Annotated in this window: 74 protein-coding genes, 2 CRISPR repeat arrays and 1 other annotated feature (1 of these 77 cut by a window edge); of the genes, 66 read left to right on the forward strand and 8 right to left on the reverse strand. The window is 47.1% G+C overall.

What is annotated here, in order from left to right:
* The 42 genes from ACWXW9_RS06485 to ACWXW9_RS06690 all read left to right on the forward strand — a co-directional run.
* Window positions 1–369, forward strand: the final stretch of a protein-coding gene (locus ACWXW9_RS06485) for a DHH family phosphoesterase (RefSeq protein WP_494928752.1). It extends 609 nt beyond the left edge of the window; only the last 369 of its 978 coding nucleotides appear in the window; its start codon lies beyond the left edge, outside the window; the stop codon is at window positions 367–369.
* The gene (gene truB / locus ACWXW9_RS06490; protein WP_494928753.1) at window positions 366–1301 is read left to right on the forward strand and encodes a tRNA pseudouridine(55) synthase TruB; all 936 of its coding nucleotides are present in this window, start codon (window positions 366–368) and stop codon (window positions 1299–1301) included. Before ACWXW9_RS06485 ends, truB begins: the two co-directional genes overlap by 4 nt.
* Before the next feature lie 57 nt (window positions 1302–1358).
* Window positions 1359–2297 (forward strand): bifunctional riboflavin kinase/FAD synthetase, encoded by a 939-nt coding sequence (locus ACWXW9_RS06495; protein ID WP_494928754.1) that lies wholly within the window; start codon window positions 1359–1361, stop codon window positions 2295–2297.
* Window positions 2298–2429: 132 nt separating this feature from the next.
* Entirely contained in the window at window positions 2430–2699 is a 270-nt protein-coding gene (rpsO, locus tag ACWXW9_RS06500; protein ID WP_014281126.1) for a 30S ribosomal protein S15, read from the forward strand.
* Between the two features lie 246 nt (window positions 2700–2945).
* Window positions 2946–5048 carry a polyribonucleotide nucleotidyltransferase gene (gene pnp, locus ACWXW9_RS06505; RefSeq protein ID WP_494928755.1) on the forward strand — a complete coding sequence of 701 codons (2103 nt, stop codon included), beginning with the start codon at window positions 2946–2948 and terminating at the stop codon, window positions 5046–5048.
* Between the two features lie 233 nt (window positions 5049–5281).
* Complete coding sequence (locus ACWXW9_RS06510) at window positions 5282–6286, forward strand: polysaccharide deacetylase family protein (RefSeq protein ID WP_494928756.1); 1005 nt, start codon at window positions 5282–5284, stop codon at window positions 6284–6286.
* A gap of 66 nt (window positions 6287–6352) precedes the next feature.
* A complete protein-coding gene (locus ACWXW9_RS06515) occupies window positions 6353–7618 on the forward strand; it encodes a M16 family metallopeptidase (protein WP_494928757.1) in 1266 nt (421 codons plus the stop codon).
* Window positions 7596–8042 (forward strand): dUTP diphosphatase, encoded by a 447-nt coding sequence (gene dut / locus ACWXW9_RS06520; protein ID WP_494928758.1) that lies wholly within the window; start codon window positions 7596–7598, stop codon window positions 8040–8042. Before ACWXW9_RS06515 ends, dut begins: the two co-directional genes overlap by 23 nt.
* Before the next feature lie 222 nt (window positions 8043–8264).
* Entirely contained in the window at window positions 8265–9161 is an 897-nt protein-coding gene (gene dpsA / locus ACWXW9_RS06525) for a dipicolinate synthase subunit DpsA (RefSeq protein ID WP_494928759.1), read from the forward strand.
* Window positions 9161–9754, forward strand: coding sequence for a dipicolinate synthase subunit B (locus ACWXW9_RS06530; RefSeq protein WP_044644831.1), 594 nt, complete (start codon window positions 9161–9163; stop codon window positions 9752–9754). The genes dpsA and ACWXW9_RS06530 overlap by 1 nt, the downstream gene beginning before the upstream one ends.
* A gap of 134 nt (window positions 9755–9888) precedes the next feature.
* Window positions 9889–10926 (forward strand): aspartate-semialdehyde dehydrogenase, encoded by a 1038-nt coding sequence (locus tag ACWXW9_RS06535; RefSeq protein WP_494928760.1) that lies wholly within the window; start codon window positions 9889–9891, stop codon window positions 10924–10926.
* Between the two features lie 36 nt (window positions 10927–10962).
* Window positions 10963–12180, forward strand: coding sequence for an aspartate kinase (dapG, locus tag ACWXW9_RS06540; protein ID WP_494928761.1), 1218 nt, complete (start codon window positions 10963–10965; stop codon window positions 12178–12180).
* 40 nt (window positions 12181–12220) lie between these two features.
* The gene (gene dapA, locus ACWXW9_RS06545) at window positions 12221–13102 is read left to right on the forward strand and encodes a 4-hydroxy-tetrahydrodipicolinate synthase (protein ID WP_494928762.1); all 882 of its coding nucleotides are present in this window, start codon (window positions 12221–12223) and stop codon (window positions 13100–13102) included.
* A 353-nt stretch (window positions 13103–13455) separates the two neighbouring features.
* Window positions 13456–15135: a ribonuclease J gene (locus ACWXW9_RS06550; RefSeq protein ID WP_134910066.1), complete on the forward strand. Its 1680-nt coding sequence runs from the start codon at window positions 13456–13458 to the stop codon at window positions 15133–15135.
* Between the two features lie 237 nt (window positions 15136–15372).
* Window positions 15373–16227 (forward strand): ClpP family protease, encoded by an 855-nt coding sequence (locus ACWXW9_RS06555; protein WP_494928763.1) that lies wholly within the window; start codon window positions 15373–15375, stop codon window positions 16225–16227.
* Window positions 16224–16436 (forward strand): YlzJ-like family protein, encoded by a 213-nt coding sequence (locus tag ACWXW9_RS06560; RefSeq protein WP_494928764.1) that lies wholly within the window; start codon window positions 16224–16226, stop codon window positions 16434–16436. Before ACWXW9_RS06555 ends, ACWXW9_RS06560 begins: the two co-directional genes overlap by 4 nt.
* Window positions 16437–16539: 103 nt before the next feature.
* Entirely contained in the window at window positions 16540–19209 is a 2670-nt protein-coding gene (locus ACWXW9_RS06565; RefSeq protein ID WP_494928765.1) for an FtsK/SpoIIIE family DNA translocase, read from the forward strand.
* Between the two features lie 223 nt (window positions 19210–19432).
* Window positions 19433–20284 (forward strand): spore cortex-lytic enzyme, encoded by an 852-nt coding sequence (gene sleB / locus ACWXW9_RS06570; RefSeq protein ID WP_494928766.1) that lies wholly within the window; start codon window positions 19433–19435, stop codon window positions 20282–20284.
* A gap of 157 nt (window positions 20285–20441) precedes the next feature.
* Window positions 20442–21722 (forward strand): EF-P 5-aminopentanol modification-associated protein YfmF, encoded by a 1281-nt coding sequence (gene yfmF, locus ACWXW9_RS06575; protein WP_134910055.1) that lies wholly within the window; start codon window positions 20442–20444, stop codon window positions 21720–21722.
* A 3-nt stretch (window positions 21723–21725) separates the two neighbouring features.
* Window positions 21726–23006, forward strand: coding sequence for an EF-P 5-aminopentanol modification-associated protein YfmH (gene yfmH / locus ACWXW9_RS06580; protein ID WP_494928767.1), 1281 nt, complete (start codon window positions 21726–21728; stop codon window positions 23004–23006).
* Window positions 23006–23794, forward strand: coding sequence for an elongation factor P 5-aminopentanone reductase (gene ymfI, locus ACWXW9_RS06585; RefSeq protein ID WP_494928768.1), 789 nt, complete (start codon window positions 23006–23008; stop codon window positions 23792–23794). Before yfmH ends, ymfI begins: the two co-directional genes overlap by 1 nt.
* Window positions 23795–23900: 106 nt before the next feature.
* Entirely contained in the window at window positions 23901–24155 is a 255-nt protein-coding gene (locus ACWXW9_RS06590) for a DUF3243 domain-containing protein (protein ID WP_014281144.1), read from the forward strand.
* 238 nt (window positions 24156–24393) lie between these two features.
* Window positions 24394–25167 carry a DUF3388 domain-containing protein gene (locus tag ACWXW9_RS06595; RefSeq protein WP_025685001.1) on the forward strand — a complete coding sequence of 258 codons (774 nt, stop codon included), beginning with the start codon at window positions 24394–24396 and terminating at the stop codon, window positions 25165–25167.
* Between the two features lie 30 nt (window positions 25168–25197).
* The gene (locus tag ACWXW9_RS06600; protein ID WP_494928769.1) at window positions 25198–26316 is read left to right on the forward strand and encodes a RodZ domain-containing protein; all 1119 of its coding nucleotides are present in this window, start codon (window positions 25198–25200) and stop codon (window positions 26314–26316) included.
* Between the two features lie 84 nt (window positions 26317–26400).
* Entirely contained in the window at window positions 26401–26565 is a 165-nt protein-coding gene (locus ACWXW9_RS06605; protein WP_162833917.1) for a hypothetical protein, read from the forward strand.
* A gap of 145 nt (window positions 26566–26710) precedes the next feature.
* Window positions 26711–27202 (forward strand): YajQ family cyclic di-GMP-binding protein, encoded by a 492-nt coding sequence (locus ACWXW9_RS06610; RefSeq protein WP_014281148.1) that lies wholly within the window; start codon window positions 26711–26713, stop codon window positions 27200–27202.
* A 209-nt stretch (window positions 27203–27411) separates the two neighbouring features.
* Entirely contained in the window at window positions 27412–27999 is a 588-nt protein-coding gene (gene pgsA / locus ACWXW9_RS06615; protein WP_494928770.1) for a CDP-diacylglycerol--glycerol-3-phosphate 3-phosphatidyltransferase, read from the forward strand.
* A gap of 95 nt (window positions 28000–28094) precedes the next feature.
* Entirely contained in the window at window positions 28095–29363 is a 1269-nt protein-coding gene (locus ACWXW9_RS06620; protein WP_494928771.1) for a competence/damage-inducible protein A, read from the forward strand.
* Between the two features lie 248 nt (window positions 29364–29611).
* Entirely contained in the window at window positions 29612–30673 is a 1062-nt protein-coding gene (gene recA / locus ACWXW9_RS06625) for a recombinase RecA (protein ID WP_494928772.1), read from the forward strand.
* Between the two features lie 195 nt (window positions 30674–30868).
* Entirely contained in the window at window positions 30869–31618 is a 750-nt protein-coding gene (locus ACWXW9_RS06630; RefSeq protein WP_494928773.1) for a regulatory protein RecX, read from the forward strand.
* A 377-nt stretch (window positions 31619–31995) separates the two neighbouring features.
* The gene (gene rny / locus ACWXW9_RS06635) at window positions 31996–33540 is read left to right on the forward strand and encodes a ribonuclease Y (protein ID WP_014281153.1); all 1545 of its coding nucleotides are present in this window, start codon (window positions 31996–31998) and stop codon (window positions 33538–33540) included.
* Between the two features lie 75 nt (window positions 33541–33615).
* On the forward strand, window positions 33616–34410 hold the full coding sequence (locus tag ACWXW9_RS06640; RefSeq protein WP_137062778.1) for a TIGR00282 family metallophosphoesterase: 795 nt from the start codon (window positions 33616–33618) through the stop codon (window positions 34408–34410).
* 130 nt (window positions 34411–34540) lie between these two features.
* On the forward strand, window positions 34541–34801 hold the full coding sequence (locus tag ACWXW9_RS06645; RefSeq protein ID WP_007430104.1) for a stage V sporulation protein S: 261 nt from the start codon (window positions 34541–34543) through the stop codon (window positions 34799–34801).
* A gap of 124 nt (window positions 34802–34925) precedes the next feature.
* Window positions 34926–35939: a dipeptidase gene (locus ACWXW9_RS06650; protein ID WP_494928774.1), complete on the forward strand. Its 1014-nt coding sequence runs from the start codon at window positions 34926–34928 to the stop codon at window positions 35937–35939.
* A gap of 189 nt (window positions 35940–36128) precedes the next feature.
* On the forward strand, window positions 36129–37232 hold the full coding sequence (locus ACWXW9_RS06655; RefSeq protein WP_494928775.1) for a low temperature requirement protein A: 1104 nt from the start codon (window positions 36129–36131) through the stop codon (window positions 37230–37232).
* 112 nt (window positions 37233–37344) lie between these two features.
* Window positions 37345–37917, forward strand: a complete 573-nt coding sequence (pduL, locus tag ACWXW9_RS06660) for a phosphate propanoyltransferase (RefSeq protein ID WP_013309962.1) — start codon at window positions 37345–37347, stop codon at window positions 37915–37917.
* Window positions 37918–38212: 295 nt separating this feature from the next.
* Window positions 38213–39766, forward strand: coding sequence for a tRNA (N6-isopentenyl adenosine(37)-C2)-methylthiotransferase MiaB (gene miaB / locus ACWXW9_RS06665; protein WP_494928776.1), 1554 nt, complete (start codon window positions 38213–38215; stop codon window positions 39764–39766).
* An 83-nt stretch (window positions 39767–39849) separates the two neighbouring features.
* The gene (locus ACWXW9_RS06670; RefSeq protein ID WP_134910034.1) at window positions 39850–40302 is read left to right on the forward strand and encodes a YlbF/YmcA family competence regulator; all 453 of its coding nucleotides are present in this window, start codon (window positions 39850–39852) and stop codon (window positions 40300–40302) included.
* A 122-nt stretch (window positions 40303–40424) separates the two neighbouring features.
* A complete protein-coding gene (locus ACWXW9_RS06675; RefSeq protein WP_025685013.1) occupies window positions 40425–40847 on the forward strand; it encodes a PaaI family thioesterase in 423 nt (140 codons plus the stop codon).
* A 65-nt stretch (window positions 40848–40912) separates the two neighbouring features.
* Window positions 40913–41701: an NUDIX domain-containing protein gene (locus tag ACWXW9_RS06680; RefSeq protein ID WP_494928814.1), complete on the forward strand. Its 789-nt coding sequence runs from the start codon at window positions 40913–40915 to the stop codon at window positions 41699–41701.
* 67 nt (window positions 41702–41768) lie between these two features.
* On the forward strand, window positions 41769–42335 hold the full coding sequence (locus ACWXW9_RS06685) for a cysteine hydrolase family protein (RefSeq protein ID WP_494928777.1): 567 nt from the start codon (window positions 41769–41771) through the stop codon (window positions 42333–42335).
* Window positions 42336–42451: 116 nt separating this feature from the next.
* Window positions 42452–43915: a nicotinate phosphoribosyltransferase gene (locus tag ACWXW9_RS06690; RefSeq protein ID WP_044644931.1), complete on the forward strand. Its 1464-nt coding sequence runs from the start codon at window positions 42452–42454 to the stop codon at window positions 43913–43915.
* A gap of 70 nt (window positions 43916–43985) precedes the next feature.
* Here the strand turns inward: ACWXW9_RS06690 and ACWXW9_RS06695 are convergent, their stop codons facing one another.
* Entirely contained in the window at window positions 43986–44501 is a 516-nt protein-coding gene (locus ACWXW9_RS06695) for a MogA/MoaB family molybdenum cofactor biosynthesis protein (protein WP_494928778.1), read from the reverse strand.
* Between the two features lie 263 nt (window positions 44502–44764).
* On the opposite strand from ACWXW9_RS06695, the gene ACWXW9_RS06700 reads away from it, so the two are divergent.
* The 3 genes from ACWXW9_RS06700 (at window position 44765) to ACWXW9_RS06710 (ending at window position 48386) form a co-directional block, all read left to right on the forward strand.
* A complete protein-coding gene (locus ACWXW9_RS06700) occupies window positions 44765–45094 on the forward strand; it encodes a four-helix bundle copper-binding protein (protein ID WP_494928779.1) in 330 nt (109 codons plus the stop codon).
* A gap of 78 nt (window positions 45095–45172) precedes the next feature.
* Window positions 45173–45427, forward strand: a binding site (T-box leader).
* 61 nt (window positions 45428–45488) lie between these two features.
* Window positions 45489–47213: an arginine--tRNA ligase gene (gene argS / locus ACWXW9_RS06705; protein WP_494928780.1), complete on the forward strand. Its 1725-nt coding sequence runs from the start codon at window positions 45489–45491 to the stop codon at window positions 47211–47213.
* A gap of 204 nt (window positions 47214–47417) precedes the next feature.
* Window positions 47418–48386: an S-layer homology domain-containing protein gene (locus ACWXW9_RS06710; protein ID WP_494928781.1), complete on the forward strand. Its 969-nt coding sequence runs from the start codon at window positions 47418–47420 to the stop codon at window positions 48384–48386.
* A gap of 109 nt (window positions 48387–48495) precedes the next feature.
* On the opposite strand, the gene ACWXW9_RS06715 is transcribed toward ACWXW9_RS06710, so the two are convergent.
* Together ACWXW9_RS06715 and ACWXW9_RS06720 are read right to left on the reverse strand one after the other, a co-directional pair.
* Window positions 48496–50688: an ABC transporter ATP-binding protein gene (locus ACWXW9_RS06715; protein WP_494928782.1), complete on the reverse strand. Its 2193-nt coding sequence runs from the start codon at window positions 50686–50688 to the stop codon at window positions 48496–48498.
* Entirely contained in the window at window positions 50688–52445 is a 1758-nt protein-coding gene (locus tag ACWXW9_RS06720; RefSeq protein WP_283655685.1) for an ABC transporter ATP-binding protein, read from the reverse strand. The genes ACWXW9_RS06715 and ACWXW9_RS06720 overlap by 1 nt, the downstream gene beginning before the upstream one ends.
* A 590-nt stretch (window positions 52446–53035) precedes the next feature.
* Between ACWXW9_RS06720 and ACWXW9_RS06725 the strand changes: the two genes are divergently transcribed.
* Entirely contained in the window at window positions 53036–53338 is a 303-nt protein-coding gene (locus ACWXW9_RS06725) for a HesB/YadR/YfhF family protein (protein WP_014281172.1), read from the forward strand.
* Between the two features lie 134 nt (window positions 53339–53472).
* Here the strand turns inward: ACWXW9_RS06725 and ACWXW9_RS06730 are convergent, their stop codons facing one another.
* From ACWXW9_RS06730 to ACWXW9_RS06740, 3 genes are all read right to left on the reverse strand, one after another.
* Window positions 53473–53985, reverse strand: coding sequence for a hypothetical protein (locus ACWXW9_RS06730; protein WP_044644800.1), 513 nt, complete (start codon window positions 53983–53985; stop codon window positions 53473–53475).
* A gap of 201 nt (window positions 53986–54186) precedes the next feature.
* Window positions 54187–54630, reverse strand: a complete 444-nt coding sequence (locus ACWXW9_RS06735) for a DUF441 domain-containing protein (protein WP_494928783.1) — start codon at window positions 54628–54630, stop codon at window positions 54187–54189.
* A gap of 22 nt (window positions 54631–54652) precedes the next feature.
* A complete protein-coding gene (locus ACWXW9_RS06740) occupies window positions 54653–55624 on the reverse strand; it encodes a YpdA family putative bacillithiol disulfide reductase (RefSeq protein WP_494928784.1) in 972 nt (323 codons plus the stop codon).
* 321 nt (window positions 55625–55945) lie between these two features.
* Here ACWXW9_RS06740 and ACWXW9_RS06745 point away from each other — a divergent pair, with 321 nt between their 5' ends.
* The 3 genes from ACWXW9_RS06745 (at window position 55946) to ACWXW9_RS06755 (ending at window position 58504) form a co-directional block, all read left to right on the forward strand.
* Window positions 55946–56542 carry a DUF2087 domain-containing protein gene (locus tag ACWXW9_RS06745; protein ID WP_494928785.1) on the forward strand — a complete coding sequence of 199 codons (597 nt, stop codon included), beginning with the start codon at window positions 55946–55948 and terminating at the stop codon, window positions 56540–56542.
* A gap of 449 nt (window positions 56543–56991) precedes the next feature.
* Entirely contained in the window at window positions 56992–58089 is a 1098-nt protein-coding gene (gene rsgA, locus ACWXW9_RS06750) for a ribosome small subunit-dependent GTPase A (RefSeq protein WP_494928786.1), read from the forward strand.
* 76 nt (window positions 58090–58165) lie between these two features.
* The gene (locus tag ACWXW9_RS06755; RefSeq protein WP_431089324.1) at window positions 58166–58504 is read left to right on the forward strand and encodes a L,D-transpeptidase; all 339 of its coding nucleotides are present in this window, start codon (window positions 58166–58168) and stop codon (window positions 58502–58504) included.
* A 43-nt stretch (window positions 58505–58547) separates the two neighbouring features.
* Here ACWXW9_RS06755 and ACWXW9_RS06760 read toward each other — a convergent pair whose 3' ends face one another.
* Window positions 58548–59567 (reverse strand): flagellar motor protein MotB, encoded by a 1020-nt coding sequence (locus ACWXW9_RS06760; RefSeq protein ID WP_494928787.1) that lies wholly within the window; start codon window positions 59565–59567, stop codon window positions 58548–58550.
* Between the two features lie 216 nt (window positions 59568–59783).
* Here ACWXW9_RS06760 and ACWXW9_RS06765 point away from each other — a divergent pair, with 216 nt between their 5' ends.
* Entirely contained in the window at window positions 59784–59936 is a 153-nt protein-coding gene (locus ACWXW9_RS06765) for a hypothetical protein (RefSeq protein ID WP_200893384.1), read from the forward strand.
* Window positions 59937–60062: 126 nt separating this feature from the next.
* Here the strand turns inward: ACWXW9_RS06765 and ACWXW9_RS06770 are convergent, their stop codons facing one another.
* Window positions 60063–60302 carry a hypothetical protein gene (locus ACWXW9_RS06770; RefSeq protein WP_081473730.1) on the reverse strand — a complete coding sequence of 80 codons (240 nt, stop codon included), beginning with the start codon at window positions 60300–60302 and terminating at the stop codon, window positions 60063–60065.
* 391 nt (window positions 60303–60693) lie between these two features.
* On the opposite strand from ACWXW9_RS06770, the gene ACWXW9_RS06775 reads away from it, so the two are divergent.
* The 16 genes from ACWXW9_RS06775 (at window position 60694) to cas2 (ending at window position 83108) form a co-directional block, all read left to right on the forward strand.
* Complete coding sequence (locus ACWXW9_RS06775) at window positions 60694–61014, forward strand: hypothetical protein (RefSeq protein WP_025685030.1); 321 nt, start codon at window positions 60694–60696, stop codon at window positions 61012–61014.
* A gap of 67 nt (window positions 61015–61081) precedes the next feature.
* Complete coding sequence (essC, locus tag ACWXW9_RS06780; protein WP_494928788.1) at window positions 61082–65077, forward strand: type VII secretion protein EssC; 3996 nt, start codon at window positions 61082–61084, stop codon at window positions 65075–65077.
* Window positions 65078–65093: 16 nt separating this feature from the next.
* Window positions 65094–65936 (forward strand): hypothetical protein, encoded by an 843-nt coding sequence (locus ACWXW9_RS06785; protein ID WP_494928789.1) that lies wholly within the window; start codon window positions 65094–65096, stop codon window positions 65934–65936.
* A gap of 5 nt (window positions 65937–65941) precedes the next feature.
* The gene (locus ACWXW9_RS06790; RefSeq protein WP_494928790.1) at window positions 65942–66478 is read left to right on the forward strand and encodes a WXG100 family type VII secretion target; all 537 of its coding nucleotides are present in this window, start codon (window positions 65942–65944) and stop codon (window positions 66476–66478) included.
* 244 nt (window positions 66479–66722) lie between these two features.
* A complete protein-coding gene (locus tag ACWXW9_RS06795; protein ID WP_013309990.1) occupies window positions 66723–66998 on the forward strand; it encodes a WXG100 family type VII secretion target in 276 nt (91 codons plus the stop codon).
* A gap of 207 nt (window positions 66999–67205) precedes the next feature.
* Window positions 67206–69230, forward strand: a complete 2025-nt coding sequence (locus tag ACWXW9_RS06800; RefSeq protein ID WP_494928791.1) for a hypothetical protein — start codon at window positions 67206–67208, stop codon at window positions 69228–69230.
* A gap of 76 nt (window positions 69231–69306) precedes the next feature.
* Complete coding sequence (locus ACWXW9_RS06805) at window positions 69307–70059, forward strand: vWA domain-containing protein (protein ID WP_025685035.1); 753 nt, start codon at window positions 69307–69309, stop codon at window positions 70057–70059.
* Between the two features lie 12 nt (window positions 70060–70071).
* Entirely contained in the window at window positions 70072–70908 is an 837-nt protein-coding gene (locus tag ACWXW9_RS06810) for a hypothetical protein (protein WP_494928792.1), read from the forward strand.
* 249 nt (window positions 70909–71157) lie between these two features.
* Window positions 71158–71967, forward strand: coding sequence for an SDR family oxidoreductase (locus tag ACWXW9_RS06815; RefSeq protein WP_283655697.1), 810 nt, complete (start codon window positions 71158–71160; stop codon window positions 71965–71967).
* A gap of 245 nt (window positions 71968–72212) precedes the next feature.
* A CRISPR array of direct repeats spans window positions 72213–74586; the repeat unit is 32 nt; unit sequence GTCGCACTCTATATGAGTGCGTGGATTGAAAT.
* A 377-nt stretch (window positions 74587–74963) separates the two neighbouring features.
* Window positions 74964–77384 carry a CRISPR-associated helicase Cas3' gene (cas3, locus tag ACWXW9_RS06820; protein WP_494928793.1) on the forward strand — a complete coding sequence of 807 codons (2421 nt, stop codon included), beginning with the start codon at window positions 74964–74966 and terminating at the stop codon, window positions 77382–77384.
* 210 nt (window positions 77385–77594) lie between these two features.
* Window positions 77595–78317, forward strand: coding sequence for a type I-C CRISPR-associated protein Cas5c (gene cas5c, locus ACWXW9_RS06825; protein WP_494928794.1), 723 nt, complete (start codon window positions 77595–77597; stop codon window positions 78315–78317).
* The gene (gene cas8c / locus ACWXW9_RS06830; RefSeq protein WP_494928795.1) at window positions 78314–80254 is read left to right on the forward strand and encodes a type I-C CRISPR-associated protein Cas8c/Csd1; all 1941 of its coding nucleotides are present in this window, start codon (window positions 78314–78316) and stop codon (window positions 80252–80254) included. Before cas5c ends, cas8c begins: the two co-directional genes overlap by 4 nt.
* 14 nt (window positions 80255–80268) lie before the next feature.
* Entirely contained in the window at window positions 80269–81135 is an 867-nt protein-coding gene (gene cas7c, locus ACWXW9_RS06835; protein WP_494928796.1) for a type I-C CRISPR-associated protein Cas7/Csd2, read from the forward strand.
* Window positions 81122–81781 carry a CRISPR-associated protein Cas4 gene (gene cas4, locus ACWXW9_RS06840; RefSeq protein WP_494928797.1) on the forward strand — a complete coding sequence of 220 codons (660 nt, stop codon included), beginning with the start codon at window positions 81122–81124 and terminating at the stop codon, window positions 81779–81781. The genes cas7c and cas4 overlap by 14 nt, the downstream gene beginning before the upstream one ends.
* A complete protein-coding gene (gene cas1c / locus ACWXW9_RS06845; RefSeq protein ID WP_494928798.1) occupies window positions 81778–82809 on the forward strand; it encodes a type I-C CRISPR-associated endonuclease Cas1c in 1032 nt (343 codons plus the stop codon). Before cas4 ends, cas1c begins: the two co-directional genes overlap by 4 nt.
* A gap of 8 nt (window positions 82810–82817) precedes the next feature.
* Window positions 82818–83108, forward strand: a complete 291-nt coding sequence (gene cas2 / locus ACWXW9_RS06850; RefSeq protein ID WP_494928815.1) for a CRISPR-associated endonuclease Cas2 — start codon at window positions 82818–82820, stop codon at window positions 83106–83108.
* A gap of 181 nt (window positions 83109–83289) precedes the next feature.
* Window positions 83290–84144: direct repeats of the CRISPR family, unit length 34 nt; unit sequence GTCGCACTCTGTATGGAGTGCGTGGATTGAAATT.
* The last annotated feature ends 31 nt before the right edge of the window (window positions 84145–84175 follow it).

An 84175-nucleotide genomic window follows, 5' to 3' on the forward strand; every position in this document is an offset into this window, starting at 1 on the left:
ATGACCTTCCCGCAAATGAAGGTGCTGACCAAAGCGTTACAAACGCTTGAAATTTCGAAGGATGGTAAAATCGCCTGGGTGGTTGTAACCCCTGACGATATGAAGGATTGCGGAGCTGTTAATGAGGATTTGGAAGGTATCGTCAATTATCCAAGAAATATTCGCGGCGTTGAAGTAGGCATTTTCTTTAAAGTGATTAGTGATCAAGCGGTCAAAGCCAGCATGAGATCGGCAGGTAACGTTGACGTAGCTGCGCTTGCCCAGTCATTTGGGGGCGGGGGGCATGTACGTGCTGCCGGTTGCCGTCTGGAGGGTAAGTTGGAGGATATTATTGAGATCGTTGTAGGGCGGGTGAAGGCCGAGCTATGAAGCCGATGAAGCAGGAACAGGCAAATTGGGAAGGTGTACTACCCGTTTACAAACCCGCTGGATTCACCTCCCACGATGTGGTGGCCAAGGCTCGCCGTTTGCTGGGAATGAAGCGAATCGGACATACCGGAACACTTGATCCTCAGGTGACGGGCGTGCTGCCGTTGTGTCTGGGACGTGCTACCCGTGTAGTTGAATACATGCAGGAGCTACCTAAGGAATACCATGCAACGTTACGCTTGGGGATTGCCACGGATACGGAGGACCTTACGGGTACGATTACTGAAGAGTGTGACCGTCCGGTAGAGGTTACAGAAGAGGAAGCGAAAGCGGTTCTGGAGCATTTTGTCGGTACGATTTCCCAAGTGCCACCAATGTACTCTGCGCTCAAAGTGGATGGCAAACGTCTATACGAGCTGGCACGAGAAGGCAAAACCGTGGAGCGTAAAAGCCGTGAAGTGACCATTTATGAGCTGGAAATGACGGGATTCGCGGATACGGGATCCCATGTGGATATTTCTTTTCGTGCATTATGCTCCAAAGGAACTTATATTCGCACGCTATGCGTCGATATCGGCCGCGCCTTGGGATATCCTTCGACGATGGTCAAGCTGGAACGAACCATGTCTGCGGGGATTCCTGCAGATCGTTGTTTAACATTTGAAGAAATTGAACGCTACGTAGCGGATGGTAGCCTGGGTGAGCGGCTTATTGCCACTGATGAGGCCATTGACTATATGCCTGATCATACGGTAGCCGAAGTGAAGGCTGCTGCTGCTCTTCAAGGTCAGCGTTTGTCACTGAGCATGATTTCACCGCCTGTGACGGACAGCCAGCCCATCCGGTTGTACAAAGAGGATCGAACGTTTTTGGGCATATATGGACGGGATGAATCAGGGGCTATCGCGCCAATTAAAGTTTTTTTACCTTGAATTGTGCTATAATTTTGACGAAGTTAGTCAAATGATGTGAAATGCAGGTGAAATAATATGATTACCGTATCGTTATCTTATCCATTGAGCGATGAGCTTTTGCACCAATGGGGACGTTCACAGGTCACGGCGATCGGTCAGTTCGACGGTCTTCATCTCGGACACGCAAGTGTCATTCGCAAGGCTGTCGAGCTGGCTCGGGAACAGAAAGTGCCAGTATCTGTTATGACATTTCATCCTCACCCGAAGGAAGTCATGAAAAAAGGCGACTATGAAGGCTATTTGACCCCGCTTGTGGACAAGCAGGATATTTTAGCCGATATGGGTGTGGACGTGCTTTATATTTTGAGATTTGACGAGGACTTTTCCAAAGTCAGCCCTGAGGCGTTCATCACGGACATCTTGCTTCCACTGCAGATTCAAACGGCGGTAGTGGGCTTTGATTTCCGGTTTGGCTACCGGGGAGCCGGACATGAGCATACACTTCGGGAACTGGGAGGAGAACGTATGTCCGTCCACACCGTACCGCCATTCGAGCTGGATGGGGAAAAAGTGAGCAGCTCCAGCATCCGCCGTGCCTTGCAGACAGGGGATTTAACGCATGCCTCTCGCTGGCTGGGACGCTCTTACCACATTCGGGGTACCGTAATGGATGGAGAGAAGCGTGGACGCACCATCGGCTTCCCGACAGCCAATCTCAAGCTGGATGATACTTACGTGATTCCAGTCAAAGGCGTATATGCTGTGAGGGCACTGGTAGGTGAGCGTTGGAGAAGCGGGGTAATGAATGTAGGGGTTAAGCCTACTTTTCATGAAGGTGTGCTGAATCCTTCGTTTGAGGTTCATCTGTTTGATTTTGATCAGCAGATTTATGGTGAGCCTGTGCTGGTTGAGCTTCATCATTACATTCGTCCTGAGCGCAAATTCTCTTCGGTGGACGAGCTGATTACCCAGATTGGTAATGACGCACAAACGGCTAAAAAGCTGTTAGGCTAATTTATTTACATAAGACAGGCGCTGTGTTATACTGACTTATGTTGTGTAAACAACGATGAACCTTGGCTTGGTTGTCTGCTTTCACCGGCGGCTACGAGGCTAATGGCGATTATAATGAAGGAGGTGAACAGGATGGCATTGACTCAAGAGCGTAAACAGCAATTGATCGAGGAGTACAAAACTCATGAATCCGATACAGGATCTGCTGAGGTACAAATCGCTATCCTTACTGAAAACATCGTTAACTTGCAAAGCCACTTTCGTTCGCATAAGAAAGACCATCACTCCCGCCGCGGGTTGTTGAAAATGGTCGGTCAGCGTCGTAAACTTTTGGCTTACCTGAAGAAGACTGATGTTAGACGTTACAGTGCGTTGATCGAGCGTCTCGGACTGCGTCGTTAATTTTCAGACATGTAATGAGAAAAGAAGCCTGGTTGTTCACCGCTTGTCCCTGCTAAGGCGACGGCGGACAGCAGCCGGGTTCTTTTTTGAAGTAAGGAATTTTTTTTGACGTACAGATCCTTTAGAAGTGCGAGTCTAGTAAGGTTCTGGTGCTTATAATGCATAGGGCTTCTTATGAATTAGGCCCGCGCAGGAAATACTGGATATGTATAGAACTTTTACAATGGAATGAAATGGAGGGATACCATGGAGCAACGTGTGGAAATGCAGCTCGGCGGAAGAAAGCTGGTGCTGGAAACAGGACGTCTTGCGAAACAGGCCAATGCGGCAGTTAAAGTAAGCTATGGCGAAACGGTTGTTCTCTGTACCGTGACTGCTTCCAATGCGCCGAAAGATTTGGACTTTTTTCCGCTGACGGTGAACTATGAAGAAAGATTGTATGCTGTGGGAAAAATCCCAGGCGGATTTATTAAACGGGAAGGACGCCCGAGTCAAAAAGCGATTTTGTCCAGCCGTCTGACAGACCGTCCGATTCGCCCATTGTTCCCGGAAGGCTTCCGGAATGATGTACAGGTATTAAACCTGGTGATGAGTGTCGATCAGGATTGTGAGCCGGAAATTGCAGCGATGATCGGAACCTCGGCAGCACTTAGCATTTCGGATGTACCTTTTAATGGACCGATTGGCGGAGTCGCTGTAGGCCGTGTGGACGGACAATTCGTGATTAACCCGGACATTGCGCAGCAGGATGCAAGCGATCTGTACCTGGTTGTAGCCGGAACAAAAGATGCTATCATGATGGTAGAAGCGGAAGGCAACGAAATTCCGGAAGAAGTCATGCTGGAAGCAATCATGTTTGGACATGACGAGATTAAGAACATTGTGGCAGTCATTGAGCAACTGGTTCAAGTGGCAGGTAAAGAAAAAATGCAGGTTAAACTGCATGCTGTCGATGAAAAAGTGAACAGCGAAGTTCGTGCTTATGCAGCCGAACGTTTGGTGGAAGCCGTCAAAATTGTAGAAAAACATGCCCGTCAAGAGGCGATTGATGCAGTCAACGAAGAGACGGTTGCACATTTTGAAGCACAATACATAGAGACGCCGGAGCTTTTGAAAGACGTGAGCGAAGTTCTCTATGATATCGTTAAAGAAGAAGTCCGTCGTCTGATTACGCATGATAAAGTGCGTCCTGACGGTCGTAAGCTTGACGAGATTCGTCCGATCGAAAGCGATACGAGCATTTTGCCGCGTACGCATGGCTCGGGCTTGTTCACACGCGGTCAAACGCAAGCGCTTAGCGTTTGTACACTTGGCGCATTGGGTGATGTACAAATTTTGGACGGCATTGATTTGGAAGAAACGAAACGTTTCATGCATCATTACAATTTCCCTCCATTCAGTGTAGGCGAGGCTCGTCCTTTGCGTGCGCCGGGTCGTCGTGAAATTGGACATGGTGCTCTTGGTGAGCGTGCGCTTTCCAAAGTCATTCCTTCTGAAACTGAATTTCCATATACGATTCGTCTCGTTTCCGAAGTGCTGGAATCGAATGGCTCGACTTCCCAGGCTAGTATTTGCGCGAGCACACTGGCTATGATGGATGCGGGTGTACCGATCAAGGCTCCGGTTGCAGGTGTAGCGATGGGATTGATCAAGGACGGGGATCATGTTTCCGTGTTGACCGATATCCAGGGCATGGAAGATCATCTGGGTGATATGGACTTTAAAGTGGCTGGTACAGCAGAAGGCGTAACTGCTATTCAAATGGATATCAAGATTAACGGTATCGACCGTAACATTTTGCAGGATGCGCTCAATCAAGCCAGAGAAGGACGTCTGTTCATTCTTAGCAAAATGATGGAAGCCATCCAGACGCCGCGTGAGCAATTGTCTCCGTATGCGCCGAAAATTATGACGATGCACATTAACCCGGATAAAATCCGTGATGTTATTGGTGCGGGTGGTAAAATCATTAACAAAATCATCGAAGAAACCGGCGTGAAAATTGATATCGAACAAGATGGTCGTGTATTCATCGCTTCCACAAACCAAGAGATGAATGAAAAGGCGCGTTCCATTATTGAAGGTATCGTGAAAGAAGTCGTGATCGGAGAGATCTACATCGGCACAGTGAAACGGATTGAAAAATTCGGTGCGTTCGTCGAAATTTTACCGGGCAAGGATGGTCTGGTTCATATTTCCCAACTGTCTACTGAACGTGTAGCCAAAGTTGAGGATGTAGTTGCTATTGGAGATACGATTACGGTGAAAGTAACCGAAATTGATCAACAAGGCCGTGTCAATTTGTCCCGCAAAGCGGTTCTGACGGCTGAGGCTCCTGCAAAGTCTTAGTACCTGCATACAGCGGATCGCTATAACAGGAGTGCTGTTCGTTTTTTACAGAACACTCGGGATTAGAATAGCATCGTTTAACCTTTTGGAAAGAGGCAGAGCTACGTTTCTGGCTCTTTTTTTCATACATATGCACAAGCTGTGTCGAAGTGGGCTTTCAGGGGCTTGCTGCGTCATAGTTCTTGTCCTCCCTGCATACAATGTGGACAAACGGGCGGGAGGATGAAGGGATCATGAGAAAGGCAAAGAGAGCAGCGTGGATTGTAGCCAGTCTGGCCATTACGCTGGTGATTGGACAGTTTAGCGGGGTACGTGAGTATGTAAGCCAACTACATGCCGGATACAGCACGGAAACGAGTGAGCCCGAGGCTGCAACAACGATGGCGGTCGCGGTTTTACCTGATAATGCACTTATGCAGCGATTGCGATCAGAGGCTGCCCGGCAAAGACGGGAGCCGGTTGATGCCAAAGTCGATCGGGTATGGAAGGCTATTCCCGGCTATAACGGCTTGGAGGTTGACCTGGATGCGACTTATCGTAAAGCAATTGCGGCTCCAGATCGACCCATACAGTATGTATACCGGCAGCTTGCGCCCAAGATACATTTGAACCAGCTCGGTAATGTCCCGATTTACCGGGGAAATCCTGAGAAGCCGATGGTTTCTTTCATGATCAATGTGGCCTGGGGAAACGAGTATATCGTGCCTATACTGGATACGCTGGATCAGGAAAAGGTCAAGGCTACGTTTTTTTTCGATGGTAGCTGGCTGAAAAAAAATCCTGAACTCGCTAAAGAAATTCAAAAAAGAGGACATGAGCTTTCGAACCATGCATACTCCCATCCGAATATGAGCCGTCTGAGCAGGGAAAGGGCTACACAGGAAATTGAGAAGACACAAGTGCTTCTTCAGGAAATTTTAGGTGTGAAAAATAGCTGGTTTGCACCGCCGTCTGGCGATTTTAATCAGGAAACTGTCGATTTAGCAGCAGGTATGGGGCTTAAAACAGTGCTGTGGACACTTGATACAGTGGACTGGAGGCATCCTTCACCGGAATCGGTAATTGCTAAAATCAGTAGCAAGGTCGAATCGGGATCACTGATTTTGATGCATCCGACAGATTCTTCATCGGCATCTCTCAAAGGTATGATTCGTGCCATTCGCAGCAAGGGATTGGTACCTGGAACCGTCAGTCAGACGCTTTCCCCTGATCGGCAGCTACCTGCTCCGGTTGAGTGAACGTCTTTTTTCTGTTAGGATTGAACATTATGGCAAAGTTTGCAATTCAGTTTAGGAGGGCCAATCATGGAAAGAATTCAACTCAAAAACGGCCTAAGAGTGGTCATTGAAAAAATTCCAACCGTGCGTTCCGTTTCTTTCGGCATATGGGTTAAAACCGGCTCCCGAAATGAAACCCCGGACAATAACGGTATTTCTCATTTTATTGAACACATGCTTTTCAAAGGAACAGAGCGTTTTGACGCGAAGGAAATTGCCGAGCAATTTGACGCCATCGGAGGAAATGTTAATGCATTCACTTCGAAGGAATATACGTGCTATTATGCAAAAGTGCTGGATGAGCATCTGCCGATTGCCGTTGATGTACTGTCCGATATGTTTTTTAATTCTAAATTAGATCATGAAGAGCTGGCAAAAGAGAAGAACGTGATCCTGGAGGAAATCTCTATGTACGAGGACACACCGGACGATATGGTGCATGATCTCTTATCCCGCGCAGCCTATGGCGACCATCCGCTGGCTTACCCCATTCTCGGTACCGAAAAGCATTTATTAGCTATGGACAGCTCCCATCTAAGCAATTATATGGAAGAACACTATACAATCGACAATACGGTCATCAGTGTGGCTGGTAATATTGATGATAGTCTGGTAGAGCTACTGGAGCGTCACTTTGGGCACTTTGATAACCATGGAACAGCTTCGCCCCTGACGGTGCCTGCGTTTAACGGTGAGCTGTTGTATCATGAAAAGGCAACGGAGCAGAATCATATTTGCTTGTCCCTACCCGGATTTGCAACAGGTGACGATCTACAGTATGCTATGGTATTGCTGAACAACGCGATCGGCGGCGGTATGAGCTCACGTCTGTTCCAGGAAATTCGGGAAAAGCGCGGGCTGGCTTACTCGGTCTATTCCTACAATAGCTCCCACGCGGACAGTGGTATGTTTACCCTTTATGCCGGTACAGCTCCCAAGCAGACGAAGGATGTGCTGGATCTGACGCTTGAACTACTACGTGATGTGGCTGTCAAGGGACTGGACGATAACGAGCTTCGTAAGGGCAAGGAGCAGTTAAAAGGAAGCCTGATTTTAAGCCTTGAGGGCACAGGAAGCCGGATGAATCGTCTTGGGAAAAATGAGTTGATGCTAGGGCAGCATTACACGCTGGATCAAATGATCGAACACATTGAGCAAGTGACAGCCGATGATGTGAACAAGGTACTGGACCGGATGTTCTCGGAGCCGTTTGCCCTGTCGATGGTTGGAGCGAGTGATTCAGCGGTTAAGGATATGAGGAGGGACTATTTTGTTAACTTACGTGGAAATTAACAGACTTGGGGGCAATGAGGATATTGAACTGCCCCGTAAAATGTCAGAGCTTGCATCCGGGTTTGACCTGTATGCTGCAGTGCAAGAGGACTTAGTTCTGGAACCAGGCAAGCGTTGTCTTGTTCCAACCGGATTGGCTATAGCAATGCCGGCAGGACTGGAGGCACAAATCCGTCCGCGTAGCGGACTGGCTCTCAAGCATGGTATTACCTGTCTCAACACACCGGGCACCATTGATGCGGATTATCGTGGGGAGATTAAGGTACTGCTTATCAATTTGGGCGAGGAACCATTCACGATTACGCGTAATGAGCGAATTGCACAAATGGTATTTCAGGCTGTACCTGAGGTAGAACTGAAACAGGTAGACCATTTGTCTGAAACGGTGCGTGGTGTTGGAGGCTTCGGCCATACCGGTCGCTAAGTTCACAGTTTCTTTTTAAACGGCTGAATGTCACGGTATTAATCAGCATTTTGGGGAATGTAACGGAATTGTCGATTTTAAAGCTGGAGCATAAATAGCATATGAAAATGGATACACATGGAAGCCGTCCCGAATAGGGGCGGTTTTTTTGTGTTTCTTCACCTATCTATGGGTGCCTGCATAGACTAAAAGCATATCGTGTCTCGGAAAGGAGTGATCCGGATGCTAACAGGAATACGCATTGTTGTATTGGGTGGCGATGCGAGGCAGCTTGAGGTAATCCGCAAATGTGTAGACATGGATGCTACCGTCAGCGTGGTCGGCTTTGACCAGCTTGAAGAGCCACTCAGAGGAGCATCACGGGAGTCGTTGTCTGTCAAGCTGCTGGAATCGGCAGATGCGCTAGTGTTGCCAGTGGTGGGATGCGATGAGGAAGGCAATGTGAATGCGCTTTTCGGAGCGCAAAAGCTGCAGTTTCTGAATGAGCACGCCGCTGCTCTTCCGCCACACTGCGTCGTATATACGGGGATGGCGCGGACGTACTTAAAAGAAATTTGTGCCAGACATGATTTAAAGCTGGTGGAGCTGTTGGAAAGAGACGATGTGGCCATATATAACTCAATACCTACGGCGGAAGGCGCACTGATGATGGCGATTCAGCATACGGATTTTACGATTCATGGTGCAAATTGTGTGGTTCTGGGCATGGGACGGACTGGATTTACCATGGCAAGGGCGCTACAAGGATTGGGAGCCAAAGTGAAGGTCGGGGTACGTCGGGCGGAGGATGCGGCAAGAGCGGTGGAAATGGGCTGGAAGCCTTTTATGACAAGGGATTTGGCGAATGAGACTCAGGGAGTTGACTTGATTTTTAATACAATACCCTCTATGATTATCACAGCGCAAATCCTGTCTAAATTGCCACAGAGCACCGTGATTATTGACCTTGCTTCCGCCCCGGGCGGATGTGATTTCCGTTTTGCGGAAAAGCGTGGAATCACGGCAATGCTCGCCCCCGGCCTTCCCGGTATTGTCGCTCCCAAAACTGCTGGTGCCATTATAGCGAATACGCTGGTGCAGTTGTTAATGGAAGATAATCCTGATCGGGGGGATGCGTAATGAGTTGGCAAGGGAAAACGGTAGGTTATGCAATTACAGGCTCACACTGCACATTTGAAGAGGTTATGCCTGTGATACAGCGTTTTGTTGACGAGGGTGCGAAGGTCGTTCCCATTATATCCAATACGGTATTAACAACGGATACCCGCTTCGGTACTTCGCAAAGTTGGCAAAAACAGTTGAAAGATATAACAGGGAATGATATCATTTCTACAATTGTGGAGGCTGAGCCACTGGGTCCCTCCCAAATACTCGATGTACTGGTGATTGCGCCCTTGACGGGGAATTCGATGAGTAAGCTGGCGAACGCCATGACAGACAGTCCGGTTCTGATGGCCGCCAAGGCGCAATTGCGCAACGGTCGTCCACTTCTTTTGGCCATATCAACCAATGATGGGCTTGGCTTGAATGCTGCGAATATCGCCAAGTTACTGGTAGCCAAAAATATATTTTTTGTGCCGTTCGGACAGGACAATCCAGTTAAAAAGCCCAATTCACTTGTGGCTGACATGGAGCTGATTCCGGAAGCCGCTTACGCTGCTATGCAGGGCAAACAGCTTCAACCGATGATTGTGGAACGCAAAACCCCATGATGTACTATAGTTAACTGCTGAGCATCCCTCGCCTAGAAGATGATTCGATGATGCATTGGGTCTGATTTCTTGTTGGCAGTGGATGCTTTCAGAATAAAAAATGGTTTTTTAGTCGAGAAGGGGAGATACACCAGATGAGCAATAGAAAGTTTAATGTAGCTGTCGTTGGAGCGACAGGCGCTGTAGGAGAACAAATCGTAAGTCTGCTGGAAAAACGGGATTTTCCTGTGGATAAAATTAAATTTCTTTCTTCGCCTCGTTCTGCCGGCACTTTAATTAGCTTTAAAGGTCAGCAAATTCCAGTAGAAATTGCAACCCCCGACAGCTTTGAAGGAATCGACATTGCCTTGTTCAGCGCAGGCGGAGACGTAAGTAAGGAACTGGCACCACATGCTGTTCGTCATGGTGCGGTTTGCATTGACAACACAAACGCCTTCCGCATGGACCCTACAGCTCCTCTTGTCGTTCCTGAGGTGAACAGCGACAAAATTGCCGAGCATCAGGGGATTATTGCCAACCCGAACTGCTCCACCATCCAGATGGTAGCTGCTTTGAAACCATTATATGATCAGTATGGCATTTCCCGTATCATCGTATCCACATATCAAGCGGTGTCCGGGGCTGGAAGTCGTGCCATTGATGAACTGAATCGTCAAAGTGCAGCGATCCTTAACGGTGAAGAAGTACACCCTGATCTGCTGCCAGTCGGCTCATTGCCGGTGAAGCATCAGATCGCTTTCAATGCTATCCCGCAAATCGACAAATTCCAGGACAACGGCTATACACTGGAAGAAATGAAAATGGTTCGTGAAACGAAAAAAATATTAGATGATGAATCCGTGGACGTAACAGCAACGTGTGTCCGTATTCCTGTCGTATACGGACACTCGGAATCCGTCTATGTAGAGCTTAAAAAAGATTATGATTTGGAAGAAATCCGCAATCTACTTGCTTCGGCACCGGGTGTAACACTGGTAGACGATCCTGCTGCGCAGCTCTATCCGCTGGCATCCGAAGCCGCAGGGAAACCTGACGTATTCGTAGGACGTGTACGCCGTGATTTGGGCAACAGCCGTGGATTGAATCTGTGGGTCGTATCCGACAACCTGCTCAAGGGAGCGGCATGGAACGCGGTGCAAATCGCCGAGATTATTGCTGCAAATGCGGAGTAAAGTTCCTGAAGCGGGGAGTAAGATGGGGGAAAAACAATGAGTATTTTAGTTCAGAAATTCGGGGGCACCTCGCTGTCCACACCCGAAGCGCGTCAACTGGTGTTGGGACATGTCAAGCGGGAGCTGGAACAAAATGTTCAACTGGTTGTTGTTGTATCGGCCATGGGGCGGAAAGGAGAGCCTTATGCCACCGACACGCTGCTTGATTGGGCAGCGTCTAACGGCGACAGTCTTCCTAGGCGCGAACGGGATTTACTGCTGTGCTGTGGTGAAATCATTTCTGCAGCTACATTATGCAGCCTGATGGAAAATGAAGGTATTCCCGCTACGGTGCTGACCGGGGCACAAGCGGGCTTTATTACGGATAATCAATACGGCAATGCTCGTATTTTGGATATAGAGCCAGACCGTATCGTGGAAGAGCTGAACCAGGGTCGTGTTGTCATTGTGACAGGCTTCCAGGGACAGACTGCAAACGGTGATATGACCACCTTGGGGCGTGGAGGCAGCGATACTTCCGCTACCGCTCTGGGTGCTGCTCTACATGCGGATATGGTAGATATATATACAGATGTGAACGGCATCTTGACCGCCGATCCGCGCATTGTAGAAAATGCAAAGCCGCTTGCCCATGTCAGCTATACGGAGATTTGTAATATGGCTCATCAGGGGGCTAAGGTTATCCACCCCCGTGCCGTTGAAATCGCCATGCAGGCGAATATTCCTGTTCGGGTGCGTTCTACCTTTTCCGAAGGGGAAGGAACGCTGGTCACCCATCCGGAGGGCTTTAAGGACGTACAGGCAGACATCGTTGACCGTTTCGTGACCGGTATTGCGTATGTCGGCAACGTCACACAAATTACCGTAGAATTAAAGCCTGGCTCGGAGCATTTGCAATTACAAGTATTCAAATCCATGGCTGAGCATGGAATCAGCGTCGATTTTATTAATGTAACTCCATCCGGGGCAGTTTATACCGTGTTCGATAATGATGGAAGCAAAGCGGTTGAAGTATTGAACGGACTGGGCCTGGAGCCTAAAATTTTGGCAGGATGCGCTAAAGTATCCGTCATAGGCGGCGGTATCAATGGGGTACCGGGCATTATGGCAACGATTGTGGAGGCACTGGCAGAATCAGACGTACAAATTCTTCAATCGGCAGATTCCAACACAACAATTTGGGTACTCGTAAAAAAAGAAGATATGGTGCAGGCTGTACGCGCATTGCATAATAAATTTGAACTCCATCAATAGGCGCAATGTCCGTGCTCGGACTTGCAAAAAAGGAGGCAGCATGGTGAACTTCGGCAGACTGATTACCGCAATGGTGACACCTTTTGATCAGCAAGGAGAGATTGACTGGACTGCACTATCCTCGTTGATTGATTATTTAATAGAAGAACAACATTCAGAGTCTCTTGTCGTATCAGGAACGACGGGCGAGTCCCCTACCCTGAGCGATGATGAAAAAATCAAGCTGTTTGCATTTACTGTAGAAAAAGCAGCCGGACGATGTAAAATCATTGCCGGTACTGGCAGCAACAATACACGTCACTCCATTCATCTGACCCGTGCTGCGGAGCAGGCAGGGGTAGACGGTGTTTTGCTAGTTGTGCCTTATTACAATAAACCGAATCAGGAAGGGATGTATCAGCATTTTGAAAGTATTGCAAATTCCACATCCCTTCCAGTCATACTGTATAATGTACCAAGCCGTACTGCAGCCAGCCTGACGGCGGAAACGACGCTGCGTCTCGCGCAAATCCCTAACATTGTGGGAACCAAAGAATGCGCGTCGCTGGCGCAGATCACACAGATTGCAGCCGCAGCTCCGGAAGGATTCTTTATTTATTCGGGAGATGACGCTTCCGGGCTGCCTGCTATGGCCGTAGGTGCTTATGGAATTATCAGCGTGGCAAGTCATGTGGTAGGCGCAGAAATGAAGCAGATGATTGATGCACTTGTAGGGGGACACGCACAGCAGGCAGCAAAATTGCATCAGCAGTTGTTCCCTGTTTTCAAGGGTTTGTTCGGCTGTCCTCATCCGCTGCCTAATCCGGTGGCTGTAAAATATGCGTTGGAGTTACGGAATGTTTCGGTCGGTTCTGTCCGGTTGCCGCTTATTCCTCCGACCGAAGAGGAAGCGGAATTTATTAAAAAGTTATTTGCCCGCTAATCGGCAAAAATGACTTTGAAATGTTAAATGAATATGGAAAATCATCCTTGTTAAAGGCAGCCGGGAGTAAAAAACCGGAGGATTTGTATAGTCTGACAAGGTACTTCGGCATGAGGGCGTTCTTATAGGGCGCCCTTTTTGTCGTACCTTTTAACCATGCATAAAGATAATTGAACAGGGAGTAATGGTTTTAGACGGGAGCGGGAAACCTATTCGTAACGAACAGGATGACTTGTTTTTTCTTATTTTAATCATGTATAATGAGGTCAAGTGACTGGGTGCGGTATTCTTTTGAAAATTAAATAAATAAATCAAGGTACGACGTCCAACTACCATAGGAGGTTTAGATTCATTTGTCTAAAAAAACAAACAACGATAAATTGATGATTTTCGCTTTGGGCGGCGTCGGTGAAATCGGGAAAAATATGTATGTCATTCAATACGGCAATGACATTGTCGTGGTGGATTCGGGTCTGAAATTCCCGGAAGAGGACATGCTTGGTATTGATATCGTTATTCCTGATATTTCCTACCTTACGGAGAACCGCGACAAAGTAAGAGGCATAGTGCTGACTCATGGTCATGAGGACCATATCGGCGGTTTGCCTTACGTGCTGAAACATTTGAACGTACCGGTATACGGTACTAAATTGACGCTGGGACTGGTGGAAAACAAGCTGAAGGAAGCGAATCTGCTTGGTGAAACCAAACGTATTTTGATCAATGCTGATTCCGAAATCAAACTGGGTTCCACGCTGAAAGCAACATTCTTCAGAACTAACCACAGTATTCCGGATTCGGTGGGTGTATGCATTGATACTCCTGAGGGCGCTGTTGTTCATACAGGTGACTTCAAGTTTGATCATACTCCGGTTAACGGACAATATGCAGATTTGCAGCGTATGGCTGAAATCGGCACACGTGGCGTACTGGCTCTTTTGTCAGACAGCACCAATGCGGAAAAACCTGGCTTTACTCCATCGGAAAAGAGCGTCGGCATCGTGCTGGAAGACATTTTCCGTAAGTCGAAACAGCGTGTAGTTGTAGCTACTTTTGCTTCCAACGTACACCGTATTCAGCAGGTCATTAATGCTGCGGAATCGACAGGACGCAAAGTGACGGTTATTGGTCGCAGTATGGTTAATGTCGTAGGGATTGCTTCCGATTTAGGTTATTTGGAAATTCCGGATGGAATGCTGATTGAGCCTGAGGAAGTTGGCAAAATGTCAGCGGATCGCGTAGTTATTCTCTGCACAGGTAGCCAAGGCGAACCGATGTCCGCTTTGACAAGAATGGCACGTTCCACACATCGTAAGGTGGATATTCTTCCTGGAGATTCGGTCATCATTGCAGCTACACCGGTACCGGGTAATGAAAAATATGTCGGTCGCACGATTGATGAACTGTTCCGTTTAGGTGCCAATGTTTATTACAGTGCAGCTAATCCGGGAATTCACGTTTCCGGACACGGAAGCCAGGAAGAACTCAAACTGATGCTGAATCTGATGAAACCTAAATTCTTCTTGCCAATTCATGGTGAGTTCAGAATGCAGCGTCGTCATGCCCTCCTTGCCGAATCGGTAGGTGTAGAGCCAGACAACATTTTCATCACGGATATCGGTGAAGTTATTGAAATTCAGAACGGTGGAGCACGCAGAGCTGGTAAGGTTACAGCGGGCAACGTGTTAATCGACGGACTGGGTGTAGGAGATGTAGGGAATATCGTATTACGCGACCGCAAATTGCTGTCACAGGACGGTATTTTGGTTGTTGTTGTCACCCTCAGCAAGCAGGACGGCACGATCAAGTCTGGACCGGATATTATTTCCCGCGGTTTCGTATATGTCCGCGAATCGGAAGGTTTGCTGGATGAAGCGAATCGCATTGTCTCAAGCACACTGCATAAGCTCATGAGCGAGAATGTAAATGAATGGGCTTCCCTTAAAACAAACGTCAAGGATGCGCTGGGTCGCTTCTTGTATGAGCAAACTCGTCGCAGACCGATGATTTTGCCAATCATTATGGAAGTGTGAGTCAATTGAAATTTGCTCGAAAACCTGAATTAAAAACTTAAGTCACAGGCACACAGTCGCCTCTCTTCCCGCAGGAAATATTGGACGGTTTCCGCGGGAGGGGAGGCTTTTTTGGCTTTTCCGGGTGAGGAAATAAGGGAAGCCATGGGGGCGGGTATAAAATATTCCATTTCCATCCCATACTATAGGGTGAATACGGGTCACAAAGACGCGTAAAGCGAAAGGAAGATTACCCACATGGAACAATACAGCAACCTATCATCCGGCAGACAGGAAACGGAAGCACCGGATCAACCTATGCCTGAAGTCGGGCAAAGACCCATGTCTCCCGCTATGGAGGCCTTGCAGCAACTGGGACAAACCTCCATGCCCGGAAGCGAATCGAATATTTTTTGCATGACAATTATCGGTCAGATTGAAGGACATCTGATTTTGCCACCCCAAAACAAAACGACCAAATACGAGCACATTATTCCCCAACTGGTGGCAGCAGAACAAAACCCCCGTATTGAAGGCTTAATGATACTGCTGAATACAGTAGGCGGGGATGTAGAGGCCGGACTGGCTATTGCTGAAATGATCGCTTCAATGAGTAAACCGACGGTAACGATTGTCATTGGAGGCGGGCATAGCATCGGTGTACCTATCGCTGTCTCTTCCACCTATTCTTATATTGCCGAGAGCGCGACAATGACCATTCACCCGATTCGTATGAACGGCTTGGTCATTGGGGTGCCACAAACGTTTGAATATATGGAAAAAATGCAGGAGCGTGTTGTGCGTTTTGTGGTTTCCCACTCGCGTATTACCGAGGAGCGGTTTAAGGAGCTTATGTTTAAAACCGGTGAACTGAATCGGGATATTGGTACCGCGGTTGGAGGAGCCGATGCAGTGAAGTATGGCTTAATGGACGCCGTTGGTGGCATCGGAGAAGCGTTGAAACAACTGAACAACATTATTGAATCGCGTCGTCAGCAAAACGGAATTACAGGGACTCAGCAGCAGGCTCCGTTCGTACCTTTTTCCCCCAATGCTACAGGGAATCCGACTGGAACGCTCCAAAATGAGCATAATGGGGAGTTGCCCCAATGACCTTATATACGGTAATGCCAATGGAAATGGTGTGGGAGGGCATGTGGAAGGAGACGGAGACGTTCATGGAGGTTCGGGTTGACGGTTTACTCATGCAGGTACAGCCGCTCGAAAGTCGCAGGGGGATTATCGTCCGATTGCTGGACTGTCCACTGGAAACTTACCTTAATCCGCGTTATGAGCCTGGACAAGTCATCGAATGGTCGTAGAAGGTGTCGAGTAGGACGAAAATAGGTCGTTTAATGTTGAAAAAGAACATATGTGCGGATACCCAGTGACGTGGTATAATATTCTTCTGGGGGGTGACCTTGAATGTCCAGAAGAAGGAAAAGGAAAAAGAAAGCCGCGTTTGGCGGAGTTCTAAAATTCGAAATTTACGGCATTGTGCTGATTACATTGGCGGTCATTGCGCTGTCGGGTGAAGCGGCGGTCGGTCGTTCGCTATCCAAGATGTTCGGGCTTGTACTGGGGAAATTTTATTTTGTCATACCCCTGATCGGCATTTATTACGGTCTGATGGTGATGATTCATCGCAAATGGCCGAACCAGTGGAACTCGCGTAAAACGGGATTGCTACTGCTGGTATTTGCCTTTACGCTTATGAGCTCTATTTCATCTATGGAGCAGCGTTTGGGGCCGATCAATGCACTTCAACCGGGCGGAGTGATGAGCCAGATACATATAGATATGCGTGAGCAGTTGCTGTCGCCTGACAAGGAAGGCCATACCTCAATGCTGAACAAGGATATTAGCGGGGGGTACATCGGGGCATTGCAGCTTACTGTGCTGTTGTGGCTGTTTGGTCTTACGGGTGCCAAGCTGATTATGATTGTAATGTTTGTGATTTGCTTTATGTTGCTGACCCAGCTATCTTATGTGGATCTGGTGCGCATTGTTCGGACGAAGCTGCTGGCGGCAGGGGGAAGCGTTCGGAAAAAATGGATTGGTAAAGCCACTCCACTTTCGGCATCCGGCAGAGGTACTGGGAATAAAAAAATCAAGTCCGAGTCGATTCCTGCTTATGAGGAAGATATGGACGATGATTTTGATGAAATGCAGCCTCCGGCGCGTAAGCAGCCGATTTTCTTTCAGCTGTTTGGCCTGAAAAAATCGGCTGGAGAGGACGAGAATGATCGTTCCGTTCATGCTGACGAGGATGATCATGAAGCTGAGGAAGCACAGCCCTTGTGGAGAAATGCCAAGCAAGCAGATGAATTGTCCGATACTGCTGAAAACTTGGATGAGGAAGCTTCTGTTCTGATAAAAAGGTCACCGATTATTCGGGATTTCTTCGAGCAGGTGAAGCAAGAGGAAAGAAGACCTGAGGATGAATCTGAGGCATCCCTGGCTGGGTCAGAGCAGACGGATTCAACTTATGATGAGCCGCTGGATGACAACTTTATGGATGCCGCTGTAAATATAGATGCGGACAGTGCGGCAGCAACAGGCCATAATACACTGGACAGTACAAATGGACAGGCCCACATGAACGCAACGGGGACATCAGGCGAAGAGGTTGAAGCCACAGCTGCTGCCATTCCTGCTCCACCGCCGCCCAAGCCCTACAAGCTCCCGTCGTTCCGTTTGCTTTCCAAACCACAAAACGTGGGCAAAGGCCTTGGACAAAAGGATTACATGCAAACGGCACGCAAGCTGGAGGCCACACTGGAGAGCTTTGGCGTACGGGCGAAGGTACTGGAGGTGGTCCGTGGACCTGCGGTGACACGCTATGAAATTCAGCCGGACATTGGTGTGAAGGTTAGCCGCATTGTGAGTCTGACGGATGACATCGCGCTTGCGCTCGCTGCGAAGGATATTCGTATGGAGGCTCCAATTCCGGGTAAATCGGCTATCGGCATTGAGGTTCCGAACAATGAGGTTTCTATTGTAACGATGCGTGAGGTTATGGAGACGACCATTTTCCAGGAGTCTGTATCCAATTTGTCCATTGCCTTCGGACGTGATATTGCAGGACAGACGATTGTTGGTAATTTGGCCAAGATGCCCCATTTGCTTGTAGCAGGAGCTACCGGTTCGGGTAAATCGGTGTGTATAAATGGTATCATCACGAGTATCTTGTACAAGGCGAAGCCGGATGAGGTTAAATTCCTTATGGTCGATCCTAAAATGGTGGAGTTAAACGTGTACAACGGGATTCCGCATTTGTTGGCACCGGTCGTTACCGATCCGAAGCGTGCTTCACTCGCTTTGAAAAAAATTGTAGTAGAAATGGAAAAACGTTACGAGTTATTTTCCAAATCAGGAACCCGTAACATTGAAGGGTATAATAATTTGATGAAAGACAATCCTGCTGCGTTCCTGCCTTACATCGTCGTCATTGTGGACGAGTTGGCGGATCTGATGATGGTAGCTGCGGGCGATGTGGAGGATGCGATTGCACGACTGGCCCAAATGGCGCGTGCCGCAGGCATTCATCTTATCATTGCAACGCAGAGACCGTCTGTTGACGTAATTACCGGGGTTATCAAAGCCAATATTCCTTCGCGTATCGCCTTTGGTGTGTCCTCGCAGGTGGATTCCCGTACAATACTGGACATGGGCGGAGCCGAGAAGCTGCTCGGACGTGGGGATATGCTGTTCATGCCAATGGGTGCTTCCAAGCCGGTTCGCGTTCAGGGAGCGTTCATGAGCGATCAGGAAGTGGAGAACATCGTTAATTATGTACGTGAGCAAGGTGAAGCGCAATATGATGAAACGCTTGTACCGGAGGTAGAAGAAGTATCGGCTGATGCCGATGAAATGCTGGATGAGCTGTACGATCAGGCCGTCAACATCATTTTGGAGGCCAAGCAGGCATCTGTATCTCTCCTTCAACGTCGTATGAGGATCGGCTATACACGTGCGGCCCGGCTGATTGACTCTATGGAGGCTCGTGGAGTCATCGGTCCTTACGAGGGAAGCAAGCCCCGTGAGGTGCTTATTTCAATGGAACAATATCAGCAAAACAAAGTAAGTTCCTGACCAAAGGCTTTAGTGGAAATTACATCCAAAATCGCTGTTTGTAAGTATGGTGTTGGTTTAAATTCGACAACACTATGCGTACAGACAGCGTTTTTTTGCTTTTTTTAGGAATAGGAACAGACGAATGAAAGAAGATTAAAAGGGTGAATAGCTTTAAGCAGAGCTTGTCATAATAAACGTAGCCATCCTGTTAATCCCACAAAAGAAAGGTAGAGCGCAGCATATGAAAAAGACAATGGTCTGGATTTGCACGGGTATTCTCGCAGCCTCGGCTATCACGTACACAGGACTTATTGCGAACGTCTCTGCGCAGCATGCAGAGCCGCTGAGCACACAGCAGGAAGTACAAGTAGCAGAAACAGAGCCTTCCCAAGCGACATTTAGCACGGAGGCGGTTAATTACGGTTCCTATGGTCAGGATGTATATGAACTGCAATCCCGTTTGAAGCTGCTGGGCTTTTTCGGGGCGGAAGTGGACAGCCACTTTGGCAGCAGTACATTGAAGGCTGTCAAGGGATTTCAAAAAGAGTTTGGCATGACCCCTGACGGAGTGGTGGGTGCAAAAACAAAGTTAAAGCTGGTGAATGCAACTCCTAATTGGAAACCGACGGAAACTCCTTTACATCGTAAAAACAAGAGTTTCACTCAGGGACAGACAACGGACAATAATAGAACGAATCAAAGTGATGAAACGATGGGATCGGCTAACACGATGGGGTTGTCTGACAACGATCTCAAAATTATGGCTAACGCAGTCTATGGTGAATCTCGTGGCGAGCCATTTGAAGGACAGGTTGCTGTAGCGGCGGTTATTTTGAACCGGGTAAAATCGCCCAGCTTTCCGAACACACCGTCGGGAGTTATTTTTCAGCCGGGGGCCTTTACAGCCGTGGCAGATGGTCAGATATGGCTATCGCCAAATGAAACCGCACAGAAAGCGGTACGTCAGGCATTAAATGGCTGGGACCCGAGCGGAGGCTGTCTGTATTATTTTAATCCAAAAACAGCCACCTCCAAATGGATTTGGAGCCGTCCGCAGGTGAAGACCATCGGACAGCACATTTTCTGTATGTAAAACGCCGAAGCAGCCGGGAGCTTGTCTCCGGTTGCTTCTTGGCTTTTGCATCGTTAGAATAAAGATTGGCACACTTTACCTCTTTACAAGGAAGCATGACGGTAGCAGTTGCCCACCAAAGGATAGACGAAATTGACGTCACAAAGGAGTTTTGGACTTGAACAAAACAGGTTTCGAGCGTGGTACGAGCAGACAATTAAGGATTCATGTACTGCCGACCAAGCGCTTCAAGACGTTTGCCATATCATTGTATGTAGGAACTCCGCTACGGGAGGAAACCGTAACCCGAGTAGGTCTTGCGCCTTTTGTGCTGCGTCGTGGTACGGAATCATATCCTCAAACCACGCAATTTAGAGAGCAATTGGAGCAATTGTACGGTGCCGGCTTTGGATTCGATGTATATAAACGCGGAGATTATCAGATCGTGCAATTTCGCATGGATACCATTAATGACAGCTTCGTAAACAGCCCGGACAGCTTGCTTGATCGTTCGTTTGCCTTTCTTGGAGAAGTGCTGACGAAGCCTGCCCTGGAGAATGGCGCGTTTCAAACCGGATATGTCCAGCAGGAACGGGAAAACGTACGGAAGAAGCTGGAATCTATAGTCAATGATAAGATCCGTTATGCGGGAGAGCGCTGCATGGAGGAAATGTGCAAAAATGAGCCTTATCGTCTGCATCCCCTCGGTCAGCGGTCTGATCTGGACAGTATAGATGCGAAGGGCTTATATCAGGCTTATGGAGAATGGCTGAACAACGCCAGCATGGATTTGTATGTGGTTGGAGATACGACGTTGGAGGAAGTGGAAAAGTTCGTAGACCGCTATTTCCAACTGAACCGTTCGGAAGTAAAGGGCTATGCCCCTGAACAACCCAAAGCCGTGGAGCGTGATGTACAAACGGTGGTAGAGCGTCTTGATGTAAATCAGGGCAAGCTGAACATGGGATTACGCACCCCGATTACGTATGGTGATGATCGATATGCCTCTGCATTGATGTACAACGGGATTTTAGGCGGTTATCCTCACTCCAAGTTGTTCGTCAACGTGCGTGAGAAGGAAAGCTTGGCGTACTACGCCTCATCACGGTATGACGGGCACAAGGGCATAGGCACGATTCAATCCGGTATCGAAATTCCCAATTATGAAAAAGCGGTTACCATTATCCGCAAGCAATTGGAAGATACGCAAAATGGGGCGATTACCGAGCTGGAGATGACTCAAACACAGGCGATGATCCGCAATTTATTGAAGGAAATGCAGGATTCCGCTTTTGAAATGATTGCTTACGATTTTAACAGACAGCTTTCCGGCAAAGAGCGAACGGTAGATGAGCTGCTGAGCCAGGTGGAGGCTGTCAAGGTGCAGGATGTTCAGGATGCCGCCCGGACGTTCCGACTGGACACCATTTATTTCTTGAGAGACCAGAAGGGGGAATAGCGGGTGGAGCACATACCTTATGAGCATTTGCAGGAAACGCTGTACTATGAAGTGATGGATAACGGATTACACGTCTATGTTTTGCCCAAACCGGGCTTTCAAAAGACATACGCTACATTTGCAACCAAATACGGTTCGGTCGATAATCATTTTCGCATTGAAGGTCAGCAGCCGGTTAAAGTTCCGGATGGCATCGCCCATTTTTTGGAGCATAAAATGTTTGAAGAGCCTCAAGGAGATATTTTCGCTACTTTTTCCTCCAATGGGGCATCGGCCAATGCATTTACGAGCTTTGATCAAACGGTATATCTATTTTCCGCAACCGAGCACATTCAGGAGAATTTGACCACACTGATCAATTTTGTACAGCATCCTTACTTTACAGATGAGAATGTGGAGAAGGAAAAAGGCATTATCGGCCAGGAAATCAATATGTATGAGGATAACCCGGACTGGCGGAGCTACTTTGGTCTGATCGAAGCGCTATACAAGGTCCATCCGGTGCATATTGATATTGCAGGTACCGTTCAATCCATCAGCACGATTACGAAGGAAACGCTGTATAGCTGCTATGAGGCTTTTTACCACCCGAGCAATATGATCCTTTTTGTAGTAGGCGGAGTGGACCCGGCAGAAGTAATAGAACTGGTGCGTAACAATCAGGCGAAAAAGGATTACAAGCCGCAAGGAGAGATTGAGCGGATTTTTGATGAAGAACCTGCTACTGTGGCAGAGAAGCGTCGTGAGGTAAAGCTGGCGGTTTCTCTGCCTAAGCTGTTGTTCGGATTCAAGGAAGCCAAGGTAGGCCTAACGGGAAAAGAACTGCTCCGTCATGATCTGGAGACCAAGCTGATGCTTGATCTCTTGTTCGGCTCCAGTACGCAACTGTATCAAAAGCTCTACGATGAGGACCTCATTTCAGACAGTTTCGGCCATGAGTACAACAGCACGCCACAGTATGCGTTCTCTGCTATCGGCGGAGATACAAAGGACCCGGATCGGCTGTTGGCGCGGATACGTGAAGAGGTGGAGTCCATCCAGAAGCAGGGCTTCACGGCAGAACACTTTGAACGGGCACGTAAAAAGAAAATCGGCGGTTACCTGCGCATGCTCAATTCGCCTGAAAATATTGCGCATGAGTTTACGAAACATCGCTTTCGGGATGGTGATTTTTTCCAACTGCTCCCGGTCTATGAAAGCATTACACTTGAGGATGCTAACCGCCGTCTGAAAGATCATATCCAGTGGGATCAGATGGCCATATCGCTGGTGGTGAGTCCGTAATGTCCAGGGAGAGGGAACCGATAACCACCAAGGATGGAGAACTAAAAGCTATTGGTGATACGACTGTTCTGATCACAGGAGCAAGCGGCGGGATTGGAGCGGCTATTGCTGAGCGCTTTGCGGCTGTTGGGATGAACGTGGTCATTCACTACATGAAATCCCATGAAAAAGCGAACGAAGTTGCCCGTCGCTGTATGGCTTATTCAGGCAAGGTGATGACCGTGTCAGCGGACCTGCGGAGCAAGGAACAGATTGAACGCATGCGCGAGAAGCTGGAGAATCACGGGATGAAGCCAGATATTCTTGTGAATAACGCCGGATTATCTCATTATGGATTGCTGACGGATGTGTCGGAAGAGGAATGGGATAAAGTGATGGCTGTCAATGTGAAGGGAACCTTTCTGTGTACGCAGGTATTTATGCCACATATGATTTCCCAACGCTATGGCCGTATTGTGAATGTGTCATCTGTATGGGGAATATGCGGCGCTTCGTGCGAGGTGCTGTATTCCACAACCAAAGGGGGTATTAACGCATTCACTAAAGCGCTGGCTCAAGAAGTTGCGCCTTCAGGGGTAACGGTCAATGCTGTAGCTCCGGGAGCGGTGGATACGTCGATGCTGGATCATCTGGACGAAGGGGAAATCTCCAGTCTCGAAGAAGAAATTCCTGCCGGTCGATTGGCTCGGCCTGATGAAATTTCGTCACTGGTTTATTTTCTGGCGCTTCCTGAATCGGGTTATATTAACGGGCAGGTCATAAGTCCTAACGGAGGATGGGTAACTTGATGGGAAGTACAGATTTTGGAGGAAACCTTCCAGTATAGTGAGCACCTGAGAAGAGCATATTATAACTGTTGATTTTAAATCTGAATCATCTAAGGAGGATTTAAGTATGTCAACAGTTGTTCAGAATTTCGATACCTGGAAGAAGTTCCTTGGTCAGCGTGTGGAACAGGCGGAGAAGCTGGGAATCAGCCAGGATACCATTTCAGAGCTTGCTTATGAAATCGGTGATTTTCTGGATGAGAAGGTCGATCCGGCCAACCACTCCAACCGCGCACTGAAAGAACTGTGGGGAGTTGCCGATGAGGACGAGCGTCACACTATCGCCCGGCTGATGGTCAAATTAGCCAAAAGCAACGCATAAGCAGGAACCAACATGAAAAGCTCCCTTTTGGGGGCTTTTCTGTAATGGTTACAGAGCTGTTCTTGTAATTCCGTTGTAATTTATATATCATAAACGTGATCGAGGCTTATGCGATTGTGTTGAACACTGGAAGCCTTTGTGGTCTCAATAATTGGTTTTGTCGAATGGTGTTATTTTATGATACAATAAGGCTTTGATTGGAAATGTTGACGGTTTTGAATGTGAATGAGGTGCTAATGTGACGGAAGAAATGAAACAGTGGTACATGGAGTACAAGATACATAAAAATCGTCCCGGATTGCTGGGAGACATTGCTTCCATGCTTGGTATTCTGGGGGTTAATATACTAACGATCAACGGTGTTGAAGGCGAAAGACGGGGGATGCTGCTGGAAACGGACGATGACGAGAAGATACGCATTCTTGGAGATACCTTAAAGAAGGCCAGTAATATTACAGTTACCGCCTTACGTGCTCCGAAGCTGGTCGATATATTGGCAGTAAGACATGGACGTTACATTGACCGGGATTCGGATGACCGCAAAACATTCCGCTTTACACGGGAGGAGCTTGGGTTACTGGTCGATTTTTTGGGTGAAGTATTAAAGAGGGATGGCAATCAGGTCATTGGACTTCGAGGAATGCCCCGTGTGGGAAAAACTGAATCCATTATAGCCAGTAGCGTATGCGCCATGAAGCGCTGGACTTTTGTGTCTTCAACGCTGCTACGGCAGACGGTGCGCAGCCAGCTCTCCGAAGAGGAAATGAACCCTAACAATGTTTTTATTATTGACGGCATTGTGAGTACGATTCGGTCAAATGAAAGACATTATCACCTGCTTCAGGAAATTATGAGCATGCCGAGTACAAAGGTTATTGAGCATCCTGATGTTTTTGTACGTGAATCGGGATACAGCTTCGACGATTTTAATATCATTATTGAACTTCGCAATAATCCGGCTGAGGAAATTACTTATGATACCTTTACAGCCAGTTATACTGAAGATCTTTAAATAAGCGTAATTATACAAGGAGATGATGACATGTCAGAACTGGGTCAGCAATTAAAGGAGGCCCGGCTGCAAAAAGGATTGAGCCTTGACGATGTTCAGGAAATGACGAAGATACGCAAACGTTATCTGGAAGCCATTGAGACGGGCGATTACAAAGTGCTGCCGGGAAGCTTTTATGTCAGAGCTTTTATTAAAACGTACGCTGAAACGGTCGGTTTAAACCCCGACGAGATTCTGGAAGGACATAAAAGCAATGTGCCTGAACCGGAGCCAGAAGCTGTCATGGAGCCTGTGACACAGAAACGCTCCAGCCGTCCGGCTTCGATTGGAAATCTCAAATGGTTGCCGACAGCTTTAATGTGGCTTTTTCTGGTTCTTATTGTTGGGGTTATTTATGCATATTGGGTGAGTAACAATCATACAGCTCCAAAAACAGCCGAGAATACAACGCCGATTACGACACCGATTACGTCCACTCCAAACAGCACCAAGGAGGGAACCACGACACCGCCGCAAAATACGACGACAACCCCTCCTCAGGGAAGCGGGCAGACGACAACGCCGAATAACGGTCAAACGGCAGCTCCCAATGGTGGTGGCGGACAAACTACTCCTGATACGGGACAAACGGGGCAAACCCAACCGGGAGGGATAGGTACAGGAACGGATACGACCACTCCTGCCAGCAGCCAGCAGCCAAACACCACTACTCCGCAACAAGGTGTAACCGTGGCTCAGGATGGCAAGCAAGGCAAAACGACGATTTTCAAAGTTTCCAGTGCAACGGGAGCTACAGCCAAGGTCGATATTAAGGCAACGGGAGAAAGCTGGCTTGAGGTGTACAAGGGACAAAACTCACGTGGCGAAAAGCTGAGCTATGGCATGACTAAAAGCGGAGATGCTATGTCCTTTGACATCGGTCCGGAAGGCTTGTATATCAAATCAGGACGTTCTTCTGCCACGGATATTTCCGTAGCAGGTCAACCGATAACTGATAATAAATCGACGACTCGTGTTTTGATACAGCCAGGAGAGGCTTCTTCGACCGGAACGAGTGCCGGGGTGAGTGGTACTTCTATGGATTCCACTACAGGCAATACGAGTTCAACACAGAGCGGTACAACTTCTTCGACTACTGGCGGTGAATAAACCTTCTATTGCGCGGAAATACTAATGACTGTAATTCATGGGAAGCCAGTCATTTCATTTTCCGCAAAGTGAGGTGTATATATTATGACCGTCAGCTGGATTGTGACAGGGCTTGGTATAATTGTCAGTCTACTTGGCTATTATTTAACCCCAAGTGCATGGGGCTATGGCATACTGGGCTTTGGTCTTGCTCACATTGTGCTCGGACTTCTGGATATGTTCCGGAATCCGACCCGCAGCCACAGTTAGATATGTTGACCGTGGAATGAAATAAAGGCGTTTTTGTCAGCTTGACTGGCAAGAGCGCCTTTTTAGTGAGCGGATTATTGGATTTTTGTAAATGACTAGCCTATAATTAGTTATTGAACTTTGTTGTGGAAAGGAAAGTGAAACGATGGCTTCAGAAAATTCATTTGATATCGTCTCCAAAATGGATATGCAGGAATTAACCAATGCGGTTCATCAGACGGAGCGTGAAATTGAAACAAGATTTGATTTTAAGGGGAGCAAAAGTAGCCTTAAGCTTGAAAAGGAAGCTCTTACGATTGCATCGGAAGACGAATACAAGCTCAACGCGGTAATTGATATTTTGCAATCCAAAATGGCCAAGCGCGGTTTATCCCTTAAAAACGTGGAGTACGGTAAGCTGGAACCAGCCTCTTTGGGTTCAGTACGCCAGCGTCTTGCACTCAAGCAGGGGATTGATCAGGATAATGCCAAAAAAATTAACATTCTTATCCGGGACTCCAAGCTGAAAGTGAAAAGTCAGATTCAAGGTGATCAGATCCGCGTGACTGGAAAAAATAAGGATGATTTACAAGCGGTCATTCAGCTGTTGCGCAAAGCTGATCTGCCATTGGAGCTTCAATTTACGAATATGAAATAAAGCCGTTTTCCCTCATGCAGATTGTAAGAAAAAATGACACTTGATGCGCGGCAGGTTATTTTGACATGCGTTTTACACCATATTATACTTGTAACGAAAATGCAGACGATCAGGTGTATAGCGATAGTCAAAAGCGATTTACATAGGATTGAATTCAATCCGAAAACTGCCATTTTTAATCAAGTACGATAATCAGGGGAGAGTGTGTTGTGAATTTACCCAACAGAATTACAATAACGCGGATTTGCCTCATCCCGGTGATGATGCTGGCCTTGCTGGTGGATTTTGATTTCTATCCACCACCGATTGAGATCGGAGCTTTCAAGCTGCCGTATAATCAGTTGATTGCGGCTATTATTTTCCTCATAGCCGCCAGCACGGATGGTCTTGACGGATATTTGGCCCGTAAAAATAACATGGTCACCAACTTGGGAAAATTGCTGGATCCTCTTGCGGATAAGCTTTTGGTAACTGCTATTTTGGTTTCTTTGGTGGAATTGGGCAAGATTGATTCGTGGATTGTTGTTGTCATTGTTAGCCGTGAGTTTGCGGTTACCGGTCTGCGTCAGATTGCTTTACTGGATGGCTCTGTGGTCGCTGCAAGCAACTGGGGCAAATTAAAGACCATCATCCAGATCGTTGCCATTGTAGCGTTGCTCATTAATAACTTCCCGTTTGTCTTTCTGGGTATTCCGTTTGATTTAATAACGATATGGGCGGCTGCGTTAATTACCATTTACTCGGGCATTGACTATTTTGTGAAGAACAGTCATTTACTCCGCTCCTCCAAGGTTTAACAGGATACGTTTCATGGGAACAGCGATAGGGAGTTTGCTTATTGCTGTTTCTTTGTATAATTCCCACAACATTCGCTCTACAGGAGGCAGAAACGATGAAAGCTGAAATCATCGCAGTAGGAACTGAATTATTGCTCGGACAAATTGTGAACACAAATGCCCAATATTTGTCACAAGAGTTGGCTACGATTGGGATTGATGTATATTTTCAGACGGTTGTTGGCGATAACATGGATCGACTTCAGGAAGCGGTGCGTCTGGCTCAGAAGCGTGCGGATATTATTTTATTCTCCGGTGGTCTGGGACCGACTCAGGATGATTTGACGAAAGATGCAATCGCCGCTGTGCTGGGGCGTAAATTGCATATAGACCGTCTCGCTATGGATAAGCTGGAACAGTTTTTCCGTAATCGCGGGGTGGAAATGACCGAAAATAATCGGCGTCAGGCGCTTTCTATTGAAGGAGCTAGCCCTCTTGAAAATGAGACAGGTCTGGCTGTGGGCGACGCGATTGCACAGGATGGTAAATATTATGTGGTTTTGCCTGGACCGCCTAAGGAACTCAAACCGATGTTTGAGAATCAGGCGAAACCTTGGTTGCTCCAGCAAGCACTGAGTGGTGAGGAACTGCCGATTTATTCGAAAATGCTAAAGTTTGCAGGAATCGGCGAGTCAGCTCTCGAAACCCGCTTATTGGATCTGATCAAATCACAGACAGATCCGACCATTGCTCCTTATGCCAAGGAGGGAGAGGTCACAATCCGTATATCCACCAAGGCGGCCAGCGAGAGCGAGGCACTGGTCAAGCTGGGGGCTACGGAAGCAGAAATTCAGCAGCGTCTTTCGGAATACATGTATGCGAGCGAGGACGTCACGCTGGAGAAGGTTATTGTGGATTTGATGTCCAATCGCGGACTGACTGTTAGCGCGGCAGAAAGCTGCACAGGTGGAATGCTGATGGAGCACATCACTTCCGTTCCGGGCAGCTCAGTTATGTTTCAGGGCGGTATCGTGTGTTATTCCAATGAAATGAAGAAGAGGCTGCTCAACGTGCCTCATGATTATTTGGAGGGGGACAATGCGCCCGGCGCAGTAAGCGAGGAAGTAGCCCTTGTACTTGCGGAGCAGGCAAGAATGGTCATGGACAGTGATTTCGGACTCTCGGTTACAGGTGTGGCTGGACCCGGATATTCTGAGCGGAAGCCGGTTGGTCTGGTTTATATCGGTATTGCTGAGCGTGATAAGGAGACTGAGGTATACGAGCTGAAGCTGAGCGGGAATCGTGAAGCGATTCGTCTGCGGTCTGTTAAAGCAATCCTGTACAGATTATGGCGCAGACTGGTGGAAAATGAGAAGCTCTCTTAATGATCTGTATCCGACGCGAGTTTTCATAGAGTTGTTTTAGGTAAACGATTAATGCTATAATCATATTATCGGAAGAACCGTTGCAAAAGCTTTTTTGCCTGCGGTTCTTTTTTTGATTTAAGAAACAGATGGAAGTATAGAAGAGAACCGACCAAACAAAAAAAACGAATGTATGTTCGAAAAAATGCTTGGCAAGCGTGTCAAAACAAGGTATTATTAAACTACAAACAATGAAGGATGTGAGTTTATTGTCAGATCGTCGTGCTGCGCTGGATATGGCGCTCCGTCAAATAGAAAAGCAATTCGGTAAAGGTTCCATTATGAAGTTGGGTGAGTCCACCCACATGCAAGTGGAAACTATTCCCAGTGGTTCGATTGCTTTGGATATTGCGTTAGGAACGGGCGGCTTCCCGAGAGGCCGAATTATTGAAGTATATGGACCAGAATCATCCGGTAAAACAACGGTAGCTCTTCACGCTATAGCAGAGGTACAAAAAACAGGTGGACAAGCCGCTTTTATCGACGCCGAGCATGCTCTTGATCCGTCGTATGCCAGCAAGCTGGGTGTCAATATTGATGAGTTGTTGCTATCGCAGCCAGATACAGGAGAGCAAGCACTTGAGATTGCCGAAGCGCTTGTACGTAGTGGAGCGGTAGACATTGTTGTTGTTGACTCTGTAGCGGCACTTGTGCCAAAAGCGGAGATTGAAGGTGAAATGGGAGATTCCCATGTTGGTCTTCAAGCCCGTTTAATGTCACAGGCATTGCGTAAGCTGTCCGGTGCTATTAACAAGTCGAACACCATTGCTATCTTTATTAACCAATTACGTGAAAAAATAGGTGTTATGTTTGGTAACCCTGAAACTACGCCAGGTGGACGTGCTCTGAAATTTTATTCTACAGTTCGTTTGGATGTCCGCCGCATTGAAAGCTTGAAAAACGGTAATGATGTTGTAGGTAATCGCACACGTATTAAAGTGGTGAAGAACAAAGTCGCACCTCCTTTCCGTCAGGCGGAAGTGGACATTATGTACGGCGAAGGCATCTCCAAGACAGGCAGTTTGATCGACATTGGTACGGAGTATGACATTGTCGATAAGAGCGGAGCCTGGTATTCCTATGAAGGTGAACGACTAGGTCAGGGACGTGAAAATGCGAAGCAATTTTTGAAGGAAAATCCGAACATTGCCAGCACGATCGAACAAAAAATTCGGGTGGCCAGCAATTTGATTACGACGGTAGCTCCGCCGACAGAAGAAGAGTTGGCAAAGCAAGCCAAGGAAGAACAGGAATTGCTGGAGCTTGAATAAAGCTTGGTGAATCCTGGTTTGTGAACTGGAGCCAGGGGTTATGGCACAGCCGTTTGAATAGCATGATTCTGATGCCCTGCACAGTTGTGCAGGGTATTTTTGCATGGAATGTGGCCTGCGTGTCAGCTACATTTTACTTTTGCGTGGCGAGCGTTCTCAGCTTGCTTTCGTGAATATCAAAGTGAGGGAAGCACATTGCAATTGGAAGATGAAGGTGAACACATTTCGAAGGAAAATGAGCAGCAAGGCATTTCCCTTTTTCCTGATCATGAGGAACTGATGGTTACGAGGGTGGAACAGGGGCGGGGTAGGAAACGCGGAAGATACACGATTCATTTTGGCCTGTATTCATTGTCCGTACTGGAAGATGTAATGATTAAGTACAATATGTTCAAAGGGACGACTTTCGTCAAAAAGGAACTGGAAGAAATCGTTCTGGCGGACGAAAAGCAACAGGCATACGTGCACGCGCTTCGTTATTTGGGGCGAAAGCCACGTACACGTCAGGAGATTGAGCAGCGTTTGACACAAAAGGAAATGGGTCAAGCTGTTATTGATGAAGTGTTGAACCGTCTGGAGCGGGAGCAACTTGTGGATGACGATCTATACGCCCGTCAGTGGGCAAGGCAGCGCATAACGAGCCAGCGGAAGGGGAAGATGTGGGTAAGGCAGGAACTGCGTCAAAAGGGCATCTCTAAAGCCTCTATCGGGGAAGCTTTAGGTGAGGTCAGCGATCAGGAGGAATGGGAGAGCGCTTTGGTTGTCGGACGCAAGAAATGGAATCAGGTGCGTGGAGATATAATGGAGAAAAAACGTAAAACGTATCCCTTTCTCATGAGGCGCGGATATTCGGGAGATATGACACGCCGCGTAGTTAATCATCTCACGATGGCCGAGCAAGATGGGACTTCCGATGACGAGGAATTATCGCAGTGGGATGAATAGTTGTTAAACAGCCGGGTATCCATTAGCTGGCACAAGTGAACAGGATGAGCTGGCTATCGTATGGAAAGCCACATGGTAATCTACTAAAGTTTGCATTCCCTTGACAATGCCATTTGTCAAATAATAAAATATATATGAAACGATGCTTGTGGAACACCCTTTTTCCTTCCAAAAAAGCGGAGTCCATGGGTACGTTCTCATCGCCAAATAACAAGTGATGCCGCTATGCCAGGCGGAATTGTACATGTGAAAGCATGTGCATATGAAATGAAACGGCCGCGTGCTGTTATCTTAGTTTGACGATCAAAGCTAATGTGACAATTGCAAAAAGTCCCAAGGAATGCCTTGGAGGAACCAACGAGGAGGTGAACAGTATGATGATGACTGCGATCTGGTTCGTTCTCGTTGCTGTAGCCGCGTTATTCTTTGGGTTCGGGATTGGTTATTTTATTCGCAAATCTATTGCAGAAGCTAAAATCTCCAGTGCGGAAGAAGCTGCCGCGCAAATCGTGGAGAACGCGAAAAAAGAGGCAGAAGCGCTGAAGAAGGAAACGGTATTGGAAGCGAAAGATGAAATTCACCGCATCCGTGCCGAAGCTGAAAAGGAAACTCGTGAGCGTCGTAATGAAATTCAACGGCAGGAACGAAGACTGCTGCAAAAAGAAGAGTCGCTGGATAAAAAATTGGAATCGCTGGAACGTAAAGAAGAACAAGTGGCCAACAAAGAGAAACGAATCGATGAAACCCAGCAGCAGATTGATTTGATTTACAAGAGTCAGGTAACTGAGCTGGAGCGTATTTCCAATCTGACGACGGAAGATGCGAGAAGTATTATTCTGTCCAACGTAGAACAGGAAGTTCGTCATGAAACCGCTCAGATGATTAAGGAAATTGAACAACAGGCCAAAGAGGAAGCGGACAAAAAGTCTCGTGAAATCATCACACTGGCCATCCAACGCTGTGCAGCGGACCATGTGGCGGAAACGACGGTTTCCGTGGTTACATTGCCGAATGAAGAAATGAAAGGCCGGATTATCGGACGTGAAGGCCGTAATATCCGTGCGCTTGAAACCCTTACGGGAATTGACCTCATTATTGATGATACGCCGGAAGCTGTTATTTTGTCCGGATTTGATCCGATTCGCAGAGAGATTGCGCGTACTGCGCTTGAGAAGCTCGTAGCGGACGGACGGATACATCCGGCTCGTATTGAAGAAATGGTGGAAAAATCCCGTAAAGAAGTGGATGAACGAATCCGCGAATATGGCGAACAAGCCACCTTCGAGGTGGGTGTGCATAGCCTGCATCCGGATTTAATCAAGATCCTGGGACGTCTCAAGTTCCGTACAAGCTACGGACAGAACGTATTGAAGCACTCGATGGAAGTTGCATACTTGACAGGTCTGATGGCCGGAGAACTGGGCGAGGACGTTACACTGGCAAGACGGGCAGGGTTGCTGCATGACATCGGGAAGGCGCTGGATCACGAAGTGGAAGGATCACACGTTGAAATTGGCGTGGAACTGGCGAAGAAGTACAAGGAACACCCGGTCGTCATCAACAGTATTGCTTCACATCACGGCGACTGCGAAGCGACTTCGGTGATTGCCATGCTGGTTGGGGCGGCAGATGCCCTTTCGGCAGCAAGACCGGGAGCGCGGCGTGAAACACTGGAGACGTACATCCGTCGTCTTGAGAAGCTGGAACGCATTTCCGAATCTTTTGAAGGCGTGGAAAAATCGTACGCCATTCAAGCTGGACGCGAAGTTCGCGTCATGGTGCAGCCAGAGAAAATTGATGATGCGGAAGCATTCCGACTGGCTCGCGATATAACGAAAACGATTGAGAATGAACTGGATTATCCGGGACATATCAAGGTTACTGTCATTCGTGAGACCCGGGCGGTAGAATACGCAAAATAAAGTAATTTAACGAAAAGTGGCCGCTGTGTGTAGGGCCACTTTTCATTATGTAAGGCAGACTAGGGAGGGTTTTCTATCAACGTATTATTTATTGGAGATATTTTCGGTAGTGTAGGCAGAAAGGCATTAAGGGAAAATCTTCCTTCGCTAAAATCAAAATACAACCCGCATATCATTATCGTGAATGGGGAAAATTCAGCTTCAGGAAGAGGCATTACTCCAGCCATCGCCAGAGAATTTTTTGATTGGGGCGTACATGGTATTACAATGGGTAATCATACTTGGGACAATAAGGATATATTTGATTTTATAGATGATGAGCCACGTATTATACGTCCGGCAAACTTTCCTCCAGGAACGCCGGGGCGAGGCTATACCGTGGTGAAAGGTGGAGGCAAGGAGTTGGCGATCGTTAACTTGCAGGGCAGAACCTTTCTGCCGCCCATCGATTGCCCGTTCCGTGCAGCAGATGAGATCGTAGATGAATTGCGCAAGAAGCATAAGCACATTCTGGTTGATTTTCATGCCGAAGCGACATCGGAAAAAATTGCTATGGGCTGGCATCTAGATGGCCGTGCTTCAATTGTGGTTGGTACACACACCCATGTGCAGAGCAACGATGAAACGATTTTACCACAAGGAACAGCGTATCAGACAGATGTGGGTATGGTAGGTCCCTATGAAGGAGTACTTGGCATGCAGAGAGACGCCGTGTTGCAGAAATTTCAGACTCAGCTTCCAGTACGTTTTCAACCGGACAACGGAAAATGGCATTTTCACGCTGTTAGCGTAGAACTGAATGACAACGACGGTATGGCGCGTAAAATTCAGAAAATTAGACTCAAAGAAGATGAATGGCGGATGGATTAACCTTTTTTGGAAATTGCTTTAGGAAAGAATAAGGAAAACTGTCATCAAAAAGCAGGAATTTTTTGCTGATCCTCGAATAACATCTAATAGTGGAATCAAACCATCATCATTCCCAGGGGAGGTACTTACTATGGATGTATTAAAAGTATCAGCAAAATCCAATCCCAATTCAGTTGCAGGCGCACTCGCAGGGGTACTGCGTGAACGCGGAAATGCCGAATTGCAGGCGATTGGAGCGGGTGCACTGAACCAAGCCATTAAAGCTGTCGCCATTGCCCGGGGATTTGTCGCACCAAGCGGAGTGGATTTGATTTGTATTCCTGCTTTTACGGATATTGTTATTGACGGAGAAGACCGGACTGCAATCAAGCTGATTGTAGAGCCAAGATAATAAATGCTAGTTGTTGAGCCTGTTTACGATGGTGTAAACGGGCTTTTTTGCATGGAAGTCGCCTGTATTACATAGATTGTAAATAGCCTTATCACGTTGTAATCTATGAATGGAGGTAGGATGCATGAACAGTAGACTACACACGAAATGGTCGGTTGCAGATTTGCATTGTGATGTGTTATGTAAGATGCAGCTCAATCCGCAGGTGGATTTTAGTCATCCGTCGCTTGATGTTACAAGAGAGCGTTTGTTAGAAGGCCATGTACAGTTGCAAACATTCGCTATATATATTTCCCAGGTGTTGGGTACGCCAAGATTTGAGCATGTAATTCGTCAGGTTGAACTGTTCAGACAGCATATGATATCCCCATCTGGCGGGTTGAAGCCGCTATTGTGGAAGGAAGACTTGGAAGAATGTAAGGATACATCAGTGGGACATCGGGAAGGCAATGGAATGCAACAACTTCAAGGATCACTCTGGGCACTGCTATCGCTGGAGGGAGTGGACGCGCTGGAAGGGAATCCGTTTTATGCTGAACTGTGCTATGCCTTGGGAATCCGTTTGATCGGGCTGACGTGGAATTATGCAAATTGGGCGGCTGACGGCATTATGGAGCAAAGAGGCGGCGGCCTGACGCGCAAGGGGCATGAGTTGGTCAAGCGCTGTAATAAGTTAGGCTTGCTGCTAGATGTATCGCATTTGTCCGTAAAAGGCTTCTGGGAAGTTCTGGAGGCGGCGTCTCAGCCGCCGATTGCTTCGCACTCTAACTCCTTCGCGATATGTCCTCATCCACGTAATCTTCGGGATGAACAGATTCGTGCGCTGATCGCGCGTAACGGACGGATCGGCTTGACTTTTGTCACGATGTTTCTCAAAGAGCAGGGTACAGTGACCGCTGAGGATTTGCTACCACACATTGAACATCTTTGTTCACTAGGCGGCGAACGTCATTTGATGTTTGGCTCTGATTTTGACGGTATCGAGCGTCATGTGCAGGGACTGGAGCACTCGGGGAAATATCCGGGTTTTGCAGAACTGCTGCTGAAGCATTACCCTGAGGAGCTGGTCAAGGGATGGATGGGAGGACATGCGCTGGAATATTTGCAAACGAATCTGCCTTCCAAAATGTCTTCTTAAATAGCTATTTATACCCGTTATTTTTGGCTACGCACACCCTTGACAAAGCGAGATATATTACGAAATAATTGGAGCATCCTAGAATGGCATGGTGCTAAAATAACGCTTGCCGAAATATGACATACGTTGGAGCGAGCCTGACGAGTCACCATGCTATACTGCCATATCAGAGGGGAGCTCCATTACATAATGTTGATAAAAAAGGTTACCTGGCTTGAACTCTTTTATGACTTATTGTTCGTAGCCGCTGTCTCCAAGGCCACTCATGTTTTACTACATGTTGAGCATGGTAGTATTTCTTGGGAGCATCTGGAAAAGTTTATTTTGATTTTTATTCCGATATGGTGGGCTTGGGTGGGACAAACTGTCTACAATAATCGATTTGGTCAAGACAGTATAACGCATCGAATCTTTATGATCCTCCAATTGTTTTTCGTGTTAATCATGACCGCCAGCCTTAATATAGATTTTGATGCGTATTATGTATCTTTTTTTGTTGGCTATATTGGTTTAAGGGGCTTGACTGTCGTTCAATATTTACTGTCGGCACCCAAAGAAACGGCTCATAAACAGGAAACAGCTCGGTTTTTCGGAACCTACTTTTGGATCGGAATCGTCATCTCCAGTTTGTCCCTCTTTTTTGACTCTTGGGTTCGATATTTGATTTTATATGCTGGTATTGCTGTTGATATCCTTGTGCCTTTGATGGGGCGTAAAAAATTGGTGATCACACCTATCCATACCGAGCATCTATTAGAGCGCTTTGCACAGTTCACTTTAATTCTGCTTGGCGAATCGGTGATCAGTATGCTTTCTGTTTTACAATCCGATCATTTTACGCTCTCTTCCGTTGTATTTGCTGCCTTGGCTTTTGTATTAGTCATCGCAATCTGGTGGCAATATTTTGAGAATATGGAGAAGCGGGTAGATAAATCAAAACAAACAGCAGGGCAGACCATTATTTACGGTCATTTGTTTATTTATTTTTCACTTAGCATGCTGGCAGCTTCGATACAGCTCTTGTTTTTGGGACAGGTCGCCTATATCTTTGCACTTTGCTTTACCTTTGCTTCTGTATTTATTTACTTTCTGTCAGTTCTGCTGGTATTCCATCGGTACAGATTAAGTCATCTTAAACCAAGTCCTAAAGTCATTCTTTTCTTAACAGGAATACTCTGTGTCTTGTTTGTCCTTAATGTATTTATTGTTGTTCCCTCTCATCTCATCGTAGCTGAAATCATGCTGTTCTTTCTCCTGTTCGCTAAAATGACAGTTCACGATATTAAAGGCTGAATAGGGCGGAAAACGGAACTTTGTCCCGCTCTCCTTTTCTTTCTTGGCAAAGTAGGAGTATAATAGCATAGATGTGTAAAGTATTGTATAGAGAAAAAGGAGTGACCATACGATGAGTAAAATCGTACCTGTCGGCGTTTCCGCACGCCATATTCACCTGACTCAAGAGCATATTGAAATTTTGTTCGGAGCAGGCTATCAACTGACTGAATTTAAACCATTGTCCCAACCAGGACAATTTGCCGCAAATGAAACGGTAGCTGTAATTGGTTCTAAGGGCCAATTTGATAAGGTTCGTATTTTGGGACCCGCTCGTCCGGCTTCCCAGCTTGAAATCTCTCGCACAGATTCCTTTGCTATTGGTGTAAAAGCGCCTGTACGCGAATCTGGCAGCATTGACGGTACACCAGGAATCACAGTAAAAGGACCAGCCGGAGAAGTGGAACTGCAAGAGGGTGTAATCGTAGCTGCCCGTCATATTCATTTCCATACATCTGATGCAGCGAAATGGGACATTAAGGACAAGCAGTTGCTGAAAGTACGTGTCGGCGGCGAACGTGGTCTTGTATTTGAAAATGTTCTTGCGCGTGTGTCCGATTCTTTTGCTTTGGATATGCACATTGATACAGATGAAGCGAACGGAGCCGGTGTGAAAAACGGTGACAACGCTGAAATCGTAGACTAATATACGTATATAATGCCGAAAGGCTAAGGGTCCGATTCTTGCTAAAGAGTCGGGCTTTTTTACATACTAAGGATTCTCAAAATGGTTACTTATAAAATTATGGACATTAGATTCACTGCGTAACCAATTGGCGTTCACGGGGATATATGGCGATGGCTTATAAATCATGCTATAATTTAGTGTAATGCCTTTTTCAAAGGAGTTTTTACGGGCTTAAAAGAGATTTATCCATATGCTAAGATACGGTAAAAGCGTAATTGGCGTGAAATAGATGGTGTAAGGAGTGACCAAAGGAATGGCCAAGGAAACGAAAGATTACTCCAAATATTTTGATTTCTCGGATGCAAAGATCATTTCTCAGGATGAGCACAGCAAGAAGATCCGCATTCGCGGACGTGAGATCAATATTATGGCGGAGCCGAATCATAGAAAAGAAAAGCAACGCGGTAAAGAGGATGTACAGGTATTGTACGATAATGCAGTTCCGGATGAGCTGAAGCATATCGGCGAGGGAAAGCATTACATCGTGTACACATTCGGTTGCCAGATGAACGAGCATGATTCCGAAACGATTAAAGGATTGCTGGAGCAAATGGGTTATCAGGCGACAGAGGATCGTAAGGAAGCGGACATCATCTTGCTGAATACATGTGCGATCCGTGAAAATGCGGAGGACAAAGTATTTGGTGAGCTGGGTCACCTCAAGCATCTCAAAACAGAGAAGCCAGGTATGCTGCTTGGCGTGTGTGGATGCATGTCGCAGGAAGAAAGTGTCGTCAACCGGATTTTGCAAAAGCACGGTTTTGTCGACATGATTTTTGGTACCCATAATATTCACCGCTTGCCGCAGCTCGTCAAGGAAGCACTCTTCAGCAAAGAAATGGTGGTCGAGGTGTGGTCCAAGGAAGGCGACATTATCGAAAACCTGCCGAAGAAGCGCGAGGGTATGCGGGCTTGGGTAAATATTATGTACGGCTGTGATAAATTTTGCACCTATTGCATTGTTCCCTTCACACGCGGTAAGGAAAGAAGCCGTCGGCCCGAGGATGTCATTGCTGAGGTATGGGATTTGGCACGCCAGGGCTTTAAGGAAATTACCTTGCTGGGTCAGAACGTCAATGCCTATGGTAAGGATTTGAAGGATATGAATTACAGATTCGGGGATCTGATGGACGATATGCGTAAGATTGATATCCCGCGTGTACGTTTTACAACATCACATCCGCGTGATTTTGATGACCACTTGGTTGAAGTGCTCGGTAAGGGCGGCAATTTGGTGGAGCATATCCATTTGCCTGTTCAATCCGGCAATACGGATATATTGAAGAAAATGAACCGAAAATATACACGTGAGCGCGTTCTGGAGCTGGCGGCGAAGATCAAAGCTGCAGTTCCGCATGCTTCGCTGACAACGGATATTATCGTAGGTTTTCCAGGCGAAACGGACGAACAGTTTGAAGATACCGTTTCTCTCGTGCGCGAGGTCGGTTACGACTTTGCCTACACCTTTATTTATTCGCCACGGGAAGGTACGCCAGCCGCGTCCATGGAAGATAATGTTCCTATGTCGGTCAAAAAAGAGCGTCTCCAGCGTCTGAACAATGTAGTGAACGAAAACAGCCTCCGCTTTAATGGTAGATTGCGTGGCGAGGTGGTTGAGGTGCTGGTAGAAGGCGAGAGCAAAAATAACAGCGAGGTGCTTGCCGGCCGGACCCGATCCAATAAGCTGGTGCATTTTGAAGGCTCCAAGGATTTGATCGGTACCTTTGTGCAGGTGAAAATTACGGAGCCTATGACCTTTTACATCAAAGGTGATTTGGTTCAAACTGCCGTGGCGGTCAACGGTTAACAAAATAGCACAGCAAGGTTTGCATGTGGATCAAATATGAATTGCATGTACGACTGTATAAGTGAGAAAAGGAGCGATGGACAGTGACAGAGGAGCGGTTGCAACAGTCAGAGCATCAACCGGCGGCGCGCCAGCATGATCATTTGGTCAATCGCGATATGATATTGGCGAAAGCCCAAGAGTTGGCGGGTATTTTGGGCAACAGTGAGGAAGTGCAGGTATTTCGGAAAGCAGAAGATAAAATCCGCGATCATGAGCGCATCCAGCATCTGATTGCAGCGATGAAGAAAAAGCAAAAGGAAATTGTGGCCTTCGAATCCTTGAAGAATCAAACCATGATTGCCAAAATAGAGGCCGAGCTTCAGGAGCTTCAAGAAGAGCTTGACGGTATTCCGATTGTAACGGAGTTTCAACAAAGCCAGGTAGAAATTAATGAGCTGCTGCAAATGGTTATCATGGCAATTCGTGATACAGTTGCCGAAAAGGTGAATGTAGAAGAGGGAAAAAGTACTTCTTCCTCCAATTGCAGTGACTAGAATGATGTATGGTGTGGAGGCTCAGCCTCCACGCCTTTTTTTCAGGAGCAACTTGTAATCATATGTACTGTATCAGACTTCAAGAGTAAATAGGACATCATAGAAAGGATGAAGGCTAGGGAATGGATATTTTGCGTAGTTTGGTAGAGGGTGAAGTAAATACATTTTGGGAGTATTTGGGCTGTGAATTGATTGAAGCTGATGCAAAAGAGGTACATATCGCTTTACAGGCTGGGCCACAACATACCAACGTGGTGGGTATTGTTCACGGTGGCGTACTCACAACATTGATGGATCAGGCGATGGGGATGGTTAGTATGGTTTCACGCAATATGGAATTATGTGTGACGACAAATCTGAACGTTCATTTTTTGTCAGCAATGAAACAAGGACGATTGGAGGTTAAGGCACGAATTCTCCATCAAGGGGGGCGTACCATAACGACGGAGGCGGAAGTGAAGGATAGTGAAGGAACGCTCGGCTGCATGGCTACGGCGACATTCCGGGTATTGCGTAAACAACCAGATCATTTGGATAAGGCCTGACGCTTGACAAAACTTTTTATTATGTCATAATGAATTTATCAAAACGATATAATGTGGTGATGCCAATGGATAACGAACGTATAAATGAAGAGACGCAGAAGGCGTCGTATAACATTAAGAAATATCGCACCCCGGATGGTGCTCCGGCAGATATCGTCATGTTCACCTTAACCAAGCGGGAGCGCAAGACGGTGACAAAGACGTTGCCGATCCGTGAGCTGAAGGTAATGCTTATCAAGCGTCGTAGTTGGCCGTTTGCCGGACGTTGGGCGTTGCCTGGGGGCTTTTGTCAGGAAGATGAATCCATTTACGGAGCTGCCAAGCGCGAGCTGCTAGAGGAAACTGGCGTGGACGGCGGTCATCTGGAGTACCTAGGTGTGTATAGTGGACCTGGGCGTGATCCGCGCGGGTGGATCATATCGCATGCGTTTTTTGCACTGGTAGAGGAATGGATGCTGGAGCAGCGGCAAGCGGCGGATGATGCTTCCGAGGTTGGGCTGTTCACGATCCGTGAAGCGCTGGAGGAATTAGAGCTGGCGTTTGACCACCGGGACATTATTGTGGATGCCTACTGGAAGATCCAGTTGCAAATGCTCCAAACGACGATAGCCAAGCAGTTTTTGCCTCTGCATTTTACATTGGGCGAGCTGTATCAGGTCATTCAAAGTGTCGTACCGGATTTCGAAGAGCCGAACTTTATTCGCAAAATAACATCGACTCGCAGCAGACAAGGAATATTGGAAGAGGTACGGGACGAGAACGGCAAACCGCTCAGCTCCAATCAGTATTCACAGAGACCGGCACAGCTTTATCGTTTTAGTGACAGAGTGCCGCGGTTGTCTATCTACACCTAATGTATTGTAGTAGGTCACGTAAAGAACGCACACTCCCCAACTTGAGGATGAAGGAGCTGACTGAGCGATGAAGGCATTGATTGTTATTGATTACACGAATGATTTTGTGGACGGCAGTCTGCCTGTTGGACAACCGGCAATAGAGCTGGATGAACGGATGGCAGCCATTACGCAGGCGTATGTGGATCAGGGGGACTTTGTCGTAATGGCAGTGGACCTGCATGAGGAAAATGATGTTTATCACCCGGAAAGCAAGCTGTTTCCTCCACATAATATTCGTGGAACCGGGGGACGAGATTTGTATGGCAAGCTCCATAACCTCTATGCTACACAGAGTGATTCCATTTATTGGATGGATAAAACACGATACAGCGCCTTCGCTGGCACGGATCTGGAACTCAGGTTGCGTGAACGTGGTATTACGGAAGTTCATTTGATCGGTGTGTGTACGGATATATGTGTACTGCATACGGCTGTAGACGCTTATAACAAAGGTTTTGCGATTACGGTATACAAGGACGCTGTGGCGAGCTTTAATCAGGCCGGACATGATTGGGCTTTGGGTCATTTTCAGGGCAGTCTCGGAGCCGACGTATGGCCAGCTGAGGATACGATTTTACGCCAGAAGAAGTAAATAACTTAACGATTGTGCACCAATATCCGATAACAGAATGGAGTCGGATATTGGTGACGGATGGACAAGGCGGTACGCCGCTGCAAAACCGGGGACAGTCAGAGAGGATGATTACAATGCAGTCAACGAGCCTCGCATTACATACAGATAAATATCAAATTAATATGATGTACGCCCACTGGGTGAACGGAAGCCACCAGCGCAAAGCTGTGTTTGAGGCATATTTTCGCAAGCTGCCTTTTGGCAACGGATATGCGGTGTTCGCAGGTCTAGAACGCATTGTGAATTATATTGCAAATCTGCGCTTTACAGAAGAGGATATCCGTTACCTCTCAGAGCAAGAGGAGAAGTATGATCCCATGTTTCTGGAGGCATTGCGCCAGTTTAGGTTTGGCGGAACCGTTCATTCGATGAAAGAAGGGGCGCTTGTTTTTCCGAATGAGCCTCTGGTACGCGTCGAAGGAACGATTATGGAAACACAACTGGTTGAGACAGCGTTGTTGAATTTTATGAACTACCAAACGCTGATTGCGACGAAGGCGTCGCGCATCAAGCAGGTTGCTAGCGGAGATACGCTGCTGGAATTTGGCACACGGCGGGCGCAGGAAGCAGATGCGGCGATTTGGGGAGCACGGGCAGCTTATGTAGCGGGCTTTGACGCAACTTCTAATATGCTGGCAGGTGAGCACTTTGGTATTCCGACCAAGGGAACACATGCTCATTCCTGGGTGCAGACCTTTATGAGCGAGCAGGAGGCTTTTGACGTGTATGCGAAGGTTTTACCGGATCAGGTCACACTGCTGGTGGATACCTTTGATACGCTGGAGAGTGGCGTTCCCCATGCGATTCGGACAGCGAAGATGCTGGAGAGTCAGGGTAAACGGATGAATTCGATCCGGCTGGATAGTGGTGACTTGGCTTATTTATCCATTCAGGCTCGGGAAATGCTGGATGCCGAAGGGCTGGATTACGTACAAATTGTAGCCTCCAATGATTTGGATGAAAATACAATTTTCAACTTAAAGGCCCAAGGCGCGCGTATCGATGTATGGGGTGTGGGGACACAGCTCATTACAGCTTCGGATCAACCTTCATTGGGCGGGGTGTACAAGCTGGTCGAACGGGAAGTAGAAGGCGAAATGCTGCCGACGATTAAAATTTCGGGCAATCCGGAAAAGGTATCCACACCGGGCAAGAAGGATGTATATCGTATTATAGATAAGAAGAAAGGGAGAGCTGTTGCCGATTATATATCTTTTCCGGACGAAGACCGTCCGCGCAATGGAAAGCGGCTGAAACTCTTTAACCCGTTGCATCCGTACATGAAGAAGTATGTGGAAAATTACGAGGCAGTTCCGATGCTGGAGCCTATTTTCGTAAATGGGCAGAAAGTGTATGAACTTCCCGGGCTGGATGAAATTCGCGCATACCATACTTCCCAGCTGCAACTGTTCTGGCCGGAATATTTGCGGAAAATGAACCCTGAAATTTACCGTGTAAATCTCAGTGAAAAGGTATGGGGGCTGAAACAAAAGCTGATCGACAGCTATATGCAGCCAGAAGTGGAAGAAAAGGAATAGTTTTAAGAGGCACCCTGCAAATAATGGGGTGCCTCTTTGTGTTTCAGAGCGTAAGAGGAAAATCTGTGTGTTATTTGTAAATTTCCCTCATGACATGCCGCAGCTCAGGTATAATAATGCGCTCCATCGCCAAACGGACGGCTCCACGTGAGCCTGGCATAGAAAATACGGCTGTCCGGCCGACAGTGCCAGCTACAGCACGACTCAATATCGCTGCAGAACCAATATCCTCGGCAAATCCTAAATAACGGAAGATTTCCCCGAATCCGGGCAGTTCCTTATCCAGCAGAGAGGATACGGCTTCATATGTGGTATCACGCGGGGAAATACCGGTGCCGCCTGTCAAAAGTACGGCCTCAATGTCATCGCGTTCAGCGGCTTCGGATACGAGCTGCCGGATGCCGTCATAGTCGTCTTTGACGATAACATATCGGACTACCTGATAGCCGTTCGTTTCCAGCAAATCCATCAGTAGGCGTCCTCCGGTATCTGTTTCTATGGTACGGGTGTCGGAGACGGTTACAACCATGCAGCTAACCTGCTGCGGGGCCTCCAGTCGATGCTCCTCTACAGAAGATATATTCATTGCAATGCTCACTCCTCGATCTATGGTTAGACATACTCTTTTTTTACAATAGAGGAATGATTGCGGGTGTGCAAGTCAGTAGTGGACACGAGGAAGCGGTGTGATTTATTCCCTTGCACGGATGGGTTGGAATATAGTACACTTCCTTACATAAGTCGGGATTTTTTGTTTAGTCATTGATGAAAGCGTGAACAACGGTTGATTAATCTCAATTGTCGGCGGGTAATAATACAGCAGGGTCAACAACAGGGAGGTAATGTATTATGAAACATTCATACCAACAATGCGTGGATGCTTGCCTGGAATGTATGAACGCTTGCAACGTCAGTTATGTGGCGAGCTTGAAGGAATATGATTTGGCTATGCTGCGCGAGTGTATTCGAGTGAGTCGGGAATGCGCAGAAATATGCGGGTTTGCCGTTCAAATGCTGGAACGCGGAACGGAATTTGCCGAGCAAATTTGTGAGCTGTGTGCCAAAGCCTGTGAAGTATGTGCTGCTGAATGCGATAAGCACGCCCATGAGCATTGCAAGCAATGTGCAGAAGCCTGCCGTCGCTGTGTTCAGGCATGCAGCCAAATGGTGGCTGTGTAATTACATATAATCGAGTCAGCGCCTGAACAGAAAATAAAACATTGCTTTCTACAGGATGGGTTTGTATAATGATGGGAATTAACGTCTTGGAACGGGAGAGTAGCAGGGGAGCCATATCATTACAGCGAGCCGGAAAAGGTGGAAGCCGGTATGAGGCCCAACGTGAAGCGCACCCGGGAGACGGTTGTTCCAACACGGAGTTCCGTTAGTAGTTCAGCCCGGCAGACACCGTTATTTGTCATTGGAGTGAAATCGGCGATTTTGCATAGTTCATTGCACAATCCGATTTACGAAGAGTGGTACCGCGGGGATATTGAAGTTCTCGTCTCTTGAATAATTCAAGAGGCGGGAGCTTTTTTTTGTTAGATTCTAATGAAAAAAAGGAGAGAAAGCCATGCTGTTATCGATCGCTACTCAGGTTATTTCTGCCCATACGGGCTTGGAGGAAAAGGAGATTTCCTCTTTATTGGAGGTACCGCCACAACCGGAATGGGGGGATGTAGCGTTTCCCTGTTTTATGCTGGCTAAAAAGTTTAGGAAGGCTCCGCAGCAAATTGCGTTGGAACTGGCGGAGGCCATAACCCGTAAGGAAGGACTGACTGCTTCGGCATCAGGAGCCTATGTCAATATAACACTGGGGCGTTCCGTTCATATTCCACTGATGCTGGCTGAATTAAACAAACCCGAATTTTTCAAGCCAGTTCTCGGACACGGACAGCGGGTAGTGATTGATATGTCTTCACCCAATATTGCTAAACCGTTTGGTATCGGCCATCTTCGTTCTACTGTCATCGGCGCTGCACTGTACCGCATTCTCGGGGAAACGGGGTATGTTCCGGTTAGTGTGAATCATCTGGGGGATTGGGGAACACAGTTTGGTAAGCAAATTGCGGCTTATAAAAGATGGGGGAATGAGGAGCAGCTACAGCAGGATCCGATTGGGGAATCGCTGAAACTGTACGTGCGTTTTCATGAGGAAGTCGAGCATGACCCGTCTTTGGAGGACGAAGGTCGAGAATGGTTCCGCCGTCTGGAGCATGGAGATACCGAGGCTCAGCGGCTGTGGGAGTTTTTTGTTGAAGTCAGCCTGCGTGAATTTGATCGCATGTATCAGCGTCTGAACATTACATTCGACCATGTGCTGGGAGAGAGTTTTTACAATGATAAAATGCAGGCGATTGTTGCTCAATTAAGGACGAAAGGTTTGCTGGAAGAAAGTGAAGGTGCGCTTGTGGTGCGTCTGGAGGATGAAGGACTGCCGCCTTGTCTGATTTTGAAAAAGGATGGGACTACCATCTACCCGACACGTGATTTGGCTACAGCGATCTACCGTCATGAGGTCATGAAAGCTGATCGTTTGCTATATGTGGTAGGTGGAGAGCAGCAGTTGCATTTCCGGCAAGTGTTTGCGGTACTAAAGCGTGCAGGGGAGACGTGGGCGGAGCAGTGTGAGCATGTGCCGTTTGGTCTGATGCGTTTTGCAGGTAAAAAAATGTCCACAAGACGCGGCAAAGTCGTGAAGCTGGAGGAGGTACTGGATGAAGCAGTAGCCCGTGCTCGATCTATCATCACTCAGAAGAATCCCGATTTACAGGATCAACAGGAAATAGCCGAGGATGTCGGCATCGGGGCGATCATTTTTGGCGACTTAAAAAATAACCGCCTGAACGAAGTGGATTTCTCACTGGAAGACGCGTTAACCTTTGAAGGTGAGACAGGTCCTTATGTACAATACACACATGCACGTATACGCAGTCTTTTGGAAAAAGCTCATGCTGGCACTGGTATGGTGGCTGGTTCAAGTATAGATGTTCCCGCGGGGGAACATCCAGTATCTGATTTCACCGATGCATCGGATGAAATGCTGGGGGATGCAGGCTGGGCACTGCTTAAGCAACTGGTTCGTTATCAGGGACAACTGGAACGTGCGGCTCGGCAACTGGAACCTTCGGTTATTGCGAGGTTTGCGCTGGATACGGCGCAGGCGTTCAACCGCTTTTACGCCAAGGAACGGATTGTCGATGGTGGGCCGTGGCGCATTCAGTTGGCGGAACAAACCGCTGATATTTTGGCACATACGCTGCAACTTCTTGGTCTGAAAGCACCCTATCGAATGTAGCCAAATGGCCTGAGGAAGAATGCCCGCAAAGTGAGTATCCTTAGAATGTAGCCTAGGACGTGAGCAGAAAAGAGTTAATCGGGTTACACTAACTGTAAGTATCGTAAGCTTTTTTACAATCAATTTTGGAGTATCTGAAACATTTGTTGATAGTATTGCGTCGATAAGTATAGAAGAAACATAGTAAATATGGAGGTGCATTTCATGAAAAAAAACAAAAGCGTGACAGCTGCTTTGCTCGTGATCTGTTCGTTGGCAGTGGCTACGTCAGCTTCTGCATTTCGTGATATAAAAGGAACGGAGCAGGAGAAGATTGTAAGTTCGCTTCAGAACAAAGGGATTATTCAGGGCATCACGAAGGATAAGTTTGCGCCTGATCAATCACTTACGTATGCACAAGGGGTGCATATGGTCGTTAATGCGATGAATCTTCAGATTATGCCGGATTTCACGACGGGTTCCTTCGCAAATATTCCGTCTTCGGCATGGTATGCCAAGTCTTACCGGATTGCGGCTCAACACCAAATTCCTTTGTCACCGGATATTGATCCAAGCACGCAGATGACAAGAGAACAATTCGCGAATATACTGTACAAAGCGGTTAGTGCAACCGGAGAATATCCAACAGTCCGCATGTACATTAATGTGGCGGATGGCAAGAAGCTGGACCAAGATTCAAGCGAAGCGGTTCAGTTCCTGCTGTTGACCAAAATTGCAAAATTAAATGAAAAGAGCAACTTTAATCCGGAACGTAAAGTAACCCGAATGGAGGCGGCAGAGATGGTCTATAATGCATCCGAATTTGTGCAAAATCATAAACCGATTGAACCTACTCCAGAAAATCCGGCTGAGCCTTCAGATCCGGGCCAGCAAAATGGTATTAGTATGAGTGTAGAGAAGGTGAATGACCAACAGAATAAGGTAATATTAACCCGGTTCCAGGCACCCAATCCCGGTTACGGCATTGAAGTGGATCATATCGACTATGTAGATGACGCCAATGCAGTGATTTACTACAAGTTGACAAGTCCAAAGCCGGGGGAAATGAATATCCAGGTCATTACGGATACCCACACCAGTACACTGGTGGACAGCAAGTATAAAGTTACGATTAAGGCGGTAGAGGGAACCGTTTTTCCTCCTACAGGATCAGGCACCTCGGTAGCCCAATAATACTTGTAGCCTACACACGAAACATATATTTAGAAAAAGCAAAACAGCAAGCCTCCATTGTATGTATCCGGAGACTTGCTGTTTTTTATGCATGCTTTGTGGGCTTGCTTTATGCGCTTCCTCCAGCCAAGCCAGGTCCGTTTTGACCTGTGCCCGGTTTCTGCAAGGAGCTGGTACCTGCTCGGGTATCGGCTTTTCCAGAAGTCGCAGCTCCTGCTGCTACAACAGTTTGCTCTGCAAGCAAAGTTTCCTGTTCCGACGATGCAGTAGAGGATGCATTTGTATCTGTTCCCGCTGTTCCTGACTGGAGCTGATACATCTGGAAGTAACGACCGCCCTGAGCCATGAGTTCGTCATGGTTACCGCGTTCGACAATCTCACCCCGATGCAGCACCAGAATTTGGTCCGCACTGCGGATGGTCGACAAACGGTGAGCAATGATGAAGGTAGTACGCCCTTTCTTGAGCACCTCCAGCGCAGATTGGATAAGCGCCTCGGTTTCAGTGTCAATATTGGCAGTAGCTTCATCGAGAATCAGAATCGCCGGATCAAAGGCCAACGCGCGGGCGAAGGAAATGAGCTGACGCTGCCCGGCTGATAAAGTACTTCCTTTTTCGATCACTGGCTCGTCAAAGCCTTGTGGCAAGTGGGCCAGCAGTTTATCAGCCCCAACATCACACAGTGCTTTGTTCACCTGTTCTCTGGTAATCCGGCTATCTCCCAGACTGACATTGGAGGCTACTGTACCTGTAAACAAATATGGATCTTGAAGAACGATTCCCATATGATGGCGTAGCCACTGCTTCGGAATGTCCTTGACAGAGGTTCCGTCAATGGTGATCGTTCCTTTTTGCGGATCATAAAACCGGAACAGCAGGTTAATAATCGAGCTTTTTCCGGATCCGGTATGTCCGACGAGAGCAACCGTTTGGCCAGGATGTGCAGTAAAGGAAATATGTTTAAGTACAGCATCCTTTTTGTAGGCAAAGGTTACGTCGTCGAACTCCACCAGACCTTTGTAACGCGGCATCGTGCCGTCTGTTACCTGTTCTCCGGTTTCATCCATCAGTTCAAATACCCGTCCCGAGGATACGATTGAAGTATCCAGCACCGCAAGCTGGTTGACCATACCAGTCATCGGTTGGAACAGTCGTCCCAGTACATCGACGAAGGCGTATAATACGCCTAGTGATACAGCACTGCCAGTCGTGCCAAGCGCCTCGGCTCCGAAATACCACAACACGACGGCAAAGGCAAGATTTCTCAGCACATTGACCAGATTGTGTGAAGTGAAGGCGTTCAAATTCAGCATTTTATTCTGATGCTTCATATAATCATCGTTCAGTTCTTCAAACTCTTGTTGCGTTTGTTTCTGGTGCCGGAACACGCGTATAATGGACATCCCTTGAATAGATTCGTTGATAATTGCATTAATCTCACTGAGTCGGGACCGAATGATCGTATTAAAGCGGGTGGCGACTTTGCGATACAGTACAATCCACAAGATCAGTAGTGGTACAATGAACAGAGAGATCAGACCCAGTCTGAAGTCCAGCAAAAAGAGTGCGACATATACACCGGCCATCGTGACAATACCTGAAGTGAAGTTCGACAGTACGGCCACGAATAAATCTTTTACCGCTTCTGTGTCATTCGTAACACGGGATACGACCTTGCCTGCGGGCAGATTGTCAAAAAAGTAAACTGGCAACCGTTGAATGTGTGCATAGAGGTCAAGCCGAAGTTTTTGAATGACCTTGTTGGCCGAGGATTGCAGCCAGTAGGTTTTGCCAAATTCAGCAAAGATCGAAATGACCAGAAAGAAGCAATACCAGCCAATCAGTTGAAAGATACCGGGCATTTCCGGCTTGTAAAAGCTATACAGCTCATCGGCTGTCAAAGCCTTGGCATCATAGCGAAAGGTGTCGGAGCCGCGTGTCACCGTCAGCGTGCCGTTTGCAAAGGAGCGGTTACCGTCAGCCACCTGCACCGAACCATCAATAAATACGAAGGATTTTCCAACTTGTAAAATCCTTGCTTCACGCCCTTTGGGCTCCCCGGCCTCAAAGCGGTCTTCACGCTTAAAATGGGTTCCGGCATAACTTACGGTGCCGTCCACACTAGTTGTCTCATAAAATGGTTTTTCAATAGCGAGCATATGGTCGTCGATCATCGTTTTGGCGATGAAGGGTCCGGCCAGCTCAGCTGCTACCCCGATAGCCAACGCGATGAGTGCGGCGATAAAGCCCGCTTTGCTCGTCAGGGCATACTGGAATAGCCTTTTGCCGATATTGGGTTTCATTAGGATACCTCCCCTGAGGTCAGAACAGATTCCACTTGCTGCCGTTCATACTGTTGACGGTACCATCCGTCCGTCTGAAGCAGCTCGTTGTGGGTTCCTTCCTCAATAATGCGTCCTTGCTCCAGCACGACGATCCGGTCTGCATGTTCTACAGCCGAGAGACGGTGAGTGGAGATCAGAGTTGTTTTACCCGAGCGTTTACGCCGGATATTATCAATAATACGTGCTTCTGTTCGAGCATCAACCGCGGACAGCGCATCGTCTAGCACCAGAATATCCGGATCGCCGATAAAGGCGCGTGCCAGCGAAACACGTTGCTTCTGGCCGCCGGACAGGGCAATGCCTTTTTCTCCGACGAGTGTATCCAGTCCATCGGACAAGGTGCCTAAATCCTGATCGAAGGCTGCGGTACGAATTGCTTCCATGATGTCGTCATCATCTGCACGCGGTTTACCGAACTGAATGTTCTCACGCACTGATTTGGAGAACAGAATTTGCTCCTGTGGCACGTAGCCGATCCAGCTGTGCAGTTGTTCAACAGCAATGTCCTCCAGCCGAGTGCCAGAGATTAAAATGTCACCGCTACCTGTCGGGTATTCATGCAGTAGCTGTTTGAGCAAGGTGGATTTCCCGCTGCCTGTTCGGCCGACGACACCCAGCGTTTCTCCACGTTTCAGCTCCAAATTCACATGTAACAGATTGTCAACAGATGAGGTTGGATAGCGGAAGGTAACATCTTTCATCGTAATGGACTCGGGATGGTTAACCGTTACAGGCTGAGCTGCATCTTGTACATCCGGCTCCACATGGAGAGTTTCGTTCACCCGATCGAGGGAAGCGCTACCTCGCTGCATAATGTTGATCAGCTCGCCAATGGCAAACATCGGCCAAATCATCATCCCCAGATACATGTTAAAGGATACCAGCTCACCCAGCGTGATATCGTTATGAAATACCAGATAAATACCATAGCCAAGTCCGATCACATAGCTAAGTCCTACGCATAAGCGGATCGTCGGTTCGAAGAGAGCGTCCATTCGGGCGACCGCCAGATTTTTGCGAAATACGTCATCGGTAATATCGGCGAACCGTTTTTCATCCATTCGTTCCTGTACATAGGCGCGAATGACCCGGATACCTGCCACGGATTCCAGCACTTGGTCGTTCATATCGCCAAATGCATCCTGTGCCAGCGTGTAACGCTCGTGAACGGCTTTACCGTAAATGCTCATTGCCAGCGCGATAAAAGGAAGGGGCAGAACTGCCGCCAGCGTCAGCTTCCAGCTAATCAGGGTGCCCATGGCGACCAGCACGACGCTGAGGTAAACTGTAGAGTCAGTTAGCGTCAGCATGCCAAAGCCCGCAGTACTAGCGACGGAGCGAAGGTCGTTCGTAGCACGAGCCATCAGGTCACCAGTACGATTGCGTTCAAAAAATGGAGGTGTCATCCGCAGCAGATGGTTCATAAAGCGTGTGCGCAACAGGCGCTCCACCAGATTGGCACCACCAAACAGCTTGTGCATCCATATGTACGTAATGTAGTAGATGACGGCAAGAATGCCTAAAATATAAAAAATATAATGCCAGAGCGAGGACCATGAAATTGAACCGCGTACGATCTCATCAATAGCGCTACCTAGCAGCCGAGGCGGAGCAAGCTCCAGCACGCCAACGGCTATCAGCAAAAACAGCCCAATCGAGTACCGGCTTCGTTCTCTTTTAAAAAACCAGCTTAAATTTTTGAGTACCGAAAACAAGAGGAATCCCATCCTTTCATGAAAAGCTCATGCGAGAGTTGTTGTACCATTTTGAATAAACAATAACGGCTTGCTACCACTAGCTTCAATCCGGTAACAGGCGCAAAAAAGGCATACCGTCCGCAGACGATATGCCTTAAATCTCAATATCATATGGCGCGCAGGTATTTTCAGCACACTCACCACTGAAAAACTGCTCAAACGCAGGCAGCCACTCGTATTAAACCATACAACGTGAATGGCCCAATTCCGAAGGATGCGTCAAGGGAGATGCTCCGGTATGAAGTTGTTGTGTTTGTAGAGTTGGGTAAAAGGCGAGATGAATGTTTAGCACCGGTAACACTCCTTTCTTCTTCGAATTGGATTCATTCTGAACATGAGTAATCGTTCAAATTGGTAATTAATTTCAAAATGGATCTCGTATGGTTGAATCTTAACACCGTCTTTTGCGAATTGTCAAACCTTTTTCAAAAAAATGTATATCGCTTGCTGGATATTTTCACTTGAGTAAGGGGCGGTTGGTGGTCAATCTAAAGAATACTATGATATAGTTAACAGGACGTAATTGTACAAGGAGATGAGCATAACGCATGAGCATACAGGTAACTGAACCAGCGGCACAGTGGTACATCAAGGAGCTTGGTCTGAACCGTGGAGATACCATCCGTTTTTTTGCCCGCTATAGTTCTGGCGGTGGGTTACATCCAGGCTTCTCTCTGGGAATTGCCGTAGAACCTCCGCAGCACCCCGTACTACAACATGAAGCGGCTGGCATTACGTTTTATATGGAAGACCAGGATTACTGGTACTTGAAGGGTCATCATCTGGAAGTAAAGTATCTGGAGGAACATGACGACATTATTTACACGTATGCCGAGGAAGAGCAGTCTTAATGCTCTAACGTTAGAAATAGCTTGCAGATAACCGTTTAGGGACATGAAAAAGCGGCGGAGTATCGCATTACAGGGGATTAACCTGTGTGTGATACTCCGCCGTTTTGTTGTCCTTGGGGCGCGTGTGCTGCATGTTAAGGGTTGTTAAGCATCGGACCATCCACCGCAAAATCAAAATCGTCAATGTCGTACACATGTACAGGTACGGAAGCTTCAATAATGCGATGAATCCAGTCCAGTTGATCTGTCAAAATGGGTAATTCTTCACGCTGGGCTGTTAGCACCAGTTCAGTCTCGATTGGATCAAAATATTCTCCGTAATGCGCAGTATCGACGGCATTAATGACGATCAGTGTGGTGTTAGCGTCGAACAGGATAGGCAAGCTTTTGGCCCAGGGCATCTGAAGCGCACGCCGGATTTTTTTCTGATTTAAAGGTTCCTCAAAATAGCTGATCAGTTCGCTTACCTTTCGCTTCACATGCTGATCGTCCGCAGGATTATCCATGAGCGGTTCCGTGCTATCCTGAAATTCGTATAGCTCCAGCAGCGACGTGTAAGGCACTATATATTCCACAGGGGCGGGAGTTGTAAGCAGTTGGCCATATATGGCAACCATTACAGCTTCCGTTACAAATTGTCGGGACATCGGTCAAGCCTCCTGCATTTACCAAATTATGCGATAAGAGTATAACACAAAGCGGGACTGAATTCAGCCCGTCATGCAGATTGCTCAGGTTCATTCGTCTTTTGCATTGACTGCCTTTTCAATTTTATGTCTGACGCTGGTCAAATACGTTTTTTTATGGACAGCATCTGCCAGCGCCAGACGAAGGACAAGCGGGGAAGTCTAGGTGCGTCCGATTAACAGCGATAGCAGCCCGGCGGCGATGAGCGGTCCTACAGGAACGCCTTTGAAGAAGGCCACACCCATCACAGTTCCGATAAGCAAACCCGTCACTATGATGGGCTGTCCAGACATCAGGGTTACTCCGCGGCCGCCAAGGTAGGCTACCAGGATGCCAATAGCAATAGCGAGCAGCGACTTCCAGTGAAGGAAGGACTCCATCACCTGGCTAATGCTGATTTTACCGCTGGCCAGTGGGGTCATCACACCAATGGTTAGAATGATGATCCCGATCGTCAATCCATACTTTTCAAGCCAGGGGAAAGCAGTATGAAAATGGGTTACCCGAAGTAGCAGTAGTACGACCATGGCAATGGTGACGGTGGAGTTGCCGCTGACAATTCCAAGACCAGCCAGTACCAGCAGGATGAGTGAACTGTAATCCATATATGTGTTCTCCTTAGTTCATTTAGCTTTGAATATGTTCAGCGATTTGGCGACCGTGCCAGCGGCCTGTTTCAATGAACACCTCATTGGCATTGCTGCCAGAAGCGATGACACCCGCCACATATATACCCGGTATATTGGTCTCCATCGTGGAAGGATCATATTCCGGTTTGTCCAGACCCTCAGCCATGTGGACACCTACAGACTCCAACAGCTTCCGTTCCGGGTGAAACCCGGTCAGTGCCAGTACAAAATCATTTTCGAGCCGGAAAGCTTCTGCCTCCAACGGGGTGACCAATACATAATCCGGATGAATTTCAGTGATGCGCGCGCCCAGATGGAGCGTAATTTTTCCTTTTTGCACCATACTGTCGAACAGTGGGCGAACCCACGGCTTAATGTATTCAGACAGTTCGGTTCGGCGATACACCATGTCAATGGTAGCCCCGACACGTACGAGTTCCATCGCTGCATCCACCGCAGAATTGCTGCCGCCGATGATTGCGACCCGCGTGCCGGTATAGGGATGGGCTTCACTGAAATAATGAGTAACTTTATCTAATTGTTCCCCGGGAATGCCCAAATAGTTCGGATGATCAAAATATCCTGTAGCCACGACGACATAGCGTGACGAATACGTTTTGGCTATTCCCTGCTTGCTCACCGTATGTACAGTAAATGTAGCATCATCCTGTCGTGTGATCGTTTTTGCTTCCTCATAATGACGGATGTTCAGGTTATAATGTGCAGCTACCTTGCGGTAATACGCCAGTGCTTCATGACGGTAAGGCTTGTCATTAGGCGTACTGAACGGAACATCGCCAATTTCCAGCAGTTCAGCCGTGCTGAAAAACTGCATGTTCGTCGGGTACAGAAAAATAGAGTGAACAATGTTGCTTTTTTCGATAATGACAGTTTGCAAGCCTCTGCGGCTGCATTCGATTGCAGCGGACAGCCCGCAAGGCCCGCCTCCGATAATAACTACGTCGTGCATCTCGATGAACCTCCCGTTATATTGGTCTGTTGCGCCTGTTTTGCAGTAGTATGGTAGACGTTTCAAAGCGCTAATTCATAAAAATTTGAAAAGGCGAAACAATTGAATATATGCAATCTCTGCACAAAAGTCAAGTAATATCATCCTACCGCAATGCGTACACAATATCCAGCCGTTTTCAGAAAGAAGTAAAAGAATGATACGATTGACAACTATTTTTAACAATCATATAATTAGATGTATATCTATTGTTATGTGTAGAATTTAATTTTTCACGCAAAGTATACGGAGAGTAGTTAGTGATGAAAAGAGGCGTTAACGATGCAACTGGATAAAATGGTCAACTATCATAAAGCGCTTGCTGATCCTACGCGTATGCGTATATTGCTGCTCTTGTCACGTGGAGAGATGCATGGTCAGGCGTTAGCGGAAAAACTGAATTTATCCCAACCGACTGTCACGCATCATGCTTCCAAGCTTCGTGAGGCCGGGTTAATCAAGGAGCGGCGTGATAAGAATACGGTATATTTCACACTAAATCCTGAACTGATCAGGCAGCATGCCGAGGCGACAGTGCGGTTTATTTTTGAAAAAGGAGAAGGGGAGGAAGAAATGTCAGAGGTTAATGAAACGCTGGAAGCGACAGTCTTGCGTAATTTTTTTTCCAAGGACGGCAAGCTGCGTCAAATTCCCTCGCAATACAAGAAAAAGCTGATCGTGCTTCAAATGCTGGCAGAAAAGCTGGAGCCGGGCCGCGTGTATCCTGAACGTGATCTAAACGAGTGGATTAAGCAGTATCATGAGGATTTTGCGACAATTCGGCGTGAGCTGATTATGCATCAGTTTATGTACAGGGAACGTGAAATGTATGAATTGAATCCACGTGAGATGTGGACGCGTTGGGATCAAGTGCGCTAAAAGAAACTTGAAAAGATTTAAAAAAAGGTTTGCGGCAGACTTGACAGACGAATTGTGGACCTTGTATGATTAAGAAAATTTTAGGAGGAGGCGATGTTATATGCGTACGAACATGAATGGATTGGTTCAGCAGCAGTATGACGTTGTCTCCCGCACGGATGATGCATAGTTGAAGACTATATGAAATAAGTATAGTTTTTACATGGCATTCGGTTGAGCACTAGAACCGATGAAATCCGCGGGGAGCGATTCCCTGCGGATTTTTTTATGATTAGGGTCTTGGGATAGCCTTGGCCTTAATTATACACCCTCCGCAGGGGTTTCCTTGCGGATTTTTTGCGTTTTTTGCTCGCGGGAGAGAACATTTACAAGCACCGAGAAACACGAAAATAAAAAAAGTATCAACTTTTTAACATCAGCAATAAACGATGATTCACAGGAGGAAAACAATGAGTATACATGAATACGGCTGGTCTGATTACTGGAACGGCTTTTGGGATCAATGGAAACAAAGCTTTGAAGAACGAGCAGAAAATACACAGGTACGCCCTGCCCGTCTGATTGCCGATTACGGTCAAAAAGTAAAGCTTATGACTATGGATGGAGAACGCTGGGGAGCTGCTTCCGGCAAGCTGAGACATGCTATCGTAGATCCGGCGGAAATGCCGGCTGTGGGGGATTGGGTGGCTGTCACCGTGCCAGATGGAGTCTCGGATGCAGTCATTCATGCCGTGCTGCCACGTAAAAGTCGGATATCCCGGCAGGCTGCGGGCTTTGAGACGAAGGAGCAATTGATTGCGACAAATGTAGATACGCTCTTTCTCGTCAATGCGCTGAATCACGATTTTAATGTGCGCAGGCTGGAGCGGTATTTAATTATGGCGTGGAACAGCGGAGTCGATCCGGTCGTTGTGTTGAGCAAAAGCGATCTTTGTCTCGATGTGGAAGAGCGGGTGGCCGAAGCGGAGGGGGTGGCCCCCGGTGTGCCAGTCATCGTTATTTCTGCCTTGCAGAACGAAGGGAGAGAGCAACTGGAGGCGTTTCTTCAACCCGGGCGTACAGTTGCCTTAACAGGCTCATCCGGCAGCGGAAAATCAACGATTGTGAACTGGCTGTCCGGGGCCGAAGTTCAGCTTACACAGGATGTGAGGGAAGAGGACAGTCGAGGGCGTCATACGACAACCCACCGACAGTTGTTCCCCATATTGAAGCAAGCCGTTCTGCTGGATACGCCGGGAATGCGTGAACTGAATCTGTGGGATGATTCCACCGGGGTCGCCAATACCTTCGCGGATATTACTGAAATGGCACAAAATTGCCGTTTTGCAGACTGCAAGCATCAGGGAGAAGCGGGATGTGCGGTAGAGGAAGCTGTGCAACGTGGTGAGCTATCTGAATCCAGAGTGAACAACTATCGCAAAATGCAGCGGGAGCTGGAGTATCAGGCACGTAAAGAAGCAGATCGGCGGAAAAAGGATCAACGTTCAAGCACAAATCAGAGCCGAGGCGGTAATCGAAGTGGCTGGAGACGTGATGTGGAGTGGTGAGATGAAGAAAGGTTATTTGTAAAAATCACAAGAGAATCTGCGGTGTGGTCGGCATATCCTGTAGAGGGGTGAGTATATGCCGAATTATAGTATCGTGGTGAGTTTGTCGGATCGTCGTCTGTATTTAAAAGATGGCGATCAGACTGTACTTAGTTATCCGGTCGGTATCGGTAAAATCGCTACACAGACACCGCACGGACAATTTACCATCATCAATAAACAGCCCAATCCCGGCGGCCCCTTCGGAGCGTTCTGGATGGGGCTGTCCAAGCCACATTATGGCATCCACGGCACCAATGCGCCTTGGTCCATTGGCAAGCTGGTGTCGCATGGTTGCATACGTATGCAGAACAAGGATGTGCTGGAGCTTCAGGAAAAGGTTAGCATCGGCACGCCGGTCACCATACAGCCTTAGTGACCGACAAGTTACACTACCCTGCAAGCCATGTGTTGTCCAATTATGATTTGGGTTGAATAGGGATACGGGCTTCAACCCGTTTGGAGCCCTCTTTGTCGTCTGCGGATTTAACTAGCGTGCCCGAAAGGCGTTCTCCGCTTGCTCCGTACACTCGTTTCGCATTCGCCCATATGTCTTCGTTAGGCTCGAAGCTTATAACCATGGTGTAACGATTAGCCAGGCTCGGTTTTTTGACCCTCATGCTGAAAGAGCCGTCAGGCATGACTTTGGTTTGATCATCATAGCCGAACTGCCAGCGTCCCGGGAAATCAATAGTGAGCTTGACATCTGATCCTTCCAGCAAATTACTGCGTGCATATACATGATAATAGTTGCCTTCCTGCTTCACATCCGGCTTGATCCACACTTTGGGGCTACCGTAATCCTTTGGTTTGTTCCAGACAGGCTTAACCAGCGGGGTGCTTTGTTCCTGCTCAGGATCAAACTCAGTGCCAATTCGGACTTCTTGCCGAAGCTGTTCCTTTTCTTCGTATTGATATACATAGGGGCCTTCCAATTTCTCACCACCGCTGCCGTAAAGATTGCGTATCGGGTCGTCTTGGTCAGCCGGACGGAACAAAACCGTCAGATCCATGCTGCCCTGTATGCCTGGCCGTTGCACACGAAGTACAAAGCTTCCGTCCTTTTGAACAGTTGCTTCGTCCGTGTACCCGGTGAGCAGGGAGTTTTTGACCGCGAGATTACCCTTAATCCGCGCTCCGGCGGGGAGGTTGGAGCGCCCTGTGACCTTTACGGTTTTTCTGTCTATATTTACGTCGCCTGAAATTTCGACATAACTGCTGCCTTGTTGGTGTACAGGAGTGCGATTGGCAGCTCGTTCATCTAGGGAGGACGTATTCTGGTTTGGGTTGCCAGTAACAGTGTAGGCGCGGGCCTCAGCCTCATGTTGGGCCATACTGCGAGTAGAGGCTTTTTCTCTGCTACATGCAGACAGAATTGTCAGCAACAACAAAGTGTATAAAAATATCCAGCCTATTTTAGCCAATCTGTGCTTTTCCATAGTTTCTGCTCGCTCCTTGTTCATAGCTTCCAGATTTAAAGCGGTCAATCCTTTGAAACTTTATGTATTTACCCTTTTTAAAGGTTGTGTAATCCTGCCTGTTTTATCCAACAGGGTGCCTACGTGTTTAAACTACAAGCAGAATGGTTAAAAATGGATAGCCTGATCATCCCCTTGGAAAGCAGGGGCAGCATGTTGTAAAGGAGCCTGAGTCATATGTCCATTGACCGTTTTATCCTGAAAAAGCTGGACAACTGCCGGGAAGAGCATACACGCGCTAATTTACTGGAACTGTTTAGAATACGAATTGAGAAGGCGCAGAAGTTGGAACGAGGCGGCAAAAAAGGTTATCGCAAAAGAATACTATAAGCAGATTGTTATAAAATGATAGGTTCGGCTAGTTACATGTATCATGTTTCAAAGCCGCTGATACGGAGAGAGTGCCTAGTCACTCTCTCTTTTTTGCTATGATTTCGGAACAAAAAAAAGTCCCTCTTAGTAGAGGGACAGTGCCAATGAATCATTTTCACTAACGCTATGCAGGATGGCTTCACAACCGACAATTTCTATACTGATCAAAGAGTTAAGACATTTTTGAAGGGCACGCTTGCCTCTGGAGATTTTGTTCTCCAAAGTGTTGCTTAGAAGTTTTAATGTTTTTTGTACAGGTTGTTTGTTTTCTTGGTTGAAGTATACGGGAATACGTTTGTTTTGAAATGTAATTAATGTTCTCACAAAAATCACCTCGCTTGAGTTATTTCATGGCTTTATTGTAGAGCCCGTTTCTTAAAATTACCTTAAAAACACCTTATAAAAACATAAAGGTCTGAAAAATTTACAAAGTGTTCACAATACTCTACAAACAATCAGATTTGCTTCTAATCCATCGACAAAATGGCGTATATGCGAATACTGCAAAACTATGAAAATATAATATATTGATTCATATGACTCTTTTAAGATATAAAAATAAAACTAAAGTCTTGATTTTATAGCTCGAGTGGGTAGTTTGTAACAAATTGACAGTCTAATAGGCGGATGCTACAGTTACGATAGCCATATTTCCATAGAAAATAGGCTGTTTGTGAGCTTTACTGTATATATTAAGGATCGGGAGGGATGACAGATGATCCTGACCGTGCTTTCGGGACGACAGGAAACAGAGTGGTTTGACATCGAGGTGGCTGATGAATACTCGGTGGATCATTTGAAGCTGATGCTGGGTGTGCGTATTTTTGGTGAGCCTCCTGCGGAAGGAATGCAATATATTATGGAAGCAAAATTCCCGGAGGGTCTTTGGTTCAGAGTGGATGACGACCAACTGTTGATAGGAGCGGGTCTGCGGGAAGGCTGTACGGTGCGTATTCAGCGCGCTTTTTCGACAACCCGGGACGAAGCTCCTGTATATGGACGTCGTTCGCTGTTTCAAAGTGAAAAAAATGGGTAAATACACACATGAAATTATATGAAACCTTGGTAAAATGAAATAGTAAGCAAAAAGGGGGACTTTTGTCTTGAATGTATTATACCAGCGCTCCCCGAGATTAAGACCGGCGCTCCGAGAGGAGAAGCTGGAGATTTTACGGCCTCCGGCTGAGCCGAGCAAGCCGTCTTTTTCCATTATATCTATACTTATTCCGTTAATGATGACGTTGGTAACGATTGGTTTTTACGTATATATGAGCAAAACAGGCAAGATGGGCAACAGTAACTATCTGATGTTTCAGATGGTTACTGTGGTCATGATGCTTACATCCTATACCATTCCTTTTTTCGTGTATTTGAACAATAAGAAGGAATACAAGCGCAAGCTGGAGGAACGTGATCGGATGTATCGGGAACAGCTCCAGAAGCATCGGGAAGAGCTTGAATTGAAACGCGAAGAGCAAATTCGCACGCTATATGAAATTCACGGTGACCCGCAAATCTGCGCTCAAATCGTCAAAAACCGTAATAGCTCTCTCTGGGAGCGCTCGCCGGAGGACGAGGATTTTTTGCAAGTGCGTATTGGAACCGGACAAGTTCCGTTTCATATCAAGCTGCAAATCCCGCGTCCGGACGGCTATGACCGAGACCCATTGCTAGGGGCTGCAGATGAACTTGGGGAAGAGTTTCGTCTGGTGGACGCTGCGTCCATTGCCCTGCCGCTGTTCCAATCCAAGGTGGTTGGGCTGGTTGGAGAGCGAGAGCACACTCTGGCAGCATTAAGAGTGATTCTGGCACAGGTGGCTGTTCGTCACTCGCCGGATGAAGTGAAAATGGCTTCCTTTTATGATGAGCGGGAAGAAAATGAATGGAATTGGATGCGTTGGCTTCCGCATGTGTGGGACGATGACAGAACCGGGCGGATGATGTCAGACCGCAGCAGCAGTGCCCATCAATTGGCCGACTTTCTGTTTGCCAGATTGAACCGCCGTAAAAACAACCGCAACGAACGTAATGGAAAAGGGATGGAAATCCCGTGTTATGTTGTTGTTTTATCAGATAGCCAGCTAATTGAGGAAGAGCCGCTGCTTCCGTTGCTGTTGGAGGACGGACGAGCAATTGATGCGTGTACCATCGTGCTGGCTTCCCGTAAGGAAGCTTTGCCGATGCAGTGTCAGCTAATCGTGGAGGCTTCCAGGGACCAGGGCGTATATGCTCGCAAATCCGAGTCACCGGAGGTTGAACAGCAAAGCTTTAAACCGGATCGTCTGTCGAGAGAAGAAGCAGATGCATTGGCACGATATATGGCTCCTATTCGCTTGAAGCGTTCCTCGGCTTCGGATATTCCCTCTGTGCTGCCTCTGTTCGATATGATGAGCGTAGCGGGTGTGGAAGAACTGGACGTGACAGAGCGTTGGCGTCGTAATCGTCATCCTGATACCTTGCCTGTGCCTATGGGAGTGCGGGCAGGCGGCAAGAAGATCATGATTAATCTGCATGATAAAATCGAGCGCCAGGGACACGGTCCCCACGGCTTGATCGCAGGTACGACAGGTTCGGGGAAAAGTGAGGTTATTCAGTCTATCGTAGCCTCCCTTGCTGCTGAGTTTCACCCGCATGATCTTGCATTTATGCTGATTGACTACAAGGGCGGCGGCATGTCCAATACGTTCGTTAATTTGCCTCATGTAGTAGGCACGATTACGAATTTGGATAATAACTTGATCGAACGCGCCAAAATTTCATTAAAAGCAGAACTGGTTCGCCGACAGAAAATATTAAACGATGCAGGCAATTTGCAGCATATTGATGAATATTACAGATTGCTCCGGCAGCGGCACGCACAACCGCTGCCTCATCTGGTTATTATTATTGATGAATTTGCACAATTAAAACGGGATCAGCCTGAGTTCATGGATGAGCTAATCAGTATTGCCGCCATTGGGCGGACATTGGGTGTCCATCTGATTTTGGCGACTCAAAAGCCTGCCGGCGTGGTGGACGATAAAATCTGGAGTAACTCCAGATTCCGTATCTGCTTACGGGTGCAGAGCGAAGGCGACAGCCGTGATATGTTGAAAATACCGAATGCTGCGTGGATCACGAAGCCGGGACGAGGGTATTTTCAGGTCGGTAGTGATGAGGTGTTTGAAGAGATGCAGTTTGCCTGGAGCGGTGCGCCGTATGTAGGCAACAGCGATATTTCTTCCGCACTTCCTGTGCATGAGGTTAGACTGAACGGCAAGCGTGAAGCACTGCTGACTGGCGGCGAACGGGCAAGCTCAGGCTTAAAAGGAGAAGAAGCTCCCAAACAGCTCCAGATATTCATTGATTATATTGCAGAAGAAGCTGCCAAGGCAGGGATCGAACGGCTTCAGGGACCGTGGCTTCCGCCGCTGCCTGAATTGCTGGATTTAACTGATTTGTCTCCATGCGCCGAAACGGACAGTACAACAGCGCCTCGAGAGCTGAAGGCGGTCATGGGTCTGGTTGATGATTTGCCGAACCAGCGACAGGAGCCGATTTATGCATCGCTGGATCATGGTCATTGGGCAGTGTACGGTATGCCGGGCATGGGTAAAACGACCTTTTTGCAGACAATGCTGATGTCAATGGCTCAGCGTTTTCATGCGAATCGTTGGAACGGTTATATCATTGATATGGGTCGAACGATGCGCGACTTTGGGGAACTTCCCCAGATCGGTGCTGTTATGATGGCAGAGGAGGATGACCGAATCAAGCGGTTGTTCCGCTATCTTTTCAAGCTGGTGGCTGTACGCAAGGACATGATCTCCGAAGCTGGTGTCAAAACGATAAGCTCTTATCGACATTCTGTTGTTGAGGATGTGCCGCAAATTATCGTGGTCATTGACGGCTACCTTAATTTCCGTAATGCTTATCCAGATGAAAATGAGTTGCTGGAATCTCTTTTGCGTGAAGGTGGAAGTCTCGGCATTACATTTATTATTACAGCGAATCGGATTACCGATGTGTTTGAGAAGTTCCGAAGTAATATTCCGAACGCCGTTTCCTTTGAAATGTCTGATCCGAGTGATTATTATTATGCGGTAGGACGACCAGCCAAAACACCAGGGCCTCTAATCCCGGGCCGGGCTTTGGTTAAAGGGCATATCCCGCCGCTGGAGTTCCAGACGGCGTTGCCTTCACCCGGAGAAGATGAAACGGAGCGTTCAGCGCGGTTGCGCCGCAATATCGCGGGCATCGTACAGGAATGGAAGGGCAAGAACGCCCCAGCCATTCTTCCGTTGCCCGAGCGAATCCCGTTGGCGGAACTGCTTCAGCAGTGGGACGGGACGAGTGGGCCTTCGGGCGCGCTTCCTTATGAGGTGCCTGTAGGGCTACAGAGCGACGATCTGGAGCCTTTCTTACTGAATCTCAAGGAAGGTCCTAATTTTATCGTGGGCAGTCCTATGGAGGGAGGGAAAACCTCTTTCCTCATGAGCTGGATCATTTCGCTGGCTTATTACACATCGCCGAGTCAATTGGAAGTCTATACAGTTGACACCCGCTATGGAGGCGGGGGATTATCCCGATTGCGACATCTTCCTCATGTCAAAGCTGCTGCTGAAAGCGAGGAAGAGCTTGGACCTTTGGTACAGCAAATTTATGATATCGTTCAACAGAGGAACAAGGACGGAAATGATCCCGAATTGCTGCTGGTCATTGATGATGCGGATATGCTAAGCAAGCAATTGAACGATTTTACGATAAAGGATCAGCTTTCTGCCATTGTGCGGTTGGGACGTGATCGCAACGTGCATGTCGTGCTCTCGGGCGTGCCATCTGATTTCCCAACCTTTGGCGTGGACTGGTTTAATGATGTTAAGGCAAGTCAAAGCGGCATGCTTTTCGGAACACTGGATTCGAATGATTTATCGTTCTTTCGTATCCCCTATTCAGAAGCGAATGCCGCCGCTGGTGGCCTAAAAGTCCTGCCCCCTGGGCAGGGATACTACGTACGGCGCAAATTTACCAGGATAAAAGCGGCAATTCCCTTCTCAGAGCAAGTGAGCTGTGAGGATTGGATAACGAAAATTCGTGACCGATGGCATGTTGTAGTTTGAAGGGAGGTGGCTCATAATGTTAACGTTTCAAGCTTCCAAGCAGAAGTTAATAACCCTCAAGTCGAAGGAACTGTTTTTCCTGGCAGGCGTATTGGGTTCTGACAGGCTGCTTGGGGTGGAAGATCCGTTTAAGGGCTATCTGGCAGAAGAGTTGGCGGAAGAGTGGGAGCAGGTAAAAGCCTCTCTTCTGGAAAAGGGTTATCTAAAGCGAGTAGATGAGGGTACTGAGTTGGCAATGCCCCCTACCGTTTTTTCGAGGGTTGCTATCGCGGGATTATCTAACCGTGCTTGCCGCATACGCTATGCGCGGGGCGGCAAGCAGTTCGAAGGTTACCTCCATTGCACGAACGAGCGTGTCGTGGAGCTAGTAAAATCCGTTGATGAACCCGATGAGTACCGCCTGTATGATCTGGGTAACGTGGAGAAGGCTTGCGAGACATTGATTGATAAAATGGGCTGGGTAGATCGGCTCGTGCCTGAATCTCCTGCGCTCATGTTCTCCAAGCAGGCATTTAATGAAATTTACAAGCAATCTGCAGGAGACAGTGTTTCTCAGATTAACAGCAAACTGACCGAGGCGAGTGGAGATGCAGAAGGTTCTGCGAGACTTGCCCAGTCATTGAGTTCCCGTATGGCCGAAGGAGAACTGCAATTACTGGTCTGGAACGGCAGGGAGTGGGAATCACAGCGGGTTGCCTTTGTCCTGTGTCCAACGATGAACTGGATATTTCGTATGAGCTCTAATGGCAACGGAGATTGGCTTATTGCAGCCATGGCATCAAGAGATCAGTTTGTGGATTTATTATTGAATTGGTTGAGACAGTCGGCAGTGACAGAAGAAGTGACAGAAGAAGGGTGATGGATATGCGCATTCGAGTTGAACCGGATGTGCTTCGGGGGCTTAGCGGGCAGCTACAGCATGCGGCGGAGCAAATTCAACAGTTAACAGCAGGGTTGGAGCAGGCGTTACAATCGCTTGATTGGGATGTATCTGCGCGTGAGTCGGTCTTGAATCATTGGATGCAGGCCAAACGGATGTCGGAGCAGATTCATGCTTATCTCCATACATCAGGTACACAACTGAATCGAAAGGCAGAACAGTTTCAGTCTGTTGACCACAACTATCATACGATTCTGTCATTTGCCAGCCAACCATTAGGACGGCCAGTCACGATGCTTGATTGGTCGAATCAGCAGTCACCGTCTATTTTGCCCGGGCAACCTTCGGAAGGAAGTGGTCCGATTTCGGACCCGCTGTCTGTCGTGCATGCCATTGCTGGTGTACAGTCGTCGGATGCAGGTACACTGAATCAGGATATTTTGAAGCAGGCATCTTCCAGCAACCCTCAGGAATGGTATTTTGCTGACCCGGCTATAGTTAGGGATCAGCCTGTCGCTTAGTAGATTCCCGGGACTCTCATGTTTAGATGTGAGGTTCCTATACATTCAGTTCATAGAATCCTGATTTCTTGGGACTTATTGGGTGCTACTTCAATTGATATTATGCTGTTAGGTGCTGTTTTATAGTCAAAAAGTGGGGTTGATACAATTAGGACCTTCGCCTTTTGTAGGAAATTAAATAAACATAGTACAATTTGAACAAGTTAAACAAAACATTTAGTTATCATCAAGGAGGATTCATAATATGGCAGGACGTATTTTAATTACCCCGGAACAGGTTGATCAGGTAGCTAACCAATTTAAACAAAGCGGTGAACAAAGCCAGCAGATCGTTTCCAGCTTGACACAATCCATCTCAGGTATGGAAGGTCAATGGGAAGGTATGACCAAACAACGCTTCTTTCAAGAGTTTCAGGAAGCCAGCAAACAAATGCAAGCTTTCGTAACGACTTTGAACAGCATCAGCCAGGAACTGACGGCTATCGCTAACAAATTCCGTACTGTTGACCAAACGAAGTAAGATGCGTGATAAGCATCACCTTATAATATACCACTCTATGAAGAAGCAATATGGTTGAACCATTTCTTATGGTTTGTACATTTGGTATAGTGGTTATCAGGAAAAACCGGGCGATCTTCGGACACCCGGTTTTCTTGCCATCCACAGATTATATATAATAGGGTGAGGAAACTAGCATACTGAACGATGTAAGGAGAGGGATGTTGCATGTCTTTTCAACCGAATCCGGGAGACGAATTGATCATAAACGGCTCAGCCTATGTGATTGGGCGACATCCTGTTGCACCCGGTTTGGCTTATGCTCAAGCAGGGCGGCAGGGGATCGTATACCAGCTCAATGCCAAAAGCGGAGCGCCGCATGAGGCTAAAGCCCTTAAAGTGTTTTTTCCAAAGTTCCGTATCCCGGCTATGGTTTATCAATCTGAGCATATGGAAGCGTACGGGGATATTCCCGGTTTGCAGGTATGCAAGCGTGATGTGCTCACTCCAGAAAGAAACGGAAGTCTGATCGCCGAGCAGCCTGATTTGTTATATGCAGTGCTGATGCCATGGATTCATGGGACGACATGGTTCGATTGTCTCACAGCTCAGCAGCAGCTTGAGGCTTCCGATAGTCTGGCTTTGGCCCGGGCGCTGGCAGGGATCGGTTCAGCTATGGAGCAAAAAGGACTAGCGCACTGTGATTTATCTGCGCCGAATGTCATGCTTCCGTTTTTTTCTGAAGTGGAACTGCCTGAAGGCACATCAGCTGTAGAATTGGTCGATGTGGAACAAATGTACAGTACCAAAATGGATCGTCCGGATGCTCTATTGGCGGGTTCGCCGGGGTATGCTGCGCACCGAACCGTTCACAGCGGATTATGGAGCGCGTATGCGGATCGTTTTGCAGGGGCCATTATTATCGGCGAAATGCTGGGATGGTCAGACCGTGTGGTGGTCGATAAAGCGTGGGGCGAAAGTTATTTTGACCAGCATGAAATGCAGACGCCTTGCGAACGTTATTATATTTTACGCAAGTCGCTGGAAGCCCGTTGGGGAAGCAAAGTGGTGGAGCTGTTTAGCCGTGCCTGGGACAGTCAGGATCTGAGCAGTTGCCCTACCTTTGGTGAATGGCTGGTTGTACTCAATGCACTTACCGAGCAAGAGATTCCTGTTGAAGTAGAGACGGTGGAACCCGAGGCGACAGAGGCAGCAGCATTAGCTACTGGCGAGTCCGGGGAAGCCGCATCCTCCTTGGTTGCACCGCTCCAAGCGGAACAAGCTGCGATACTGAACCAGGCGGTCGAGGAGCAAGGAGAGCGCGGGGTGACGGACAAGCTGTTCCGGCAGGCGCGTGAACTGGAGAAGCAAAACAAGCCTGCTGCGGCCCTAGAGGTATATCGGTCATTGTATCATTTTGTAGAAGACGGCAGCCCTCTGCATGTGGAGGTATCGGCTGCCATTATGGGGCTGGAGGAGCAGTTGAACCCCAAGCCGCCTGAGCAGCCTGAAAAATCAGCAGCCTGGTTCCGCTCCAAAACGTTCATTGTGACAACGGCGGCGGCTGTCGTTCTGCTGGCTGTTGGCATTCCAGCCGTGAATATTCTGGCTGATCAGTCCAATCAGCGGCAAATCGAGGCAACCAAGCAGGAAGAAGCCGCAAAGGCGGCGAAAGCGAAGCTGGCTGCCGAGCAGGAGGCCTCTCAAAAGGCACTGACGGAGAAGCAGCGGCAGGAAGCTGAGCAGCAGGCCAAACAACAGGCTCTTGCTGCCCAAAAGCAGCAGGAAGAGCAGAAAAAACAACAGGCCATTGTAGCTCAGCAAGTCAAATATGAAGCCTACCTTGCTCAAAAGGAACAAAACAAGCAGGCGGCCGCCAAGCTGGCAAAGCAGAAAGCGTATGATCAGCAGGCGAAATACGAAAAATATTTAGCCTGGAAAAAGAACGAGGCTGCCCGCGCAGCGCAGGAAGAGGCAGCACGTAAGGCGGCGGCAGAGGCGAAGCAAAAGCAAAAAGCATCAATTCATGCAAGTAACAAACAAAATGTTCTCCAGCTTATTTCCCTGTATAACAAGGCTTATGCTTCTCAGGAGGGCGGAAGCACGGCGAAGGCGAAGGGTTTTGCCAATCGTTTTAGAGCGTTGTACGAAAGTAATTCTTCCTATTATCGTTCGGTAGGCGAAGTCGGGTACCGGGCTTCCTCTATCTATAACTTTTTAAGCGATACGAATTTTAGACTGCCTAAAATTTAATTTTTTTCATATTTTCATATCTTGGATGAAGTGGCACAAGATGATAAAAGGTAACTGAGGGGAGCGTGTGCAAACGATGAATTATACCATACAGGCTTCTCAGCGTACCCCCGCCCTGATCATTTACCTGATTGACATTAGCGCGTCAATGAACATGCTCATGGAGGGGCGGCGGCGAATTGATGTTGTCTATGAAGCCATATCACTGGCGATCCGGCAGATGGTTTTCCGTTCAACTAAAGGGAATCGGCTGACTGCACGCTACCGGATTGCGATTTTGGCCTATAGTGACGACGTATATGATCTGCTCAACGGTGTGAAGGGGATTGATGAAATTGCGGCGATTGGCTCGTTGCCCGATTTGACACCCAAACGGTTTTCAGATTCAGCAAAAGCTTTCTTGCAAGCCGAACGTATTTTACAGGCGGAGCTGCCGGGGATGCAGGATTGTCCTGCGCCTTTGGTTTGTCATATGACAGATGGTGTTTCCACAGGTGATGATCCGGAACCGATTGCGAAGCGTATTATGAGCATGAGCGTACCGGACGGCAATGTACTGGTGGAAAATATATTTTTATCGGACAGATTACTGGAAACGCCTATTCAGGACCCCCGCCGCTGGAAAGGTCTTACGCATAATACGCCGTTACAGGATGAACATGCTGTGAAATTGCGTAATATGTCTTCTGTACTTCCTGAAAGCTATCGGGAAATGCTGTTTGAGGCAGATTATCAGCTAGGTGAGGGAGCAGTTATGATGCTGCCCGGAACCTGTCCGGAACTGGTGTCCATCGGTTTTCAAATGTCGGCCGCAACGCCTGTACGGTAAGGAGGTAAACGCATGAATCCACTGCTGTCTCTGCTCCCTACGAGCAAAAGGAAGGGAATGAATGCACGGCTGGCACAGCATTTTGCCTACATCAGCTCTCAGACGGGCGATCAGCCACTATCGACGCATCATAGCCGCTTTATGTGCCGTTATGGTTACGGAAGGTCTGCCGAATCTGCCAGTATGGGTGAAAGCGGACAGGATTTCGCCGCAGTGAGCATTCATAAATCTGTCTGTTGTTTTGTTCTGTGTGATGGTGTCGGACTTAGTTACCAGGGAGATTTTGCAGCACGCTATTTGGGTTCCTCTTTGCTGGATTGGATGGAACAGGGGCAGGATCTGTCTGCCGATAAGCTGGGGCTGTACCTCGAACGTTTGGCAGGCACGGCTGCGGAGGAACTGGATCGGCAGCCTCTGCATCATGAATCGGGGTTGATGCGTTCGGTGCTAGAGGATAAACGCCGTCAGGGAAGCCAGTCGATGTATATTTGCGGTAAAATCGAGCTACCGAAGCGCGGTACCCACGGGCGTCTCAGACTTGCCTGGCAAGGAGATTCACGATTGCGGCTATGGAACGGTTCGGAGGAGATCAGCCAATTATTTGATCATACCTTCTCTACAGCGGAACGCTGGTCCACAAGCCGTGGGCCGATTGGAGGTAAACCTCATTGGTACGAAAGAAGCATACCCGCAGATATGTCGATGAGATTACAGGTATACAGTGACGGGTTATCCGATTTGGACCCTATTCGTGAGCCTGTCCCTGATGAGCAGATACAGGTTTTGCTGGACGCCTCCCATACCGGAGGGCTTGATGATGATGCTGCATTTATTGAATTGCAGTGGTAAACGGAATAAGGAAAGGACGTATGCATCCATATACTGATGGCTGTATAACGTCCTTTTTTGATGAATACATAGAAAGAAACTAAAGGTCAACAAGAAAGGAGAAGAAAAGGTGCGATAATGGGTGTATGATTGGTCCTTTTCTCGAATATCGCAAAGGAATAGCAAAAAATGCGCAAAAATGGTGATTATAAAGTATACCTTTTTGGGTAATCTTGTGATTATACAGGATACTGAAAGGGAGCGATACATATGAGCTACACATTGGCAGGAGGCGCGCGCTTTGAAGGCAAAACGGCTCTGATCACGGGGGCCGGTTCTGGTATTGGCAAGGCAACGGCTATTCAAATGGCCAGAGAGGGAGCAAATGTCGCACTTTTTGATGTCAGTAATGAACGGATTGTAGAGACGGAGAGAGAGATTAATGCCATACGTGAAGGTGCCGCTCGGGCTTTTGACGTGGATATTGCCGATCCGGTGCGTGTGGAAAAAGCCGTTTTGGAAGCGGTTGAGCTGTTTGGCGGGCTGCATATCATTTTTGCCAATGCGGGGATTAACGGGGTGGTCGGACCGATTGAGGATTTGAGCATCGAGGATTGGCGGCAGACGCTGTCTACGAATCTGGATGGTACTTTCCTGACGGTGAAGTATACCGTACCGCATTTGAAAAAAAACGGTGGCGGCAGCATTATCATTACCAGCTCCATTAATGGAAATCAGCGCTTTACCAGCTTTGGGATGTCAGCCTACAGTACATCTAAGGCAGGCCAAACCGGGTTTGCTAAAATGGCTGCGCTGGAGCTAGCCAAGTTTCGTATTCGTGTCAATGTCATCTATCCCGGAGCCATTTCGACAAATATTGATGAAACAACGGAGAAATCCGAAAGGTTAAAACAGATTACCATCCCCGTTCAGTTTCCCGAAGGAGGGCAGCCGTTGGCTGATGGGCCCGGTCAACCCGAGCAGGTAGCTGATTTGGTGACATTCTTGGCTTCCGATCATTCGCGTCATATTACTGGTGCGCAAATTGTGATTGACGGGGCGGAATCCTTATTATTTTAGTGCTAGAGAATTCTCTGTGAGGGAAAAATGTTTTGTGGTATCCTGAGTGTAACGTCTTGGTTAAGGTGCGAATGTGAAGCTCACATAAAAACCCCGGGTCCTTCGCACCTCGAAATTTGTCGAAAATCATTCAAATCAGATTTCTTCGGTAGAAGTCAATGGTTGATTGGAGCTTTTTTAGCATCGTTTTTTGCTAAAATGTATGGAATTGATATCATTAGAGTATGAATTGCTGTATTTTCGCTGTCGCACTCTATATGAGTGCGTGGATTGAAATCTTAAGGCTTACTTATCAGCGCAGCAATCCATACCAGTCGCACTCTATATGAGTGCGTGGATTGAAATCGTACTGCTAATACGCCCCTTAATCGGAAGGTGTACGGTCGCACTCTATATGAGTGCGTGGATTGAAATCTATTCATTCCGATGGCAGCGCGGAAAAATTCGTTGTCGCACTCTATATGAGTGCGTGGATTGAAATCAGCTTTGTGATTGCAACTGCATTATCCCGACTAGTCGCACTCTATATGAGTGCGTGGATTGAAATTAAAAATGTTTCGGCTTCGCGCTCCGTCCGTGGCAAGTCGCACTCTATATGAGTGCGTGGATTGAAATCGAATAGCCGCATTTTTATGAGCTCCCTTATTCTGTCGCACTCTATATGAGTGCGTGGATTGAAATATGTTACTAATTGCAGTTATTTGCGAAAAATTGAGTCGCACTCTATATGAGTGCGTGGATTGAAATATGTGATCATTTAATACCATAAACTCCTATTTGTAAGTCGCACTCTATATGAGTGCGTGGATTGAAATCGTTTGATGTGCCGTATTACTCACCTCCTTTACGGTCGCACTCTATATGAGTGCGTGGATTGAAATAGCAAAGTGTAATCTTAGAGAGCGAGGAGAGAGAATGTCGCACTCTATATGAGTGCGTGGATTGAAATCAACGCGATAGCATGGTGCTCTGATCACCTCGCATGGTCGCACTCTATATGAGTGCGTGGATTGAAATCGCAATGGACGCAAGTCTGACAAAAAAAGATGTAGTCGCACTCTATATGAGTGCGTGGATTGAAATTCCAGTTGGGGTTAACATCGGATAAAAATTCATCAGTCGCACTCTATATGAGTGCGTGGATTGAAATGCCTGAGCCGCCTGACCGCCAAATTCAGGCACCGGTCGCACTCTATATGAGTGCGTGGATTGAAATTCTAAAGCCGTAGCGTATTTGCGAACCGTGACGGCCTGTCGCACTCTATATGAGTGCGTGGATTGAAATACATAAAATCGAAGATTGAAGTCTGTCCTTCACGTCGCACTCTATATGAGTGCGTGGATTGAAATTTTGGATGCCAGCCTGGTGATATACTGGAACATGGTCGCACTCTATATGAGTGCGTGGATTGAAATCCGTTTAAACGTCCTGAATCAACCAACGCAGTGGGTCGCACTCTATATGAGTGCGTGGATTGAAATCGATGGTATGGATGATAGTCGAGATTGGCACAGAGTCGCACTCTATATGAGTGCGTGGATTGAAATCCCTTTGGTTGACTAGGAGTAATACGGGCGCTCTCCGTCGCACTCTATATGAGTGCGTGGATTGAAATCAGTTCGTTTTCTGCCGCAGCTACTGCAATCTCACGTCGCACTCTATATGAGTGCGTGGATTGAAATATTAAAGGTGATCCAGGAGTCATGCAACTACCTGGTCGCACTCTATATGAGTGCGTGGATTGAAATCAATACGTTGTTGCATGGTTACAGTACAATGTTCACGTCGCACTCTATATGAGTGCGTGGATTGAAATTGTTAGCGCATCAGGTAAAGTTGTAGATTACCAACGTCGCACTCTATATGAGTGCGTGGATTGAAATATTTTAAACACCTCCGGGTATAATAACCTTGACAGTCGCACTCTATATGAGTGCGTGGATTGAAATAATCGGGTATGTCTATGATTGCTAAAGTTACATCGTCGTCGCACTCTATATGAGTGCGTGGATTGAAATTATAATCCCGGCAGGCACGAGGGTTGCGCCTGTGTCGCACTCTATATGAGTGCGTGGATTGAAATTGCGAATATTGTTTAATTATTTTCGCTTGAAACGTCGTCGCACTCTATATGAGTGCGTGGATTGAAATTCGAATTCGTGCAAGCTGCTCTGAAACATCTACAGTCGCACTCTATATGAGTGCGTGGATTGAAATGGTCACGACCCTCGGCTTTAAATTGCTCAATCAGTCGCACTCTATATGAGTGCGTGGATTGAAATTTTACGTAGACGCTCAATTTCTACATACAGAGCATCCCGTCGCACTCTATATGAGTGCGTGGATTGAAATTCCTAGATATACCAACTGTCTCACCACTGCCGTTCCAGTCGCACTCTGTATGAGTGCGTGGATTGAAATCTCGATCACGTAAAGAAACACGCTCACACCGAGGTCGCACTCTGTATGAGTGCGTGGATTGAAATTATCCAGGTGCCGTTACTGGCGGAAAGAAAAAATGTCGCACTCTATATGAATGCGTGGATTGAAATATAAAAGGACTGGTCTATAGGATTTGCTTGAAGAGTCGCACTCTATATGAGTGCGTGGATTAAACATAGAAAAAGTCTGTCAGCTTCAAAAGCAAGGACCGGGCAGATTCAATCGACAATTCAGGAAGCTCAAGATAACAGCGAGGGGAACTCGCATCTTACATTTAAGTTCGGTCTATATTTTATGAATCCTCAGAGGAAAGCTCTGGGGATTTCTTGTTTTATACAGGATGAATGAAAGCCTGTTGTACATGTCCGACCTCTCTGCATAGTCTTTTGCTCTGATACAATGATTTCTTGTATTGGTGAATTTTATTGGGAAATTTGATTTTATTGGGAGGTTTTTGCCAATCAATGTCGAAATAAAGGTAAAAGTAAATAAGTCTTTGTGCCTTCTTTATTGTTTAATTAGTATAAAAGACTTGGTTCAGGAGGCGCTTTAAATGAAATATATAGCTCACATTCGTCAGAAAGACGGACGTATTCAGACAGTGAGAGATCATTTACAGGAAGTGAAAGAGAGTTGTGAGCGTTATGGAGGGAAAATTGGTGTCGGTCATCTGGCTGGACTGGCGGGTTGGCTACATGATTTAGGGAAAAATACAAACGAATTCAAAACGTATATTCAAGAAGCTGTGGCTAATCCGGATGCACCTCCACATAGAGGTTCTGTAGATCATTCAACAGCTGGTGGTAAATTACTCTTTGACCGTTATCATCATTCCTCTTCCATTCATGACAAGGTTGCCGCAGAATGGATCGGAAATTGTATCATTTCACATCACCAAGGGTTACGGGACTTTATTGATCCCGAACTGAATTCTCCCTTTTTTAAACGCGTTTCCAAAGACTTGGAAGAGTTTGAGCAAACAGTATCTGAATTTTTTGAGCATGTTCCACAACATGAGCTGGATCAATACTTTTCTGAAGCTAAGAAGGAACTAGAACATTATTTAGGCCTTATTAAACAGCATAAACTTCCTTCTATTGCTGCTTCACTTCTTATGAAGTACACATTTAGTTGCCTCATTGATGCGGACCGAACCAATACCCGGCAGTTTGAAGAGGATGAAGAACCGGAGCAACCTCTGGATAGTCATTCGTTTTTTAAAAGAAGTTATGGTGCTTTGACAAACATGCTAGAGACACTTGAGAACGATAGTGACTCGGAAGAGCCAATTAATCGCTTAAGACGTGAGATGTCCCGGCAATGTGACGCTTTTGCACTACGACCATCTGGTATATACACGCTATCCATTCCTACAGGCGGGGGCAAAACACTGGCGAGCTTGCGGTATGCGCTTAAACATGCGATGACCTTTAACAAAGATCGAATCATTTACATTGTCCCTTACACAACAATCATTGAGCAAAATGCTGCGGAAATCAGAGGTATTTTGCAGGAAGACGACATGATTTTGGAGCATCACTCTAACGTAATTGAGGGAGAAGATGAGCTTGAGAACGAAGACTATGACGCGCATCAGAAAAAGATAAAGTTAGCAAGAGATACTTGGGATCGTCCGATTGTTTTCACGACTATGGTTCAGTTTCTGAATACCTTCTATGCGAAAGGTACGCGTAATGTACGAAGATTGCATCAGTTGTCGAATTCAGTCATTATTTTTGACGAAGTTCAGTCGGTACCTGTGAAATGTATTTCTTTATTCAACGCGGCACTAAATTTTTTGCACATTTTGGGTGGATCCAGTTTGTTGCTTTGTACAGCAACGCAGCCTGCCCTTGATTTTGTAAAGCATAAACTTCATTTTTCCGAACATGCCGAGATCATCGAAAATCTGGATGATGTGGGCAAAAGCTTCAAACGGGTAGAGGTGGTGAATCGCACAACGACATTAGGGTGGGGAGCCGAGGAACTGGCGGACTTTGTTCAAGAACAGATGGAGGAAGTTAACAGTTTACTTGTGATTCTGAACACCAAAACGGCTGTACGCAAGCTATTTGACCAACTACACCAACGTGAGGGATTGGGAGAAGGTGGTGTAAGGTTATTTCATTTGAGTACGAATATGTGCGCGGCTCATCGTAAAGATGTGTTGTCTGAACTAAAACGGGCCCTTGAGGCAAAAGAGCGTGTCATCTGCGTCAGCACGCAGCTTATTGAAGCGGGCGTGAATATCAGCTTTGAATGCGTTATTCGATCACTGTCCGGGCTGGACTCCATTGCGCAGGCAGCAGGCAGATGCAACCGACATGGCAAAGATGAGCTACGGTATGTGTACATCATTAAATCGGCCGACGAGGATCTTTCAAGGTTGCCTGAAATTCGGATCGGCAAGGAACAGACAGAGCGTATATTAAATGAGTTTGAGCAGGAGCCGCAAAGATTTGACCATAATTTATTATCTACATCAGCGATGAAAGCCTATTTTGAATATTACTACCACTATATTAAAGAAGAAATGGATTATCCCATCTCCAAGCTGGAAAAAAATTTGTTCGACTTGTTGAGCGCAAACAAGGACTATTATGGAGCATATAAGAAAAAGTGCCGTAAAAATCCCGAGATTCTAAGTCGCCCATCCTTAGCGACTGCCGAGCAATATTTTGAGGTCATCAGTAACAAGACTACATCAGTGTTGGCGCCCTATAATGACGAAGCAGAAGAGTTAATTCTGGATTTTAATGGCGAACTGGATAGCAGCGAATTAGGGGGGCTATTACGGAAGCTGCAACCCTATGTGATTAACATCTATGACCCTGAACTAAGGAAGCTGGAGAAAAGCGGTGATCTGTATCCTTTATTACACGGTCATGTGCTGGCATTACGAAAACCGGCTTATTCGCAGCAATTTGGAGTTGAAACAGAGGGTGAAGGCAAATGGCCGGATGCTATATTTTAAGATAGAAAGAGAAAACCCGCCAAAGGCGGGCATTCAAATAATCCTCTATAATTTTCAATCCACACTTCTCAGCGACAAATTAAGTGTAGCACAGGATGAGAAATACAATCAATCTGCAAAATGTTGCTTGTATTTATTTGGAATATAGTATATGTTGAGAATGTGAATTTTTATTTTATAAATGATCCTTTATAAGAAGGGAGGATGAAAATGCGAAATCAAATTGAATTTGAGGTGTTCGGGAGATACGGCCTTTTCACAGACCCATTAACCAAGCTCGGGGGCGAAAAATTTTCATATCAGGTTCCTAGCTATCAGAGCTTAAAGGGGATTGTGGAAAGTATCTACTGGAAGCCGACATTAACGTGGGTTGTTGACGAGGTTCGAGTTATGAATGTTTTCCAGACCGAATCGAAAGGGGTTCGCCCTATTGAATATAGTGGGGGAAATACCTTGGCCTACTACACCTATCTAAAAGACGTTCGTTATCAGGTCCGGGCGCATTTCGAATTTAACCCTCATCGTGAAGATCTCATTTACGACCGCAACGAATTTAAACATCACAACATCGCTAAACGAGCAGTCAAGGCCGGAGGACGCAGAGATATTTTTCTGGGTACCCGTGAATGCCAAGGCTACGTTGAACCCTGTGTTTTCGGCGAAGGAGCGGGTGACTACGATGAGGTTCCTGAAATTGATTTCGGCACAATGGTGCATGGAATCAGCTATCCGGATGAAACCGGTCGAAAAGAACGGGAAACCCGACTTTGGAGGGCCAAAATGCAACATGGCGTAATCCGCTTTATTCGTCCTGAGGAGTGCACACTGATACGTAAGACAGGTGAGGGGGCAGTGAAAGCGTTCAGCTCTGCCAACCTGCAAGGTGTGGACAGCCTGTACGAAGAAATGTTCGTGGATGGGGGAAGTGAATGAGCTGGCTAGCGAATTTATATAAAACGTATGAAAATCATACGCATGCTGTCGGGCAATTTGAGAAAAAGAAAAATGATCGCGAATACGCGTTAATCCCGGTATCTCATACGACACAGAGCGCTCACATTGAGGTTAATTTGGACGGAAAGGGCAATTATCTTTCAGCCAGAGTCCTAGACAAAAACGAGGGAAGCACTATTATTCCATGTACGGAAGCTTCTGCTAGTCGGACAAGCGCTCCAGTTCCGTATCCGCTCTTTGACAAGCTCGTCTATGTGGCAGGCGACTTTGTACAATATTGCGGCGAAGTAAAAGGAACGCCACACAAGGATTATATGAAGCAATTGCGTTCCTGGTGCGAATCTCCTTATGGGCACCCGAAGGTAAAGTGTGTTCATGAATATCTCGCTAAAGGAAATCTGATAACCGATCTCATTCGGGACAAAGTGCTCTCGGTTGACGATCAGGGAAAGTTAATTGAAAAATGGACGGCAGCGCTGGAAGCGGAGCGTGGGGAAAAGCCTGAGATTTTCAAAGTAATCGTCTCCGATCAAAGCGCTGCTTTTGTTCGCTTCGCCGTTCAGGTGCCAGGGGAAGTAGAATCCAGACTATGGCGTGACCCATCTGTTCAGCAATCTTTTATCCAGTTTTATGAGATGAGCTTAAAGGAAATAGACTTATGCTATGTATCGGGTGAACTGTTGCCCTATGCAGACAAACATACTTCGCGCATCCGCAACTCCGCTGACAAATCCAAGCTGATTTCAGCGAATGATTCTGACGGCTTCACCTATCGGGGACGATTTCGTAGCAGCCGCGATGCGGCGACGGTAAGCTACGAAGTATCCCAGAAGGCTCACAATGCCTTAAAGTGGCTGATCGAACGCCAAGGGATTACTGTGGACGGTAGAGTTTTCCTTGTGTGGGGAATAGAAAGTCTGGATGTGCCTGATCCGCTCGGTGATACGTTCAGCCTGTATCAAGATGAGGATGAAGAGCCGACAGGAGGAGACAGCACTCATAAGGAATTTGCTAATCAAGTGCGTCGCGCCATTGGCGGTTATCGTTATGATGGCGATTATGCCTCCAATGTCATCATTATGGTATTGGATGCGGCGACACCGGGGCGGCTGGCAATGGTATATTACCGTGATCTGAACAAGGAGATGTTTCTGGATCGGTTACAAGCTTGGCACGAAACCTGTTACTGGCAACATCGGTATCGGAAAAGTGCAGATAACAAGAACATTACCTTTATTGGAGCACCTGCAACGGGAGATATTGCCTTTGCAGCCTACGGTCCACGAGCGAATGATAAGATTGTCAAAGGTTTAATTGAACGGATGCTTCCATGCATTGTTGACGGACGAAAAATTCCGCTTGATATTGTACGCAGTGCGGTTAATCGTGCCTCGAATCCAGTGGGCTTGGATGAATGGGAGTGGGAGAAGACGTTGAGTATCACCTGCGCTTTAGTGAATAAAACATGTGAGGAGGAATTCGGATTGGATTTGAATATTGAAAATGATGATCGAAGTTATTTATTTGGAAGACTTCTGGCAATTGCCGATGTGCTGGAAAGCAGAGAGCTGGAGCGCGAGAAAAGAGCAGCAGGTAGAGAAAATAGACGTGCTACAAACGCCATACGTTATATGAATGTTTTTGCTCAGCGTCCGAAACGAACATGGGCTATTATTCAAGCTAATATTCAGCCATATATGGTTAAACTGGGTGGAAAAGCAGAGTTTTATAATCGTCTGTTAGACGAGGTATGTATTCAGTTCAAGCCAAATGATTTTTCAGATAAACAATTAAGTGGTAAATACCTGCTTGGATTTTCTAATCAACGCCACGATTTGTACACAAGTAAGAAAGACAAGGAAGCAACGAATAATGCAGATCAAGACGAAGATCAAGATCAAAAAAGTCACGACTAGGAGAGATTATATAAATGAGTGTACTTGACCATAAAATTGATTTTGCCGTTGTACTGTCAGTCCGTAATGCTAACCCGAACGGTGATCCGTTGAATGGCAATCGTCCGCGCCAAAATTATGACGGTTACGGTGAAATTTCCGATGTATGTATCAAACGCAAAATCCGTAATCGTCTACAAGATATGGGGGAATCCATTCTTGTACAATCCGATGAGAGACGTGTGGATGCTTACCGCAGCATTAAAGAACGTGTAGACGCTAATGCGGAAGTACAGGAATTTGGTAAGGGCAAAAAGCAAAACAATGAGCTTTACGCCCAAGCAGCCTGCAAGTCTTGGATTGATGTACGAAGTTTTGGGCAAGTATTTGCTTTTACCAAAGAGGATATATCCCTGGGCATTCGTGGACCTGTGTCCATACATACGGCGGTAAGCCTTGCTCCTATTGATATTTCCAGTATGCAAATTACCAAGAGCGTCAACGCAGTAACCCCGAAGGACCCTAATAAGAAAAGCTCTGATACGATGGGGATGAAGCACAGGGTTGATTTTGGCGTCTATGTTTTTTATGGAAGTATAAATACACAATTGGCGGAAAAAACCGGATTTACCTATGAGGATGCAGAGAAAATTCGGGAAGCTTTAAGAACACTGTTCGAAAATGATACCTCTTCCGCACGTCCTGATGGGAGTATGGAAGTTCATCATCTGTACTGGTGGGAGCATAATTCCAAATTAGGGCAATATTCTTCGGCTAAAGTCCATCGTTCACTACAAATTCAGCTAAATAAAGATGTGAGCGAAGCGAGGTCTTTTGAGGATTACGTATGCACGGTTCAACCGCTGGAGGACTTAACGGTTCAAGAGTATGCAGGGCTATAACGAAGAGGATTATTTGCTGCTATCCGGTATTCAGCATTTTAATTTCTGTAGAAGGCAGTGGGCGTTAATTCACATTGAGCAGCAATGGGAAGAAAATGTGCGGACGATCGAGGGAGATCATTTACACCGAAAAGCCGATCAGCCCATGATTCGTGAAAAAAGAGGCGATAAACTCGTCGTGCGCGCATTACCCGTACATTCCAGAGAGCTTGGTATTACTGGAATCTGTGACGTCGTAGAGTTTGTACGTGATGGTCATGGGGTTCCGCTGGCAGGGGAGGAAGGTACGTACCTTCCTTTTCCTGTGGAGTACAAGCGTGGCAAACCCAAACGAAATGATTCAGATCATTCTCAGTTAGTCGCACAAGTGATGTGTCTTGAAGAAATGCTCGTGTGTGATATTTCAAAAGGCTACTTTTATTACGATGAGATCAAGCATCGGGTAGAGGTCATGATCACTGCTGCTGACCGTGAACGGGTGCGAACAAGCTTGCAGGAAATGCGGCATTATTTTGAGCGAAACCATACACCTAAAGCCAAAGCAGGGCCACATTGCCAAAGCTGCTCGCTTCAGCACATATGTGTGCCGGAAATTTTGAATAAAAGGTCTGTTTCCAGTTTCATTGAAAGCAGGATAGCTGAATGAAAAAATTACTGAATACGTTGTTTGTTACCTTGCCGGATACGTACTTGTCACTGGATGGGGACAATATCGTTATCAAACAAGAAGAGGCCATTCTGGCACGCTACCCGTTGCATAACCTGGAAGCTGTATGTACTTTTGGCTATGCAGGGGTAAGTCCGGGACTGATGGGTGCTTGTGCATCACGCAATATAGATTTAACCTTTATGACGCGAACTGGACGCTTCTTGGCACGTGTGATCGGAGAGAGCCGTGGAAATGTGGTACTCCGAAAAGAACAGTATCGGATTTCCGATGATGACCAAAGAAGTGCTCTTGTAGCCAGAAATATGATTATAGGCAAGATATATAATAATAAATGGATTTTGGAGCGAGCGACAAGGGACTATCCCCTACGTATTGACGCTGATCGAATGAAAAAGGTGACTGCTTCTTTAGCAGGGGCCATGCAGCAAGTCCGTGAAGTGGAGGACCTGGACATTTTGCGTGGTTTGGAGGGTGCGGCGGCTGTACAGTACAATTCGGTTTTTGATGAGCTGATTTTGCAGCAAAAGAAGGATTTTTACTTCCATGGACGCAATAAACGTCCGCCGTTGGATAATGTCAATGCTTTATTATCTTTTGCCTATACACTTCTGTCCAACGATATGAAATCTGCACTGGAAGCTGTCGGATTGGATGCTTATGTAGGTTTTCTGCATAGAGATCGTCCGGGGCGAGCTTCATTGGCACTGGATGTTATGGAAGAACTTCGTGGAGTATATGCAGACCGTTTTGTCCTTACATTGATTAACAAAAAGTTGATTCATGGCAAAGGATTTTACAAAAAAGAAAATGGCGCTGTGATTATGGACGATGACACGAGAAAAATAGTATTGAAGGCATGGCAGGAACGCAAACAGGAAAAGATTATTCATCCTTATTTGAATGAGAAAATGTCTTGGGGGCTTGTGCCCTATTCACAGGCTTTGCTCTTGGCTAGATATATTCGAGGAGATTTGGACGAGTACCCTCCATTTTTGTGGAAGTAGGTGTGATCTTGCTAATCCTAATTACGTATGATGTAAGCACAGTGGACAGGGAAGGCAGAAAAAGACTGGCCAAGGTTGCGAAAAAGTGTGTAGATCACGGACAAAGGGTGCAAAATTCCGTGTTTGAGTGCATTTTGGATTCGGCCCAGTTTCGCCGTTTGAAGTATGAATTAGAAGAATTGATCGACAAAAAAGAAGACAGCCTGCGTTTCTACAATTTAGGAGATAACTATAAAAAGAAAGTAGAGCATATGGGTGCAAAAGAAGCTTACGATATGGAAAGCCCGCTGATTCTGTAAGGTGCGAATGTGAAGCTCACATAAAAACCCCGGATCCTTCGCACCTCGAAATTTGTCGAAAAGGATTAGAATCCACTTTCTATAATAGAAGTCAAGGGTGGATTCAAACTTTTTTAGCATCATTTTTTGCGAAAATGTATGGAATTGATATCATTAGGGTATCAATTTCTGTATTTTCGCTGTCGCACTCTGTATGGAGTGCGTGGATTGAAATAGAACATCAGGGTAAGGGCATAGCGGACACTATATAGTCGCACTCTGTATGGAGTGCGTGGATTGAAATATTTTAAACATGGTGAGTTGTCACCTCCGTATTAGTCGCACTCTGTATGGAGTGCGTGGATTGAAATCTTAAGGCTTACTTATCAGCGCAGCAATCCATACCAGTCGCACTCTGTATGGAGTGCGTGGATTGAAATTATCGTGATGAGGTAAACCGCATGAATGCTAATAAGGTCGCACTCTGTATGGAGTGCGTGGATTGAAATTCTAGTCTTGACGGCTTACCTAGTCAAATTAAGCCGGTCGCACTCTGTATGGAGTGCGTGGATTGAAATATCAGATTTGACTTTCTTGCCCTGTGATGGAAAGCGTCGCACTCTGTATGGAGTGCGTGGATTGAAATAATTGCATCAAAATGTGTTTTTGGCACGTTAAACCCTCGTCGCACTCTGTATGGAGTGCGTGGATTGAAATTGCTTTTTCCGCCTCAAGACGCTCAGTTGCGGTCATGTCGCACTCTGTATGGAGTGCGTGGATTGAAATTCCCCGAGAGTGCATGACTGCTTTGCTTATTCCGGTCGCACTCTGTATGGAGTGCGTGGATTGAAATTGTAGACTCTAACTGTTTAGCTTCGCGATTATAAGTCGCACTCTGTATGGAGTGCGTGGATTGAAATATTTTAAAAGCCAGTTCTTATGGGCAGAGATTTAGTCGCACTCTGTATGGAGTGCGTGGATTGAAATATCACCACCTTTAAGGATACTGCGACGAGCGCCACCGTCGCACTCTGTATGGAGTGCGTGGATTGAAATCGAAAACGGCGCGGCGTAATCAGACATAAACG

The sequence above is a fragment of the Paenibacillus sp. LT-B23 genome, assembly GCF_059417685.1.

What these genes read in the sequence shown, in the direction of transcription:
- truB (WP_494928753.1), top strand. Translation starts at nt 366, where the DNA reads ATGAAGCCGATGAAGCAGGAACAGGCAAATTGGGAAGGTGTACTACCC.
- ACWXW9_RS06495 (WP_494928754.1), top strand. Translation starts at nt 1,359, where the DNA reads ATGATTACCGTATCGTTATCTTATCCATTGAGCGATGAGCTTTTGCAC.
- rpsO (WP_014281126.1), top strand. Translation starts at nt 2,430, where the DNA reads ATGGCATTGACTCAAGAGCGTAAACAGCAATTGATCGAGGAGTACAAA.
- pnp (WP_494928755.1), top strand. Translation starts at nt 2,946, where the DNA reads ATGGAGCAACGTGTGGAAATGCAGCTCGGCGGAAGAAAGCTGGTGCTG.
- ACWXW9_RS06510 (WP_494928756.1), top strand. Translation starts at nt 5,282, where the DNA reads ATGAGAAAGGCAAAGAGAGCAGCGTGGATTGTAGCCAGTCTGGCCATT.
- ACWXW9_RS06515 (WP_494928757.1), top strand. Translation starts at nt 6,353, where the DNA reads ATGGAAAGAATTCAACTCAAAAACGGCCTAAGAGTGGTCATTGAAAAA.
- dpsA (WP_494928759.1), top strand. Translation starts at nt 8,265, where the DNA reads ATGCTAACAGGAATACGCATTGTTGTATTGGGTGGCGATGCGAGGCAG.
- ACWXW9_RS06530 (WP_044644831.1), top strand. Translation starts at nt 9,161, where the DNA reads ATGAGTTGGCAAGGGAAAACGGTAGGTTATGCAATTACAGGCTCACAC.
- ACWXW9_RS06535 (WP_494928760.1), top strand. Translation starts at nt 9,889, where the DNA reads ATGAGCAATAGAAAGTTTAATGTAGCTGTCGTTGGAGCGACAGGCGCT.
- dapG (WP_494928761.1), top strand. Translation starts at nt 10,963, where the DNA reads ATGAGTATTTTAGTTCAGAAATTCGGGGGCACCTCGCTGTCCACACCC.
- dapA (WP_494928762.1), top strand. Translation starts at nt 12,221, where the DNA reads ATGGTGAACTTCGGCAGACTGATTACCGCAATGGTGACACCTTTTGAT.
- ACWXW9_RS06555 (WP_494928763.1), top strand. Translation starts at nt 15,373, where the DNA reads ATGGAACAATACAGCAACCTATCATCCGGCAGACAGGAAACGGAAGCA.
- ACWXW9_RS06560 (WP_494928764.1), top strand. Translation starts at nt 16,224, where the DNA reads ATGACCTTATATACGGTAATGCCAATGGAAATGGTGTGGGAGGGCATG.
- ACWXW9_RS06565 (WP_494928765.1), top strand. Translation starts at nt 16,540, where the DNA reads ATGTCCAGAAGAAGGAAAAGGAAAAAGAAAGCCGCGTTTGGCGGAGTT.
- sleB (WP_494928766.1), top strand. Translation starts at nt 19,433, where the DNA reads ATGAAAAAGACAATGGTCTGGATTTGCACGGGTATTCTCGCAGCCTCG.
- ymfI (WP_494928768.1), top strand. Translation starts at nt 23,006, where the DNA reads ATGTCCAGGGAGAGGGAACCGATAACCACCAAGGATGGAGAACTAAAA.
- ACWXW9_RS06590 (WP_014281144.1), top strand. Translation starts at nt 23,901, where the DNA reads ATGTCAACAGTTGTTCAGAATTTCGATACCTGGAAGAAGTTCCTTGGT.
- ACWXW9_RS06600 (WP_494928769.1), top strand. Translation starts at nt 25,198, where the DNA reads ATGTCAGAACTGGGTCAGCAATTAAAGGAGGCCCGGCTGCAAAAAGGA.
- ACWXW9_RS06605 (WP_162833917.1), top strand. Translation starts at nt 26,401, where the DNA reads ATGACCGTCAGCTGGATTGTGACAGGGCTTGGTATAATTGTCAGTCTA.
- ACWXW9_RS06610 (WP_014281148.1), top strand. Translation starts at nt 26,711, where the DNA reads ATGGCTTCAGAAAATTCATTTGATATCGTCTCCAAAATGGATATGCAG.
- ACWXW9_RS06620 (WP_494928771.1), top strand. Translation starts at nt 28,095, where the DNA reads ATGAAAGCTGAAATCATCGCAGTAGGAACTGAATTATTGCTCGGACAA.
- rny (WP_014281153.1), top strand. Translation starts at nt 31,996, where the DNA reads ATGATGACTGCGATCTGGTTCGTTCTCGTTGCTGTAGCCGCGTTATTC.
- ACWXW9_RS06645 (WP_007430104.1), top strand. Translation starts at nt 34,541, where the DNA reads ATGGATGTATTAAAAGTATCAGCAAAATCCAATCCCAATTCAGTTGCA.
- ACWXW9_RS06650 (WP_494928774.1), top strand. Translation starts at nt 34,926, where the DNA reads ATGAACAGTAGACTACACACGAAATGGTCGGTTGCAGATTTGCATTGT.
- ACWXW9_RS06655 (WP_494928775.1), top strand. Translation starts at nt 36,129, where the DNA reads ATGTTGATAAAAAAGGTTACCTGGCTTGAACTCTTTTATGACTTATTG.
- pduL (WP_013309962.1), top strand. Translation starts at nt 37,345, where the DNA reads ATGAGTAAAATCGTACCTGTCGGCGTTTCCGCACGCCATATTCACCTG.
- miaB (WP_494928776.1), top strand. Translation starts at nt 38,213, where the DNA reads ATGGCCAAGGAAACGAAAGATTACTCCAAATATTTTGATTTCTCGGAT.
- ACWXW9_RS06675 (WP_025685013.1), top strand. Translation starts at nt 40,425, where the DNA reads ATGGATATTTTGCGTAGTTTGGTAGAGGGTGAAGTAAATACATTTTGG.
- ACWXW9_RS06680 (WP_494928814.1), top strand. Translation starts at nt 40,913, where the DNA reads ATGGATAACGAACGTATAAATGAAGAGACGCAGAAGGCGTCGTATAAC.
- ACWXW9_RS06685 (WP_494928777.1), top strand. Translation starts at nt 41,769, where the DNA reads ATGAAGGCATTGATTGTTATTGATTACACGAATGATTTTGTGGACGGC.
- ACWXW9_RS06690 (WP_044644931.1), top strand. Translation starts at nt 42,452, where the DNA reads ATGCAGTCAACGAGCCTCGCATTACATACAGATAAATATCAAATTAAT.
- ACWXW9_RS06695 (WP_494928778.1), bottom strand. Translation starts at nt 44,501, where the DNA reads ATGAATATATCTTCTGTAGAGGAGCATCGACTGGAGGCCCCGCAGCAG.
- ACWXW9_RS06700 (WP_494928779.1), top strand. Translation starts at nt 44,765, where the DNA reads ATGAAACATTCATACCAACAATGCGTGGATGCTTGCCTGGAATGTATG.
- argS (WP_494928780.1), top strand. Translation starts at nt 45,489, where the DNA reads ATGCTGTTATCGATCGCTACTCAGGTTATTTCTGCCCATACGGGCTTG.
- ACWXW9_RS06710 (WP_494928781.1), top strand. Translation starts at nt 47,418, where the DNA reads ATGAAAAAAAACAAAAGCGTGACAGCTGCTTTGCTCGTGATCTGTTCG.
- ACWXW9_RS06715 (WP_494928782.1), bottom strand. Translation starts at nt 50,688, where the DNA reads ATGAAACCCAATATCGGCAAAAGGCTATTCCAGTATGCCCTGACGAGC.
- ACWXW9_RS06725 (WP_014281172.1), top strand. Translation starts at nt 53,036, where the DNA reads ATGAGCATACAGGTAACTGAACCAGCGGCACAGTGGTACATCAAGGAG.
- ACWXW9_RS06730 (WP_044644800.1), bottom strand. Translation starts at nt 53,985, where the DNA reads ATGTCCCGACAATTTGTAACGGAAGCTGTAATGGTTGCCATATATGGC.
- ACWXW9_RS06735 (WP_494928783.1), bottom strand. Translation starts at nt 54,630, where the DNA reads ATGGATTACAGTTCACTCATCCTGCTGGTACTGGCTGGTCTTGGAATT.
- ACWXW9_RS06740 (WP_494928784.1), bottom strand. Translation starts at nt 55,624, where the DNA reads ATGCACGACGTAGTTATTATCGGAGGCGGGCCTTGCGGGCTGTCCGCT.
- ACWXW9_RS06745 (WP_494928785.1), top strand. Translation starts at nt 55,946, where the DNA reads ATGCAACTGGATAAAATGGTCAACTATCATAAAGCGCTTGCTGATCCT.
- rsgA (WP_494928786.1), top strand. Translation starts at nt 56,992, where the DNA reads ATGAGTATACATGAATACGGCTGGTCTGATTACTGGAACGGCTTTTGG.
- ACWXW9_RS06755 (WP_431089324.1), top strand. Translation starts at nt 58,166, where the DNA reads ATGCCGAATTATAGTATCGTGGTGAGTTTGTCGGATCGTCGTCTGTAT.
- ACWXW9_RS06760 (WP_494928787.1), bottom strand. Translation starts at nt 59,567, where the DNA reads ATGGAAAAGCACAGATTGGCTAAAATAGGCTGGATATTTTTATACACT.
- ACWXW9_RS06765 (WP_200893384.1), top strand. Translation starts at nt 59,784, where the DNA reads ATGTCCATTGACCGTTTTATCCTGAAAAAGCTGGACAACTGCCGGGAA.
- ACWXW9_RS06775 (WP_025685030.1), top strand. Translation starts at nt 60,694, where the DNA reads ATGATCCTGACCGTGCTTTCGGGACGACAGGAAACAGAGTGGTTTGAC.
- ACWXW9_RS06785 (WP_494928789.1), top strand. Translation starts at nt 65,094, where the DNA reads ATGTTAACGTTTCAAGCTTCCAAGCAGAAGTTAATAACCCTCAAGTCG.
- ACWXW9_RS06790 (WP_494928790.1), top strand. Translation starts at nt 65,942, where the DNA reads ATGCGCATTCGAGTTGAACCGGATGTGCTTCGGGGGCTTAGCGGGCAG.
- ACWXW9_RS06795 (WP_013309990.1), top strand. Translation starts at nt 66,723, where the DNA reads ATGGCAGGACGTATTTTAATTACCCCGGAACAGGTTGATCAGGTAGCT.
- ACWXW9_RS06800 (WP_494928791.1), top strand. Translation starts at nt 67,206, where the DNA reads ATGTCTTTTCAACCGAATCCGGGAGACGAATTGATCATAAACGGCTCA.
- ACWXW9_RS06805 (WP_025685035.1), top strand. Translation starts at nt 69,307, where the DNA reads ATGAATTATACCATACAGGCTTCTCAGCGTACCCCCGCCCTGATCATT.
- ACWXW9_RS06810 (WP_494928792.1), top strand. Translation starts at nt 70,072, where the DNA reads ATGAATCCACTGCTGTCTCTGCTCCCTACGAGCAAAAGGAAGGGAATG.
- ACWXW9_RS06815 (WP_283655697.1), top strand. Translation starts at nt 71,158, where the DNA reads ATGAGCTACACATTGGCAGGAGGCGCGCGCTTTGAAGGCAAAACGGCT.
- cas3 (WP_494928793.1), top strand. Translation starts at nt 74,964, where the DNA reads ATGAAATATATAGCTCACATTCGTCAGAAAGACGGACGTATTCAGACA.
- cas5c (WP_494928794.1), top strand. Translation starts at nt 77,595, where the DNA reads ATGCGAAATCAAATTGAATTTGAGGTGTTCGGGAGATACGGCCTTTTC.
- cas8c (WP_494928795.1), top strand. Translation starts at nt 78,314, where the DNA reads ATGAGCTGGCTAGCGAATTTATATAAAACGTATGAAAATCATACGCAT.
- cas7c (WP_494928796.1), top strand. Translation starts at nt 80,269, where the DNA reads ATGAGTGTACTTGACCATAAAATTGATTTTGCCGTTGTACTGTCAGTC.
- cas4 (WP_494928797.1), top strand. Translation starts at nt 81,122, where the DNA reads ATGCAGGGCTATAACGAAGAGGATTATTTGCTGCTATCCGGTATTCAG.
- cas1c (WP_494928798.1), top strand. Translation starts at nt 81,778, where the DNA reads ATGAAAAAATTACTGAATACGTTGTTTGTTACCTTGCCGGATACGTAC.